97 protein-coding genes and 1 riboswitch (1 of these 98 cut by a window edge) are annotated in these 115,343 nt (G+C 70.2%); of the genes, 43 read left to right on the top strand and 54 right to left on the bottom strand.

What is annotated here, in order from left to right:
• The 3 genes from CK951_RS19520 to trmB all read right to left on the bottom strand — a co-directional run.
• Positions 1-261, bottom strand: partial view of a d(CMP) kinase gene (locus tag CK951_RS19520; protein WP_096787973.1) — the start only. The gene continues 360 nt to the left of window position 1, outside the view; 261 of the gene's 621 nt are visible here — the first part of the coding sequence; it begins with the start codon at positions 259-261; the stop codon falls past the left edge of the window.
• 40 nt (positions 262-301) lie between these two features.
• Positions 302-1,645 carry a 3-phosphoshikimate 1-carboxyvinyltransferase gene (gene aroA / locus CK951_RS19515; RefSeq protein ID WP_096787866.1) on the bottom strand — a complete coding sequence of 448 codons (1,344 nt, stop codon included), beginning with the start codon at positions 1,643-1,645 and terminating at the stop codon, positions 302-304.
• A gap of 200 nt (positions 1,646-1,845) precedes the next feature.
• Entirely contained in the window at positions 1,846-2,559 is a 714-nt protein-coding gene (gene trmB / locus CK951_RS19510) for a tRNA (guanosine(46)-N7)-methyltransferase TrmB (protein WP_096787865.1), read from the bottom strand.
• Between the two features lie 257 nt (positions 2,560-2,816).
• Between trmB and CK951_RS19505 the strand changes: the two genes are divergently transcribed.
• Positions 2,817-3,347, top strand: coding sequence for a peptidoglycan-binding protein (locus CK951_RS19505; protein ID WP_096787864.1), 531 nt, complete (start codon positions 2,817-2,819; stop codon positions 3,345-3,347).
• 103 nt (positions 3,348-3,450) lie between these two features.
• Here CK951_RS19505 and metK read toward each other — a convergent pair whose 3' ends face one another.
• The 6 genes from metK to miaB form a co-directional block, all read right to left on the bottom strand.
• A complete protein-coding gene (gene metK, locus CK951_RS19500; protein WP_096787863.1) occupies positions 3,451-4,617 on the bottom strand; it encodes a methionine adenosyltransferase in 1,167 nt (388 codons plus the stop codon).
• Between the two features lie 6 nt (positions 4,618-4,623).
• A riboswitch (SAM-SAH riboswitch) is annotated at positions 4,624-4,673 on the bottom strand.
• A gap of 31 nt (positions 4,674-4,704) precedes the next feature.
• The gene (lnt, locus tag CK951_RS19495; protein ID WP_096787862.1) at positions 4,705-6,192 is read right to left on the bottom strand and encodes an apolipoprotein N-acyltransferase; all 1,488 of its coding nucleotides are present in this window, start codon (positions 6,190-6,192) and stop codon (positions 4,705-4,707) included.
• Positions 6,193-6,370: 178 nt separating this feature from the next.
• Complete coding sequence (locus tag CK951_RS19490) at positions 6,371-7,297, bottom strand: hemolysin family protein (protein ID WP_096787861.1); 927 nt, start codon at positions 7,295-7,297, stop codon at positions 6,371-6,373.
• 38 nt (positions 7,298-7,335) lie between these two features.
• A complete protein-coding gene (gene ybeY / locus CK951_RS19485; RefSeq protein ID WP_096787860.1) occupies positions 7,336-7,839 on the bottom strand; it encodes an rRNA maturation RNase YbeY in 504 nt (167 codons plus the stop codon).
• Positions 7,823-8,836 carry a PhoH family protein gene (locus CK951_RS19480; protein WP_198402486.1) on the bottom strand — a complete coding sequence of 338 codons (1,014 nt, stop codon included), beginning with the start codon at positions 8,834-8,836 and terminating at the stop codon, positions 7,823-7,825. The genes ybeY and CK951_RS19480 overlap by 17 nt, the downstream gene beginning before the upstream one ends.
• Before the next feature lie 168 nt (positions 8,837-9,004).
• The gene (gene miaB, locus CK951_RS19475; protein WP_096787859.1) at positions 9,005-10,315 is read right to left on the bottom strand and encodes a tRNA (N6-isopentenyl adenosine(37)-C2)-methylthiotransferase MiaB; all 1,311 of its coding nucleotides are present in this window, start codon (positions 10,313-10,315) and stop codon (positions 9,005-9,007) included.
• Between the two features lie 108 nt (positions 10,316-10,423).
• Here miaB and CK951_RS19470 point away from each other — a divergent pair, with 108 nt between their 5' ends.
• Together CK951_RS19470 and CK951_RS19465 are read left to right on the top strand one after the other, a co-directional pair.
• A complete protein-coding gene (locus CK951_RS19470; protein ID WP_096787858.1) occupies positions 10,424-11,293 on the top strand; it encodes a glycosyltransferase family 2 protein in 870 nt (289 codons plus the stop codon).
• Between the two features lie 389 nt (positions 11,294-11,682).
• Positions 11,683-12,216: a hypothetical protein gene (locus CK951_RS19465; protein ID WP_232520755.1), complete on the top strand. Its 534-nt coding sequence runs from the start codon at positions 11,683-11,685 to the stop codon at positions 12,214-12,216.
• A gap of 167 nt (positions 12,217-12,383) precedes the next feature.
• Here CK951_RS19465 and CK951_RS19460 read toward each other — a convergent pair whose 3' ends face one another.
• The 7 genes from CK951_RS19460 to tssH form a co-directional block, all read right to left on the bottom strand.
• Positions 12,384-14,948, bottom strand: coding sequence for a PAS domain-containing protein (locus tag CK951_RS19460; RefSeq protein WP_198402485.1), 2,565 nt, complete (start codon positions 14,946-14,948; stop codon positions 12,384-12,386).
• A gap of 178 nt (positions 14,949-15,126) precedes the next feature.
• On the bottom strand, positions 15,127-15,885 hold the full coding sequence (locus CK951_RS19455) for a potassium channel family protein (protein WP_232520754.1): 759 nt from the start codon (positions 15,883-15,885) through the stop codon (positions 15,127-15,129).
• Between the two features lie 194 nt (positions 15,886-16,079).
• Entirely contained in the window at positions 16,080-17,327 is a 1,248-nt protein-coding gene (locus CK951_RS19450; RefSeq protein ID WP_096787854.1) for an Hsp70 family protein, read from the bottom strand.
• A 64-nt stretch (positions 17,328-17,391) separates the two neighbouring features.
• Positions 17,392-17,637, bottom strand: coding sequence for a DUF6522 family protein (locus CK951_RS19445; RefSeq protein WP_096787853.1), 246 nt, complete (start codon positions 17,635-17,637; stop codon positions 17,392-17,394).
• Between the two features lie 9 nt (positions 17,638-17,646).
• Entirely contained in the window at positions 17,647-18,105 is a 459-nt protein-coding gene (locus tag CK951_RS19440) for a group III truncated hemoglobin (RefSeq protein WP_096787852.1), read from the bottom strand.
• Between the two features lie 204 nt (positions 18,106-18,309).
• Positions 18,310-18,708 carry a hypothetical protein gene (locus CK951_RS19435; protein ID WP_096787851.1) on the bottom strand — a complete coding sequence of 133 codons (399 nt, stop codon included), beginning with the start codon at positions 18,706-18,708 and terminating at the stop codon, positions 18,310-18,312.
• Positions 18,701-21,367 (bottom strand): type VI secretion system ATPase TssH, encoded by a 2,667-nt coding sequence (tssH, locus tag CK951_RS19430; RefSeq protein ID WP_096787971.1) that lies wholly within the window; start codon positions 21,365-21,367, stop codon positions 18,701-18,703. The genes CK951_RS19435 and tssH overlap by 8 nt, the downstream gene beginning before the upstream one ends.
• A 109-nt stretch (positions 21,368-21,476) precedes the next feature.
• Between tssH and CK951_RS19425 the strand changes: the two genes are divergently transcribed.
• The 14 genes from CK951_RS19425 to tagF all read left to right on the top strand — a co-directional run bounded on the left by CK951_RS19425 (position 21,477) and on the right by tagF (position 39,339).
• Positions 21,477-23,555 (top strand): serine/threonine-protein kinase, encoded by a 2,079-nt coding sequence (locus CK951_RS19425; protein WP_096787850.1) that lies wholly within the window; start codon positions 21,477-21,479, stop codon positions 23,553-23,555.
• A 98-nt stretch (positions 23,556-23,653) separates the two neighbouring features.
• A complete protein-coding gene (locus tag CK951_RS19420) occupies positions 23,654-24,730 on the top strand; it encodes an ImpA family type VI secretion system protein (protein ID WP_096787849.1) in 1,077 nt (358 codons plus the stop codon).
• Positions 24,731-24,748: 18 nt separating this feature from the next.
• A complete protein-coding gene (gene tssB, locus CK951_RS19415; RefSeq protein ID WP_096787848.1) occupies positions 24,749-25,282 on the top strand; it encodes a type VI secretion system contractile sheath small subunit in 534 nt (177 codons plus the stop codon).
• A 2-nt stretch (positions 25,283-25,284) separates the two neighbouring features.
• Complete coding sequence (tssC, locus tag CK951_RS19410; RefSeq protein ID WP_198402484.1) at positions 25,285-26,799, top strand: type VI secretion system contractile sheath large subunit; 1,515 nt, start codon at positions 25,285-25,287, stop codon at positions 26,797-26,799.
• A gap of 44 nt (positions 26,800-26,843) precedes the next feature.
• Entirely contained in the window at positions 26,844-27,335 is a 492-nt protein-coding gene (locus CK951_RS19405; protein WP_096787846.1) for a type VI secretion system tube protein Hcp, read from the top strand.
• A gap of 29 nt (positions 27,336-27,364) precedes the next feature.
• Positions 27,365-28,081 carry a type VI secretion system baseplate subunit TssE gene (tssE, locus tag CK951_RS19400; RefSeq protein WP_096787845.1) on the top strand — a complete coding sequence of 239 codons (717 nt, stop codon included), beginning with the start codon at positions 27,365-27,367 and terminating at the stop codon, positions 28,079-28,081.
• Entirely contained in the window at positions 28,081-29,946 is a 1,866-nt protein-coding gene (gene tssF / locus CK951_RS19395; protein WP_096787844.1) for a type VI secretion system baseplate subunit TssF, read from the top strand. Before tssE ends, tssF begins: the two co-directional genes overlap by 1 nt.
• Positions 29,910-30,914: a type VI secretion system baseplate subunit TssG gene (gene tssG, locus CK951_RS19390; RefSeq protein ID WP_096787843.1), complete on the top strand. Its 1,005-nt coding sequence runs from the start codon at positions 29,910-29,912 to the stop codon at positions 30,912-30,914. Before tssF ends, tssG begins: the two co-directional genes overlap by 37 nt.
• A complete protein-coding gene (gene tagH / locus CK951_RS19385; protein ID WP_232520753.1) occupies positions 30,914-32,182 on the top strand; it encodes a type VI secretion system-associated FHA domain protein TagH in 1,269 nt (422 codons plus the stop codon). The genes tssG and tagH overlap by 1 nt, the downstream gene beginning before the upstream one ends.
• The gene (gene tssJ / locus CK951_RS19380) at positions 32,175-32,624 is read left to right on the top strand and encodes a type VI secretion system lipoprotein TssJ (RefSeq protein ID WP_096787842.1); all 450 of its coding nucleotides are present in this window, start codon (positions 32,175-32,177) and stop codon (positions 32,622-32,624) included. Before tagH ends, tssJ begins: the two co-directional genes overlap by 8 nt.
• A 10-nt stretch (positions 32,625-32,634) precedes the next feature.
• Positions 32,635-33,966, top strand: a complete 1,332-nt coding sequence (tssK, locus tag CK951_RS19375) for a type VI secretion system baseplate subunit TssK (RefSeq protein ID WP_096787841.1) — start codon at positions 32,635-32,637, stop codon at positions 33,964-33,966.
• Between the two features lies 1 nt (position 33,967).
• Positions 33,968-35,329, top strand: a complete 1,362-nt coding sequence (gene icmH / locus CK951_RS19370; RefSeq protein ID WP_096787840.1) for a type IVB secretion system protein IcmH/DotU — start codon at positions 33,968-33,970, stop codon at positions 35,327-35,329.
• Between the two features lie 3 nt (positions 35,330-35,332).
• Positions 35,333-38,854 carry a type VI secretion system membrane subunit TssM gene (tssM, locus tag CK951_RS19365; RefSeq protein ID WP_096787839.1) on the top strand — a complete coding sequence of 1,174 codons (3,522 nt, stop codon included), beginning with the start codon at positions 35,333-35,335 and terminating at the stop codon, positions 38,852-38,854.
• Positions 38,851-39,339: a type VI secretion system-associated protein TagF gene (tagF, locus tag CK951_RS19360; protein WP_096787838.1), complete on the top strand. Its 489-nt coding sequence runs from the start codon at positions 38,851-38,853 to the stop codon at positions 39,337-39,339. The genes tssM and tagF overlap by 4 nt, the downstream gene beginning before the upstream one ends.
• A 24-nt stretch (positions 39,340-39,363) precedes the next feature.
• On the opposite strand, the gene CK951_RS19355 is transcribed toward tagF, so the two are convergent.
• Genes CK951_RS19355 through CK951_RS19340 form a run of 4 tightly spaced genes read right to left on the bottom strand, consistent with a single transcriptional unit; the run spans position 39,364 to position 45,737 of the window.
• Positions 39,364-41,667, bottom strand: a complete 2,304-nt coding sequence (locus CK951_RS19355) for a type VI secretion system Vgr family protein (protein WP_096787837.1) — start codon at positions 41,665-41,667, stop codon at positions 39,364-39,366.
• 32 nt (positions 41,668-41,699) lie between these two features.
• Positions 41,700-44,123 (bottom strand): ImcF-related family protein, encoded by a 2,424-nt coding sequence (locus CK951_RS19350; RefSeq protein ID WP_096787836.1) that lies wholly within the window; start codon positions 44,121-44,123, stop codon positions 41,700-41,702.
• A 3-nt stretch (positions 44,124-44,126) separates the two neighbouring features.
• Positions 44,127-44,987 carry a M15 family metallopeptidase gene (locus CK951_RS19345; protein WP_096787835.1) on the bottom strand — a complete coding sequence of 287 codons (861 nt, stop codon included), beginning with the start codon at positions 44,985-44,987 and terminating at the stop codon, positions 44,127-44,129.
• A 3-nt stretch (positions 44,988-44,990) separates the two neighbouring features.
• A complete protein-coding gene (locus CK951_RS19340) occupies positions 44,991-45,737 on the bottom strand; it encodes a PP2C family serine/threonine-protein phosphatase (RefSeq protein WP_096787834.1) in 747 nt (248 codons plus the stop codon).
• Between the two features lie 143 nt (positions 45,738-45,880).
• Here CK951_RS19340 and CK951_RS19335 point away from each other — a divergent pair, with 143 nt between their 5' ends.
• Positions 45,881-46,651, top strand: a complete 771-nt coding sequence (locus tag CK951_RS19335) for an OmpA family protein (RefSeq protein WP_096787969.1) — start codon at positions 45,881-45,883, stop codon at positions 46,649-46,651.
• A gap of 3 nt (positions 46,652-46,654) precedes the next feature.
• Here CK951_RS19335 and CK951_RS19330 read toward each other — a convergent pair whose 3' ends face one another.
• From CK951_RS19330 to CK951_RS19320, 3 genes are read right to left on the bottom strand one after another with little or no spacing between them, the layout of a single operon-like run.
• Positions 46,655-47,581 carry a hypothetical protein gene (locus CK951_RS19330; protein WP_096787833.1) on the bottom strand — a complete coding sequence of 309 codons (927 nt, stop codon included), beginning with the start codon at positions 47,579-47,581 and terminating at the stop codon, positions 46,655-46,657.
• Positions 47,578-48,000, bottom strand: a complete 423-nt coding sequence (locus CK951_RS19325) for a hypothetical protein (RefSeq protein ID WP_096787832.1) — start codon at positions 47,998-48,000, stop codon at positions 47,578-47,580. The genes CK951_RS19330 and CK951_RS19325 overlap by 4 nt, the downstream gene beginning before the upstream one ends.
• Positions 47,997-49,067 (bottom strand): glycosyltransferase, encoded by a 1,071-nt coding sequence (locus CK951_RS19320; protein WP_096787831.1) that lies wholly within the window; start codon positions 49,065-49,067, stop codon positions 47,997-47,999. The genes CK951_RS19325 and CK951_RS19320 overlap by 4 nt, the downstream gene beginning before the upstream one ends.
• Positions 49,068-49,227: 160 nt before the next feature.
• Here CK951_RS19320 and CK951_RS19315 point away from each other — a divergent pair, with 160 nt between their 5' ends.
• From CK951_RS19315 to CK951_RS19270, 10 genes are read left to right on the top strand one after another with little or no spacing between them, the layout of a single operon-like run.
• A complete protein-coding gene (locus CK951_RS19315; protein WP_232520752.1) occupies positions 49,228-49,539 on the top strand; it encodes a hypothetical protein in 312 nt (103 codons plus the stop codon).
• A gap of 10 nt (positions 49,540-49,549) precedes the next feature.
• Entirely contained in the window at positions 49,550-52,450 is a 2,901-nt protein-coding gene (locus tag CK951_RS19310; protein ID WP_232520751.1) for a caspase family protein, read from the top strand.
• 9 nt (positions 52,451-52,459) lie between these two features.
• The gene (locus tag CK951_RS19305) at positions 52,460-52,918 is read left to right on the top strand and encodes a pyruvate/2-oxoglutarate dehydrogenase complex (protein ID WP_096787829.1); all 459 of its coding nucleotides are present in this window, start codon (positions 52,460-52,462) and stop codon (positions 52,916-52,918) included.
• A 1-nt stretch (position 52,919) separates the two neighbouring features.
• Positions 52,920-55,157 carry a glycosyltransferase gene (locus CK951_RS19300; protein ID WP_096787828.1) on the top strand — a complete coding sequence of 746 codons (2,238 nt, stop codon included), beginning with the start codon at positions 52,920-52,922 and terminating at the stop codon, positions 55,155-55,157.
• Positions 55,158-55,172: 15 nt separating this feature from the next.
• Entirely contained in the window at positions 55,173-56,408 is a 1,236-nt protein-coding gene (locus tag CK951_RS19295) for a hypothetical protein (protein ID WP_096787827.1), read from the top strand.
• A 9-nt stretch (positions 56,409-56,417) separates the two neighbouring features.
• Complete coding sequence (locus tag CK951_RS19290; RefSeq protein WP_096787826.1) at positions 56,418-57,428, top strand: DUF2169 domain-containing protein; 1,011 nt, start codon at positions 56,418-56,420, stop codon at positions 57,426-57,428.
• Positions 57,425-58,489, top strand: a complete 1,065-nt coding sequence (locus CK951_RS19285) for a 3-oxoacyl-ACP synthase (RefSeq protein WP_096787825.1) — start codon at positions 57,425-57,427, stop codon at positions 58,487-58,489. The genes CK951_RS19290 and CK951_RS19285 overlap by 4 nt, the downstream gene beginning before the upstream one ends.
• Positions 58,482-59,477 (top strand): DUF4150 domain-containing protein, encoded by a 996-nt coding sequence (locus CK951_RS19280; RefSeq protein ID WP_096787824.1) that lies wholly within the window; start codon positions 58,482-58,484, stop codon positions 59,475-59,477. Before CK951_RS19285 ends, CK951_RS19280 begins: the two co-directional genes overlap by 8 nt.
• A 10-nt stretch (positions 59,478-59,487) precedes the next feature.
• Positions 59,488-60,234, top strand: coding sequence for a hypothetical protein (locus CK951_RS19275; RefSeq protein ID WP_096787823.1), 747 nt, complete (start codon positions 59,488-59,490; stop codon positions 60,232-60,234).
• Positions 60,231-60,893: a hypothetical protein gene (locus CK951_RS19270; protein WP_096787822.1), complete on the top strand. Its 663-nt coding sequence runs from the start codon at positions 60,231-60,233 to the stop codon at positions 60,891-60,893. Before CK951_RS19275 ends, CK951_RS19270 begins: the two co-directional genes overlap by 4 nt.
• A gap of 149 nt (positions 60,894-61,042) precedes the next feature.
• Here the strand turns inward: CK951_RS19270 and CK951_RS19265 are convergent, their stop codons facing one another.
• On the bottom strand, positions 61,043-62,242 hold the full coding sequence (locus CK951_RS19265) for a hypothetical protein (protein ID WP_096787821.1): 1,200 nt from the start codon (positions 62,240-62,242) through the stop codon (positions 61,043-61,045).
• 240 nt (positions 62,243-62,482) lie between these two features.
• A complete protein-coding gene (gene hpbA / locus CK951_RS19260; protein ID WP_096787820.1) occupies positions 62,483-64,519 on the bottom strand; it encodes an N-methyl-L-proline N-demethylase HpbA in 2,037 nt (678 codons plus the stop codon).
• Positions 64,520-64,658: 139 nt separating this feature from the next.
• Here hpbA and CK951_RS19255 point away from each other — a divergent pair, with 139 nt between their 5' ends.
• A complete protein-coding gene (locus tag CK951_RS19255; protein ID WP_096787819.1) occupies positions 64,659-65,279 on the top strand; it encodes a TetR/AcrR family transcriptional regulator in 621 nt (206 codons plus the stop codon).
• Positions 65,280-65,288: 9 nt separating this feature from the next.
• Here the strand turns inward: CK951_RS19255 and CK951_RS19250 are convergent, their stop codons facing one another.
• From CK951_RS19250 to CK951_RS19230, 4 genes are all read right to left on the bottom strand, one after another.
• On the bottom strand, positions 65,289-65,969 hold the full coding sequence (locus CK951_RS19250) for a DUF6629 family protein (RefSeq protein ID WP_096787818.1): 681 nt from the start codon (positions 65,967-65,969) through the stop codon (positions 65,289-65,291).
• 614 nt (positions 65,970-66,583) lie between these two features.
• Positions 66,584-67,573 (bottom strand): glycine betaine/L-proline ABC transporter substrate-binding protein ProX, encoded by a 990-nt coding sequence (proX, locus tag CK951_RS19240; RefSeq protein ID WP_096787816.1) that lies wholly within the window; start codon positions 67,571-67,573, stop codon positions 66,584-66,586.
• 33 nt (positions 67,574-67,606) lie between these two features.
• A complete protein-coding gene (locus CK951_RS19235) occupies positions 67,607-68,548 on the bottom strand; it encodes a proline/glycine betaine ABC transporter permease (protein WP_096787815.1) in 942 nt (313 codons plus the stop codon).
• On the bottom strand, positions 68,548-69,636 hold the full coding sequence (locus CK951_RS19230; RefSeq protein ID WP_096787814.1) for a glycine betaine/L-proline ABC transporter ATP-binding protein: 1,089 nt from the start codon (positions 69,634-69,636) through the stop codon (positions 68,548-68,550). The genes CK951_RS19235 and CK951_RS19230 overlap by 1 nt, the downstream gene beginning before the upstream one ends.
• Positions 69,637-69,766: 130 nt before the next feature.
• Here CK951_RS19230 and CK951_RS19225 point away from each other — a divergent pair, with 130 nt between their 5' ends.
• Complete coding sequence (locus tag CK951_RS19225) at positions 69,767-70,489, top strand: GntR family transcriptional regulator (RefSeq protein WP_096787813.1); 723 nt, start codon at positions 69,767-69,769, stop codon at positions 70,487-70,489.
• Between the two features lie 96 nt (positions 70,490-70,585).
• Here the strand turns inward: CK951_RS19225 and CK951_RS19220 are convergent, their stop codons facing one another.
• Complete coding sequence (locus CK951_RS19220; protein ID WP_096787812.1) at positions 70,586-71,647, bottom strand: hybrid-cluster NAD(P)-dependent oxidoreductase; 1,062 nt, start codon at positions 71,645-71,647, stop codon at positions 70,586-70,588.
• 4 nt (positions 71,648-71,651) lie between these two features.
• Entirely contained in the window at positions 71,652-72,884 is a 1,233-nt protein-coding gene (locus CK951_RS19215) for an aromatic ring-hydroxylating dioxygenase subunit alpha (protein WP_096787811.1), read from the bottom strand.
• Between the two features lie 224 nt (positions 72,885-73,108).
• Between CK951_RS19215 and CK951_RS19210 the strand changes: the two genes are divergently transcribed.
• Both CK951_RS19210 and CK951_RS19205 read left to right on the top strand, forming a co-directional pair.
• Positions 73,109-74,032 (top strand): LysR substrate-binding domain-containing protein, encoded by a 924-nt coding sequence (locus tag CK951_RS19210; RefSeq protein WP_096787968.1) that lies wholly within the window; start codon positions 73,109-73,111, stop codon positions 74,030-74,032.
• A 93-nt stretch (positions 74,033-74,125) separates the two neighbouring features.
• Complete coding sequence (locus tag CK951_RS19205; RefSeq protein ID WP_096787810.1) at positions 74,126-75,694, top strand: trimethylamine methyltransferase family protein; 1,569 nt, start codon at positions 74,126-74,128, stop codon at positions 75,692-75,694.
• Positions 75,695-75,861: 167 nt separating this feature from the next.
• Here the strand turns inward: CK951_RS19205 and CK951_RS19200 are convergent, their stop codons facing one another.
• The 3 genes from CK951_RS19200 to CK951_RS19190 all read right to left on the bottom strand — a co-directional run bounded on the left by CK951_RS19200 (position 75,862) and on the right by CK951_RS19190 (position 78,885).
• On the bottom strand, positions 75,862-76,428 hold the full coding sequence (locus tag CK951_RS19200; protein ID WP_096787809.1) for a CYTH domain-containing protein: 567 nt from the start codon (positions 76,426-76,428) through the stop codon (positions 75,862-75,864).
• Between the two features lie 260 nt (positions 76,429-76,688).
• A complete protein-coding gene (locus tag CK951_RS19195) occupies positions 76,689-78,074 on the bottom strand; it encodes an FGGY-family carbohydrate kinase (protein WP_096787808.1) in 1,386 nt (461 codons plus the stop codon).
• 7 nt (positions 78,075-78,081) lie between these two features.
• Positions 78,082-78,885: a DeoR/GlpR family DNA-binding transcription regulator gene (locus CK951_RS19190; RefSeq protein ID WP_096787807.1), complete on the bottom strand. Its 804-nt coding sequence runs from the start codon at positions 78,883-78,885 to the stop codon at positions 78,082-78,084.
• A gap of 186 nt (positions 78,886-79,071) precedes the next feature.
• On the opposite strand from CK951_RS19190, the gene CK951_RS19185 reads away from it, so the two are divergent.
• Positions 79,072-81,162, top strand: a complete 2,091-nt coding sequence (locus CK951_RS19185) for a bifunctional rhamnulose-1-phosphate aldolase/short-chain dehydrogenase (protein WP_096787967.1) — start codon at positions 79,072-79,074, stop codon at positions 81,160-81,162.
• A gap of 212 nt (positions 81,163-81,374) precedes the next feature.
• On the opposite strand, the gene CK951_RS19180 is transcribed toward CK951_RS19185, so the two are convergent.
• A complete protein-coding gene (locus tag CK951_RS19180; protein ID WP_096787806.1) occupies positions 81,375-82,055 on the bottom strand; it encodes a cysteine hydrolase family protein in 681 nt (226 codons plus the stop codon).
• A gap of 146 nt (positions 82,056-82,201) precedes the next feature.
• Here CK951_RS19180 and CK951_RS19175 point away from each other — a divergent pair, with 146 nt between their 5' ends.
• A complete protein-coding gene (locus CK951_RS19175) occupies positions 82,202-83,755 on the top strand; it encodes a D-aminopeptidase (RefSeq protein ID WP_096787805.1) in 1,554 nt (517 codons plus the stop codon).
• A 72-nt stretch (positions 83,756-83,827) separates the two neighbouring features.
• Here CK951_RS19175 and CK951_RS19170 read toward each other — a convergent pair whose 3' ends face one another.
• The 12 genes from CK951_RS19170 to CK951_RS19115 all read right to left on the bottom strand — a co-directional run bounded on the left by CK951_RS19170 (position 83,828) and on the right by CK951_RS19115 (position 97,539).
• Positions 83,828-85,339: an ABC transporter substrate-binding protein gene (locus CK951_RS19170; protein ID WP_096787804.1), complete on the bottom strand. Its 1,512-nt coding sequence runs from the start codon at positions 85,337-85,339 to the stop codon at positions 83,828-83,830.
• Positions 85,336-87,009 (bottom strand): ABC transporter ATP-binding protein, encoded by a 1,674-nt coding sequence (locus tag CK951_RS19165; protein ID WP_096787803.1) that lies wholly within the window; start codon positions 87,007-87,009, stop codon positions 85,336-85,338. The genes CK951_RS19170 and CK951_RS19165 overlap by 4 nt, the downstream gene beginning before the upstream one ends.
• Positions 87,006-87,794 carry an ABC transporter permease gene (locus tag CK951_RS19160; protein WP_198402513.1) on the bottom strand — a complete coding sequence of 263 codons (789 nt, stop codon included), beginning with the start codon at positions 87,792-87,794 and terminating at the stop codon, positions 87,006-87,008. Before CK951_RS19160 ends, CK951_RS19165 begins: the two co-directional genes overlap by 4 nt.
• 32 nt (positions 87,795-87,826) lie before the next feature.
• Positions 87,827-88,765 (bottom strand): ABC transporter permease, encoded by a 939-nt coding sequence (locus CK951_RS19155; RefSeq protein ID WP_096787801.1) that lies wholly within the window; start codon positions 88,763-88,765, stop codon positions 87,827-87,829.
• A 68-nt stretch (positions 88,766-88,833) separates the two neighbouring features.
• The gene (locus tag CK951_RS19150; protein WP_096787800.1) at positions 88,834-90,615 is read right to left on the bottom strand and encodes an ABC transporter ATP-binding protein; all 1,782 of its coding nucleotides are present in this window, start codon (positions 90,613-90,615) and stop codon (positions 88,834-88,836) included.
• Positions 90,612-91,571 (bottom strand): acetamidase/formamidase family protein, encoded by a 960-nt coding sequence (locus tag CK951_RS19145; RefSeq protein WP_096787799.1) that lies wholly within the window; start codon positions 91,569-91,571, stop codon positions 90,612-90,614. Before CK951_RS19145 ends, CK951_RS19150 begins: the two co-directional genes overlap by 4 nt.
• A 4-nt stretch (positions 91,572-91,575) precedes the next feature.
• On the bottom strand, positions 91,576-93,195 hold the full coding sequence (locus CK951_RS19140) for an ABC transporter substrate-binding protein (RefSeq protein WP_096787798.1): 1,620 nt from the start codon (positions 93,193-93,195) through the stop codon (positions 91,576-91,578).
• A gap of 19 nt (positions 93,196-93,214) precedes the next feature.
• Entirely contained in the window at positions 93,215-94,135 is a 921-nt protein-coding gene (locus CK951_RS19135; protein ID WP_096787797.1) for an ABC transporter permease, read from the bottom strand.
• Entirely contained in the window at positions 94,135-95,016 is an 882-nt protein-coding gene (locus CK951_RS19130; protein ID WP_096787796.1) for an ABC transporter permease, read from the bottom strand. Before CK951_RS19130 ends, CK951_RS19135 begins: the two co-directional genes overlap by 1 nt.
• Complete coding sequence (locus tag CK951_RS19125; protein WP_096787795.1) at positions 94,994-95,593, bottom strand: ANTAR domain-containing response regulator; 600 nt, start codon at positions 95,591-95,593, stop codon at positions 94,994-94,996. The genes CK951_RS19130 and CK951_RS19125 overlap by 23 nt, the downstream gene beginning before the upstream one ends.
• The gene (locus tag CK951_RS19120) at positions 95,590-96,651 is read right to left on the bottom strand and encodes a transporter substrate-binding protein (protein ID WP_096787794.1); all 1,062 of its coding nucleotides are present in this window, start codon (positions 96,649-96,651) and stop codon (positions 95,590-95,592) included. The genes CK951_RS19125 and CK951_RS19120 overlap by 4 nt, the downstream gene beginning before the upstream one ends.
• 333 nt (positions 96,652-96,984) lie before the next feature.
• Positions 96,985-97,539, bottom strand: a complete 555-nt coding sequence (locus CK951_RS19115) for a helix-turn-helix domain-containing protein (protein ID WP_096787793.1) — start codon at positions 97,537-97,539, stop codon at positions 96,985-96,987.
• A gap of 142 nt (positions 97,540-97,681) precedes the next feature.
• On the opposite strand from CK951_RS19115, the gene CK951_RS19110 reads away from it, so the two are divergent.
• The gene (locus tag CK951_RS19110; protein ID WP_096787966.1) at positions 97,682-100,132 is read left to right on the top strand and encodes an FAD-dependent oxidoreductase; all 2,451 of its coding nucleotides are present in this window, start codon (positions 97,682-97,684) and stop codon (positions 100,130-100,132) included.
• Between the two features lie 204 nt (positions 100,133-100,336).
• Here the strand turns inward: CK951_RS19110 and arsJ are convergent, their stop codons facing one another.
• From arsJ to CK951_RS19090, 4 genes are all read right to left on the bottom strand, one after another.
• The gene (arsJ, locus tag CK951_RS19105; RefSeq protein ID WP_096787792.1) at positions 100,337-101,572 is read right to left on the bottom strand and encodes an organoarsenical effux MFS transporter ArsJ; all 1,236 of its coding nucleotides are present in this window, start codon (positions 101,570-101,572) and stop codon (positions 100,337-100,339) included.
• Positions 101,573-101,639: 67 nt separating this feature from the next.
• The gene (locus CK951_RS19100) at positions 101,640-102,647 is read right to left on the bottom strand and encodes an ArsJ-associated glyceraldehyde-3-phosphate dehydrogenase (RefSeq protein ID WP_096787791.1); all 1,008 of its coding nucleotides are present in this window, start codon (positions 102,645-102,647) and stop codon (positions 101,640-101,642) included.
• Complete coding sequence (locus CK951_RS19095) at positions 102,647-103,459, bottom strand: metalloregulator ArsR/SmtB family transcription factor (protein ID WP_096787790.1); 813 nt, start codon at positions 103,457-103,459, stop codon at positions 102,647-102,649. The genes CK951_RS19100 and CK951_RS19095 overlap by 1 nt, the downstream gene beginning before the upstream one ends.
• 216 nt (positions 103,460-103,675) lie before the next feature.
• The gene (locus CK951_RS19090; RefSeq protein ID WP_096787789.1) at positions 103,676-104,263 is read right to left on the bottom strand and encodes a YdeI family protein; all 588 of its coding nucleotides are present in this window, start codon (positions 104,261-104,263) and stop codon (positions 103,676-103,678) included.
• 263 nt (positions 104,264-104,526) lie between these two features.
• On the opposite strand from CK951_RS19090, the gene CK951_RS19085 reads away from it, so the two are divergent.
• Both CK951_RS19085 and CK951_RS19080 read left to right on the top strand, forming a co-directional pair.
• Complete coding sequence (locus tag CK951_RS19085; RefSeq protein ID WP_096787788.1) at positions 104,527-105,507, top strand: ATP-binding cassette domain-containing protein; 981 nt, start codon at positions 104,527-104,529, stop codon at positions 105,505-105,507.
• Positions 105,504-106,301, top strand: a complete 798-nt coding sequence (locus CK951_RS19080; RefSeq protein ID WP_096787787.1) for an ABC transporter permease — start codon at positions 105,504-105,506, stop codon at positions 106,299-106,301. The genes CK951_RS19085 and CK951_RS19080 overlap by 4 nt, the downstream gene beginning before the upstream one ends.
• 87 nt (positions 106,302-106,388) lie before the next feature.
• Here the strand turns inward: CK951_RS19080 and CK951_RS19075 are convergent, their stop codons facing one another.
• Positions 106,389-107,120 (bottom strand): FadR/GntR family transcriptional regulator, encoded by a 732-nt coding sequence (locus CK951_RS19075; RefSeq protein ID WP_096787786.1) that lies wholly within the window; start codon positions 107,118-107,120, stop codon positions 106,389-106,391.
• 137 nt (positions 107,121-107,257) lie between these two features.
• Here CK951_RS19075 and CK951_RS19070 point away from each other — a divergent pair, with 137 nt between their 5' ends.
• The 5 genes from CK951_RS19070 to hydA are packed head-to-tail and all read left to right on the top strand — an operon-like array spanning position 107,258 to position 112,203.
• The gene (locus tag CK951_RS19070; RefSeq protein ID WP_096787785.1) at positions 107,258-108,058 is read left to right on the top strand and encodes an ABC transporter substrate-binding protein; all 801 of its coding nucleotides are present in this window, start codon (positions 107,258-107,260) and stop codon (positions 108,056-108,058) included.
• A 49-nt stretch (positions 108,059-108,107) separates the two neighbouring features.
• The gene (locus CK951_RS19065; protein WP_096787784.1) at positions 108,108-108,779 is read left to right on the top strand and encodes an amino acid ABC transporter permease; all 672 of its coding nucleotides are present in this window, start codon (positions 108,108-108,110) and stop codon (positions 108,777-108,779) included.
• Between the two features lies 1 nt (position 108,780).
• The gene (locus CK951_RS19060) at positions 108,781-109,521 is read left to right on the top strand and encodes an amino acid ABC transporter ATP-binding protein (protein ID WP_096787783.1); all 741 of its coding nucleotides are present in this window, start codon (positions 108,781-108,783) and stop codon (positions 109,519-109,521) included.
• Positions 109,522-109,550: 29 nt separating this feature from the next.
• Positions 109,551-110,783, top strand: coding sequence for a cysteine desulfurase-like protein (locus CK951_RS19055; RefSeq protein ID WP_096787782.1), 1,233 nt, complete (start codon positions 109,551-109,553; stop codon positions 110,781-110,783).
• Between the two features lies 1 nt (position 110,784).
• Entirely contained in the window at positions 110,785-112,203 is a 1,419-nt protein-coding gene (gene hydA, locus CK951_RS19050; RefSeq protein ID WP_096787781.1) for a dihydropyrimidinase, read from the top strand.
• A gap of 210 nt (positions 112,204-112,413) precedes the next feature.
• Here the strand turns inward: hydA and modD are convergent, their stop codons facing one another.
• Positions 112,414-113,247, bottom strand: a complete 834-nt coding sequence (gene modD, locus CK951_RS19045; protein ID WP_096787780.1) for a ModD protein — start codon at positions 113,245-113,247, stop codon at positions 112,414-112,416.
• Positions 113,248-113,583: 336 nt separating this feature from the next.
• A complete protein-coding gene (locus CK951_RS19040) occupies positions 113,584-114,483 on the bottom strand; it encodes a LysR family transcriptional regulator ArgP (RefSeq protein WP_096787779.1) in 900 nt (299 codons plus the stop codon).
• A 72-nt stretch (positions 114,484-114,555) separates the two neighbouring features.
• On the opposite strand from CK951_RS19040, the gene CK951_RS19035 reads away from it, so the two are divergent.
• On the top strand, positions 114,556-115,185 hold the full coding sequence (locus CK951_RS19035; protein ID WP_096787778.1) for a LysE/ArgO family amino acid transporter: 630 nt from the start codon (positions 114,556-114,558) through the stop codon (positions 115,183-115,185).
• Positions 115,186-115,343 lie beyond the last annotated feature (158 nt).

Here is a 115,343-nt window from a genome sequence, read left to right as displayed (position 1 = left end):
CGCGCGCACGTCGGGCAGGGCCGCCACCCGGCTTGCGGCCTGCCCGGCCTCGGCCGACCGCAGGTCCGGCCGCTCCAGATCCCGCGGTTCAAGGCCGCGGGCGGCCTCCACCGGATCGGCGCCATCGGACACCTTCGCGCCGACCGCGCGATAGAGCAGCCCGGTGTCGAGATGGGAAAAGCCGAAATGCGCCGCCACCGCGCGCGAGATCGTTCCCTTCCCCGCGGCCGCCGGCCCGTCGATCGCCACCGTGAAGCCCACGTCCATCCCCTTCGCCCTGATCCAGCCCCCGCCCGCGCCCTCAGCCCTCGGACACATCCGCACCCAGGGTCCGGACGAGCGGCAGGAAGGCCGGGAACGAGGTCGCGATCGGCGAGCCGTCATCCACCGACACCGAGTGCTTCGCCGCCATCCCCAGCACCAGAAAGCTCATCGCGATGCGGTGGTCGATGTGCGTGGCGCAGGTCGCCCCGCCCGGCACGCCGCCGGCGCCCATGCCGTGCACGATCAGCGTATCCTCATCGTCCTCGACGCGGACACCGCAGGCCTCGAGTCCGCGGGCCATGGCGTCGATCCGGTCGCTTTCCTTCACGCGCAGCTCCTTGATGCCGCGCATGACGGTGCGGCCCTCGGCGAAGGCGGCCACCACCGACAGGATCGGATATTCGTCGATCATCGAGGGCGCGCGCTCGGGCGGGACCTCGACCCCCTTCAGCGCCGAGAAGCGCACGCGCAGGTCGGCCACCGGCTCGCCGCCCTCCTCGCGCGGGGATTCGAAGGCGATGTCGGCGCCCATCTCCAGCAGCGTGACGTAAAGGCCGTCGCGCGTCGGGTTGCGGCTGACGCCGGGCACCACGATCTCGGACCCCTCGACGATCAGGGCGGCACAGACCGGGAAGGCGGCAGAGGACGGATCGCGCGGCACCGCCACCACCTGCGGGCGCAGATCCGGCTGGCCCGTCAGCGTGATGACCTGGCCCTCGGCGGTAGCCTCGACCGTCAGCTCCGCGCCGAAGCCGCGCAGCATGCGCTCGGAATGGTCGCGCGTCGGCTCGCGCTCGATCACCACGGTCTGACCGGGCGCGTTCAGCCCGGCAAGCAGCACCGCCGACTTCACCTGCGCCGAGGGCACCGGCACGGTGTAGCGCACCGGGACGGGCTCTGCCGCGCCCACCAGAGTCATCGGAAGACGCCCGCCTTTCCGGCCATAGGCCCGCGCGCCGAACAGCGCCAGCGGATCGGTCACCCGCCCCATCGGCCGCTTGCGCAAGGACGCATCGCCCGTGAAGGTCGCGGTGATCGGCGAGGTCGCCATGCAGCCCATGATCAGCCGCACCCCGGTGCCGGAGTTGCCGCAGTCGATCACGTCGGACGGTTCGGCAAAGCCGCCCACACCCACGCCCTGCACCGACCATTCGCCGGGCGCATGCTGTGTGACCTCCGCCCCGAAGGCGCGCATGGCCTTTGCGGTATCGAGCACGTCCTGCCCTTCCAGAAGCCCGGTGATCCGCGTCTCGCCCACCGCCATCGCGCCGAGGATCAGCGCGCGGTGGCTGATCGACTTGTCGCCCGGCACCTCGGCGCGCCCCCTCAGCGGACCCGAGCGGCGGGCGGTCATCGGTTGCGAGGCCCCGTGTCCGGACATGATCTTCCTCCAGAAATCCCGGCGAGAGCCTTAGCGAATGCGCCCGGCCCGGTCCAGCGCCATCGGGTCCCGGTGCAGGTGGGCCGCGCAGACGGCAGATGGCGCCGGCGGTGCGTCACAGGAAGCCGGATAGCTTAGTGTCTTCAATGTATTGTCGGATATACTTCGCGCGGTGTTTGAGCTTCCCCGAAAAGGAACGCCTACCGGCGACGAAAGGTCAGGTAGTGCGGCACCCGCCCCTCGCGCAGCGCCTTCTGCTCGTAACGGGTCGAAAGCCAGTCCTCCCACGACACCCCGCCCTGCGCGACCAGATCGAAGCCCGCCTTCGGCACCTCTTCCAGCGTCTGGCGCACGTAATCGGGAATGTCGGTCGCGACACGGAATTCGGCACTCGGGGCCAGCACGCGGGCCAGCGGCGCCAGATAGCCCTGCGTCACGAAGCGGCGCTTGTGATGGCGCGCCTTGGGCCACGGGTCCGGGTAGTTCAGGAAGGCCTTCGCGATGCTGCCCTCGGGCAGGACGTCGAACAGGTCGCGCGCATCCCCGGGATGGACCTTCAGGTTCTGCACACCCGCCGCGCGGATCTTTCCCAGAAGCATCGCCACGCCGTTCACGAAGGGCTCGCAGCCGATCACGCCGACCTGCGGATTGCGGGCGGCCATGTGGACCATGTGTTCGCCACCGCCGAAGCCGATCTCGAGCCAGACCGGCCGGCCCGGCCCGAAGAGAGAGGCAAGGTCGAGCGGCAGGCGGGCCGGGTTCTCCTCGCGCGTCACGCCCGGCGGCCGCAGGCGGTCGAGATCCTCGGCGAGGTAGCCGCGCTGGCTCGGGCGGAGCGTCTTGCCCGACCGCCGCCCATAGAAGTTGCGCCAGGCCGGCCGGGAGCCTGAATCGGGGTCGGTCTCGTCAGTCATCACGGGCCTCATCTGTGCATGGCCAGCCCCTAAACAGCCTCCGTGTGCGCGTCAACCGCAGACGGAGCAAAATCCGGCACAACGGGAACCGGGCGGTCGGCGGAAAAGCGTCTGCCATGAAATCAATGACTTGAGGCACTGGCGGGGGGCCTGTTATCCGATAGCAGCCTCGAGTTTTTGCCTGTCACGGCCATTGGACCCAAGTTGACGGCAGCAGATGCGACGCCCCAAAGCGGGCGCTACCAACGGAGACACGCATGACCATCGACATTCGCAAGACAGCCATCGCAGCACTCGCCGCCCTGTCGCTCGTGCCGGCCGCGGCCGCGCCCGCCCATGCGCTCGGCAAGAAGGACAAGGCCTTTATCGCCGGCGCCGCGACCGCCGTCGTCGCCGGGGCGGTGATCAACAACATGCGCAACAACGGCACCTGGCCCTTTGCCGCTGGCCAGCCGCGCTACGCGGCCCCCGCCCAGCCGCAGTATTACGTCCAGCCGCGCACGACCTATTCCGCGGCACCCCAGCGCGTGACCTACCAGCCGCGCTACGTGGCGCCCAGCGTCCACTCCACCCCGGCCGCGCAGGCCTTCCGCGAGCTTTCGCCCCAGATGCGGCGCGAGGTGCAGATCTCGCTCGCCCGCTACGGCTATTACTCGGGCTCGATCGACGGCGCCTGGGGCCCCGGCACCTCGACCGCGCTCGAAGCCTATGCCCGCGACAGCGGCCGGACCGGCCAGCTTGGCACCGTTTCGGGCGCCTACGGCATCATGGACGGCCTTTCGGGCTGACCCCGGTTTCAACAAGACCTTTTCAGGAAGAGTTTCAGAACGACAGAAGCCCCGGCATTTCCGCCGGGGCTTCATTCGTTTCCGGGTCAGGACGTCAGGACCGTCAGACGGCCTTGAGCAGCGCCTCGGTCAGGTCGGTGCGCTCCCACGAGAAGCCGCCGTCCTCCTCGGGCGCGCGGCCGAAGTGGCCGTAGGCCGCGGTGCGGGCATAGATCGGGCGGCAGAGGTTCAGATGCTCGCGGATGCCCCGCGGCGTCAGGTCCATGCACTCGGCCACGGCCTTCTCGATCTGCGCCTCGTCCACCTTGCCGGTGCCGTGGGTGTCGACGTAGATCGACAGCGGCTTGGCCACGCCGATGGCGTAGGAGACCTGCAGGGTGCAGCGATCGGCGAGACCCGAGGCCACGACGTTCTTCGCCAGATAGCGCGCCGCATAGGCCGCAGAGCGGTCCACCTTGGTCGGGTCCTTGCCCGAGAAGGCGCCGCCGCCGTGCGGGGCCGCGCCGCCATAGGTGTCCACGATGATCTTGCGGCCCGTCAGGCCCGCATCGCCGTCCGGCCCGCCGATCACGAAGGTGCCGGTGGGGTTCACCCACCATTCGGTCGCGTCGGTGATCCAGCCTTCGGGAAGCGTCTCGCGGATGTATGGCTCGACGATGGCGCGGATGTCGGCCGAGGTCTGCTCCTCATGCGCGTGCTGGGTCGACAGCACGATCGAGCGCACCTCGACCGGCTTGCCGTTCTCGTAGCGCAGCGAGAGCTGCGACTTGGCGTCGGGACGCAGGTCGGGCTCCTGCCCGGACTTCCGCACTTCGGCCAGGCGGCGCAGGATGGCGTGGGCATACTGGATCGGCGCCGGCATGAGTTCCGGCGTCTCGCGGCAGGCATAGCCGAACATGATGCCCTGGTCGCCCGCGCCGTCGCGATCCACGCCTTGCGCGATGTGGGCCGACTGGCGGTGCAGGAAGTTCGAGACCTCGATGGTCTTCCAGTGGAATTCCTGCTGCTCGTAGCCGATGTCCTTCACGCAGTCGCGGACGATACCGTCCACGCGCTCCATGAACTCGTCGAGCTTGGCGGGATCCGACAGGCCGACCTCGCCGCCGACGACGACTCGGTTCGTGGTGGCGAAGGTTTCGCAGGCGACGCGGGCGTTGGGTTCTTCGGTCAGGAAGGCGTCGAGGACGGCATCCGACACGCGATCGCACAGCTTGTCGGGGTGACCTTCCGAGACGGACTCGGAAGTGAAGACATAGTTCGAACGAGACATGGGAAGTGCTCCGTTGGGGTTAACCCCGTCACGCCAGGAAGCCGTTGTGACGGTTGGGAACCGCGCTACACCCCGCCCGGGCGTGGGTCAAGCGCGGCGCATGCCGCGGGGGCGGAACAGAAAGCCGCAGAGCCCCGCGAGGACAAAGAGCACCGGCATTTCTCCCAATTGCGAGAACGGGGTAGCCGGCAGCGGTGCGGGAAGTGCGACATCTTTGTAGCCGGCCTGTCCCAGCGGCAGTTCGGCCAGCACGCGCCCCCTGGCGTCGATCAGGGCCGAGACGCCGGTATTGGCGACGCGCACCAGCGGCAGCCCCTGCTCGATCGCGCGCAGCCGGGTCTGGGCGAGGTGCTGGTAGGGACCGTTGAAGGTGCCGAACCAGGCGTCGTTGGTGATCTGCAGGATCCAGTCCGCGCGGGTATCGGTGCGCAGGTCCTGCGGAAAGACCGCCTCGTAGCAGATCAGCGGCAGGACGCGCCCCAGTCGCGGCCCGAGGTCCAGCACCTTTGGCCCGTCCCCGGCGGAATAGCCATAGCCCTCCTGCGCGGCGAAGGCCCTGAGCCCGAACAGGTCGAACATCAGATCGCCCAGCGGCACATACTCGCCGAAGGGCGCAAGGTGGTGCTTGTCGTAGGTCGCGACGAGCCGGGCGTCCGGCGCCACCACGGCCAGACTGTTCCAGAACCGCCAGCCCTCGCCCCGCTGGATGCCGATCACCACCGGCGCGCCACGGCCCGAAGCGGCGACCTCCTCGAGCAGCCCCGGCGAGCGGTCGAGCATGTAGGGGACCGAGGTTTCGGGCCAGATGGCAAGGTCGGGCCGGGGCCCGGCCGCGGTGAAGGACAGCAGCCGGCGGAAATGGCTGGCCGCAAGGGCCGGGTCCCATTTCATGCTCTGGGCCGCATTGGGCTGCACCAGCCGCAGGGTCAGGCCGGGGGGCTCCGGCTCGGGCTGCCCGAGACGCAAGAGCCCGAACCCCGCCATCGCGCCCACCAGCGCCGCGGACAGGGCAAGGCCCCTCCAGCGCAGGGCGACCGGAAGCGCGGCCGCCAGCGTCGTCATCAGCGTCAGGCCCGACGGCCCTACAAGGCTTGCCACCTGCGCCGGCCAGGCCCCGACCCAGACATGTCCGATCATCGCCCAGGGAAAGCCCGTGAGCAGGTAGCCGCGCGCGAGTTCGGCCGCGGCGAGCGTCGTCGCGAAGCCGATGGCCCGGTGACCGGGGGCAAGCCTGCCGGACAGCCAGCCCGCCGCCCCCCAGAACAGCGCCAGGCCGAAGGCCATCAGGACCAGCGCGAAGGGCGCCATCCAGCCGTAGCGCTCGACGTCGATCAGGAAGGGCTCGACGATCCAGCTGAGGGCGAGCGCGAAGTGACCCGCTCCGCCCAGAAGCGCGAGCAGCGCCGCACGGCGCGCAGTGGCGGCCGAGGCCACCAGCCCGGTCAGCGCGACCAGCGCCGGCAGCGCCAGCCACCACAGGCCCAGCGGGGCCTGCCCGGTCGCCATCACCAGCCCCGCCGCGAAGGCGAGGCCGAGGCGCGTGCCCAGGCTGGCGGGAAGGCTGAGGACGGTCATTCCGGCTCCGAAGTCTGCGGCAAAGGGGTGCCCCGGCAACGGCGCGGCGTCAAGCTCCGCGCGGTCGCGACCGTGTGAGGAGGCGGTTGTCAGGAAGGGGAGAGGACCCTCGCGTGGCGGCGCCACCGGAAACCGGTGGCGCAAGGCTCCCGGCCCTGCCGCGCCGGTCGGGGACCCGCTACTCGGCCGCGCTGGCGGCCGGCACCGCCGCGGTTGCGTGACCCGGCAGGCGGACGCGCAGCCGCTTGATGCGCCGGGCATCGGCGTCGATCACCTCGAACTCGGCGCCGGTTTCATGCGGCACGATCTCGCCGCGCACCGGCACCCGGCCCGTCCTGAGGAACACGAGCCCCCCGAGGGTATCGATCTCCTCATCCTCTTCCTCGTGGCGCAGACGCAGGCCGATCTCGGCCTCGAACTCGTCCAGAGGGGCGCGGGACTGCGCGATGTAGCTTCCCGGCTTCTCGAGCGACCAGAGCGGGCCTTCGGCCTCGTCATGCTCGTCCTCGATCTCGCCGATCACAGTCTCGATCAGGTCCTCGATCGTCACGAGGCCGTCCACCCCGCCGTATTCGTCGATCACCAGCGCCATGTGCACGCGATCACGCTGCATCTTCTGCAGCAGCACCCCGATCGGCATCGAGGGCGGCGCATAGAGCAGCGGCCGGAGCATGGACTTGAGGTTGAAGGCGCCGTTGCCGTTGAAGCCGTGCTGCAGCGCCAGATCCTTCAGCAGCACCAGCCCGACAGGCTGGTCCAGCGTGTCGCGATAGACCGGAAGGCGCGAGAAGCCGTGTTCGCGGAAAACCTCGACCAGCTCGTCCTTGCCGATGTCCACCGGCACGGCCACGATCTCGACCTTGGGAATCGCCACGTCGTCCACCCGAAGGCGACGCAGATTCGCAACGCCGGGAAGCGTAAGGCTGCTTTGCGCCATCTCGATCGTCCTGTCCTGCGGAGAGGACGAGGCGCCACCTCCGTCAGAAGGCGAGAAGGCATTGAGAATGCGTCCGAATATCCCTCGCGGGCTACTCTCGGACTGGTCGTCCTCCGTCTGGTCCGGCGCGCCATGCGCTGCCATAGACCCGTCGTTGCTGCTGTCCATCGGTCCTTTCCGAATTGCCGCGCCCGTCCGGCGCCCCGTCAATATGGGTCAGGCACCCCCAACCCCGCAAGTATGCGCGTCTCCGTTGCCTCCATCAGGTCGGCATCCGCGTCCTCGACGTGATCATAGCCGAGCAGGTGAAGGATGCCATGAACGAGAAGATGTGTCACATGGTCCTGCATGGGCTTCTGCTGCTCGGCAGCTTCCCGCGCGCAGGTTTCGAAGGCGATCGCGATATCGCCCAGATGCTCGGGGTCGTCGGCTTCGCCGGGCTCCGGCGGTTCGGGAGGCTCGCCCGGAACCTCGGCGCCCCGCTCTTCCGATGGCCAGGACAGCACGTTCGTGGGCTTGCCCTTCTGGCGGAACTCGCCGTTCAGGTCCGCGATGCGCGCGTCGTCGCATCCCATGACGACGACCGAGAAACCCGTGACGGGCAGGGACAGCGCGGCGAGGGTCGCCTCCGCCGCGCGCGTGGCGAGCGCCGGGAGGTCGGTGCCTTCCCAGCGCGCGTCTTCGATTACCGTATCAACCAGAGGCTCCATCCTCGGCCTCATACGCCTCGATGATGCGGGCAACAAGCGGGTGCCGCACCACGTCCCTGGCCGAGAAATAGTTGAACGACACGCCCCTGACCGATTTCAGCACCCGCTCGGCATCCGCAAGACCCGAGGCGGTCCCGCGCGGCAGGTCGATCTGGGTCCGGTCGCCGGTGATCACCATGCGGCTGCCCTCGCCCAGACGGGTCAGGAACATCTTCATCTGCATGGTGGTCGCGTTCTGCGCCTCGTCCAGCACCACGAAGGCATTGGACAGGGTCCGCCCACGCATGAAGGCCAGCGGCGCGATCTCGATCCGCTTCTCCTCCATCAGCTTCTGCAGCTGCTTCTGCGGCAGGAAGTCGTTCAGCGCGTCATAGAGCGGCTGCATGTAGGGGTCGATCTTCTCCTTCATGTCGCCGGGCAGGAAGCCCAGCCGCTCGCCCGCCTCGACGGCGGGACGCGAGAGAATGATCCGGTCCACCAGGCCGCCGATCAACATGGTCACGCCCACCGCCACGGCGAGATAGGTCTTGCCCGTGCCCGCAGGCCCGATTCCGAACGCCAGTTCGTGATCGAAGAGATTGGCCACATAGGCCTTCTGCGCCTCGGTGCGCGGCTCGACCGGCTTCTTCCGGGTCCGGATCTCGTATTTTCCCGGCGTGAAAAGTTCGATCTGCTCGCCCTGCGCCGCGTCGGGTGCCGGACGCCCCAGGCGGATCGCCCCGTCGATGTCGCCCGCGACCACGCCGCGCCCGGCCTCGAGCCGGGAGTAGAGCCCGCGCAGGATCGAGGCCGCCTGATCCCTCGCATCCCTGTCGCCGATCACCGCCAGCCGGTTGCCCCGGCGCAGGATGTGCACCCCCATCTGGTGTTCGATCTGCGCGAGATTACGGTCGTATTCTCCGCAGAGGTCGATCAGCAGGCGATTGTCGGGGAACTCGAGGAGCGTTTCGACGACATCCTCGGAACGGGTCGGGGGGGTCAGCGCGCTGAGGCCCAAAGACAACTCCTTGTGCTGGAGGGCTATGGATAAAGAGTGGGGCTGACATGGCCCCAAGGCAAGATTTTTGGTGCATGAACCACAAATTCTTGTGACTCTGCACGGAAAGGACGCAAGAAATGAAAAGGCCGCGGACGGTGCCGCGGCCCGAGCCCGGCTTGCGCCCGATCAGATGGTCAGACGTTCCCCGGTCAGCGAATTCGCCTGACTGGCCGTGATGCGGACGCGGACGAGATCGCCCGCCTTCGCGTCGGGATCGGCCACATGGACGGCATGCAGATGGTCCGACTTGCCGACCATCTGGCCGGGCAGGCGGCCGGACTTTTCATACAGCACGTCGACCTCGCGGCCGATCATCGCTTCCTGCGCCGCGCGCTGCTGCCCGGCGATCAGCGCCTGCAGCGTCTGGAGCCGCGCATCGCAGATCTCGGCCGGCAGTTCCGGCTTCTCGGCGGCGGGCGTTCCCGGCCGGGCGGAATACTTGAACGAGAAAGCCGAGCCGAAGCCCACCGCGCGGATCAGGTCCAGCGTCGCCTCGAAATCGGCATCGGTCTCGCCGGGGAAGCCCACGATGAAATCCGAGGTCAGCAGGATGTCGGGCCGCGCGGCGCGGATGCGCTCGACGAGGCGCAGGTATTGCTCGGACGTGTGCTTGCGGTTCATCGCCTTCAGGATCCGGTCCGATCCCGACTGCACCGGCAGGTGCAGGTAGGGCATCAGCTTCGGCTCCACCCCATGCGCCTCGATCAGGTCGTCGGCCATGTCGTTGGGGTGCGAGGTGGTGTAGCGCAACCGCTCCAGCCCCTCGATCTGCGCCATCTCTCGGATGAGATCGCCAAGCCCCCTGCCCTCGTTCCGCCAGGCGTTCACGTTCTGGCCCAGAAGCGTCAGCTCGCGCACGCCCCTGGCCACCAGCCCGCGCGCCTCGCCCATCAGCCGCGCGAAGGGCCGGCTTACCTCGGCGCCGCGGGTATAGGGCACGACGCAGAAGGCGCAGAACTTGTCGCAGCCTTCCTGCACGGTCAGGAAGGCGGCGGGCCCGCGCAGCACCTTCCGCTCGGGCAGGTGGTCGAACTTGTCCTCCTCGGGGAAGTCCGTGTCGACGACGCGGGCGCCGCCGTCGGTGCGGGCGAGCATCTCGGGCAGGCGGTGGTAGCTCTGCGGCCCCACGACCAGATCGACCAGCGGCATCCGCTTCAGGATCTCGTCGCCCTCGGCCTGCGCCACGCAACCCGCCACGCCGATCTTCAGACCGGGCTTCGCGGCCTTCAGCGGCTTCAGCCGGCCGAGGTCGGAATAGACCTTCTCGGCGGCCTTCTCGCGGATGTGGCAGGTGTTCAGCAGCACCATGTCGGCCTCGTCGGCGACATCGGTCAGCTCGTAGCCCTGCGCCCCCAGCGCCTCGGCCATGCGCTCGCTGTCATAGACGTTCATCTGGCAGCCGTAGGTCTTGATGAAGAGCTTGCGGGCGTCGGACATGGCGGGGATCCCCTGTCGGTCAAGCCGGCGTATTAACCGGAATCACAGGGGGCTTGCAATCCGGCGGGCCGGCGGGGAATGGTGCCGCGGGCAGACAACGGGGCGAGGATGCGATACGGAAGCCTGGACATCTTCCTGTCCGTCGCGACGGCTGCGCTGTCGCAGGGTCCGATCGCCGTGATCTTGGCCGAAGACGGGGTGGAGCTTGAGCGCACGATCTCGCACCATGCCCGGGCGGGCTTCCGGTCGATCCTGCTGCTCGCCCATCCCGATCTCGACCTGTCCGCGACGGCCGAGGCGCAAGTCCACCGGATCGACCACGACGTCTTTGCCACCAATGCGCTTGTCGGCGCGGTGAACCGGCTGATCCCGGCCGTGCCGGGCCGATGGCTTTATTACTGCTACAACGCCGAGTTCCTGTTCCATCCGTTCTGCGAGACGCGCAACGTCGCAGAGATGCTGGCCTTCCATGCCGAGGAGCGGCGTGAGGCTTTGCTGTCCTATGTCATCGACCTCTATGCCGGCGACCTCGACCGCTATCCCGATGCGGTCTCGGTCGAGGAGGCGATGCTGGACCGCTCGGGCTATTATGCGCTCGGCCGGCCCGATCCGCTGAACCACAACCACCCCCGGGAACGGCAGCTCGATTTCTTCGGCGGCCTGCGCTGGCGGTTCGAGGAGCACGTGCCGGCGGATCGGCGCAAGATCGACCGGATCGCGCTTTTCCGTGCGAGGCAAGGTCTGGTGCTGCGCCCCGACCATACCTTCAACGACGAAGAGATGAACACCTACGCCTGTCCCTGGCACCACAACATCACCACGGCGGTCTGTTCGTTCCGCACGGCCAAGGCACTCAAGACCAATCCCGGATCGCGCCATGCGATCGGCAGTTTCCGCTGGCGGAACTCGGTGCCGTTCGAATGGACGTCGCAGCAGTTGATGGATCTCGGCCTCATGGAGCCGGGACAGTGGTTCTAGCCGCCGCTGCCGACGACATCCGGCACGGAACTGGCCGCGGGCGCGGCGAAAGCGGCGGCGATGGCCGGCCCCGCCCCCTGCCTGCCGCGGCACAAGCCGCCTGAAGCCCCCCGACGCATCCTTTTCCGCGACCGCGCCCGTGCACGCATTCGGGCCTTTTCGTGCATTTGACGATCCGGCCAAACGGGCGTAGCGTTCAGGGTGCGAGTTGGTATCCCTTTTAACGAGTGATGTCGCGACTGACGGCGTGGGCCTCGGTTTGCAATCGCGCTGACAACTCGCCAGATCGAAGCCGTGCAACCATCGGGCGTGGCGACAGCTTGCCCAACCTGTGCCTTCGATCCGGGCTTGCGGCCGCCCGAACCCGACCAACATCGGGAGTGTTCATAGTGTCCAAGACATGTCTTGCTGCAACGCTCGTCATCCTCGGCATGCAGGCCGCGGCGGCGGATGAAAAGGCCGACCTGATCAGGAGCGCCGAAACCGCAGCCCCGGCGGCCGTCTCGTCCGAGGCCACGATCTACGGCATGGGCCCGGACGGGAAGATGCAGACCCTGCGCGAAGGCACCAACGGCTACTGGTGCATGCCGGACGACGCCACCACCCCCTCGTCCGACCCCATGTGCGGGGACGCGAACGCGATGGAATGGGCGATGGCCTGGATCAACAGGACGCAGCCTCCCGCCGACAAGGTGGGGCTGATCTTCATGCTCGCCGGAGGCTCGGACGCGAGCAACACCGACCCCTACGCCACCGCCGAGACGAACGACAACCACTGGGTCACCACCGGGCCGCATCTGATGATCATGAACGCGACCCACCTGATGCAAGGCTATCCGTCAGGTCCGGACCCTGACACGAAGATGCCCTTCGTGATGTGGGCGGACACGCCCTATGCCCACCTCATGGTGCCGGTCGAGTAACGGACCCGGGCAGGGGCGGCCCCGGCCGCTCCTGCCCTGCCGGATGCCCGCCTGCCGCGGACGGCGGCACGGCACGAGTGACGCGCGCATCCACAATCGTTTGGGGATGCGCGCGCACCTGCCCCGCACCGATCCCATCGCCAGCGGGCACCACGTCCGGGCGCGGCTCAGCCCGCTGCCGAGGGGACCGTCGGATCGATCGCGGCCTCCATCTCGCAGGTCACGCCTTCCGGGTCGAACCTCAGACGGACGCTGCCCTCCATCTCCGCGGCCAGCGCCTGCTCGATCATCCGCGTGCCGAAGCCGCGCCGGGTGGGGGGCGGGACGGGCGGGCCGCCTCGTTCCTGCCAGACGAGATGCAGCCGGCCGGGTGCCGTCAGCTGCCACCGGATCGCCACCCGGCCACCCGGCACCGACAGCGCGCCGTATTTCATGCCGTTGGTTCCCAGCTCGTGGATTGCCATCGAAATCGTCACCGCCGTCCGCGGCGGCAGCATGATGTCGGGCCCCTCGAGCACCACCGCCGCCGTCCGGGCGCCGCAGCCCTCGAGCGAGCCAAGGACGATCTGGCGCAGCGGCGCCTGCGACCAGCTTTCGCGGTTGAGATGGCTGTACGCACAGGACAGCGCGCTCAGCCGGCCGGAGAAGGCATCCCGTGCCTCGGCCGCTTCGGGGACCACGCTGAACGTCTGGCGGGCCACCGCCTGCACCAGCGCCAGGATGTTCTTCACCCGGTGCTCCATCTCCTCGAGCATCAGCTGCTGGCGTTCCTGCGCCAGCTTCATGTCGTGGATGTCGGTGCAGGTGCCCATCCAGCGCAGGATGCGCCCGTCCTCGCCCCGCACCGGAACGGCGCGGCACAGCACCCAGCGATAGCCGCCGCCGACATGCCTCATGCGGCACTCGACCTCGTAGGGGTCGCCGGTTCTCAGCGCGCGTGACCAGCGCAGCCCGATCCCGGCCCGGTCGTCGGGGTGGAAGACATCCTCCCAGCCGGCGCCCTCCGGCGCCGAGGGGCCCACGAAATCGTGCCAGCGCCGGTTGAAGAAATCCGGCTGCCCGTCGGGACGCGCCGACCACACCATCTGCGGCATGACCTCGGTCACGGTGCGGAACAGGGCCTCGCTCTCGCGCAGGGCGTCCTCGGCGGCACGGCGGTCCGAAAGATCGAGCACCGAGCCGATGTGGCCGGCAAACCGCCCCTCGGCGTCGAAGCGGGGCTGGGCGCTGTCGAGCACCCAGCAATAGCCGCCATCGGCGCGGCGCAGCCGGTATTCGATCCGGCAGGGCGAGAAGTCGTCCCGCGTGGCGAGGAAGGCGCCGACCGATGCGGGCCTGTCCTCGGGATGGACCATGTCCGTCCATCCCCACACAAGCGCCCCTTCCACCGGCTGGCCGGTGAAGGCCGTCCAGCTTCGGCTCATGAAGGTGCAGGCGCCGGTCGCGTCGCTCAGCCAGACCATCACCGGGGCGTCGTCCGCCATGTGGCGGAAGCGCGCCTCGCTTTCCACCAGCGCATCCTGCGCGCGCTTCCGCTCGGTCACGTCCTTGAAGACGAGCGCGAACCGGCCCGGCACCGAAAGGGGCGTGGCGAAGACGTCGAACCACCGTCCCATCGCCTCAGACGACATCTCGAACCGCAGGGTCTCGCGATCCAGACCGACGCGGGCGTAGGTGTCGATCCAGTGCCGCTCGAGACCGGGGACCAGTTCCAGCGCCGTCCGGCCCACCGCATCGGGAAGTCCCGTCATGAGTCCGAACAGGGGGTTGGCCTCCACGAAGCGGTAGTCCACCGGCTTGCCGGCCGGGTCCGTGATCATGTCGCAGATGCAGAACCCCTCGTCGATGGCGGCGAAGACGTCGCGATAGTGCTCCTCGCTGGCGCGCAGGCGCTCCTCGGCTGCCTTGCCGGTCGAGATGTCGTGGATCACGCCCACGACGCGCTGCGGCCGGCCCGAGCCGTCAAGCTGCGCCTCGCCAAGCGAGCGGAGCCAGCGCCGCTGGCCGCCCGGAAGCCGGATGCGGAACTCCACCTGCACCGCCTCGCCCCGCAGGGCCGCGGCCTTGGCCGCCATGACCCGGTCGAGATCCTCGGGATCCACCGCGGCATCGAAGAAGCCGACCGGGATCTCGCGCGGAAGGCCGGGCACCCCGAAGAGCGCCGCCAGCGACTCGTCGATCCGGACCACCTGCCGGCCAAGGTCGAGGTCCCAGACCGCCATGCGCCCGGCGCCTAGCGCTAGACGCAGCAATGCCTCGCGATCCTCGGGAACCCGGCCCCGCGGGTCCGGGCCGTCGAAGGCGCCGACCACCGGCGGGCGGGCCGTCTCCGCGGCGGGCGTTGGCGCGATCGCGACCTCGGTGATGTCGCAGTCGAGGCCATGCAGGCGGGCAGGCCGCCCGGCCTCGTCAAGCTCCAGCCGCGCATGGCTCAGGATGCGCCGGATGCCGCCATCGGCGCGCAGGATGCGGAAGCTCTGGCTGTGACCGCTGCGGCGAAGCGACAGCGTCGCGGTCACCGTCGAAACGACGCGCGCGCGATCCTCGGGGTGCACGAGGTCGCAGAAGCGGGCGACGCTCACCTCCGGGCCGGCCTCATCTAGGCCGAAGATCGCGCGCTGCTCCGGCGACCAGGTGATCGTGCCGCCGTCCAGATCCCATATCCAGCGGCCGATCCCGAAATCGGCTGCCGCAATATCGCGGGAGAGATCATCGGAGGCCTGTTCGAACATCGGCTCGATCTTTCGCCCGAAGGGACTGTGGAAAGGCAATCTCAGCCCCAGAGTATGGTTCCATCGGCGAATTCTGCAACTTCGGCGGGGTCGAAGCCGGCAAGATTTCTCAACGGAGCTTGTTTCGCGGGATTGTCCCGCGATGCGCGGCGCCGCATCTTTCGGCGGCACGCGCCGCTCAGTCGCCTTCGGAGCGGATGTTGACGACGCGGCCGCAGTGCTTGCAGTGCACGGCATCCCAGTCATGCAGTTGCAGGCCACAGTCGGGGCAGGGATGGCGCACCTTGTTCGGACGGAACAGCGTCTGGGCGAGCCGCAGGAACAGCGTCACGCCGCAGATCATGATCACGATCGAGATCATCCGCCCCCGCGTGCCTTCAAGCGTGATGTCGCCGAAGCCGGTCGTGGTGAGGGCGGTCACAGTGAAGTAGAGCGCATCCGCGTAGTTGCGGATCTCGGGGTTGCGAGAGTGTTCGGAGGCATAGACGATGCCGGTCATCACGAACAGGAAGACCACCAGGTTCGTCAGCGCGAGAAGCACCTCCTCGTTCTTGCGGAAGAACGGCAGGTCGCGCCGGAGACGCGAGAGCATCGGATAGGCGTGCAGCAGCCGAAGCGTGCGCAGCACGCGCAGGAAGCCTGCGGCCTCTCCGCTCAGCGGCGCAAGGAACGAGCCGACGGCGACCACGTCGCTCAGCGTCGTCGGATAGACGAGGAAGCGCATCGGGCGCGGATTGCTCATCAGCCGCGCCACCAGATCCGAGAGGATGAACAGGCCGATCACCACGTCGACCCCGTCGACCCACGGACGGCGGGGCATGAAGGACGTGCCGATCACGAAGGCGATGGTCGCAAGGTCGAAGGCCAGCAGGGCGTAGCGAAACCGATGGGCGCGCTGGCTCGTGCCCTCATACAACTCCCGAACGGCTTTGCGCACCCCGCATCCCCCCTCGTGGCGATCGGTCAGACCCGACCCGGGCGGCTGACCCCGTCGCCTTGATAGCATGCCCGACGAAGGGGGAAACATCCGTCGGACCGGCAGGATCCCGGCAGATGCGGGACCACCGCCGCGGGCGATCCCTCGCCCTGCACAAGGCGCGCCTTCGCGGGTGGGCGCCCGACGCGCCACCCTCAGGCCGGGAGGGTCCCGATGGCAAGCGCCAGACCATCCACCACGGCGGTGAAGGCCTCGGCGCTCTTCAGCTCGGCCCCCGGGCACAGCGCCCGCGCCTCGTCCGCGACGAGGCCCATCAGGCTCGACCCGCCGACGAGGATCACCGTGCCGACCCGGTCCGGCTCGACCGCGGCGAGGCGGCAGGTTTCGGCAGCAGCCTCGCGCAGCACCCGCCGATGCGGGGCAAGGGCTGCCTCCAGCGAGGCGGCGGTGATCTCGGCGTAAAGGCCGCGCTCGATCCTGCCCATGCGGATCATCGCGCCGGGGCGGCCGGCGTTGGCCTCGATCTTCCCCCGCTCGACCGCGAAGGCAAGGTCGTGGCCCAGCTCGTGCTCCAGCACCGCGGCAAGGCGGCGGAGAAGCCGCGGCTCGACCGCCCGCTTCAGCATCCCGGCCACCGCCGAGCGGGTCTCGCGCGTGTAGAGGAAGGGGATCTTCGCCCATGTCGCGAGATCCACGAAAAGATCGTTCGGCATCGGCAGAAGGCCCGGCCCCATCTCGCGCCGCAGCGATCCGCCATGACCGAGGCAGGGCATCGCATGGGACAGCGAGACCGACTGATCGAAGTCCGTCCCGCCCAACCGGATGCCGTGGCTGGCAAGGATCCCGACCCGTCCATCCCGGACCCGGAACACCGAGAAATCCGAGGTGCCGCCGCCGATGTCGACGATCAGGCCGGTTCCCTCCGGGTGCCCGAGGCCATGGCTCGCCAGGGCCGCGGCCTCGGGCTCGTGCAGGAAGTCCACGGCGTCGAAACCGGCGGCCAGGTAGCAGGCGCGCAGATCCGCCTCGGCCCGTGCGTCGCGGCCCGAATCGGCACGAAAGCGGACCGGACGGCCCGAGAGCGCGCGGCGGAACCGCCGGTCCGTCAGCTGTTCCGAGCGGCGCTTCACCTCGGCGAGGAAGGCGGCGATCACCTCGGCCAGCGTGCGCCGACGCCCGCCGATCAGGCGCGGCTCGTGCAGCAGCGGGGTGCCGAGCACGCTTTTGAGCGCGCGCATGTAGCGGCCTTCCTCGCCCGCGATCAGCGCCTCGCCAGCCGCGGCCCCGATCCGCATGGGCCCGCGGTCGGCCGGGAAGAAGACGGCGGTGGGCAGGGTCTCGGCGCCGGTTTCCAGCGCCAGCCGGCGCGGCACGCCGCCGTCGAGGATCGCCGCGGCGGAGTTCGAGGTTCCGAAGTCGATCGCGAGGGTCTCGGCGGGCATGGCGGGGCTTCCGGGTCGGGCAAAGCCTGCGCCGCTACCGGACTTTCCCTCCTGCCGCAAGCGGCTATCGCTCGACCCGGCTGCGGGTAAGCACGTTGCCCTCGGCATCGACCGTGAAGCGGAGGCGCGTGCCGCGATGCCGGAAGGTGACGCGGAAGCGGCCGGCGTCCGCGTCGCGGCCCTCCTCGACCACACCGGTGATCTCGCCCCGGCGCATCAGCAGCGGCACCTCGGCGGGCGCGACGCCCAGAAGCGGCGCGAGATCCTCGGCCTCGATGCTGAAGCGGCCGTTCACGATCCCGATCCGCATCGCCCCCCCTCACAGCCGTGGCGGCTCGGCCCCGAGGCCGTTGCCGCGCCGCTGGTTCTCGATGTTCGCCGCGATGGCCACGGCAATCTGTTCCGCCTTCGCAATGACATGGGCCGCCCCGGCCGGAGGGCAGACCTCATGCGCCGTCGCGCGGAACAGCTCCAGCCAGCGGTCGAAGTGCCGGGCTTCCAGCGCGAGCGGCATGTGCTTCTGCATGGGCCGACCGTGATAGCGCCCCGTCATCAGCGCGACCGAGGACCAGAAGGCGGCCAGCCGGTCGAGATGGCTGTCCCAGTCGTGCACCGCGCGGTCGAAGATCGGGCCCAGCACCGCATCCCGCCGCACACGGCCATAGAAGTCACGGACGAGGCGGTCGAGCATCGCCTCGTCCAGCCCTGTGCGCGCCATCAGCTCGGCGGTGATGGCGGGGCGGGCGCTGTCGATGGCGGGCGTGTCTGTGCGTTTCATGGGATGCTCTCGGGCGGACCTGCCCAACATAGGTGATCCCGGGCGGCCCTGCTTGCCCCCGCACAACATTTTGCACCAGCGGCGCCGCTTCCTTCGCCCGGCGCCCCGGGCCTCTCTATGACTGGCTTGGGCCGAGCCTGTCGGGTCCTGCCCCCACCGGGCTTCCGAGCAGGCGGATGGTCCCCACCCGCCGAAGCAAGCGGCCTAGTTCAGATGCACGCTTGCCCCCTGCAGCCGGTTCGCGCCGCCTGCGCGGCTGAGGATCCGCGTTCCCAGCACGGTCACGCTGCCATCGGCCGACAGCGTCAGCGAGGCCTGCCCGCAGCGCAGCACGATCTCGCGCGTGGCCTCCAGCGTGAGCCGGTTCCCGTCGATCACGACCTCCGCTTCCCGCGCCGGCCGAAGGATGCCGAGGACGACCGGCCCCTCCTCGAGGCGAGCCACCACCGCCTCGGCCCCGGCATCCGCAACCGAGCCGGCGACGCAGAACCGGGCCGGGACGACCTGCCCGTCAAGCGTCACCCCGAGCCGGCCGTCCTCCGTCAGGGCAAGCCGCGCGGTGCAGAGCCCGGGCACGAGGCCCGGAAAGCCGCCGTCATGCATGGTCCGCCTCCGTCCCGATGTCATAGGAGAAGCCGCCGTCGCCCCCCCTGACCGTGATCGTCGAAAAGCCCAGTCCAGCAAGCTGTCGGTTCAGGACCTCGCGGCTGAGGTCCGGCAACAGGCTGCCCGTCAGGATGGCGTCGATCATCCGCCCGCCGGATGCCACCTCGGTGCAGCGGGCGCGGATCGTCTCGATCACCCCCTCGCCCAGCACCAGTTCCGCGCCATGCGCGGCCTTCAGCCGCCGGCCGATGGCGGCAAGCTTCTGCGTGGCGATGGCCGCGATCATCGCGTCGGACAGCGGCAGATAGGGGATCGCCGTCATCCGGCCGAGAAGCGCGGCGGGAAACACCTTCAGGAGCGGCGGGCGCAGGGCCGCGGCCAGAGCCTCGGGGTCCGGGGCGCCGCTTTCGGCCAGCGCCATGATCTCGTCGCTGCCGACGTTGGAGGTCAGCACGATCAGCGTGTTGCGGAAGTCGATCCGGCGGCCCTCGCTGTCGTCCATCATCCCCTTGTCGAAGACCTGGAAGAAGATCTCGTGCACGTCGGGGTGGGCCTTCTCGACCTCGTCGAGCAGCACGACCGAATAGGGCCGCCGGCGGACCGCCTCGGTCAGCACGCCGCCCTTGCCGTAGCCGACATAGCCCGGCGGCGCGCCCTTGAGGGTCGAGACCGTGTGCGCCTCCTGAAACTCGCTCATGTTGATCGAGATCAGGTTCTGCTCGCCGCCGTGCAGCAGTTCGGCCAGCGCCAGCGCCGTCTCGGTCTTGCCGACGCCCGAAGGGCCGCAGAGCAGGAAGACCCCGACCGGCTTTTCCGGCGCGCCAAGGCCCGCCTGCGCGGTCTGGATACGGCTCGCGATCTTGGCCATCGCGTGATCCTGCCCGACGACGCGCGCCGACAGAAGGCCGGGCAGCGCCAGCGCGCGCTCCTTCTGGCTGGCCAGCATCCGGCCGAGCGGAATGCCGGTCCAGTCCTGCACCACCGAGGCGACCGCCAGCCGGTCGACCGAGGGCAGGATCAGCGGCCGCTCGCCCTGCGCCTCGGCAAGGGCCGCCATGCGCTGCCTGAGCGCGCTCCGCGCCTCGGCCCGCGCGGTCTCGTCCGGTTCGCCCGCCTCGTCGCCATCGACGGGCGCCCCGCCTTGCCGCAGCCGCGCGCGGAGCGCGAGGATCTCGTCGACCAGCCCACGCTCGGCCTGCCACCGCGCATCCGCCTCGGCGCGGGCCGCGGCTACCTCGGCCTGCGCGGCCTCGACCTCAGCCCGGCGCGCGGCCGTGTCGATCCCGATGGCTTCCTCGCGGGCGATGATCCCGGCCTCGATCTCCAGCGCCTGCGCGCGGCGGATCAGGTCCTCGACCTCGGCCGGGGTGGCGGATTGCGAGACGGCGACCCGGGCGCAGGCGGTATCAAGCAGGCTGATCGCCTTGTCCGGCAGTTGCCGCGCCGGGATGTAGCGGTGCGAAAGGCGCACTGCGGCCTCGATGGCCTCGTCGAGGATCTCGACCTTGTGATGCGCTTCCAGCACCGCCGCCACGCCCCGGCACATGCGGAGCGCGGCCTCTTCGGCGGGCTCCTCGACCTTCACGACCTGGAAGCGGCGGGTCAGCGCCGGGTCCGGCTCGATGTGCTGCTTGTATTCGGCCCATGTCGTCGCCGCGATGGTGCGCAACTCGCCCCGCGCCAGCGCGGGCTTCAGAAGGTTCGCGGCATCCCCGGTGCCCGCCGCCCCGCCCGCGCCGATCAGCGTATGCGCCTCGTCGATGAACAGGATCACCGGGCTGTCCGAGGCGCGCACCTCGTCCATCACCGCCTTCAGGCGCTTCTCGAACTCGCCCTTCACGCTGGCGCCAGCCTGCATCAGCCCGATGTCGAGCAGATGCAGCGCCACCCCGCGCAGCGGCGGCGGCACGTCGCCTTGCGCGACGCGCAGCGCGAACCCCTCGACCACCGCGGTCTTGCCCACACCCGCTTCTCCGGTCAGGATCGGGTTGTTCTGCCGCCGCCGCATCAGGATGTCGACGATCTGCCGGATCTCGGCATCGCGTCCGATCACCGGATCGATCTGGCCGGCCCGTGCGCGCTCGGTCAGATTCGTCGCATAGCGGCCAAGCGCCGAGTCCTTTCCCGTCGCTTGCGGCTTCGGTGCCGCGGCGGGTTCGCCGCCCTCGGCGGAACCTTCCAGCAGATCCGGCAGGCGGTCGGCCATCGCCTCGGCGTCGACCCGGTCGAACTCGGGGCTGATCCGGTGCAGCAGCGCCTCGAGCACCGGCACCTTCAGCGCGCCCAGCAGAAGATACGCCGAGCGCACGGTGTCGTCGCCGAAGCGCAGGCTGCCGAAGGTCCAGCCCTCGCGGATCGCATGGAAGATGTGGTCGGAAAATTCCTCGACCGCCGTCGCCCCCCGCGGCAGCGCATCGAGGGCGGCGGTGATGTCGGCGGCCAGACGCGCCCCGTCAATGCCGGCCGCCGCGCAGATCAGGGCGAAATCCGACCGCTCCGCCTCGGCGAGTTGCGCCACCAGATGCACGAACTCGACATAAGGGTTGCCGCGCGCCTTGGCGGTGCGGGCCGCCGCCGAGAACGCCATGAGGCAGAGCGGATCAAGCCGCCCGACAAGATCCTTCCGCTTCACCGTCTCGGGAGAACCGCGAGGCATGGGTGCCTCCATGAGATCCGAAATAATCCGACTCCGGGCAACAAAAGATAGATTATGCTGGAATCATTCGGATTGGCGACAGAATTCGCGACGCTCCGGAGGGCCGAGCATGATCGAGGGCAGGCCGGGCGACATCTTCCGCCGCGGCGACATCCTGAACCACACCTACGAGATCGAGGGCCTGCTGGGCCGGGGCGGCACGGGCGAGGTTTACCGCGCGCGCAACCTGATCTCGGGGCGGATCGTGGCCATCAAGGCGCTGAACCGGCAGTTTTCCGGCAGCGACGACTATCTGGGCCTGATGCGGCGCGAGGAGCAGCTCCGCGACGTGAGCCACCCGGCTGTGGTGCGCTACACCGAATGCTCGCGCGACGAGCGCGGCCATGTCTTTCTGGTGATGGACCATGTCGAGGGCCCGACGCTGGCCGCCACGATGGGAGAAGGCCGGCTCGACCCGCGGGACCTGCTGATCGTGGCGCATCGCGTAGCCGAGGGGCTGGCCGCCGCGCATGGACGGGGGATCGTCCACCGCGACCTCTCGCCCGACAACGTGATCCTGCGCGACGGCGCGCCTGAACAGGCGACGATCATCGACTTCGGCATTGCCAAGGACCTTGCCGCCGATGCCCGGACGGTGGTGGGCGAGGGCTTTGCCGGCAAATACGAATATGCCGCCCCCGAGCAGTTCGACGGTCGGACCGAGCCGCGGTCGGACCTCTATGCCCTCGGCGCCACGCTGCTTGCGGCGTGGCGGGGCGAGGCGCCGCTGTCCGGGGCCACGCCGGGCGAGATCGTGCGCCGCAAGGAGCGACCGCTGCCCACCGGGGACCTGCCGGAACCGCTGCGCGGGCTGGTCGAGTGGCTGACCGCACCGCGGCCCGAGGACCGTCCGGCCAGTGCCGCGGACCTCGCCGCGCATCTGGACCGGCTGCTGCGGCCGGCCGGCGCGCCCGCGGAACGTCCGGATCGCGCGCCCTCGCGCCGTCGCCTGTGGGCGGGTCTGGTGCTGGCTGGCCTCGTCGCGGCGCTTGCCACCCTTGCGTCGATGTGGCCGCCGCCCTTGCCGGTCGCGCAGCCCTACCGCCTTGTGGCTTCCGCGGCCGCGGACGGTGCGCCGCACCTGTCCGGCCATGCCCCCGATGCCGAGGCCGCGCGGCGTATCCGCGACGCCTATGGCGCGACCACTGGCACGGCACCCGCGCCGGATGCCGTGATCCCGGCCCGCGGTGCCCCCGTGACGGACTGGGCCGGCGCAATCGAGGAACTCCTGTCGATCGCGGCGCCGCTGGAGGACTGGACGGTCGACCTCGCCGGCACGGGCGCCGATCTGGCGGGCCTTGCTTCCGGGTCGAAGGCGCGCGCCGTGGCCGAGACGGCGTTCCGCGACTGGGGCGCCCGACACGGCTTTCAGGTGACGCTGCGGCTTCAGGCCGGGCCGCGCCAGCTTTCCCCCGAGATCGTGGCCGAGGTTCTGGCGCGTCACGCCGATTGCGGCCCCCTCGTCCAGAGCGCGCCGGACACCGGCTATCCCCTCGGCGCATCCGTCACGGTATCGGGCGACGTGGCCAGCGCAGCCACCGCCGAGGCACTGCGCGCGGCGCTGGCCGACCTGACCGGCGACCGGGTGGTACGGATGGAAACCGCCATCCTGAACCCCGCGATCTGCGAGGTCCGCACCCGCCTTCCGGCCATTCCCGCGCGGGGAGTGTCGATCTGGCTGGGCGATGCCTCCACCGGGCAGCCGAACCTTGCCGGCATCTTCACCACCGGGCAGTTCCCGCAGGTCGAGGTGCGCCTTCCCGCCACGCTCTCCGGGCTGTCGCTCTGGGTCGGGATCGTGGACGTCACCGGCTCCGTCCTCAACGTCCTGCCGAACGTCCATTCGGCCGAAACCTCTCTCGACCGGCTGGGGCAAGTCGCGGACGGGGTGCGGACGGTGCGGGTGATGCCGGTGGAATATGACGCCGGCGGCACGCGCGGACTCTTCGCGCTGCAGGTCGACAGGGAGAACTTCGGCAAGAGCGAGATCGTGGCGATTCTCTCGCGCGGGGATCTTTTTCAGGTGCGCCGCCCGAAGGACGAAAGCGTCGCCTCGTTCGTGCAGGCTCTCGACGAGATTTCCCGCAATGAGCCGGCGAGGCTGGTCGCGCTTGCGCGGAGAATTCTTGAAATGCGAGAGCAGCCTTAACCGACAGTTGCAAAACATCAACCTTTCTGACACCATTTTCGCGAAGGCCGCATTTTCGGCCCTCTCGCTTCAAGACCTTTTCGAAAGGCCGGACGGCCATGGTGGAGCTTCAGGGGTTTCTGGAATCTGTCGGCGCCGACCATCCGTCGGGCGCGGAACTTCGGAACGATGCCCGCTTCCATGCCATCGAGCGGCTGATCGAACCGGCCCATCGCGCGGCGCGGGCTGGCGCTGCCGCAAGCGGCTCCTCGATCCAGGTGGACTGGCCGCAGGTGATCGAGGATTGCCGCGAGCTGGCCGGATCGGGGCGCGATCTGCGGCTGCTGGTGATCCTTCTCCGTGCGCTGGCCGCCGAGGAGGGACTTGCCGGGCTGACGGCGGGGCTGGACCTTCTGACGGAAACCGTCTTGCGCTACTGGGAGACGCTGCACCCCGCGCTGCGCGAAGGGTCGCCAGCCGAGGCCGCCCTGCGCCGCATCAATGCGCTGCGCCAGATCGAGAATCCGGATACCGGGCTGCTGGGCGATCTCGAATTCCTGCCGGTGATCGAGGTGCGCGGGATCGGGCGCATCACGGCGGGCGATCTGGCGGCGGCGGCGCTGTCGCGCTCCGCCGCTCTGGCCGAGGCGCCGCGCGGGCTCGGCCAGAAGGAGACGGAGGCGCTGGCGGCCGATCACGAGGCACGGGTGAACCGGGTCGCGGCGGCCTGCCGCGCGCTTCAGGCCGAGCGGCCAGAGGATCACGCCCGCCTGCGCGACGGGATCGCGGGCGCGCTCGCCGCGCTGGAACGGCTCGAGGCCGCGCTGTCGGTAAAGATGCAGGTCAACGGCTCGGGGCCGCGCTTCCTGGCGCTGACCACGATGCTGCAGCGGATGGCCGTGCCGCTCAGCGCCGCCCCGTCCGATGCGCAATCGCCTGAAGCCCCTGCGGAACCGGCCACACCCACTCCCTCCGGCAGCTTCCGCATCGCGTCGCGCGGGGATGTGGAGCGCTGCCTGGACCTCATCATCGATTTCTACGAGCGCACCGAGCCCTCGTCGCCGATCCCGCACCTCGCGCGGCGGATGCGGCGGATGGTGCCGATGAACTTCCTGCAGCTGATGGAGGAGGTCGCGCCCTCGGGAATGAAGGAATTCCGCGCCGTCGCGGGCGTCGTGGACGACAGGACGAAATGACAGGGAAAGGCCCGGACGATGAGCGAGAGCAAGGCGAAGGTGATCGAACGCAACCGCGCTCCGCGCGTGCAGATCGCCTATGACGTGGAACATTACGGCAGCCCCACGACCATCGAACTGCCCTTCGTGATGGGGGTGATGGCGGATCTTGCCGGCAAGTCCGACTCGCGCGAGGCGCAGAAGTCCGCGGGCGAGCGCGCCTTCGTCGAGATCGACGCCGGCCGCTTCGGCAAGTTCATGGAGGCGCTGGCCCCACGGGTACAGGCCCGCGTGCCGAACCGGCTCGCCGGCAAGGAAGGAGAGCCCGCGGACGAGGAGATCTTCGTGGACCTGACCTTCCGCGGCATGGCCGATTTCGCCCCCGACCGCATGGCCGAGCAGGTTCCGGCGCTCGCGGAGCTGCTGCGGATGCGGCGCCAGCTCGAGGAGCTTCTGGGCTACATGGACGGCAAGGTAAGCGCCGAGAAGCGCATCGCCCAGCTTCTGAACAATGAACCCCTGCTTGCCCGGATCGCCTCCGAGGCGGTGGCAGCCCGGCCCGCGGAGGAATGACCATGGCCGAGGCCAGACAGGACGCCGCCGCCCCCGCCGCAGCCGAAACCGCGGAAGTGGATCTGGGCGAGTTCACCGATCTTCTCGAAAAGGATTTTCGTGTCCGTGAGGACGACTCGGCCAAGCTGCGCCAGCTGGTGCAGAACCTGGCCCTTGCGGCGACCGAGCGCTCGGGCACGGCGACCATTTCGGGCAACGCCATCAAGTCGATCAAGTCGATCATTGCCGGGATCGACGGCCTGCTGACCGCGCAGATGAACGAGATCCTGCACGCCCCCGAGGTCCGCCAGATCGAGGGGACGTGGCGGGGACTCTACTACCTCGTCAACAACACCGAGACCGACCAGAAGCTGAAGATCCGGGTTCTGAACATCACGAAGGACGAACTGGCCGACCAGCTCGAGGATTTCGAGGGCCAGATGTGGGACCAGTCGCCCACCTTCAAGAAGCTCTACACCGACGAATACTCGATGTTCGGCGGCGAGCCCTTCGGCGCGCTGATCGGCGCCTACGAGTTCAGCCACCATCCCCGCGACGTGAGCCTGTTGCGCAACCTGTCGGGCATCTGCGCCTCGGCGCACGCGCCCTTCATCGCAGCCGCTTCGCCGCGCCTCTTCCGCATGGAAAGCTGGCAGGAACTGCCAAACCCGCAGGACCTGCAGCAGATCGTCTCCTCGCCCGACTATGCGAGCTGGCAATCGCTGCGGGAAAGCGAGGACAGCCGCTACATCGGCCTCACCCTGCCCCGCGTGCTGGCCCGCCTGCCCTATGGCGCCGCCACCGTGCCGGTGAAGGGCTTCGCCTTCGAGGAGGAGATCGACGGTCGCCACGACCACTACGTCTGGATGAACGCGGCCTTCGCGATGGGCGTGAACATCAACCGCAGCCACAAGCTCTTCGGCTGGGGCACCCAGATCCGCGGGGTGGAGTCGGGCGGCTCGGTCATCAACCTGCCGGTCCATACCTTCCCGACCGACGACGGCTCGGTCGCGATGAAATGCCCGACCGAGATCGCCATCGACGACCGGCGCGAGGCGGAGCTGTCAAAGCTCGGCATGATGCCGATCCTGCACCGCAAGAACACCGACATCGCGGCCTTCATCGGCGCGCACAGCCTGCAGGACGACGAGGCCCGCGCGGGCCGGCTGGTGGACACCGACGCACAGGCCAACGAGCGGCTGTCGGCGAACCTGCCCTATCTCTTCCCGGTCTGCCGCTTCGCGCATTACCTGAAGGCCATCGCGCGCGACAAGATCGGCACCTTCAAGGAACGCGCCGACATGCAGGTGTGGCTGTCCGAGTGGATCAACCGCTACGTTCTGGCGAACACCGCCATGGCCGACGACAAGCAGAAGGCCCGCCGCCCGCTTGCCGCGGCCGAGGTGCAGGTGGACAGCGTCGAGGGCCGTCCCGGCTACTACAACGCCCGCTTCTACCTGCGGCCCCACTACCAGCTCGAAGGCATCAACGCGAGCCTGCGCCTCGTGTCCGAACTGCCCTCGGTGAAGGGCGGATGACCCGCCCGACGCTGTGACCGAAACGTTCAGCAAGGAAGAACGACATGGCATTCACCGGCTATCTCAAGATCGAAGACATCAAGGGCGAGTCCAAGCGCGCCGACCACGAGGAGGAGATCGACCTCTTCGGCGCCAGTTGGTCGGTCGAGCAGGCAAGCTCGGCCGCCACCGGCAGCGGCCGCTCGCGCGGGCGCGCCAAGGTCAACGACTTCCACGCGCGCAAGTGGATGGACGCGGCCTCGCCCTACCTCGCGCTGGCCTGCATGCAGGGCAAGTCCTTCCCCGAGATGGTCTTCATGGCCCGCAAGGATTCCGGCGAGGCGCATCTCGACTACCTGCAGGTGACGATGAAGAACTGCATGATCTCGAGCTATTCCATGGCGCAGAACGCCCCCGAGGAGGCGGGCAGCGACATGATCGCGGAAGAGATCGGGATCTCGTTCGAGTCGCTCACCTTCAAGTACGTCGTGCAGGCCGAGGATCATTCCGCCGGGGACGAGCACGAGGTCGAATATGACGTGGTGGCCGCGCGCTGAGGCGCGGCCCGGGTCCGGGAGGCGCGGCCTTGTCCAGAACGGTGACGCCCATCCAGTCGCGGCGCGAGGCGGTGCAGCCCAGCCTATGGGACCGGCTGCGCGACGACCTGCCGGGGCTGTCCGCCGAAAGCGATCGGCTGCGCGCGACCCTCGCCCGCGACCTGGGCGAGGAGCGGCTGGCGCGGCTGCTGGCGGCCGGCAGGCGCGCGCTCGACCGCGAGGAAGGGCTGGCCGAGGACGTGCGGCGCTCGCTTCTGGGCCTCTTTACACAGCTGGAACGTCGCGCCTTCCTTCAGGAGAACGGCATCGTCGTCACCGCCGAGACCATCCGCGAGGCGGTGCGGCGCGACATCGAGGCGCTGTTCAACACCGAGCGGATGCAGGCGCGGCTGCTGCTTTCACCCGGGGAGCGCGGCGAGGTCGAGGACCCCGAGGACCTGCTGGCCGACTTCCCCCACGTCCGGCGCAGCGTGCTGAACTTCGGCGTGCCCGCCTTCTCGGGTCGCCGCGCCCGCGACTTCGACCCCGAGCGGCTGGCGCGCGAGCTGAAGGAGGTGGTCGAAGTCTTCGAGCCGCGGCTGAAGCGAGACACGCTGCGCATCCGGGTGAACACCGGCGACCGGGCGGGCCTGCGCATCGCCATCGAGGGCGTGCTGCTGCTGACCCCGATCCCCGAGCGCCTGCGGCTGACCACGATGGTCGATCTCGACACCGGCCGCGCGGCCACCGCGCTGGAGGAGGCGTGATGGACCGCACCTTCCTTGCCTATTACGAATCGGAACTGGCGCATATCCGCGAACTGGCCGTCGAGTTCGGTGCGCTGCACCCCAATGTCGCGCGGAACCTGTCGCTCGACTCCGTGCCCTGCCCCGATCCTTACGTCGAGCGCCTGCTGGAAGGCGTGGCCTGGCTTGCGGCCCGGACGCGGCTGAAGCTCGACACCGAGGCGCAGCGGCAGGTGCGGGCCATCCTCGACTGGCTCTATCCCGACCTTGCGGGGCCGGCGCCGGCCATGGCGCTCGCGGTGCTGCAGCCCGGGGCGCAGGTGCTGACCCTGCCCGATGGCCACTGCGTCCGGCGCGGCACCCGGCTGGTTGCCGGCCTGCGCGAGGGGCTGTCGACACGGGCGACCTACACCACGGCGCAGGACGTGACGCTCTGGCCGGTGACGATCGAGGCGGCGGGCTACCTGCAGGACCGCTCGGCGCTGAAGGCGCTCGGCCTGCCCGACGCGCTTCTCGGCCGCGCCGAGGCCGGCTTGCGGCTGGTCCTTGGCCGCACCGGTCCAGGCGGACTTGCCGACCTGTCGCTCGACCGGCTCGACCTCTGCTTCGCAGGCAGCGCGCGCGCCGGGCCGCTCTTCGACGCAATTCACGGCCGGGCCGCCGGCAGCCTTGCCCGCGCGCCGGGCGGGGCCTTCCACGCGACCGCTGCGGCCACCCTCGTTGGCATCGCCGACAGCGAGGCGCTGCTGCCGCGCCTGCGCCCCTCGTTCGAAGGCTACCGCCTGATCCGCGAATATTTCCTGATGCCCGAGCGGTTCCACTTTGTCCGCCTCGACGGCCTGAACCCGGCGCTGCGCGAGGCACGCACTGGCCCGGTCGAGATCGTCGTCCTGCTCGCCAGGGCGCAGCCCGCGCTTTCGGATGTCGCGGCGGGCGACTTCCGGCCCTTCGTCACGCCGGTCGTCAACCTCTTCGAGAAAGAGTGCAACATCGTCGATCTCGATCCCCGGCGCGAGGCGCATGTTGTCCATGCCGACCGCACCCGGCCGCGGGATTTCGAGATCTACCGGCTGCTTCGCGTCGAGGATGCCGATGTCGAGGGGCCGGAAGCCACGATCCAGCCGCTGCATTCCGCCGAGGCGCATCGCGGAACGTCCCTTCTCTACACCACCGAGCGACGCGCCCGCCGGCCGGGAGAGGACGAGCTGCGCCGCGGCCAGACCCGCACCAGCTACACCGGCGACGACCTGTTCCTGTCGCTCGCCCGCCGCGGGGCCGGCCCGTCGGTGCGGCGTCTCGACATCCGGGCGCTCTGCACCAACCGCGACCTGCCGATCCTTGACGACAGCCCGCGTCTCACGCTGGAAAGCGGCGATCCGGTGGGCCGGGTGGAGCTGCTGGGCGCGATGCGCCGGCCGCGGGGCTCGCTGGCCGCGGGTCTGCCCCGGATGACGCGCGACGCCGAAACGGCGCTGGACGAGCTTTCGTGGCGGCTTGCGGCGCAGCTTTCGCTCGATCACCTGTCGCTCGCGGATGGCGCCGAGGGGGCCGAGCCGCTGCGGGCGATGCTCGACCTTTACGCCGACCGGGGCGATCCGGCGGTGTCCCACCACGCCCGCGCGGTCACCCGCGTCCGCTCGCGCATCGTGACCGAGCGGCTGGATCTGCCCGGCCCGGTCTGCTTCGGCCGCGGGCAAGAGGTCACGCTGGATCTGGACGAGACGATCCTCAGCGGCGGCAGCGCGCTGCTGCTGCCGGCGCTCCTCGCGCAGCTTTTCGCGCGGCAGGCGGCGATCAACGGCTTCATCCGCGTCCGCACCCGGCTCGCCCGCACGCAGGAGGAGGTGGCATGGCCGATGACGCCCGGCACCCGCCCGCCGATCTGATCCCCGAGGGCACGGGCTTCTTCCAGCTGCTGCGCCGGCTGGAGACGGTTGAGCGGCGCTTTGGCCGGACCGGCGGCGCCGGGGACGACCCCGCCCGGCTCGGCCAGCGGCTGCGGCTGCACATGGCCACGCGCGACATCGCCGCCCTGCGCCCTGCGCGCGGGGGGCGGCCGGCCGAGGTGGATGTCGAGGTGCTGGGGCTTTTCGGCCCCGAGGGTGCCCTGCCGCTTCACCTCACGCGCCGCACGATGCAGCGCCTGTCCGAGCGGTGGTTCGCGGGCGACGAGGACGGCGCCTCGGACACCGCCTTCCTCGACTTCTGCAACATGCTGCAGCACCGGCATCTCGCGCTTTTCTGGCGCGCATGGGCCGACAGCCGCCCCGATGTGCAGGCCGAGGTCGCGACCGGCGGCCCGTTCGAGGCGATGCTGCGGGCGATGGCCGGAGTCGGCCCCGGCTCCCGCCTCGGTTCGCTGAAGCGGCGACACGCGACCGCGCTTTCCTCCGAGGTGCAGGGACCGGAGCGGCTGACCCGCATCCTCGCGGACCGGATCGGCGCCCCGGTCGCGCTGCGCGAGTTCGTGGGCTACTGGATGCCTGTCCCCCCGGCCGCGCAGAGCCGGCTGGGCCGTTCCCATACGCGCCTCGGCCGCACGGCTTCGATCGGCCCGCGCAGCTTCCAGCGCCAGACCCGCGCCGAGCTGCGTGTCGGTCCGGTGGACCTGCCGCTCTACCTGAGGCTGGTCGAGGAGGCCGGGCTTGGTGCGGACATCGGCCACCTGATCCGCGTCGCCGCCCCCCGCGGCGTCGATCTCGACCTCCGCCCGCTGCTGCGCCGGGACGCGATCCCCGCGCCGCAGCTGGGCACCATCCGGCTCGGCCGGACGGCGTGGCTGGCGGGCGGGCGGCATCGGGACGCGGCCGATCTCGTCCTGCGCGGCGTGACGGCCGGGAAGGAGGCCGCCTGATGCGCATCGTCGTCGAGCACTCCCCCATCCCCCAGCCGGTGCGCGAGATGCGCCTTGACGGCGGGGAACTCTCCATCGGCCGCGGCGCTGATTGCGACTGGCAGCTGGATGACCCCGACATGTTCGTCTCGCGCCGGCACTGCATCCTGTCGGGCCGGGCGGGCAGCTGGCGCGTCACCGATGCAAGCCGCGGGGGGCTGTTCATCGACGGCGCGGAAGATCCCCTCGGCGCCGGCAACTCCGCCCCCATCGGTCACGGCACGCGGCTGCGGCTGGGCGACGTGGTGCTCAGGGTCGAAGTTGACCCCGAGACCCGCCCGGCAGCCGATCCTCCGCCGGCCCGCCGTCCGGTGTCCTTCGACAGCGACGACTTCTTCGCGCGGCTGGACGCGCCCGCGCCGCCTGCGCCACGACCGGACACCCTGCCCGATCCGTTCGAAGAGGTCCGACGTGCGCCCCCCACCCCGAAAGCCCCGGAATTCGACGGCGACTTCCTGTTCGATCCGCCACCGCGGCTCGTCGAACGTCCCAAGGCGCCCGAACCATGGGATGCGGCTTCCTTTCGCCCCGACGATCCCTTCTCTGCCCAACCTCCGCAGGCAGTCGAAGCCGCTCACTCACCCGCTTCCGCGACCGACCCTGCGCAGCACCGGGAGTGGCCATCAAAGACTGAACCCGAAGCGCCGGGCAACCAGGACAGGCTGGTCCAAGCCTTCTACCGCGGGCTGGGCCTGCCTCCGCAAGCCGCCGGCGAGGCCGAAATGGAGGCGATGGGCCGCCGGTTCCGTGCCTTGGCCGAAGGGCTTGTGCTGCTCCTGCGCAGCCGCGCGCGCGAGAAGGGCTCCGCCCGCGTGCCGCAGACCGTCATCGGGTCGAGCTCCGTCAACCCTTTGAAGTTCCTCGCGACCCTCGACGAGGGCGTGGGCGCGCTCACCTCTCCGCGCGGGCCGGGCTACCTCGACCCCGACGCGGCCATCGAGGCGTCGTTCCGCGACCTTGCCGACCACCAGATGCGCAACTGGACTGCGATCCAGACCTCGCTCCGCCGGATGGTCGACCGCTTCGACCCCGCCCGCTTCGAGGCCGAGATCGAGCGCGAGGGGCTGGTGAGCCAGATCCTCGCCGGCGGGCGCAGCGCGCGGCTCTGGCAGCTTTACACCGACCGCTACCGCGAGATGGCGCGGGCGGCCGAGGATCGCTTCCTGGGCGAGATCGGCGCGGATTTCCGCGAGGCCTACGAAGGACAGAGGAGGAAGGACGATGCCTGACCGACGCACATTCCTGATCGCTTCCGCCGCGGCGCTTCTCGCCTCCTGCGGCGGCCCGAAACCCGGTGCACTGACCGTCAGGGCCACCGGCTCGTCCGGCATGAACCCCGGCCCGGACGGGACCGACCGGCCGCTGGTGGTGCAGGTCGTCCAGCTGCGCACCACGGCGGCCTTCGAGGCGGCCGATGCCTTCGGCCTGCAGACCCCGCAGGCGACGCTGGGCGCGGATGTGCTGAAGGTGGATCTGCTGACACTGGTGCCGGGCGCGCCGGTCACGAAGTCGATCCCGCTCGATCCCGCCGTGACCGCCGTCGGCATCGTCGCGGGCTTCCGCGAGCCCGGCGGACGCAGCTTCCGCAGCCTGCAATCCGTCTCGCCGACCGCGAACGTGGAACTGGTGATCGACGTCGGCAGCCCCGGCCTCGTGGTGGTCATGGGGTAGGGAGCGACAGATGGCGGGCAACCGGGTGGTCTGGTCCGAGGGTCTGTTCCTGCGGAGCCAGCATTTCCAGCAGCAGGACCGGCACAGCGAGGCGCTGATGCGGGCGGCCCTGCGCGCCGCCCCGCTGCAGCCCTTCGGCTTCACCCGGCTCCGGCTCGACTCCGCGGCGCTCGATGCCGGGCGGATCGCGCTGGCCGAGGCCGAGGGCGTCTTTCCCGACGGCACCCCCTTCGCCATCCCCGGGGATGCCGAGCAGCCGCCGGCGGTCGCGATCCGCCGCGAGGCGCCGCCCGGCCTCGTGTCGCTCGCGATTCCCATGGAACAGGACGGCTCGGCGCTGGTCGATCCGGCGCATGCCGAACCTTCCGGTGCGCGCTACCGCGGCCAGTTCGCGACGCTCCGCGATGCGATCCGCGGCGGGGCCGAGCCCGAGGAGATCGAGATCGCCCGCCTCGCCCCCCGGCTGATCCTGCCGGGCGAGCCGACTGATGGTTGCGTGACGCTGCCCGTCGCGCGGGTCGAGGGGCTTCGGGCGGACGGCTCGGTCTCGCTGCCCGAGGGCCATCTGCCGCCCGCGCTGAACATCGGCGCGGTGCCCTGGTATCTGTCGCTGCTGCAGGAACTGGTGACGGGCCTTGACCGGGTGGCCGAGGCGCATGGCGGGCTGGTCCTTGGCGGCTCGGGGCGGTCGGTCGAGAACCTGCTGATCCTCGAGCTTGCCAACGAGGCCCGGCCGCGGCTGGCCCACCACCACGCGCAGGCGCTGATCCATCCCTGCGCGCTCTTCGGCGAACTCGCGGCGCTGGCCGGGCGGATGGCGACCTATGGCTCCTCCTCGCGCCGGTTGAGCGAGTTGCCGGTCTATGACCACCTCGATCCACAGCCCGCCTTCGCCGCGCTGGCCGACACGCTGCGCTCGCTCGCCCTGTCGCTGCGCCATGTGGAGCCCAAGTCGCGCGCGCTGCCGGTGGCGCGGCACGCCCAGAACATCTGGAAGGTGCGGATCGACAACCCCGAGATCCTGCGCTCAAGCCGGATCGTGCTGCGCGTGGGCTCGGAGCTTTCGGACGAGAGCCTGCGCCGGCTTTTCGCCGATCAGGCGACGGTCGGGGCGGCGGATGCATTCGAGCGGCTCTGGACCTCGCGCCTGCCGGGCATTCCGCTGAAGCCCCTCCATTCCCAGCCGCGCGAGATCCCCTATGACGGGGAACGGCTCTGCCTCGAACTCGACCAGAAGTCGGAACACTGGACGCAGCTTTTCGACGCGCCGGGCTTCGTGGTGGGCGTCTCGGGCGTGCTGGAGCGCGAGCCGCAGATCGACTGCTACGCGGTGAGCCGATGACATGACCGGCAAGGACGATCCCTTCGGTCTTTCCACCGATGCCGGCCGGACCCGGATCCGTCCCCCGCCGGCCGAACGCCAGCGCCGGGCGGCGGCGGCCGGACATGATGCCGGTCCCGAGGCCCGCACCCCCGCCTTCCGCCCGCGCGCCCGCAGCCATCCGAACCCGCTGATCGCGAGCTTCGCGCCGCTGCTGGAAATCGCGCCGGAACTGGAAGCCACCGCCCCGCCGCAGGAGCCCGAGGCGCTGCGGGTGCGGCTGCTCGACACGCTGACCGCGGCGCGGGACCGGGCGGTCTCGATGGGTGTTCCGCTGGCGCGCGCCGACCGCGCCGCCTGGTTCGTCGCCGCGCTGGTGGACGATCTTGCGCTCAACACGCCCTGGGGCGGGGCAAGCGGCTGGCCGCGCCAGCCCCTCGTCACCCAGCTCTCGGGCGAGGTGGACGCTGGCACCCGCTTCTTCCAGCGGATCGAGGAGTTGATGCGGCACCCGAGCCTTGATCCCGAGCTTCTGGAACTGGCGCATGTCTGCCTCGCCCTCGGCTTCCGCGGCAAGCATCGCGGCGCGCCCGGGGGAGGAGGCGCCGCACTTCTCGACCTCCGCAGCGGGATCGCCCGACTGCTGCGCGACCCCGAGGCCGAGGCCGCGCCTCTGTCGCCGCATTGGCAGGGGGTGGCGGCCCCCGACCAGCCGCCGCGCTTCGTCGTGCCGGTCTGGACGGTCGGGCTGGCGGCTCTCGGTCTGGCCGTGGCGATCTATATGGCGCTGTCGATGCAGCTCTCCGCCCGAGCGGAAAAGCTTTTCGATCTTGCTGGCCTGGTCCCGCCGCCCGAGCGCGCCTCGATCTACCGCCCCCTGCGGGAGACGGTGGCGGCGCCGCCGGAGGTGAGTGTCGATCCGGTGATGATCGAGCTTCTTCCCGCATTCCGCGCCCGCGCCCCGGCCGCCGTAGCCTCGGCCTTGCAGGGAGACGAGGATGCCGCGCGCACCCGCCTGATCCTGCGCGGCCCGGATCCCGAAGTCTTCCGCTCGGCACGCGCCGAGGTGAATGCCGCCTATCTCCCGCTGGTGGCCGCCATCGCCGCGACACTGGTCGAGAACCGCGAGGTCATCTCGGCCATACGGGTCATCGGCCACACCGACAGCGTGCCCGTCCAGCGCTCCAACCCCTTCGCTTCGAACCAAGGGCTTTCCGAGGCGCGCGCCACGACCATCGCGCGGATGCTGGTGGCGGCGGGCGTGCCCGAGGCGCTGGTCTCGGCCGAGGGTCGCGCGGATACCGAGCCTGCCGCCGACAACGCCACGCGCGAGGGCCGGGCACAGAACCGGCGCGTCGAGATCCGCATCGAGAAGAGGCTGTGAGCCATGCGGATACTGAAAAAGCTTTTCTGGTTCCTGTTCTCGCGAACGCTCTGGACCTTCCTCGGCCTCGTCCTGCTGTCGGCCCTGATCTGGCTCTTTGGCCCGCTCGTCTCGGTCGGCGAGGCCGTGCCGCTCGAGACGCCGCTCGCCCGGGGCCTCACGATCGGCGCCATCGTCGTCCTCTGGCTGTTCTCGCTCCTCCTTTCGCAGCTGCGGGCGGCCCGGAAGAACCAGCTTTTCGTGACCGAACTGGCCGAGACGGCGCCGGTCGCGGCAAAGCCGGGCGAGGCCGCCATCGCCGAGGTGGCCACCAAGTTCCGCGGCGTGCTGGACGAGATGCAGCGCTCGCGGCTCGGCAAGCGGCGCTTCCTGCGCGAGATGCCGTGGTATGTCATCATTGGTCCGCCCGGCACCGGCAAGACCACCGCGTTGCGCCAGTCGGGACTGCACTTTCCCATCGATCTCGGCGACGACCTGAAGGGCGTGGGCGGCACGCGCAACTGCGACTGGTTCTTCACCGAACAGGCGGTGCTGATCGACACCGCCGGCCGCTACGTCGAACAGCAGAGCGATCCCGAGACGGATGCCGCCGAATGGCTGGGCTTCCTCGACCTCCTGAAGCGCCACCGCGGGCGGCGGGCGCTGAACGGGGTGATCGTTGCGCTTTCCACTCGCGAGTTGCTCGGCCCTCCCGCCGAGCTGCGTGCGCAGGGGCGCGAGATCCGCAAGCGCCTGACCGAGCTGAAGGAGCGGCTGCAGATCCGCCTGCCGGTCTATCTGATGATCACCAAGGCCGACCTGATCCCGGGGTTCGAGGCATTCTTCGCCGACCTCACCTCGCGCGGGCGCGAGCAGGTCTGGGGCGCGACCTTCGCTCCCGACCAGCGGATCGACAGCGTCACGGTCGAGCGCGAGGCGCGGGCGCTCTGGCAGGCCGCCGAGGCCCGCGTCAGCGCGCGGCTGGTGGACGAGGCCACCCTCGCGCGCCGGGCCGAGATCTTCCGCTTCCCCGCGCAACTTGCCGCGGCCGAGGCGCCGCTCCGCACGCTGATCGAGACGGTCTTCGGCGAAAGCCGCTACGAGGACAGCCCATGGCTGCGCGGTTTCTACTTCACCTCGGCCACGCAGGAAGGCTCGCCCATCGACCGGATGCTGGGCGAGATGTCGGAGGCCTTCGGCATCACCTCTCCGCCGTCCGAGCGCCGCAGCCATGGCGAGCCACGGTCCTATTTCCTGAACGGGCTGCTGGCCGATCTCGTGTTCCGCGAGGCCGGCCTTGGCCGCTTCGACCGTGCGGCCGAGGAGCGGCGGCGTTGGCTCTGGCGCGGCACCGTCGCAGGCGCGGCGCTGGCGACGTCTCTGGCAGGGCTCGCGTTCCTCTTCTCGTTCCTGCGCTGGTCGGGCGCCATCGAGGATCAGGCCCGGCTGATCTCGGACCTGTCGGGCAGGCTCGCCAACGTGGCGGCACGGCAGGCGCCGACCGAGCCGCTCGACCTGCCGCTGGCGCTCGATGCGGCCACGGCGGCGGCATCGGCGCGCACCGAGGTGGCGACCAGTCCGCTCACGCTTCTCGGACCATCGGCCGAGGCGGAACTCACCCGCGCCCAGCAGATCCTCTACGACCGGACGCTCTCGAACGTGCTGGAGCCGCGGATGGTTGCGCTGCTGGAAGCCACCATGTGGCGCGAGGCGCGCAACCCCGAGTTCCTTCTTGGCGCGCTCAAGGCCTATTACATGGTGACGGGGCTTGCGCCCTACGACCGCGACTATCTTTCGATGTGGTGGCAGGAGCAGCTTCCGCAGAAGGCGGTGCTTGACCCCTTCCCGACCGAGGCCGCCCGGGCGCACCAGTTGGCGGCCCTCGACCGCGCGGGCCTTGACGACGGGGCGACGGCGCCGGACGAGGCGCTGGTCGCGGTGGCGCTGCAAAGCATCTGCACGATCCCGCTTGCCACCCGAGCCTATGGCGCGCTGCTGCAGGATCCCACGGTCACGGCGCTTCCCGAATGGATCCCGGGCGACGAGGCCGGGCCCAACGCGGCCCGGATCTTCACCCGCATCTCGGGCAAGACGCTGCGCGTCGGGCTGCCGGGCGCCTTCACCCATGGGGGCTTCCACGAGACCATCCTGCCGCTTCTGCCCGAGATCGCCGCGCAGGCGACGCTTGACCGGGCGCTCTTCGCAGGCGGCTGCGGCGGCAGCGGCGACGCTTCGGTGACGACGCTCGAGGCCGACATCCTGAAGCTCTACTCCGACGACTTCATCGCGCATTGGGACGGGCTCCTGCGCGACCTGCGCCTCGTGCCGCTGAAGGATTTCGCGACCGCAAGCGCCGCGATGAAGGATCTGGCGAGCCCCGACAGCGCGCTGAAGCGCCTCCTGCGCGCGGCCGTGGCCGAGACCGATCTCGCGCGAGTGCCGGACGAGGCTGGCGCCGCGCCGGAGGGGCTGGTTGCCGCCGCAACCAAGAGGCTCGGCAAGGTCGGCAAGCTGGTGAAGAAGGGGAGCCGCCTTCTGCCCACGCCCGCGCCCGATGCAGAGCCCCCGGGCACTGCCGTGGGCCAGCATTTCGCGCCGCTGAAGGCCGTGGTGACAGAGGTGGACGGCCAGCCGCCGCTGATCGCCGATGCGGAACTGGCACTCGGGGCGCTTGCCAACGCGCTCCAGACCGCGGCGGCCAGCCCCAATCCGCAGGCCGCGCTGACCGAACAGGGGGGCCTGCCGCAACTTACCGGCGGGCTTGCCACCGTGGCGCAGCGCCTGCCGGACCCGATCGACGACTGGCTGACGGCGCTCGCGGGCGAGACCGCGAGTGTCACGCGCGAGGCGGTGATCGCCCAGCTCGAAGCGCGCTACCGGGCCGATGTGCTGCCCTTCTGCAGCGCCGCCACGGCCGGCCGCTACCCGTTCGAGACCGGCAGCGCCATCGACGTGAACACCGCCGACTTCCAGCGCCTGTTCGGGCCGGGCGGGCTGTTCGACGGCTATACGACCGAGGCGCTCGGCCCCTACATCGACACGACGCGGCGGCCCTGGACCTGGCGCGCGGATTTCGGCATCGACCCGGCCGCGCTCGCGCCCTTCGAGAAGGCCCGGCAGATGCGGGACGGCCTGTTCGCCGGTGGGCTGGGTCCGGTCATCGGCTTCCTGCTGGAGGCGAAGGATCTGTCGCCCAATGCCGGCCGCGTGACGCTGAACGTGGACGGCCAGCAGATCACCTACATGAACGCGGCGGTGCCTCCGGTCGGCATGACCTGGCCGGGCCGGAACGGCACGAACCTCATCACGCTCTCCTTCACGCCAGTCGATGGGTCGGCCGAGGCGGTGACCTCGGAATCCGGTGCCTGGGCCTGGCTCCGCATGATCGGCAAGGGCCAGCTTTCGCCCACGGCCCAGCCGGAACTGTTCCGCCTGCGGCTCGCGGCCGGCGCCTATTCCGCCAGCTTCGACCTGCGCGCCAGTTCGGTCGAGAACCCGCTGGACCTCAAGCTCTTCGGCGGCTTCCGCTGCCCGCAGGGCCTGTGACGCGGGTGGGCTTCTTCGGCAAGCTGCCCGCAGCCGGGGATTTCGTGGCCCGCGGCCTGCCCGCGCCCTTCTGTCGTGCCTGGGACGCATGGGTCACGCGCCACCTTGCGCAGCGCCTTGGCAACGGGGCACCGCAGGGCGGGCTGCGCTTCCGCCTCAGCTCGGGCGGGCGCATGGCAGGAGGGGTGATCCTGCCCTCGCAGGATCGCGTCGGCCGCCGCTTCCCCCTGACGCTGGCGCTGGTCGGCGAAAGGATGCCCTCAGCCCCCGCCCTCGATCCCTGGTGCGCGGCGGCGGCGGCAATCGTGACCTCCGCGCTTGCACCGGACGATCTCGCCCGCGCACTGGAGGACCTGCCGCTGCCCGACATGACCCCAGCGCCCGAGAGCCCCGCCCTGCAGCTCTGGATCGCCGGCTCGCCCGCCCTCGTCTGCGACCCGGCCGCGCCGGAGGCGGCGCTGGATCGCCTTCTCGGGTCCGGATGACCACGCAGCCCCCTCGGCATCGCGTCAGTTCATGTTGACCTTCGAGCCTTTCGCAGTGATCTCGCCGCCGGCCTTCAGGTTGATCTTGCCCGAGGCGTCCAGCGTGATGTCCTTGCCCTTCAGCACGATGGTCCCGTCCTTCTTCAGCGTGACCTGCGCCGAGCCGCACTTGATCGTCACCTCGTCCTTCACGTCGAGCACATAGGTCTTGCCGACGCTGATGCCCATCGCGCCATCGGCCTTCTGCATGTCGTCCTTGGCGACGCTCAGGCTGCGCCCGCCGCCCACGCTGGTCGTCTGGTCGGCGCCGGTGCTGATCGTCTGCTTCGCCCCGATCGACACGGACTGGTCGGTGCCGATCGAGACCGTCTGCGCAGCCGCGATCGTCCAGCCGTCGCTTGCGCCGATGGAATGGGTCTGCCCCGCCCCGACCGAGACGCTGCGGCTGGCGCCAATGGTGTTGGACTGCACCGCGCCCACGGTGCGCGTCTCGGCCGCGCCGACCGAATCCACGCGCGCGGCGCCCACGGTCACCGTCTGGACAAGCGCCACGGTCTGGGTGTGGTTCATCCCGATGGTCTCCGATGAGTTCCTGCCGATCGAGATCGTCTCGTTCGACCCGACCGACAGCGAGCGGTTCGAGCCGACCGTCTCGGTGTCGTCCACCCCGATGGAGACCGTCCGGTTGCGGCCGACACTCGTGGCCTTGTCGTTCCCCACGCTTTCCGTCCGGTCATTGCCCACCGACTGCGTCGCGTCGTGACCCACGTCCTCGGCGAAGTCGTTGCCGATGGTGCGGCCCTCGTTGTTCTTGATCAGCTCGTTGTGGTCCTTCTGGGCCTGGAAATAAACCTCCTCCGAGCCGGCCTTGTCCTCGAAGCGCAGTTCGTTCCAGCCGCCGCCGCCGGGCGAGGAATTCGACTTCCAGCCCGATTGCGTGGCGCTGCCGGGCAGACCGTAGGGCGGCATCTGCTCGGCGTTGTAGACGCGGCCGGTGATGATCGGCCGGTCGGGGTCGCCCTCGATGAAGTCGACGATTACCTCCTGCCCGATGCGCGGGATCTGGATGAAGCCCCAGCCCGCCCCGGCCCATGTCTGGCTGACGCGCACGAAGCAGGACGAGTTCTCGTCCTGCCCGTCGAGCCGGTCCCAGAAGAAATGCACCTTCACGCGGGCGTGCTCGTCGGTGAAGATCTCGGCACCCGCCGGCCCCACCACCTTCGCCGTCTGCGGCCCCTTCATCAGCGGACGCGGCGTGCGCCGCTCGGGCCGGAACGGCAGGGAAAGGGGCGCTGCGGTGAACTCGACCTCATAGCCCGCATCGGCGCGCGACTGGCCCGAGCGATACTGGTCGTCCCACATCCGGTAGCGGCAGGCAGTCACCAGATAGGCGTCGTTCTCGGCCTCGCGCGGGAAAAGCTCCAGCCGGAAGGTGCGGCCGGGCCAGAGCGGCCGTGCCGTCCCCTTGCCTTCGATGCGGACATGGGCGGCCTGCAGCTCCTCGAGCCGGATCGCCGCCAGCCGGTCGCCACGCGCAAGCTCGGTATAGTCGCCGGGATAGCGGTAGCTTTCGCTGCGGCTTTCGGCGTGGTCCATCGCGGACTCCGAACGCGCCATCAGGTCCGAGGAGGGCTTGAGGAAGTCATAGTCCGACTGCGTGAAGCAGCCCTCGCGGATCACGGTCCGCGGCAGCCAGCCGGTGATGAAATCGCCCTCGCGGAAGCTGATCCGGCTGTCGGGCTCGTAGGGGAGCGTATCGGCGCCCGGCGCAGGCTTCAGCGCGGCATTGGCGTCGAACAGCACGAGGCGGTGCGCGTCCTCGTCGTGTTCAAAGAAATAGCCGATCCCCTCATGCTCCAGCAGGCGCTGGATGAAGTCGAGGTCGCTTTCGCCATACTGCACGCAATAGTCACGCGGCGGGTAGCTGGCTTGCAGCCGCTTTTCCCATTTCAGGCCCGGGAGCGGGCGAAACACCTCCTCGACGATCTCGAGGACGCTGCGGCCCTGAAAGATCCGGTTGTCGCGACGCAGGCCAAGGAGCGCCAGCACCGGCTCCACCGTCAGGCGGTAATGGGCATGGTCGTCGCGGATCTCGTCCAGCGCAAAGCCGGTGACAAGCCCGTGGAAGTGGCGCGGGGTCTCGCCGGCGACGGTCACCGCAACCCCTGTTCCGAGGATGTCGCCGGCCTTCAGGTCGAGCGACCTGCTCGCGATCAGCAGGCTGTAGCGGAACGGGCGGCCGATCGCGTCCTCGCCGTCGAGCGCCGAGAAATGCACCGGCTCGGCCGCGGCCGGGATCGACACCGAGATTTCGCGTCCGTCGGTCATCGCCGTTCTCCCTTGGGCGCGCCGGGCGCCGGTCACAACACTTGCGGGCAGGAAAGGCCGCGCGCCAGTCGTCGCGCGGCGAGCGGGTTCGCGGAGCTGTCAAAGGCCGCCTCGAGGAACACCCGCGCACCGCCCGCGCGCAGGTCGATGAGAAAGCGCCGCCCGCCGTCGCGCTCGCGCAGGCGATAGGGCTCCAGCAGGCGCAGCAGGCCCCAGGGCCCGGCCTCTGCCAGTCGCGCCTCGCCCTCTGCCGCGCGAAGGGCGATCCCGGCGCCGCGGGCGGGTTCCGGCCCCGGCCAGCGCAACCGAAGGCTGTCGCTGGCCGTCGTGACCGGCCCGCCCTGCCCACCCAGCGCGAAGGTGGCCGAGCCCTTCTCGGCCAGAGCCGTCAGGGTAAAGGGCGCCTCCGCCGGAAGGGCGCCGGCCAGCGCCGCCGCCCGCTCCAGAAAGGCCGCGGTCTCGGGCGAAAGGCCGCTGAATCGCGCCTCGGTCTTCCAGCGCCAGGGGCTCGCCGTCCGGTCGAGCGATGGCGCAGCCCGGCCGAGGAACCGCTCCAGCGCGCCGCCCGGCCCGAAGAAGGCGGCCACCGCGCCCGTATCCGCGTCCGCGCCTTCCGCCGCGAACGGATAGCGGCCCTCGACCGCCGCGCGGCAGGCGGGCAGCGCCTCGGCCTGCCAGCCGCGTGTAAGCGGGTTGGTCAGCTCGCTGCCCTGCGCGGCGCCGGCCTGCGCCAGAAGATCCTCGACGATGCCGGTCACCACGGGCGGCGCCTGCCGCAGCGTGGTGATCGAGCGCGCGCGCTCCTCGGCGCGCATCAGGCGCTGCAGGCCGGTGTCGGAGTCGCGGTCGAGACTGCCGAGCGCCACATTCAGCCCGGCGAAGAGCGCGCCGATCTGTGCCATCCCGCCCTGCTCGACATAGCGCTGCATCGGCCCGAAGGTGGCGGCGATCTGTAGCTGCAGGGGATGCGGCCGCGTCCTGTCCTCGCCGCCCGCCTGGCGCCAGACCTCGCGCAGCAGCAGCGTCAGGGGCGACCCGGGGCGCGCAAGCGTGCCCGAGACGAGAACTGCGGTCTCGGGATTGCGGAACGGCACGACGCGCAGATCGGCAAGGAAATCGGACCAGCGGGCCAGCGTCTCGCGCTGCAGAAGGTCAAGCACGCGGTCGGCGGCGTCGTTCTGCCGGGGCAGGTCCGGGCCGAAAAGGCGCGCCGCCTCGTCCCGCGCCCGCTGCACCGCAAGGCCCGCCCCGCGGTCCCGCGCATGGTTCCAGCCAGCCGGAGTGAAAAGCCCGGGCATCGGTGCGGCAAGCGGGGTGCCCGACCGCCGGAGCACCACCGCGGCCAGCCCCGGCACCGCCCGATCCGCCCGCCAGGGAGGCAAGGCCGCCGCGCCCTCGGACCGTTCGAGTTCAAGCCAGGCCCGCTCGTCCTCGGGTGCGGTGGCGGCGAAGCCCCGCGCCTGCGCCAGAAGCTCGGGATCCGGCGCGGGCAGGTCGTCCGCGGGCGGCAGAAGCACGATCGCATGGCGCGCCAGACCGGCCAGCGAGACGTCCGCTCCGGCGCGCCGCTCGGCCCAGCCGGCCAGCCACGCCGGCGAAAACCCGGCTGCCCCGCTGAGCATGGCCCAGGCGCGCACCGTGTCGTAGGATTCGGCCGGCCCGGCTTCCGAGGCGATGGCCGTGTCGATGGCCCGGGCGAGGGCCGGCGGCAGATCCTTTTGAACGGCGCGGCGATAGGCGGCCTCTGCCCGCTGCGCGGCGTCGAAGCCGAGGAGGGCCGCCCCCAGATGCAGCGGGGCGCGATCCGCCTGCACCGCAACGGCCGCGGCCGCCTCGGCCAGCCCGTCCAGCCTGCGGCCGAGCGGCTGAGCGGCCAGCGCCGCCGCCTGACGCTCGAAGGCTTGCCAGAGCTGGCGATGGAAGGTCCGCTCCACGTGCAGCGCCCAGCCCCCGACGGCGAGGCCGAAGGCCGCGATGAGAACGACGATCATCCCCGTCCAGCTGGCGGTGGCGGGAGGACGAACCGCCGTCCGGCCACTCTCCAGTTCCGACAGCCGGCGCTCGAGAAACCGCCGCGCAGCGTCGAACTCGGGGCCCGCCTCGGCGGCGCGCCGGGCGAAGTCCTGCACCGTCTGGACCGAGACGGCCCGGCCGTCGAACAGGTGACGCTGCGCCGCCGCCGACCACTCGCCGATGTCGAGCCGGCGGTTCTCGCGCGCCCGCTGGTCCACCAGCAGCGCGAGCGCAAGGCGCGCGGGCGGCACGGCCGCGGCCCGCGCCCCGAGCCGCGCCGCCTCGGCGGCGAACCGGCCGAGCATCTGCCCCGCTCGTTCCGCCAGGGCCGGCGCCCGCTCGCCCCGCGCCCGGTCGAGGGCCGCCGCGAAGGCCAGCACCGGGGCGGCGGCCCGCTCCAGCGCGTCGGCATCGGCATCGCTGCGCCACAGATCGCCCGGCACGGCTCAGATCCTCCCTTCCGCACGCCAGCGGCGGAGCGTCTCCTCGCCGACCTCGAAATGCATCGAATCCTCGCGCCCGTAGGTCGCGCCCCAGAACCAGCCCTCCTCGTTGAAATACTCGGCCAGGAACAGCAGGCCTGCCTGCGTGCCGCCATTGGCGAAGGGATCGAGCACACCTTCCAGCGTCAGGTCGATCGCCGTGCCCCACGAATGGTTCGAGATCGAGGTCGTGGAGCCGCGGATGAAGCGCGCGCAGAGCGCGCCGGCGGTGCCGACCTTGGCGTGGATATCCGGATCGGTCTCCTTCAGCCGGTCGAGCACGCGGGCGAGGCTGTCGAGCGCCGGGCGGATCATGCTGACGGTGATCGGCCCGACCTGCCGCTGCTCGATCAGGCCCTTCAGCGCGGGGTTCGTCACCGGCTGGCAATCGGTGCCATAGCTCGCGCGGGGCGACCCGAGCAGTTCCAGCATCACGCGGTTGCGCGGCTGGGTGATGCCCTTGTTGAAGCGGGTACGGGCCAGCTTCATCTCCTCGGTCAGGGCCTCGGTCGGCGCGTTCTCGAAATCCTCGTCCAGGGGCAGCGCGACCGGGGTGACGGCAGGCGCGGTAACCGGAGCGCGATTCGCAAGCAGGCTCGCCTCGTCCCGCAGCCGCCCGAGGTCGGCGCGCAGCGTCGCCAGATCGCCGGCCAGATCCTCGCGCGCCTGAACGGCCTCGGCCAGTTGCCGTTCCAGCCGGCTCAGGCGCAATTCGGTGCCGCCGTCCGCCGTATCGAGCAGCGTCGTCACCACCGCGAAGGCCATCGCCGCCAGAATGACACCTATCGCGACGATGATCGGGGCGACGAGGCTGCGCGGGTCCATCGTTCACGCCCCGCCGATCTCGACGACGATGACCGAGACATTGTCCGGCGCCCCCGCGTCGAGCGCGGCGCGCACCAGCGCAAGGCAGGCATCGTCCGGGGAGGGGGCCGCGCGCAAATGGTCCTTGATCGCGGGTTCATCGACGCAGCAGGTCAACCCGTCCGAGCAGAGGAGCAGCCGGTCGCCCGCGACAAGCCGGGTCGAGACGGTATCCACCTCGACCGCGTCGCCGACCCCCACTGCACGGGTCACGACATGGGCGTCGGGATGGCTGCCGACCTGCGCCACCGACAGCGCGCCGCTGTCGATCAGCGCCTGAACCACGCTGTGGTCGCGGGTCAGCGGCCGCAGACGGCCCTCGCGCAGCAGATAGGCCCGGCTGTCGCCGACCCAGGCGACGTGAGCCGTCCCGCGCTCCACCGCCAGCGCCACGACTGTCGCGCCCATGCGCAGGATGCCGCGCCGCCGCGCATGGGCGAGGATGCCGGAATGGGCGGCCTCGATCCGCGCCGCCAGCGCGGCCGGCACCAGCGCCCCGTCCGGAAGCGTCTCCAGATGGTCGATGACGATATCGGCGGCCACGTCGCCGTGACCATAGCCGCCCATGCCGTCCGCCACTGCCCAGACGCGGCCGGTCGGGTCGGTCAGGATCGCATCCTCGTTGCGCTCGCGGCGGCGGCCCCGATGGGTCAGCCCGCTTCCCGTCACGCGCGGCAGGGGCAAGGGAACGGCGGTGATCGGCCCGGTCATGAGGCGGCTCCCCCGCGGACCATGCGGGCCGGCGGCGGCGCTTCCGGCTCGAACATGGCGCCTGTCCAAAAGGGTGAAACGAATGCGCAAACATGATAACCTGAATCATTCTTTTCATGATGCCCTTTTTGCGGGGTTTCCCGATGCGCCTGCCGATCCTTCCCGCCCTTCTCTGCTGCACGCTCTCGGCGCCCGCGGTCCCGGCGCAGACGCTGTCGGACCAGGATCTGCTCGCGCTGTTCCAGCGCCAGAGGGACACGTTCCGCGCGGCGGCCGAGGGCGGCCAGGGCGCCACGCGCGGGCTGAAGCTCGTGACGCTGGACGGCGCCGGCGCACCGCCTGCGGCACCGGGGGCGGCGCCTGCCGCGCTTGCCGTGCCCGACCTTGCTACCGTCGCGCCCGCGCTGCCCGGTGCAGAGGACGGGTTGCCGGTGACTGGCCAGCGGCCGGGTCTGGCCGAACCCACGGCGCCGGACCGGATCCTGACCGGCGCGCAGCAACCGGCCGCACCTCCCCCGACCACGGAAGAGGCCACGCAGGTTGCGGCAGTCCCTGGCACCTTCGGCCTGTTCGATCCCGAGCTTCAGGTGAATGTGCGCATCCGGTTCGACTTCGACTCGGCCACGCTCGGCCCGGACCAGAAGCCGCTTCTCGCGCAGCTCTGCCGGGTGATGACATCCAGCGACATCGGGCTGTTCCAGATCGTCGGCCACACCGATGCGGCCGGCACGGATGCCTACAACGAGAACCTCTCGCGCCTGCGGGCCGAGGAGGTGCAACGCTACCTCGTCACCGATTGCGGCATCGCCCCCGCCCGGCTGCGCGCGGTGGGCATGGGCGAGCGGTTCCTGTCCGACAGCGCGAACCCGCGCAGCGGCGAGAACCGGCGGGTGGAGTTCCAGGCGCTCAGCTGAGACTCAGGCCACGGCCATCGGTCCCGGCGCTCGCCGGCCGCGATAGGCCGACTTGAAGAAACGCGAGGCCTCGGCGTCGAGGTCGGCGATCTCAAGCCCGAGGTCCGCGCGCAACCGCTGGCCCAGAGCCAGAAAGGTTGCCCGCCTTTCATCACCCACCCCCCAGCGCGGCAGGATCTCGTCGGCCCAGAACCGCCGGAACCAGTCGTAATCGGCGATCCGGCGATGGTCGAACCCCTCGAGCGCGGTCATCGTGCAGCCGAGGCGCGCGCCGAACATCGCCCAGTCGCCATTTTCCACATCCGCCCCGACCGAGCACCAGACCCGGAGCCGTTCGTGGTTGCCCGCCCCGATGTGGCGCAGCAGTGCCTCGGCGCGCGGCAGGTCGGGGAAGGCGTCATGGGCCAGCACGCCTCCGGCAAGATTGAACTTCACCCCCTCGCGGAAGCCGGCCCGGAACGCCTGGAACGGCGTCGCGGTGACATGGACCTCCGAGAGCACGCGGTTGACCTGATAATAGGACACCACCCAGCAGAAATCGACCGAGGCCTCGGGTCGCCGCGCGTGTTCGTGGGTGCGCAGCGTCCGCAGCGTCTCGCGCGGCCAGATCTTCACGCCGCCGTTGCCGTATTCCAGCGCGTTCAGCGCATTGCGGGCGCTGAACGAAAAGACCGAGCCACGATCCCGCGGCGCGACGTCGAAGCGCCCGTCGAGGAAGGCGGGCTCGGTCAGCAGGTTGTCGGCATCCACGGTGACCACATGCGGCGAGGCGGCGATCTCGCCCGCGCGGCGATGGGCGGCGTCGAAGCCCTGCACGCCATGGACGCGCAGCGCGCGGGGCAGCGCCGCGGAGAGGGCCGCGAAATGCGCCTCGGCATTCGGCTCGTCGAAACTGAGGAAAACCACGTCCGAGGCGGCGAGGTCGATCATGACGGCCACTCCGCGTGGCGGCCAAGGTGGACGATGGCCGCCGGCTGCCACTTCGCCACGAGCAGCGTTCGGCGGTGCGCGAGGTAGCTCGCCCAGTCGTCGTCCGGCGCGAAGGGCGCGTTGGCCGCGGCGTTGGGCAGCACGTCATAGGCGAAGCCCGCCGTGCGAAGCCCGCCGAAGCGCAGCATGTCCACGACAAGGACGGGGACCATCCCCTGTTCCTGCGCGACCTCGCGCGCCACCGGCAGCAGCGGCTCGACCTCGGGCCAGTCGAGCCCGGTCAGGTCGACCAGCATCAGGGCAAGCGGCCGGCCGGGCCGAAGCGCGCCGGCAATCACCGGGCTGTCGAGGTTGAAGGGCCATGCATCCTCGTCGGCAACCGGCCTGCGCGCATCGGGGATCGGGCGGCCGGAGGTCATGGCGCGGCCCCGACCCGCGGCGGCCCCGCCGTGGCAAGCAGCGAACCGAACAGGTCGCGCCATGCCGCCGCAACGAACCGCAGGTCGCGCGCCGCGGCAAGGGCGCGTGCCGCTTCACCGCGCCGTGCCCAGACCTCCGCCCCCTCCCCCAGCGCGGTGGCTATCGAGCGCGCCAGCCCCCCCTCCTCGGCCGGATCGTAGAGAAGGCCGGTGCGCGGCGGCTCCACCACGTCCCGCAACCCCGGCAGGTCGGGGCCGACCACCCCGCGCCCCAGCGTCGCCGCCAGCACGGCCGAGCCCGAGGTCAGCGACCGGTCATAGGGCAGCGCCACCAGATCCGCGGCGGCATGGCAGCGCGAGACGACCTCGGGCGGCGCGAAGCCCGGAAGGACAAGGATGCGCCCGTCGCCCGGGTCCGCAGGCACCGCGCCCGGCACGGCCTCGCCCGCCAGCAGCAGCCGGTCCCGCGGGCCGGCGACGCTGCGGAAGGCCGCCGCCAGCGCCCCGGGCTGCTTGTAGGCCGCGAGCCGCCCCGGCAGCAGCAGCACCATCCGCGCCTCCGCCAGCCCCAGCGCCTCGCGCGCCGGGTCGCGGTGCAGGACCGGATAGGCACCATCATAGGACGCATGGGGGATGATGCGCACCTTCCCGGGCGGCAGGGCCAGCACCCGGCGCGCGGCGGCCAGCGCGGGCAGCGAGTGAAGATGGATCGCATCCGCCAGTTCGACCAGACCGGAGCGCAGGTCCGCGATCGCGGGGGCCAGCGCCTCGTTCCGCGGCTCGAGGTTGTGCAGCGTCCAGACGATCCGGCCTCCCCGCGCGCGGAAGGCCAGAAGGGCATCCAGGAACGCCTCGGCCGAGCCGCCCGGCGTGGCGAAGACCGCATGCTCCCAGTGCAGATGGAAGAGCCCGCGCGCGGGCCGGGCCAGCGCATCCTCGATGGTGCCCGGCTGCGGATCGAAGGTCGGGCCAAGCGCGCCGTAAAGCAGGCTCTGATACGGGTTCGTCCCGCTGTAGTCGGGGAACCAAGTCAGCGGACAGGGACGGTCAGGCGGATACCGGAACATGCCGGAAGCCTCCCACGACTCGGGGAGATCCAGCGACAAAATTCTGCAATCCCGCAATAGGTAAAAACCCGATTCATCTTTCTTGACCGGAATCGGCTTCTGGCTTCTACTTGAGGTTTAGGCGGCTTTCCGCAACCCGCGTTTCTCGAAGGAATTGATCATGGCCAAGTGGATGCTGGGCCGGGTTCTGACGTTCGTCGGCGTCATGGGCGCGACTTTTGGCGGGGCCGAGGCCCAGACGCAGGATACCCGCGCCTTCGCCAGCGAAACCGCCGCACGCAACTATCTTCGCCAGTACCCCACCGGGCCTCTGGCCAAGGCCGCCTTCCTTGCGCTGGTCGAGTTCCGGCTGCTGCGCGAGAATCCCGGCCTTTCGCGCGAGCAGATCATTGCCGGCTACGGACGCACGGCGCGCGGACCCGGAGTGCCGCCGGGCCGCCCGGCGGGCGCTGCCTCGGCCGCGCTCTACTAGGACAAGGATCATGTCCCGCGCCCTTCACCGGTGCATGGCGGGACGGGCGATCCTGCTGGCGCTGTTCGCAGGCGTGCCGGCCTTCGCGCAGGAGGCGCCGCTGCTGTCGGGCACCGCGCCGCGCGTGGCGATGGTGATCGGCAACTCGGCCTATTCCAGCGTGCCCGCCCTTCCCAACCCGGCGCGCGACGCGGAACTGATCGCCGAGAAGCTCTGGCAGGCCGGCTTCGAGGTGATCGAGACCATCGACGCCGACCGCGAGACCATGCTCGCCGATCTCGCCACCTTCCGCAGCCGCCTGCGCCCCGGCAGCGAGGCGCTGTTCTACTACGCCGGCCACGGCGTGCAGATCGGCGGGCGCAACTACCTGCTTCCCGTCTCCGTCGCGCCCTCCTCGGTCGAGGAGCTGAAGCTGCAGTCCGTCGATGCGCAGATCTTCGTGGACGTGATGGCGCAATCGGGCGCGCGGCTCAACCTCGTGCTGCTCGACGCCTGCCGGAACAACCCCTTCACATCGATCACCGCCGAGGCGAGCCGGGTTATCGAGACGCGTGCGATCTCGATCGGCGGCACGCGCGAGCAGGTCTCCCGCGGGCTTGCCGACCTGTCGCAGGCCAGCAGCGGCGGGCTGGCCGAGATGACCGCGGGCGGGGCCGAGGCGCTGATCAGCTTCGCGACGGCGCCGGGGGCGGTGGCCTTCGACGGCTCGGGCCGGCACAGCCCCTATACCGACGCCCTTGCCCGCAACATCGATGAGCCGGGGCTCGAGATCGTGGACCTCTTCCGCCGGGTGCGCGGCATGGTGCGCGAGGCGACCGCCGGCGAGCAGATCGCCTGGACGACGAGCACGCTGGAAAGCCGCTTCTACTTCCGCCCACCGCAAGGCGACCTGCGGCAGACCACGACCGGCATGACGACCGACTCCGACACGCTGGGCGGGCTGCCGCCCCGGCGCGTGGTGGACCGCACCTTCTGGCGCGCGATCCGCGAGGCGAACCGGCTCGACGCCTTCACCGCCTATGTCCGCACCATGCCCGACGGCGCCTTCGTCGACGACGCCCGCGCCCGCATCCGCGAGCTTGGCGGCGACCCGGAGGCGATCGTCGTCTCGGACACCTCGCTGCCCGCGACGCGCGGCCTTGTCCTCGCGCCCGCCTCGGCCCGCGAGGAGATTGCGGCGAGCCTTGATCGTCCCGTTCCCGCCCTGCCGATCGGGACGGGAAGCGCACCGCTCGAGGTTGCGCCGCGGCAGGGGGCGTGGGTGCATGTGGGCGAGGCGCCGAGGCTCGGCGAACTCAGCGCGGGCGGCACCGGGCTTTCGGCGGGATCGGTGCGATGGATGGCCGAGGGCGAGCGGTTCGACTACCTCCCGGCGGTCGGCTCGAACGGCGGAACGGACGGCTTCCGCGCCGAGACGCTGCTGGACGGCGGCACGACCGAGCCGCTCGCGGCCGAGGTCGAGGTCTATGTCGATGCCTGCGACATGCTCGCCGGGAACCCCTACGACAGCCAGCGGGTCACCGCAGGCACGCGGCAGTTCATCCTCGACCGCAACTTCGACGCGGCCATCGCGGTCTGCGAGATCGCGGTGGAGAAGCACCCCGAGATCGTCCGCTTCTGGGCACAGCTTGCCCGCAGCTACCGCGCCGCCGGTCGTTACGACGAGGCGCTGCACTGGCAGCAAAAGGCGGTGGACGCGGGCCATGTCTCGGCGATGGTCTACCTCGGGCAGATGTATCTCGACGCGCAGGCGGTGCCGCGCGACCCGGCCCGCGCCAGGGCGCTGTTCGAGGAGGCGGCGGCCAAGGGCGAGACCGCGGCCTTCACCGCGCTGGCCTGGATCTGGCGCGCAGGGGTCGGCGTGCCGCAGGATCATGCCCGCGCGCTCGACTACTACCGGCAGGGCGCGGCGCGCGGCAACGACTGGGCGATGGCCAACATCGCCGAGTTCCACCAGAAGGGTCTCGGCATCCCCCGCGACCCGGCCGAGGCGGTGCGCTGGTACACGGCCGCCGCGAAAAGCGGCGAGCTGACCGCGCAGACCCGCCTTGCCCGGATGTATCAGACCGGCGACGGCATCCCGCGCGACTATGACGAGGCCCGCTTCTGGTTCGAGACCGCGGCCGGGCGCGGCGTGCCGAATGCGCTGACCCGGCTGGGCCTGATGTATGAGGAAGGCCAGGGCACGGCGCAGGACATCGAGGCCGCCGCGCGCCTCTACACCCGCGCCGCGCGGGAAGGCGACGGCGAGGGCTACTTCCGCCTTGGCCGCCTGATGGCCGCAGGCCACCCGCTGCACGACGATCCCGCCCGCGCCGCCGCCCTGCTGGAACGGGCGAGGGCCGAGAAGGTGCCGGGCGCCGCGCGCGAGCTTGGCCGGCTTTATGAAAGCGGCCGCGGCGTACCGAAGGACCTTGCCCGGGCGCGGGATCTCTACGCGGCGGATGCGGCGACCAGCCCTTGGGCCGCCCGCGATGCCGGGCGCGCCTATGCGTCCGACGACGGGGCCGCGCCGGATTTCGCGGCGGCGGCCCGCTGGTTCCGGGTTGCGGCCGAGGGCGGCGTGCCGCGGGCGGCCCTCGACCTCGGCCGGCTGCACGAGGCGGGCACGGGCGTGCCGCGCGACGCGGCCGAGGCGCTGGTCTGGTATGCGACGGCGCTGGCCCGGGCGGCCGAGGATCCGACTCTGGCCGAGGCCGCCCGGCGCGCCGCAGCACCGCATCCGCAGGAGGACCACGTGCGGGCGGCGCAACTGCTGCTGAACCGGCTCGGGGCGGACGTGGGTCCGCCGGACGGCCGGATGGGGCCGGCAACGCGATCGGCCCTTGACGCCGCCTTCACCCGCCGCGGCCTGCCGCCCCGCGCCAGCGTCACCCTCGACACCCTGGCCGAACTCTCGGCCATGCAATAGGAGACCGCCATGCCCCGCCCCCTCCTTCCGCTGGTGGCCACGCTGCTCGTCCTCGTCTCCTGCGCCGACATGCGCGAGGCTCCGGTTCCGGCCGCGGACGAGGTGGCGCGGCTGAAGGCGCTGGGGTTCGTCCCCTTCGCCAGCGCCGGACAGACGCAGGTGCTGCGCTACAGCGGACCGGTCACGCCCGCCGTGCTCTGCCGATCCGGCGCCGGGGGATACGCGGCGCTTCCCGCCCGGCGCCAGCTGGCGGACGGCACCAGCCAGCGCATCGAGCTCGACGCCTACCTGCAGCTCACGCCCGGGGCGGACGGCACGCTCGCCGCGTCGGGGCGCAGGGGCGTCTATGCGGTCAGCATCCTGACGCAGCCGCCCGGCTCCCGCCGGACGGGAGAGGTCGAGATCATCACATTCGAGCCGGGCGGCAGCGGCACCTCGCGCTCCGGCCTGACCTGCCGGCCGGCGTGACGTGGCGGCGGTCCGGCTGGATCTCTGCGTTCTGGCCGATGTCCGGGTGGGGGACGTCGCGGCCCCCGCACATGCCGCGGCCATCGCCGCGCTGGCGCGGGCCGGCTACCGGATCGGCGTGCTGCCGGTGGCACCCGAGGCGATCCGGGCCGAGCCGTGGCGCCTCGACCCCGGCCATGCCGCGCTGTTCGAGTCCGGCCATGCCGTGCGGCTGTCTGCACGGGCAAATGTGGACTGCACGCTTGCGCTGGCCTTCGACGCGCGGCTGTTCGCGGCGCGCCCCATGGCGGAGGGCCGGATCCGCTCGCGCCATCGCCTCGTGACGGTGGAGCGTCCGGCCGCGCTGGTCGGTCCCCGCCTCAGCCTCGACCGGATGGAGGCGGCGGCGGCCGTGGTCCTCGGCGGCACGCCGCTCTGGGCACCGACAACGGCCATCGCGCGCGAGGCGCTGGTCCATGCGGCCCCGGACTGGCAACTGACGGAAGAGGACTGGCCCTCCGTCGCCCCAGACCTTCCCGTTCATCCCCGTGCCGCGGGCCGCAGCCGGCCCGCGATCGGCAGCGCCCGGATCTCGGCCGCGCGGCCGACGCTGCTCGACACCGGCCTGCCCGAGACGCCGCCCCGGCTGCTGCTCTGGCGCCTGCGCGGCAGCTCGATCCCCGACTGGCCCCGGCCCGCCCCGCTGGAGGTCTGGCCCGAGGACCGGGTCGACATGGCGGGGCTCCTCGCGCAGGTGGACCTGCTGGCCAATCCCGACGAGGCCGCCGACGATCCCTGCCCGGTCGAGGCCCTGCTGGCGCTTCGGGCCGGCGTGGTGCCCTGCCTTCCGCCGGAATACCGCCCCGTCTTTGGCGCCGCCGCGCTCTACGGCCGCCTGCACGACCTGCCCCGCCGGGCGCTGGACCTCGACGCGGACCGTGGGCTGCAGGCCGAGCTGGCCGAGGCCGGCCGCGACCTGCTGGCCGGCCCCTTCGCATCCGGGACCTTCGTGGCCCGGGTGCAGGGCATGATCGGACCGCCGCGGCGGGACAGCTTCGCCCCCGCCGTCCATGCGACACCGCCAAGCCGCGTGCTCTTCCATTCCACCAACGGCGTCGGCATGGGACACCTCACGCGGCAACTGGCCATCGCCCGCCGGCTGCCCGAGCGTCTTCGGCCGGTGTTCCTCAGCCATTCGCAGGCGGTCGACGTGGCGCGCTCCTTGGGGTTTCCGGCCGAGCATCTGCCCTATCACGCGGCCTCTGGGCAGAACCGGGCGCACTGGAACGCCCATCTTTGCGAGGCGCTGGAGTCGATCCTTGCCTTTTGGCGCCCCTCGGCGCTGGTCTTCGACGGCAACGTGCCCTTCGTGGGCCTGCTGGACGCGTTGGACCGGCGACCCGGGATCGCGCGGATCTGGATCCGCCGCGGTCTCTGGGGCCCGAACCGCGACATGGACGCGCTGGAGCGCGGCCGCGCCTTCGACCTGATCCTCGAACCCGGCGACCCGGCCGCTGCGCTCGACGACGGCCCGACCGCCGACCGCCGCGCCGAGGTTCGGGACGTGGCGCCGGTTCGCCTGCTCGACCCCGCGGAAATCGCGGAGAGGTCGGCGGCCTGCGCGGATCTCGGCCTCGATCCGGCGGATGTGAACGTCCTGATCGCCGCGGGGTCGGGGAACAACTTCGACATGGGCGGCATCGTGCGCCGCGCGCTGGACCTGCTGGTGCATCGACCGGGCATCGGCGTCTGCCTCGCGACATGGATGATCTCCCGGGACCGGCTCGACCTGCCAGGGGGCGTGGCAAGCCTTGCCGGCTATCCCTTCGCCCGCTCGCTCGACGCCTTCGACTTCGCCATCGCCGCGGCGGGCTACAACAGCTTCGTGGAGCATCTGGAACGGGGGTTGCCGACGATCTGGACCCCCAACGAACATGCCGAGCAGGACCGGCAGATCCTGCGCGCGCGCTTCGCCGCCGAGGCGGGCGCGGGGCTTCTGGTCCGCAGCACGGAACCGTTCCGGCTCGAGGCCGCGCTGCGCCTCATGCTCGATCCCGACCGGCGTGCGGCGATGCGCGAGAACGGCCGGCCGCTGACGGAGGCGCTGCGGGCCGCGAACGGCGCCGAAGCCGCGGCCGCAGCAATTGCCGGGCTGTGCGACAGCACGATCGTCCGGCAGAGCCCGACCGTCCGGGACGCGCAGGCATCGGTATCCGCCTCCCCGGCAGGTCCGCCCGAAGTTCCGGCGGGGGTGTGGTGATGGAGGGTTCCTGTCGTGGGGGCTGACTGGATCAGACGGCACGGAACCGACATCCTGCGCATCCACGCCGAGGATGCGGCCTTCCTTCTGACCCAGCGCGACCTCGCGCTCGAGACGCCGAACCACCGGCTGATCGACATCTACGATCTCGAGCAGCGGCTGCAGGGCCATCTCGATGCACTGGTCCTTGCGCATGAGGCGGGTTGCGAGACCGCCGGCACCCTCGCGCAGGACGACCCGAGCGGCCCGGCGGCGGCGGTGCTGCTGCATGTGGCGCTGCGCCAGCAGCGACCGGCCGGCGTCGAGGCGGCGCTTGCCGCCGCGACCGACTGGCGCCCGATGGGTCATGCCGCCGCCTGGTGCGGCGCGGATCTTCTGGGAACCGTCATGCCCCGCTGGATCGCGAGCCGCGAGCCGGTGCTGCGCTGGATCGCCTTCGACATCTGCGGCCGCCACCGCGTCGATCCCCGCCGGCACCTGCAGCCGGGGCTGGAGGACCGCGACCCTCAGGTGCGGGCGCGCGCCATCCGGCTTGCCGGAGAGGTCGGCCGCGCCGATTGCCGCGATTTCGTGGCGGCGGAAGCGGGGACCGAGGCCGACATCGCCGCCGTGCTGCTGGGCGATGGCGCGCGCGCCGCACGTCTGGCCGAGGCCGCGACCTTTCCGACCGCCCCCGGCCCCGCGCGCCGCGCAGCGGAACTTTTCCCGCTCGCGCTGCAGCCCCCGGCGGCGCAGGAGGCGACCCGTGCGCTTCTCGGCCGGCCCGCGACCCGCCGCTGGGGGATCGTGGCGCTCGGCGCGCTCGGCTCGGCGCAGGTCCTGCGGTGGCTGGCCGACGCGATGGAAGACCCGCTCGACGCCCGCGTGGCCGTTTCGGCCTTCGAGACCATCACCGGGGTTCATGTTGCCCATGACGGGCTGGAGCGCGCGATCTTTCCTTACGACCCCGAAAACGCCGCCATCGACGGCGACCCCGGCGAGACCCTGATCGAGGCCGCCACACCCTGGCCGGACGTCGAGCGCGTGCGCGACTGGCTGTCCGCCCATGCGGCGCGGCTGCCTACCGGCGAGCGGCTGCTGTTCGGACTTGCCGCCTGGACCTTCACCGGCCCGCCCGAGCCCTGGCTGCGCTTCCAGTCGCGCCACCGCGCAGTCGCGCTGACGCAGGCGATGCGGCGGCCCCAGGCTCCTCTGCCGAACTGGCGCAGCCCCGTCCGGCTAGCGGGCGGCAGCTTCACCCGGACCTGGTAGGAGGCGGCGGTGCAGTTCGAGAACGAGAGCCCCTTCCCCGCGCTCTTCACCATGGGCCTCGACCGCAGCGGGCACGAGACGGTGGTCGTGGCGATCAAGGGCACCTTCGATCTGACCCCCGACCCCACGCGCTCCGAGCGGCAGGAGCCGCTGATCCTGTCGGACGTCTTCGGCCCCGATCCCGCCACCGACGCGCCGCTGTTCGAGAACGACTTCGCGCCGTTCAAGCCGTTCTGCGACGTGCTCTGCCACGGGCCCGCGGTGACGCCGGGCGAGCGGCCGGCGCTCTCCCTGACGGTCGGCCTGCGGGTCGGCGGCTGGTCCAAGGTCATCTCGGTTCACGGTCGGCGGATCTGGCTGAAGAACGGGCTGGCGCACCGAGTCTCGGACGCGCGGCCCTTCGTGCGCCAGCCCATCGGCTATGACGAGGCCTGGGGCGGCACCGATCCCGAGCCGGACGACCCCACCCGCGCCGCCACCTGCGAGGAGAACCCGGTGGGCCTCGGCTACTATCCCCACAGCGCCGATCTCGAGGGGGCGGCGCTGCCGGTGACGGCCGAGGCCGGGCAGATCGTCAGCGACCGCAGCGGGCCACACCGGCCGATGGCCTTCGGCCCGCTGGGTCGCGGCTGGCTGCCCCGCCGCCGCTTCGCCGGCACCTACGACCAGGCGTGGCTCGATCACCGGATGCCGTTCCTGCCCGACGACTTCGACGACCGCTTCCACCAGTCCGCCCCGCCCGACCAGCAGATCCCCTATCCCAGGGGCGGCGAGCCGGTGGAACTCGTGGGCTTCAGCGCCGAGGGACGCATCCGCTCGCGCCTGCCGCATGACCGCATCCTCGTGACGTTCGGCCGGAAGGCGGGACCCGTCACGCGCAAGATCGCCAACCCCGACACGCTGCTCATCCTGTCCGAGAGCCGCCGGTTCTGCATCACCTGGCGCAGCCGCTTCGTGACCGCGCGCGACCTGCACGAGATCGCAGGCATCGCGATCCGGCGCGAGGAGGTGCCGCCATGACCGGCGCCGGCCGTTCGCCCGCCCTGACGGTCACCGGCTATGCGATCTGGGCCGCGACCGGACCGGACGGGCCGTCCTGCGTCGCGGCGATGCGGGCGGGCGTCTCGGGCGCCGCCGAAGCCAACCTGTGGGATTCGACGGCGGGCGCGCCGCTCAACGCCTGCCGCGTCCACGCGCATCAATGGTGGGAGGGGGCGAGCTTCCTGCCCGCCCTCCTCGCCCCGGTGATCGAGGATTGCCGCGCGGCCATTGACGCGCTTCCCGGCGGCCCGCGGGGGGCCGAGGTGCCGGTGCTGCTCGCCGTCGCCCCGCCCGACCGCCCCGGCCGGCCCGAGGCGCTGGAGCGCATCCTGCGCGACGGGCTGGCCGAGCGGCTGGAATCGCCGCTGCCCCCCGGGAGCATCGTCCTGCCTGCGGGGCGCTGCGCCCTGCCGCAGCTTTTCGCCCGTGCCGCGGATCTCGCCTCGCCCCTCGCCATTGTCGCGGGCGCCGAAAGCTTCCTGCGGCAGGCGATCGTCGAGGCCTACAACCGCCGCGGCCGGCTGTTGTCGGCTGTCAACTCCAGCGGCTTCATCGCGGGCGAGGCGGCGGCCGCGCTCATCGTGGCGCGCGGGCGCCGGCCGGGCCTCGTGCTGACCGGCATGGGCCTCGGCTTCGAGCGGAGCCGGGATGGCGGCGACAAGGACAATCCGGTGACCGGAGAGGGCCTGACCGACGCGATGCGCGCCGCGCTCGCGACCGCGGGCATGCCCTTCCACGACATCAACGTCCTGCTGAGCGACCAGAACGGCGAGCATTTCAAGTTCAAGGAACATGCGCTGGCCCTGATGCGGCTGGACCGCGTCCCGCCCGAGGGCCGCTCGCGCCGGCCGCGCGGGCATGTCGAACACTGGAACGTGGTCGAGACCATCGGCGAGGTCGGCGCGGCGCTGATGCCGGCGGCGATGGGCTGGGCATGGGAGGCCGGCCGCTCGGGCTGGCTGCCGGGGCGGGTGATCTTCACCGCCGGCGAGGATGACGGGCGGCGCGCCGCCGTGGTGGGGGAATGGCAGGATGAGTAACGTCTTCGCCAACGGCCGCGAAGTCTCTGGCAAGGCCACCCCGAACAAGACCATTGCGGCCTTCCCCGATGTCTGCATGTCGCCGCCCTCGCCGCCGGCCGGGCCGATCCCCCTGCCCTATCCGATCACCGGCACCGCCTCGGACACATCGGACGGCAGCGGCACGGTCTGGATCGGCGGCAAGGAGGTCGGCAAGAAGAACGGCTCGAAATACGCAAAGGTCGACGGCAACCAGCCGGCCACCAACAGCTTCGGCGCGGGCGTGGTCAGCCACAAGATCACCGGCTCGCTGAAGTTCGCCGCCTATTCGTTCGACGTCCTGTTCGAGAAAAGCGGCGCCGAACGGTTCATGGACATGACGATCCAGAACGACATGAACCCGGGCAACACCTCGCTCGGCTTCAGTCAGGCCAAGGCCGAGGCCGCGGTGGCCGAGGCCACGAGCGTCTGCGCCGGGCTGAAGAAGTCGAACCAGTCCACCCGCGCCAGCATGCGGCAAAGTTCCTCCAAGGCCACGCAGGAGGCCGGGCGGCTCGACGGCAACGCGACCGTCACGACGGCGCAATACACCCCGCCCTCGGGCCCGCCGCAGATCATCCGGGCGTGCTCGCGGGCGCTGGCGACGCTCTTCCGGTCGGGCTTCGCCCGCGGCATGACTTCGGCCGAGAAGCAGAAGCGCCGGCGCAAGCCCCCGAACCAGCATCAGGTCAATTCCGCGGCCTGCGGCGGGCATACCTACAAGAGCGGCTTCCAGCGCCCGCACACCAGCCACACCGAGGCGCGGATCATCGAGGACATCTTCCGCGCCAATCCGGCAGGCGGCGGCACGCTGATCCTCGGGATCGACTGGCCGGGGGGACCGGCGGCGGGCGCCAGTCGCCAGTCGCCCTGCTCGAACTGCAAGGACCTGATCTGCGCGGCCAGCGAATGCATGACGATCAAGGTCTGCGACGAGAACAACCGCGCCCGCGCGCCGAAATGCCCCTAGGAGGCCCGCGATGATCGAGACGCCGTATATCCCTGCCGGCCTCGGCGATCCCCCGCCCGACTTCGCGTGGAAGGGGATAGAATACCACATCGGCCCTCTGGACGAGGTGACGCCGCTGATCCGCTGGCTGGGCAACAAGACCACCTGCGGGGTGCAGACGCTCTGCTCCGGGGTGGGGTTCTGGGGGGTGCGGCGGCTGCTTCCCCACGCCGAGGGGCGGCACAATCTGGAACTGGCCGAGGCGGGCTTTGTCGGCCAGACGAACCGCTGGGCCGTGGACGTGCAGGCCGGCCCCATGGCGCGGGTGCCCGAGGGGCCGCCGGCGCTGGCGGCGATGGTGGGGCTGAACATCCACCTGCGCCGGGCGCTCGACATGGAGGAGTGGTGGCCGCTGCGCTCGCAGCCGGTGATGGACCTGTCGCATCTCGTGCATCTGGTGCGCCACATCCTACCCGCGACCCGGCTGCCCGAGTTCGACCGCTGGCTCGAGGAGGTCGTGGCCCGGGTGGATGCCGTGGCGCCGAAGCCCGCGACATCCGGCGAGATCGACGAATTCGCCCTGCCGGGCGAGCTGGAAGCCCTTGCGGCGCCGCATCGGGGCGAACCGCTGCCGCCCGACATCCTCGACACCACCCGGCCCTTCGCGCCCGAGGGCCGCACCGGACGCGCGCTGGCGTTCGCGGCAAGCGTCCGGCCGCAGGACAACCGTTACCTCCGCTCGCCCGAGGCGATCCGGGCACTGGAGGCCGGGGAATGATCCCCCGCTTCGCCCGCGAGGCGCCCTTTGACCGCGGCCCGCCTCGGATGGCTTGGGATGAGTGGGACATCACGCCCTATTACGCCGACTGCGACCCCGCGCAGCTTCAGCGCCTCGTCCGGCTGACGCCGAACGCGAACCACGCGCTGGTCTGCGCCTGCGGCTACTGGATCGCCGAGCGCTTCGCCCGGCTGGACCCCGGGGGCGAGGCCGAGGCCTTTCTGGACGTGGCCTCGGCCAGCAGCTACGACGCGCCGCTTTACGAGTATTTCGAGATCGACGAGGAGGACCGGCGCGGGCCGGTGCGCGGGCCGCAGGCGCTGATGATCACCATCGCGGTGGATGCGCTCTATTGCCTTGCCGACGACCCCGAGCCGGCCGTCCGCGTCTGCTACATGTTCAACCTGTGCCGCCATGTGCTCGATCCGGACGACGCCTTCCTGCGCTGGTTCGAGGGGGCCGTTGCGCGGATGGAGGCCGCCCATCCACGCCGCACGCCCGCGGCCCCCGCACCCCTCGCACCGCCGGATTATGGGGAGCCGGTCCCGATGACGGCCTTCGACCTCGACCGCCCCTACCTTCCGCAGGACGCCGCCGCGGAGTTCGCGCGGGCAGTGGCGCGGATCGACCCCGAGAACCCGTTCCTTGCCCGGTTCTGACCGGCGATCCCCGCGCCCTTCATGCCTGCGGCAGCCGGGTGCGGGATCTGCAAAAGCCCGCCCGGCCGCCGGTCGGTCTTATCCCCGCCCGCTGCAGCCGCGCCGGTCCGGGTGCGCTCGCCATGGTCACGGGATCACCGGACGCCGCTTCAACTCCCCGGCAGCTGGCGCGAGATGTCGAGGAACTGCTGATACATCTGGCTGTCGTCCAGCGGCAGCAGGTCCGGCGCCGTCAGTTCCGACAGGGCCGCGAACTCGCGGATCGAGCCGGTGACGACGGCATCGAAGTTCATCGCCACGGAAAAGGTGTTGAGCGTGTTCATCGCCACGCGCGCATCCTGCTCGGCGGCCCTGAGCGCGATGGCGGTCTTGTCGCGCCGCTCCACCAGCACGTTGCGATAAAGGTCGATCGCTCCTTCCACCTGGTCGAGGATGCGGATGTTGGCCTCGACCGCGGCACGATGGTCGGGTGTGCCGGCCTCGGCCAGGACCTTCTCGCTCTCCTGCCGGATGCGGCGGTTCTCGGCCTTCAGCTCGTCGAGCGCCGGCAGATAGCGGTCGTCATAGTGCTGCAGGTGCTGAGCCTGCAGGCGGGCGATGATCATCCGGGTCAGCACCGCCACGCCGAGATACTGCTCGCGCACCTCGGGCACGGTGGCGGAGGCATCGGCAAGGATGCCGCGCAGTTGACCCTCGAGATCGGTGAGGATCGAGGCGACCGCCACGGCATCGACCAGATCGCCGCCATTGACCTGATAGAGCAGCGCCTCGGCCTGCCGGCCGTCGAGCTGAAGCTGGTAGCTCTCGGCCAGGGTGCGGCGGAAGCCGTCGATCACCTGCTGCCGTTCCGCCCGCAGCGCGGCGATTTCCGCTTCCAGCGCGGCAATCTCCTGCGCCAGATCCTCGCGCGTCGCGGGGCCCTTCTCCTCTCCGGTGAAAAGCCGGCCGATGCCGTCGAGCGGCCCGGCCTCCTCGGCGGGGGGCGCGGCGGCGGCCTCGGGCGCAAGGGTCATGTCGAGCTTCAGGGCGGCCTGCGCCTTCTGCTTCTCGACGATCAGGCGGTCGATCCCGGTCAGCCTGTCGCGGGCGGCGCGGTAGGTCCGGGGCAGGACAAGGTCAAGCGCCTCGTCGAGATAGCCGTCGATGTCGTCCTGGAACGAGCCCTTGCCGCCGAACCACGAACGGTCCGGCGCCGCATCGCGATCCCGAAGCGTGTCCCGGATGGCGGGCAGTTCGTCCCGCAGGTGCCGCAGAAGGTCGCTGGCCCTGGGATCGGGCGGGTTCTCCTGTGCCCACAGGGCGACGGGGAAGCAGAGGGCGAGAAGGGCAGATCTGCAGCAGAGGTTCATCGCGCATGTCCCTTGGGTCCGGATCCGCCAACAATGTAGCGGCCGCAGGGCGATTTGCGAACAGGGAGGATGCACCCGCGCGCCGCTGCGCATCCGGAATGCCGCGCGGACGGGGAAGTTCCCCATCGGGCCATCCTGCGGACGGGCGACCCCGTGACATGGGGCCGGGCGACGGTCGTAACCGCCGCCCGACCGCCACGGCATCTTCCCCGGCGGGGGAAGATGCCGCCCGGCTTCGGATCAGAGATCCTTCACCAGACGAAGGGCATCGTAGATCGCGGCGTGGGTGTTGCGCGCGGCCACCGCATCGCCGATGCGGAACAGGCGGAAGCGGCCCTCGGGGTTGCGGGTCACCTCCTGCCGTCCGCCGGTGGTCAGCGCGTCATAATCCACCTCGCCGAGGTTCGACGACTGCGGCTTCAGCTCGAAATACAGTTCGTCCAGCGGCCGCGTTCCGTGGTTGACGATGACCTGATCGACCAGCCGGTCGCGGCGCACGCCGCCGTAGTCGCTGCCAAGCGTCGCGCGCAGCTGGTTGCCCTCGCGCACCACGGACATCAGCCGCCACGTCACGGTGAAGGTGGTGTTCCGCCCCTGCAACGCGCGCATGTAGGGCACGAGGTTCATCGCCATGATCTCGGGCGAGAAGCTGCGGTCGGGCGTCACGATCTCGACCGCGGCACCGGTGGCCGAGATCACGTCGGCCGCCTGAAGGGCCGCATGATCGCCCGCGTCGTCGAAGATCAGCACGTTCGTGCCCGGCTTCACATCGCCCGAGAGGATGTCCCATGCCGAATGGACGAGGTCGTTGCCTTCCACAAGGACATCGGTGTGTGGCAGGCCGCCCGTCGCCACGATGACCTCGTCGGGCCGGGTGGCGAGCACCGCCCCGGCATCGGCGAAGGTGTTGAAATGGAAGCGAACGCCGCGCTTCTCGCACTGCGCCATGCGCCAGTCGATGATGGAGATCATCTCGCGCCGCCGCTCCTGCAGGGCGGTCAGGCAGATCTGGCCGCCGGGCTGGTCGGCGGCCTCGAACACCGTCACCTCATGGCCGCGCTCGGCGGCGACGCGGGCGGCCTCCATGCCCGCCGGACCGGCGCCCACGATGGTGATTCGCTTGCGCGACGGCGCGGCCGGGATCGTCTGGGGCATCGTCTCCTCGCGCCCGGTGGCGGCATTGTGCAGGCAGAAGGCCATGCCGCCCTGATAGATCCGGTCGAGGCAGTAGTTCGCGCCGACGCAGGGACGGATGTCGTCCTCGCGCCCCTCGATCACCTTGCGCACCAGATGCGGGTCGGCCATGTGCGCCCGCGTCATCCCCACCATGTCGAGCTTGCCGCTGGCAATCGCGTGGCGGGCGGTCGCCACGTCCGGGATGCGCGCGGCGTGGAAGGTCGGGAAGTTGGTCGCCGCGCGGATTTCGCCCGCGAAGTCGAGATGCGGCGCGCTGCGCATGCCCTGGATCGGGATCAGGTCGGTGAGGCCGGGGTCGGTGTCGATATGGCCCTTCACCACGTTCAGGAAATCGACGAGGCCGCTTGCCTTCAGCTTCTGCGAGACCTCCATCCCCTCGGCCTTCGTCATGCCGCCGGGCAGGTCCTGGTCGCCGGTATAGCGCAGGCCCACGATGAACTCCTCGCCGCAGCGCTGCCGGATGGCGCGCAGCACGTCGAAGGTGAAGCGCAGGCGGTTGTCGAGACTGCCGCCCCAGGGCGCCTCCAGGTCATTCGTCAGCGGCGACCAGAACTGCTCGAGCAGATGGCCGTAGGCTTCCAGCTCGATCCCGTCGACACCGGCCGCCTTCATCCGTTCGGCCGCATCGGCGAAATCCTCGATGATGCGGGCGATGTCCCAGTCCTCCAGCCGCTTCGGAAAGGCGCGGTGGGCGGCCTCGCGCTCGTGGCTGGGCGCCACCACCGGCAGCCAGTCCGCCTTGTCCCAGCGGGTGCGGCGGCCGAGATGCGTCAGCTGGATCATCACCGCGGCGCCGTGGTCGTGGCATTCGTCCACCAGCTGCTTCATCCAGCCCACTACCTCGTCCTTCCAGGCGAGGATGTTGTTGAAGACCGGCGGGCTGTCGCGCGCAACCGAGGCCGAGCCCGCCGTCATGGTCAGCGCCACGCCCGCCTTCGCCCGCTCCACGTGATAGGCGCGATACCGCTCCTTCGGCATCCCGTCCTCGGGATAGGCCGGCTCGTGGCTGGTGATCATGATGCGGTTCTTCAGCGTCAGGTGCTTGAGCCGAAAGGGCTGGAGAAGCGGGTCGTTCGACATGGGACTCTCCGGGAGGGAACGGCGCCATCATCCGGGAATGTTCACCTATGTCAAGTTGAAGTTCCACGCTGCACATTACCGGGTCGTCATTGAACATTTACTTCTTGCGAAGCGGGTCGGGCGATCCTACCAACAGGGAATGGATGAACCGGCGGCAACCGAGACGGGATGGCGAGGATCGCGCGAGGGCTGGCTTCAGGCGGCCTATGACGCGCTGATCGAGAACGGGGTGGACTCGGTCAAGATCATGACCCTTGCCGCCCGGCTGAAGCTGTCGCGCACCAGTTTCTACTGGTTCTTCAAGGATCGCGACGAGGTGCTCGACGCCCTCCGCGGCCGCTGGGCGGAAGCGACCACCGCCCCCCTGGTCGCGGCGACGCAGGACTACGCCGAGACCGGGACCGAGGCGATGCTCAACGTGCTGGCCTGCTTCCTGTCGGGCCGGTTCGACGCACGGTTCGAATTCGCCGTGCGCAGCTGGGCGCTTCAGGACGAGGCGATGATGGCGGCGGTCCATGCCGCGGACGCGGACCGCCTGTCGGCGCTGACGGCAATGCTCGGCAGATGGGGCCATGGCGCCGAGGATGCCGACGTGCGGGCGCGGACGGTCTATCTGGTCCAGATCGGCTACATCTCGATGCAGGCCGAGGAGCCGATGGCGACGCGGCTCGCCCGCATTCCGACCTATGTCGAGATCTACACCGGAAAGCGGCCGGAACCGCGGGAACTCGCCCGCTTCCATGCCCGCATCGGCCAGTGACGCTCGAATTCAGATGACCGGCTTCCGGCTGTCCGCCCGCCGCGGCAGCCGCAGCATCGCAACGGCAAGGTAGCCCGAAACCGCAGCGGCGAGATAGCACCAGATCGACGTGAAGGCGTAGGTGGCGAACAGGAACCCCAGCACGACCGACAGGGTGACCAGAACCCCGAAGAACCGGACGCCGTGGGCCGTGCAGGCCAGCAGCGGCATGCAGATGAGGGCGGCATAGACCAGCCGAAGGACGGTCGTGGACACGAGGCCGTCATAGACCAGCCGCGAATGGTAGACGATCGACCCGCGCGCCAGCCCGATGGCGAGCCAGTCGGCCCGCACGAGCAGCGGCGCATAAAGCGACAGTCCGTAAAGCCCCCCGAGGACGGCGAGCCCGAGGAATATCTTCCGAAGCGCCGGCCGATCCTCGACCCGGAACGCGGCCAGAGGTGTCAGCACCGGCCAGAGCAGGTAGGCGAACAGCAGGAATGCCAGCGCCGCCGTGCGGGACAAGCCTCCAGACCCGTCGAGGCTCTGCCAGAGGAACCCCTCGAAGATCTGCTGATAGCCGAACAGCGCGGGGAAGGCGGCAAGCAGCAGATAGCGTCGGTCGGTCTTGCGGGCCTGCGCCATCGCAAGGATCCCGAGCGGAACCAGCACCGCACCCGCGCCGAAACTCGCCGTTGCGGAAAAGCACATGGCCCGTCTCCCGCCGACACCGATGTCATGGTGGCGGAGAGCGCGGGCCGGCGCCTTGACGTCGGTCACCTCGTCGGGATGGGGGGCCAAAGCCCCGGAATGGCCGCCGCTTGCGCCTCAGTAGGGCCAGACGTTGACGATGATGCCTGCCGAGGTCGCGCTGAGCGCGACGAGCAGCAGCACGAAAAGGCCCGCATCCTTCGGTTGCATGGGATGCTCCGTCTTGTTCACGCGGGATCAACGGACGCAAGGCGCCGATGTTCCGGTGCGGCAGGCTCCGCTGCATTCAGCCGGCGCTAGTCGGCGGGACCGGGATCCTCCGCCGCCCTCGGGGTCGGTTGCACCGCCATGTCCCGATCCGCCGTCGGGTCGCGCCGCATTATCCCGACCTTCGGCCTCCGCGTTTCGAGGGATCTGGGCCAGCCCGTCAGGGCGCTTCGGAAAGGCTTCAGCGGCGCTTTCGAGCGACCGGCGATGCAGCTTCCGGCCGACAGAGGGTCACCCGTGCGCGGCGACAGGGCAGCACGGGAAGCGTCCGGGCTGAAGGGAGAGCGGCTGAGCCTACGGGGGCCCGCGCAGGGAACGGGTGCCCCGACGGGGCACCCGTTGATCAGTCACTCGGCCGCCTTGCGCGCCTCGGCCAGCCAGCCATCGTATTCGGCCTGATGGGCCGCGATCCAGTCCGACACGTGCTTGTCGATGTCGTCCGAGCTGTCCTCGCCATCGGCGATCAGCTTGTTCTCGGCCGAGATGTCGTTGATGTCGATGCTGGCGATCTCGAACAGCTTCGCGGCGGCAGGGTTCGCCTCAAGGAAATCGTTGCGGGCGAGGACACGGATGCTGTCGACCGCAAAGCCGAGGTTCTTGCCGTCGAACGTGGTGTTCGCCTCGGCGCCGCCCGGCAGCGAGGTGTAGGGAACGCTCAGCCATTCCACGTCCTTGCCGGGCACGAGCGCGCCGGAAACCCAGTAGGGCGTCCAGGTGTAGTAGAGGATCGGCTCGCCGTTCTGCTGGCGCGCGATCGTGTCGGCGATGATCGCATTGTAGGACCCCTGGTTGTGGGTGACCGTGTCGCGCAGGCCGAACTCGGTCAACTGATGCTCGATGACGGCCTCGCAGCCCCATCCGGGCACGCAGCCGGCAAGGTCGGCCTTGCCGTCACCGTCGCCGTCGAACTTCGCCGCCACCGCCGGATCCTTCAGATCGCCCAGGCTCTGCACGCCCGCGTCGTAGCTCGCCTTGTCCACGAGATAGCCCTGCAGCGCACCCTCGACCAGCGTGCCGACCTTGGTCATCACCGCCTCGCCGCCCGCCTCTTCGAAGAAGGCGTGGTGCAGCGTGTTCCAGTGCACGGCGCTGAAGTCGCCGTCGCCCGCGCCGAGTGCCATGTGAAGCGTCTGGTATTCGACCTCCTGCGGCTCGGCGATGGTATAGCCGAGTTCCTCCAGCGCGCGGAACAGGATGCGGTGCTGGAAGAACTCCTCGATCTGCGTGGTCACGACGGGGCGGACCGTCACCCCCTCGCCCGGCGTCTCGCTGGCCAGCAGCGGGCCCGCCGCGACGGACAGCAGAAGGGCGAAGGACAACTTGTGGAACTGTTTCATGGGATCTCCTTGCTGGACTTGGTGTCGGCGCCTTCAGGCGCTCTTCTTGACGAGGCGCATGACGAGGCCGACCGGCCCGTCCTGCCACCAGTGGCGGTGGTTGCGGTCACGGCCCGACCGGCCGAGCCCCTGCGTGACGCGGTCGAGAACGATGGCCAGGATCACGATGCCGAGCCCGCCGACGATGGCCTTGCCGGCATCGAGACGGCCCATCGCGCGCAGGACCTCGTTCCCCAGCCCCTTGACCGAGATCATCGAGGCGATGACGACCATGGACAGCGACAGCATGATGGTCTGGTTGAGGCCGGCGAGGATGGTGGGCGTGGCAAGCGGCAGCTCAACCTTGAACAGGATCTGCCCCGGGGTGGCGCCGAAGGCCCGCGCGGCCTCGACCACGCTCGGGTTCACGCCGCGGATGCCGAGCGAGGTCAGGCGCACCAGCGGCGGCAGGGCGAAGATGATGGTGACGATCACGCCCGAGACGTTGCCGATCCCGAGCAGCATGACGACGGGCACGAGGTAGACGAAGGCCGGGATGGTCTGCATCGTGTCGAGGACGGGCCGGATGGCGCCCTCGAACCGGTCGCTCTTGCCCGCCAGCACCCCCAGCGGCAGCCCGATGATGACGCAGAGCGCCACGGCCGCGTTGACGATCGCGAGCGTCGTCATCGCAAGCGACCAGGCATCGGGAGACAGCAGTCCCAGCGCGACCAGCGCCACCGCGACCACGATCGCCACGCGCCGCCCGGCCGCCTGCCACGCCACCAGCACGATGATCGCAAGCATCACGGTCGGCGGGATCGACTGCATGAAATGCTCGATCCAGCTGATCATCCCGTCGAAGAAGGCCTTGATCGGCTGCAGCGACTCGCGGTTGGCGATCGCCCACTGCTTGATGCCGTCGGCGCGACCGTCGATGTCCAGGTCGACGCTCCGGAACGGGTCGAGCAGGCTGAAGGTGCTGGCGTCCGACATCAGACGGTCTCCGGCTTCAGGGAGGTGGCTTCCTCGCGGCCCTGGATGCCGCGCAGCAGCGCGCGCTTGCTGACCACGCCGACCACCGCGCCATCCGACTTGATCAGGATCGGATGGTCGGTGCCCACCGCCAGATCGACCAGCGTGTTCAGCTTGTCCTCGGGGCGGGCGACCGGCCAGTCGCCGATGTTCTCGGCGCCGCGGGCCTGGCGATACTGTTCGAGCGGCTGCATGATCCGCCCCGCCGAGACGAGATCGAGCTTCGAGATGCCGGCGACGAAATCGGCCACGTAGTCGTCGGCCGGCTCGGTCACGATCTGCTCGGGCGTGCCGATCTGCACCAGCACCCCGTCCTTCATGATCGCGATGCGGTCGCCGATGCGGATGGCCTCGTCCAGGTCGTGGGTGATGAAGACCGTCGTCTTGTGCAGCTCGGCCGAGAGCGCCATGAACGTGGTCTGCAGCTGCTTGCGGATCAGCGGGTCGAGCGCCGAAAAGGGCTCGTCCATCAGCAGGATGGTCGGATCGGCCGCGATGGCCCGGGCAAGGCCCACGCGCTGCTGCATGCCGCCCGAAAGCTCATCGGGATACTTCCTTTCCCAGCCCGTCAGGTCCACCGCCTCGATGGCCTGCGCGGCGACCCGGACCCGCTCCTCCTCGGGCACGCCGCGGACTTCCAGCGAGAAGACCACGTTGTCGCGCACCGTGCGGTGGGGCATCAGCGCCATGCTCTGGAACACCATCCCGATCCGCTGCGCCCTGAGCGCCCGCAGCTCGCGCGCGTTCATCGCGTTGACGTTCTGGCCCTCGATGAAGACGGCGCCCGCGGTTGGCTCGATCAGGCGGTTGATGTGGCGGATGAGGGTGGACTTGCCCGAACCCGACAGCCCCATGATGCAGAAGATCTCGCCCCGCCGCACCGAGAACGAGGCATCCTGAACCCCCACGACGCAGTCGAACTTCTCGCGGATTTCCCGTTTTGACAATCCTTGACTGCGGATGGCCTCCAGCGCCTGGCGCGATCTCGGGCCGAAGATCTTCCAGATTCCCTCGCAGCGGATGACGTCCTCTTGGGCGGGTTTGGTCATTCGGATTCTCCCTGATCGAAAATTTCAATCATAAATGGCTAATGTCGACAACATGTATTTTATTACCCTACAAAAGGGTTGCCCGACTCGATCCTCCATCGGGGCTGCGGACAGGGGAACAGGAAGTCGCATGGAAGCCGATCCGAGACGCCGGAAGGCCCGCTGCCTCGACGACCTGCGCAGGAAGATCCTGACGCAGGTGCTCGAGCCGGGCGCCTACCTCGACGAGACCGACCTTGCCGAAAGCTACGGCATCTCGCGCCCACCGCTGCGCGAGCTGCTGCGGCAGCTTGCGGGCGAGGGCTACGTGCTGCTGCACGAGAACCGCGGTGCGCAGGTCGCGCCGATGACGCACAAGACGCTGCGCAACTTCTTCGTGGCCGCGCCGATGATCTACGGGGCGGTCACGCGTCTGGCGGCCGAACACGCAAGGCCCGCGCAGATCGCCCGGCTGAAGGAGGCGCAGAGCGCGTTCCGGGCGGCGATCCGCGAGGGCGACGCCGCCGACCGCGCGCTGATGAACGAGCGGTTCCACTCGATCATCGGCGAGATGGCGGACAACGAATATCTCACGCCCAGCCTGCGCCGGCTGCTCATCGACCATGCGCGGATCGGCATGACGTTCCACAGCCCGCGCAAGGCCGCCATGATCGAGGGACAGGCCGTGGCCGCCGACCATCACGACCGGTTCATCGAGCTGATCGAGGCCGGCGACGCGGAGGCCGCGGCCGATCTGGCCCTCGCCCATTGGGAACTGGCGCGTTCGCAGTTCGAACGGTTCATCACCCCGGAGAGCATCCGGCTGCCGCTGGGCCGCGCACCGGAGCCGCAGGACCGGCCCGAGGCCCCGTGAGGTCCCGGGCGGTCAAGGGTCGATGGATGGTGGCGGTGCTCGATCACATGGGCTTCCTTCGTCAGACGGGGCGGCGCCCGCGCGCCGCAGCCCGTGCTAGAGGTCGATGGTCACGCTGCCCTGCGGCCGCGAGCAGCAGGCGAGGATGAGGCCCGCGGCGATCTCGTCGTCGGAGATGCCGCCGTTGTGGACCATCGCGACCTCGCCCGAGACCTTCTGCACCTTGCAGGTGCCGCAGAGCCCGAAGTTGCACCCCGACGGAATGTTGAGCCCCGCGCGCCGCGCCACGGCCAGCACCGTCTCGGTGCCGTCGCAGGCGACCGACAGGCCCGATCCGGCAAAGCTGACCTCGGACACCGCGGCGGGGGGCGCCATCTCGACCGGCACCTCCTCGAGGGCGGGGGCGGCGAAGCTTTCCTCGTGGTAGCGGGTCATGTCGAAGCCGAGCGAGGCGAGCATCTCGCGCACCGAGCGCATGAAGGGCTCGGGGCCGCAGCAGAACACCTCGCGGTCCAGATAGTCCGGCGCCATGAGGCCCAGCATGATCTGCGACAGGCGGCCGCGATAGCCGGGCCAGACCTCGAACGGCTCGACCTCCTCGACCGTGAAGCGTAGCTGAAGCCCCGGCACACGGCTTGCGAACTGCTCCAGCCGCTGCCGGAAGATGATGTCCGAGGGTCTCCGCGCGGCATGGACGAAGACGATGTCGGGCATTTCGCCCGAATCCCAGGCCCAGGTGGTCATCGACATCATCGGCGTGATGCCGGAGCCGGCGGAGATGAACAGATGCTTCCGCGCCGGATGGCGCAGCGAGGTGAACTGACCCGCCGGGCCATGCGCCCTGAGCCGCATGCCGGGCTTCAGATGGTCCAGCATCCAGCGCCCGCCCACCGATCCCGGCTGCGCCTTGACGGTGATCGACAGCGACAGCGGCCGCGAGGGCGAGGACGAGATCGTGTAGGTGCGCTGGACCGGACCGCCGGGCACGGGCAGCTCGAGCGTCAGGAACTGGCCGGGCTGGTAGTCGAACCACGCGCCCGAGGGGGCGCGGAAGGCGATGGTCGCGCAGTCGGCGGTTTCCGGGATGACCATGGCGCATTCCAGCTCTTCGCCATCGTTCCACGGCTCGGCAGCCCAGTTCAGGCGCGGCTTGCCCACGGCCCTACTCCGCCGCGAGCGCGGACGGGCCGGCAACGCCGGCGGTCAACGTGCGCACATACCAGTCGACGAACTGGATGACGCCGCTTTCCTGTTTCACGGAATAGGGCCCCGGCTCGTAGGCGGGCGAGGAGATGCCGATCTGGTTCTCCTCGACGACGCGGCGATCCTCGTCGTTGGTGGCGGTCCAGACCTCGGTCAGCCGGGTCAGGTCGTAGTCGCGCCCCTCGACCGCGTCCCGGTGCACGAGCCAGGTGGTGGTGACCTCGGTCTCGGTGGCGCTGATCGGCAGGACGCGGAAGTTCAGCACGTGGTCCGACAGGAAGTGGTTCCATGTGTTGGGGTAATGGAAGAACAGCAGCGACCCGGCGTTGGCGAAGGGCATGCCCGGGATCAGCGGCGCGGCGGCCCGGCCGTCCATCGTGTAGCTGACCGCCGCGCCCACGAAGGGGATGCGGACCAGCCGCCATTGTTCGTTCCCGCCGATCAGGTAGCGCGAGGGCAGCCCCGCCGCCTCGCAGCGGTTCACATGCGCGGCGCCGGCGGGCGAGGACAGGCTGTCGTCCGCGCCGACAAGGTCGGGATCGTCGTTGAAGGTGCGGCAGAGCGCGGGGTGCGAGCCCGCGCAGTGATAGCACTCGCGGTTGTTCTCCAGCACCAGCTTCCAGTTGCCGTTCTCGACGATGCTGGAGCGGTGCGCGACCTTCAACTCGTCCAGCCGGTGCGGCGCCGAATAGCGGTCTGCGGCGGCCTTGACCTCCGAGAAGTCGGGGGCATCGTGGGCGAGGCAGATGAAGACCATACCGGCGGCCACGGCGCAATGCACCGGCTTCAGCCCGTGCCGTGCCGGATCGAAGTCCGGACCCATGTCCCGCGCCCAGAGCAGCCGGCCGTCGGTCTCGTAGGTCCACTGGTGATAAGGGCAGACCAGTTTCGCCGCCTGACCCGACGGCCTGGAACAGATGCGGCTGCCGCGGTGCCGGCACGAGTTGTGGAAGGCCCGCACCTCGCCATCGGCGCCACGCACGATCACGACCGGATAGCGGCCGAGCTGCAGCGTGACATAGCACCCGGCGCGCGGCACTTCGGCGGCCGCGGCCGCGAAGATCCATTCCCGATACCAGATGAGCGCCAGATCGGCCTCGAAGACGTCGGCTTCGGTGTAGAACGGCCGGGCCAGCGAGCGGCCGGACTGCTGCGCGCGGAGCAGCGGAAGAAGGTCGGCTTGGCTTGTCACGATCGGGGATCCTTCAGTGGAACGGCGCGGATCAGACCGCCCCGGGAACCGGCGCACGAGGGTCCGCGGCGCCTGTCGGGGGAGGTGCGGGCGGCGGGTGCGGCACGGGTCTGGCGGCGGACCTGTCCCGAACCATCAGGGCTTGAACGGTCTTTCTCAACTGCAGAAAAACTTTGCGGTTCGATGATCTGGGGTTATGGATGGGCCTTCAGCCCGAGGTGCCCATGACCACCCTTCGCCGCAGCCTGTCCTCGCTCAACGCGCTCGCGACCTTCGAGGCCGCGGCGCGGCTGGGCAGCTTCACCCAGGCCGCGCGCGAGCTTGGCGTGACGCAGGCGGCCGTCAGCCGGCAGATCAAGCTGCTGGAGGTGGATCTCAACACGCCCCTCTTCCTGCGCGTGCACCGCCGCGTCGTGCTGACGCCGGCGGGCGAGGCGCTGGCCACGACGGTTACCGGCGCCTTCGGCCGCATGGCCGAGATGATCGAGACCCTGCGGCAGCCGCTGGTCCCCGAGGCCGTCACCATCGGCTCCACCCTCGCCTTCAGCCATTTCTGGCTGCTGCCGCGACTGCCGGAGTTCCGCGCCGCGCATCCCGACATCAAGCTCAAGCTCGTGGCCGAGGACAGCGCGGCCGATCTGCGCCGCGACCGGCTGGATGTCGCGATCCGCTATGGCAAGCCGCCGTTCGAGGATGGACGCAGCCTCGCCAGCCACCCCGACCGGGTGTTCCCGGTGTGCAGCCCGAAACTCCTGGCCCGGCTCGGCGTGGAGGCAGAGACCGCGCAGCTGCCGAACCTGCCGCTCATCACGTCGGACTGGATCAACCCCGCCTGGCTCACCTGGCGCTCATGGGCCAGGGACGCGGGGCTGGGACCCGCCCTCACGCGGGCCTCGGACCTCAGCCGGCTGCGCTTCAACCACTATACGGACACGATCCAGGCGGCGGTCAACGGCGAGGGGGTAGCGCTTGGCTGGGCGACGCTGCTGTCCGGGCTCCTGGCCGAGGGGCGGCTGGTCCGCGTCGGCCGGCACAGCGTCGAGCTTGAGGAACGCTATCACGTCGTCGTGCCGGCGGGACGCGAGCCCGCGCCTGCCGCGGCCGCCTTCCTCGACTGGATCACCGGCCGCTTTCAGGCCGACGCATAACTCCAGATCATCAACTCGCGGAAATCTTTTGCGCGTCACAGGCGGGGGCGGCCCGGCTAGTCTTCCGGAGCAGACCCGCTGACAGAGGTGCCCATGCAGAGCCAGATCACGCTTCCGCCGGAAACCGCCGCCACCCAGGCCCGGAGACGGAGCGGGCGCGAGGCGCGCCGGCAGGAGCGCACCGGGACGCGGCGCGACCTCGGCTGCGCCTACATCGTCCGCGGCATCCCGACCTATGACGTGATGGGCGAGGAGAGCCTTTCGCGGATCGAGGCGGCCGCCGACCGCATCCTCGCCGAGACCGGAATCGAGTTCCGCGACGATCCCGAGGCGCTGGATCTCTGGCGTCGCGCGGGCGCCGAGGTGAGCGGCGTTCTCGTCCGCTTTCCGCCCGGCCTGCTGCGCGAGATCCTGCGCACGGCACCGGCCGAATTCACCCAGCATGCCCGCAACCCGGCCAACTCGGTGCGGATCGGCGGCAGGAACGTCGTCTTCGCCCCCTCCTACGGCTCGCCCTTCGTGATGGACCTCGACCGCGGGCGGCGGTTCGGCACGCTGGAGGATTTCGAGAACTTCATCAAGCTCGCGCAATCCTCGCCGTGGTTTCACCATTCCGGCGGCACGATCTGCGAGCCGACCGACATTCCGGTGAACAAGCGCCACCTCGACATGGTCTATGCCCATGTCCGCTACTCGGACCGGGCGTTCCTCGGCTCGGTCACCGCCGAGGACCGCGCGCAGGACAGCGTCGAGATGGCGCGGATCCTGTTCGGCGCCGACTTCGCCGACCGGAACTGCGTGATCATGGGCAACTTCAACGTGAACTCGCCGCTGGTCTGGGACGGCACCATGACGAAGGGGATGCGGGCCTATGCCCGGGCGGGTCAGGGCTGCGTGCTCGTGCCGTTCATCCTCGGCGGGGCGATGGGGCCGGTCACCTCGGCCGGCGCCATCGCGCAGTCGCTGGCCGAGACGATGGCGGGCTGCGCGCTGACGCAGCTCGAACGGCCCGGCGCGCCGGTGGTGTTCGGGAACTTCCTCTCCTCGATGAACCTGCGCACGGGAAGCCCCACCTTCGGCACTCCCGAACCTGCGATCGGCTCGATGGTGGTGGGTCAGCTCGCCCGGCGGCTGAAGCTGCCACTGCGCTGCTCGGGCAACTTCACCACCTCGAAGCTGCCGGATGCGCAGGCCATGATGGAGGGCACGATGTCGATGCTCGCCGCCATCCATTGCGGCGCCAACTACATCCTGCATTCGGCCGGCTTCCTCGACGGGCTGCTGTCGATGTCCTACGAGAAGTTCATGCTGGATGCCGACCTGTGCGGCGCGCTCCATTCCTATCTGAAGGGGATCGAGGTCAGCGACGACCAGCTGGCGGTCGATGCCTTCGCCGAGGTCGGGCCGGGCAACCACTTCTTCGGGTGCGCCCATACGATGGCACATTACGAAACCGCGTTCTGGGACAGCGACCTGTCCGACAACGAGGCCTTCGAGAAGTGGGAGGCGGCCGGATCCTCGGATGCCGCGAGCCGGGCCAACCGGCTGTGGAAGAAGCGGCTGGCCGAGTATGAGGCGCCACCGCTCGACCCGGCCACCGACGAGGCGCTGCGCGAATTCATCGCCCGCCGGAAGGCGGCGGTGCCGGACATGTGGTACTGACAAGCAGGACCTTGGCGGGGCCCCGCGTTCGTCCGCCGGCGCCGCAGGCTGCCCGCGCAGCGCTCGGCTTCGGCAGGGCCCGCGCGGGAAGGACCCGTCGCACTGCGCACAACCTCCGCCGACGCTTTCCCGGTCCCGCCGTCAGGCCCCGACCGGCCCCGAGGTCTTCAGCGCCGAGGCGTGAATTGCGGGCGGATCTGCACCCGCCCGAGCAGGTGGCGCGTGGTGGTCCGCAGCGTCCGGAGGATGGCGCCGGCAGACCACCGTGCCCGCGACCGCTCCTGCACCATGCGGCGCGTGCTGAACCGGAAGTTCCCAGTCACCTCCACCCCCAGCCAGTCCGGCCGGGCAAAGGTCGTGTCGGCGGTCGGCAACTCGATCTCGGCGGTCGTGATGCCACCGAGCAGCCCGTGGAAGACGTCGACCTCCCACTTGAGATCGCCCGCCGGAATGATGTGCCGGGTCTTCTCGATCAGTCGCCCCGGCCTGCCGCAGAACTCGGCGAGCATCTGTTCGGCATCCGCAAGGGGGATAGCATATTCGAATTCGGACCGACCTAGGCCGCGCCGCCGCCCCTTGACGGTCAGCGTCGCCGTCTCGCCGGCGATGCGCACCCGGACCTTTCGCCCCCCGGCCGAAGCGACCAGCCCGTCGCGAAGGAGAACACTGTCCGTGACGTGACGCTTCCAGTCCTCGCCGATGACGAGGAACTTCCGCTCAATTTCGACGCCCATCCACCCCCGCAGCGCGACTCGAAGCCCTGAAAGGCTTACATAGCCGATGCCAGACCGACAAGCCGTCCGTCCCCGGGCCAAAGCGCGCGGGTGTCGCGGCCCCGCAAGCCCCGGAGAAATCGGCGCCCCCGCCCTGCCGGACAGACGAAGGCGCAAGGATCAGGGCGGGTGGGAGCCCTGATGCGCGGAACCGCCATCCTTGCGGCACCTGCAGGGCGGCACCCCTGCCCGGTCCCGGTGGATCGCGCGCCGCTGGCCCTTCATGCCCGGCGATGCCATTCGGCCGCATAGTCCCGCAGCAGCGAAACGTCGGCGCGTGTCTCGACCCGTCTGGTCACGACCCGAGGCGCCGTCCCGAGGCAGAGGAGAGCCGCGCCGGCCGAGGTGCCGGTGGCCGAGGTCGCGACCTCCACCGCTCCGACGCAACTCGCGAGCATGTCGAGATAGTCCGGATTGCCGCCGAAAGGCCCCTCGACGATCACGGGTCCGCGCGCGCCGACGAGGTCGAGACAGGTCCCGGTCATCAGCGCCAGATACCACGACAGGGCGACCAGCCGCTCGCCCTCGGTCGCAGGCGCGTCCGTCCAGCGCATCCTGCGGCCCGGGAACGGACCGGAGCCGGGCTCGACCGAGGGCAGGATCGCCACCCGGCGGGAAAGCGCCGCCCTGCGATCCGCGTCGCTCGGCACCGCCGTCGATCCGGCGCGGATGACCTCGTATTCCCGCCCGCCCATGAAGCGCGCCGAAGGCACGGGCGCGCCGAAGGCATTCACGTTGACCAGCACGTCGCGGGCCGGGTCCAGCCGGGTGGCCGCGCCGCCGATGGCCATCGCCACGACCCATGTGCCGGTCGAGACGACGGCGAAGGGCGACTGCCGGCCCAGAACATAAGGATGAAGCGAGGCGTTGGAATCGTGGATGCCGACCGCGACGGGCGTTCCCCGACGCAGCCCCGTCCGCGCGGCGAGGTCGCCCCGCAGCGTTCCCAGCACGTCCCCGGACCGTCGGACGGGGGCAATCCGGTCCGCCAGCCCCAGCCGGTCGACCAGTGAGGACAGCCGCCCCTCCCAGGGGTTCCAGAGATCCGTATGGCAGCCGAGCGAGGTGACATCGCTCGCCAGCTCTCCGGTCAGCCGGAAGCCCCAGTATTGCGGATAGGTCAGCACATGGGCGACGGCTGTGCGAAGCCCGGGTTGCGTCTCGAACAGCCAGAACAGCTGCGCCCCCACGTTCAGCCCCATCGGCAGCCGTGGCGAGCCGGTTTCGGCGAAGGGCGGGCGGATCGCGTCGTAGCCCGCCGCCAAGGCGTCCGGCCCCGGGTTCTCGTAGTCGAGCATCGGCGCCGCCAGCCCGCCCGATGCATCCAGCAGCACCACCGATGCCCCGTGCGTCGTCACCGATATGGCATCGACGCCATGCGCGGCATGGAAGGCCGCCAGATGGTGAAGCAGGAACTCCCAGTGACCCTCGAGGTCGAAATGCGGCCAGGGGGGCCCCGGGCGAACCGTGTTCGGGCGGCTGACGACGGCAACCTCTCGCAGGGTGTCACCCTCCACGAGCGCGAGCTTGGCATTGGTCTTGCCGATGTCGATGACGGCGACGCGCGTCACGGTTTCGGCGTTCGATCTCGGCTGCTGTCCGGGCATGGCGTCGTCAGCCCTTCTGCCGGCGGCGGTCGGCGGCGGGCACCTCGGCCACGATCAGCCGCACCTCCGCCGCCTCCAGCATCCGGGCGGCGCGGTCGTCGATCCCGTCGTCGGTGACGACGGTGTGGATACGCGCCAGCGGGCAGAGCACCAGGCTCGACCCCTGCGCGAACTTGGAGCTGTCGGCCAGCACGATCAGTTCGTCCGCCTGCCCGATCAGCTTCTGCTCGGCCTGGATCAGCAGCGGGTCGCCCTCCATCAGCCCAAGGGGACCAAGGCCGCGGCAGCCCATGAACATCCGCCGGGCATGGAAGTGCCGGCTGCCGTCGTCGTCGAAGGGCGACAGGATGATGTTCTGCTCGCGGTAGATCACGCCGGCGGGCAGCAGGACCGTGTTCTTCGAATGCTTCAGCAGATGCTCGGCGATGGGGAAGCTGTTGGTGAAGACCTGCAGCCGCTTCGTCGTCAGCGGGTGGACCATCTGGAAGGTCGTCGTTCCCCCGTTGACGATGATGGCGTCGCCGTCGTCGCAAAGATCCACCGCCGCCCGCGCAATGGCACGCTTCTCGGGCGCACGGAGCGTTTCCTGCATCGCGAAGGGGCGTGCGTTGATGCCGACGAAGCCGGGAGGCGCCACCGCCTCGGCGCCGCCGCGCACCCGGCGCAGCTTCTTCTGCACATGCAGCCCCGCGATGTCGCGGCGGATCGTGGCCTCGGACGCGCCGGTCATCTGGCAAAGCTCGGGCACCGTGACCACGGGGCGCTCCTGAACCGCCGACAGGATGATCCGGTGACGCTCGGTCTCGTGCATCGAAGTCCCTCCCATGAGCCGCAGATTGAGGAGGGTTCCAATCATAGTCAATCATCGATCCGCGCGCATGGGGATCATTCGATCATCTTCGACTGCACGTGATCGTTTATGATTGACACTGCGGCGCAACTTCCCATGATGATCGGCAAGAAGCCCGGGTCCGGCCCGCGCGATGGGGAGGACGGGATGACCGCGACGAGACTCGAGAGCCTGTGGGACGACGCGGAGGCGGCGGCCATGACCGAGCCGCAGAAGCTGCTCTACCGCTCGAACCTGCTCGGCTCGGACAAGCGGGTGACGAATTACGGTGGCGGCAACACCTCGGCCAAGGTGATGGAGACCGACCCGCTGACCGGCGGAAGGGTCGAGGTGCTCTGGGTAAAGGGCTCGGGCGGCGACATCGGCTCGATGGGGATGGACGGGTTCTCGACCCTCTACATGGAGAAGCTTCAGGCCCTGAAGGGCCGCTATCGCGGGGTGGACCACGAGGACGAGATGGTGGGCTACCTGCCCCACTGCACCTTTGACCTGAACCCGCGCGCGGCCTCGATCGACACGCCGCTGCACGCCTATGTGCCGAGGCGCCACGTCGACCACGTGCATTCCGACGCCATCATCGCCATCGCGGCCTCGGTCAACTCGCGGGAGCTGACGGCCGAGATCTTCGGCGACGAGATAGGCTGGCTGCCGTGGAAGCGCCCCGGATTCGAGCTGGGCCTGTGGCTGGAGAACTTCGCGACCGAGAACCCGCAGGCGAAGGGCTGCGTGCTGGAAAGCCACGGCCTCTTCACCTGGGCCGACGATGCAAAGGACTGCTACCTGACGACGCTCGATGTCATCAAACGGGCGGCGGCGTGGCTCGAGGCGAGGACCGCCGGCACCGCGGCCTTCGGCGGGCCGAAGGTCCCCACCCTGCCGGCCGACCAGCGCCGCGCCATTGCGGCGCGGCTGATGCCCGTGATCCGCGGCCTGATCTCGACGGAGCGGCACAAGGTCGGCCATTTCGACGACCAGCCGGCCGTGCTCGAATTCGTCGGCTCGAACGCGCTCGAAAGCCTCGCGCCGCTCGGCACCTCCTGCCCCGACCATTTCCTGCGGACCAAGATCCGGCCGCTGGTGGTGGACTTCGACCCCTTGAACCCCGACCTCGACCGGACCATCGCCGGTCTCGCCGAGGCGGTCGCGGCCTACCGCGACGACTACGCGGCCTACTACGCCCGCTGCCGCCATGCCGACAGCCCCGCGCTGCGCGATCCCAACGCCGTGGTCTATCTGGTGCCGGGCGTCGGCATGATCACCTTCGCGCTCGACAAGGCGACGGCACGCATCTCGGGCGAGTTCTATGTCAACGCGATCAACGTGATGCGCGGCGCCTCCTCGGTCTCGACCTATCGCGGCCTGCCCGAGCAGGAGGCGTTCGACATCGAATACTGGCTGCTGGAGGAGGCCAAGCTGCAGCGGATGCCGAAGCCGAAAAGCCTTGCCGGTCGCGTGGCGCTCGTTACCGGGGCGGCGGGGGGCATCGGCTCGGCCACGGCGGACCGCCTGCTGCGCGAGGGCGCCTGCGTGGTGCTGACCGACATCAACGCCGAGGCGCTGGAAGCGACGCGCGAGGCGCTGGCCGCGCGGCACGGAGGCGACGTGGTGCGGGGCGTGGCGATGAACGTCACGGACGAGGCGCAGGTGATCCGCGCCCATGCCGAGGCCGCGGCCGAGTTCGGCGGCATCGACATCCTCGTGTCGAATGCCGGCATCGCCTCGTCCGCGCCGATCGAACAGACGACGCTCGCGCTCTGGAACCGGAACATGGACATCCTGTCCACCGGCTACTTCCTCGTCAGCCGCGAGGCGTTCCGGCTGTTCCGGGCACAGGGGATCGGCGGCTCGGTGGTCTTCGTGGCCTCGAAGAACGGCCTCGCCGCCAGCCCCAACGCGAGCGCCTACTGCACCGCCAAGGCGGCCGAGATCCACCTTGCCCGCTGCCTTGCCCTCGAAGGGGCCGAGGCGGGCATTCGTGTCAACGTGGTCAACCCCGATGCGGTGCTGCGCGGCTCGAGGATCTGGTCGGGCGAGTGGCTCGACCAGCGCGCAGCGACCTATGGCACCGACAAGCAGGGGCTCGAGGAGATGTATCGCCAGCGGTCGATGCTGAAGCGGGCCGTGCTGCCGGAGGATGTGGCCGAGGGCGTCTATTTCCTTGCCTCGGACCTGTCGGCGAAGTCCACCGGCAACATCCTCAACGTCGACGCCGGCAACGTCCAGGCCTTCACCCGGTGACGCAGGGGCGGCGCCGCTGACGGCGCGGGAAGGCGCGATCTTCCGGCCGACCCCGGCCCCCTCGGCGCACGGCGCATGTGGAGATCGGACTTGTCTTGGGCGAAGCCCGGGAGGACGCAGAAACGTACCTCCGCCTTCTCCGACGGCGGCGGACGCCGGAGGAGCCCAAGCCCCCACCGGAGGGACTGGCGCGGACGGCGTCGGTGCGGTCGTCAGCCCGGCAGGAAGCCCAGAAGCTCCTCGCTGCTCATGACCGAAGCGTAGATCATGTTCAGCACCTCAAGCTCGCGGTCGTGCAGCGCGTCGCTCCCCGCTGCGCAGGCATCCGAGACGACGATCACGTCGAAACTCTCGTCGGCAAGGCTGCGCACGGTCGAGGACACGCACTGGTCGGTGAAGATGCCGGTGCAGACGACATGGGTGATGCCCAGGTTGGTCAGGATCAGCCGCAGGTTCGTGCCCGTCAGCGCGCTGTCGGTGGTCTTGGTGACCACGATCTCGTCGCCGCGCGGCGCAAGCTCGGGCACGATCTGCGAGGCATGTTCGTCCTTGGGCAGCAGCAGGTTGTTCCAGCCCGGCTTGCGCTGGCTCAGCGAGCGGTCGCGCCCGTCGTGAAGCTGGCAGGCGATGCGGGCGAACAGCACGTCCAGCCCGCGCGCGCGGAACGCCCCGATCAGCCGCGCGACGTTCGGGATGACGGTGCCGCGCATCCGCGCGTGGAACGGAGCCCATGCGGCGGCGCGCTCGGGCTCGGCCACCGGGTCGGGCTGTTCAAGATAGGTGTTCTGCACGTCGATCACCAGCAGCGCCACCTTGCCGGGCAGCAGCACCGGATCCTCGGGCTCGGGGGCGCCCTGATAGTAGAACGAGCGGTGGGCGGTCTTCCAGGTCATGAGGGGCCTTTCCTCGTCAGTGCCCGGCCGGGGCCGGACCGTCAGGCCGAACCTATCCGGTCGCGGGGCCGGAATGGAACCCCGAAGGGCCGTTGCAGCGCACCCGCGTCTCGGCCACTCTCGGGGCAAACGAAGCGAGGAGCATCATGACGGATCTGGATCTCGACGCGCTGAACCGGGCGCTGGACGCGCTGCCGCAGCGGTTCCGGGGCCCGGGCGGCGTGGCGGGCGTCGTCTGGCGCGGCGAGGTGGTGGCGGCCCGTGCCTGGGGTTACGCCGACCTGACCGCGCGCCGGCCGATGGAGGCCGCGACGCGCCTGCCGATCTGTTCGATCTCGAAGCAGTTCACTTGCGCGGTCCTTCTGGACGCAGTAGGCGATCCGGCGCGGCTGGATGCGCGTGTGGCGGCGTTCCTGCCCGCCTTCGACGGTCCGCTTCCGACGGTGCGGCAGCTTTGCGACAACCAGTCGGGGCTGCGCGACTACTGGGCGCTGACCGTGCTTCAGGGCGCCGAGGCCAGCCAGACCTTCCGCCGCGAGGATGCGCTGCCGCTGATCGCGCGGATGAAGACGGGCCACTTTCCGCCCGGCACCGCCTATTCCTATTGCAACTGCAACTTCCGCATCGTTTCCGAGCTGATCGAGGCCGAGACCGGCCGCGCCCTTCCCGACCTTTATGCCGAGCGGATCTTCGGCCCCGCCGGCATGGCCACGGCCGAGCTGACGTCCGACACCCGTCATCCCGCCGACGCGGTCGTGGGCTACGAGGGCAGCGACGCCACGGGCTTCTTTCCGGCCGACAACGGGATCTACTGGATCGGCGACGCGGGCATCTCGGCGTCGCTTCGGGACATGCTGGCCTATGAGCGGTGGATCGATGCCACGCGCGAGGATGAGGCCAGCCTCTATCGTCGGATCTCGGTCCCGCCCGGCTATGCCGACGGCACGCCCGCGAGCTATGGCTACGGCCTGTCGCACGAGACCGTGGCGGGGGTGCGCGTCACGGGGCACGGCGGCGCGCTGCGCGGCTTCCGCGCGCAGCGGTTCCACACGGCGGACGCGCGGCTCTCGGTGGTGGTGATGTTCAACCACGAGGCCAGCGCGCACGCTGCGGCCTCGTCGCTGCTGGCGGCGGCGCTGGGGCATGTCGCACCCGCGGGCGAGCGGCCGGAGGGCTGGGCGGGCCAATGGCTCGATCCCGACAGCGGGCTTCTGCTGCGCGTGGCCGAGGATGCGGCGGGGCTCGAGCTGCGCTTCGCCACTGCCTCCGACCGGCTGACGGTCGCGGCGGGGGTGGCCTCGGGGCCGGGCGTGACGCTGCGGCGCGACGGCGATGTGCTGGTGATGGATCGGACTGCCGATCACCTGACGGTGCGGGCGCCCGCCTTGCCCGCGGTCGAGGTGGCGGATGCCCGTGACATCGCCGGCCGCTACCGCTCGGCCGAGCTTGAGGCCGACATGGTGATCGAGGCGCGCGACGGTGGCTGCTATGCCGGGTTCGAGGGCATGCTCGGGACCGGGCCGATGGAGCGGATGCACCCGGTGGGGCCGGACGTCTGGGTCGTCACCACGCGCCGCTCGATGGATGCGCCCGCGCCGGGCGACTGGACGCTTCAGGTCCGCCGCGACGAGGGCGGGCGGGTGGCGGGCCTCCGCCTCGGCTGCTGGCTGGCGCGCAACATCGACTACCTGCCGGCCTGAAGCCGCGCCCGGCCGACGCTTGCCCCCGGCCGGCAGGCGGTGCGCGGCCCCTGACCGGGGCCGCGCATCGCGTCAGTTCTTGACCGTCGCCTCGAGGAAGAAGCGGCCCAGCGGGTTCTGGTGGAAGTTCTCGATATTGGCGCGGGTGACGTTAATGTAGGGGCTGTAGTAGAGGTCGATCCAGTGGGTGTCGGCCTTGGCCAGTTCCTGGATGCGGGTATACAGCGCCTCGCGCTTCGCCGGGTCCATCTCGAGGCGGGCATCCGCGACCAGCTGCTTCACCTCGTCGTTCCTGTAGCGCGTCATGTAGTTCATGTTGGTGTCGTGACCGAGAACGAAGGTCGTCTTCTGGTCCGGGTCGAGGATGTCATTCGTCCAGTACATCACCGACAGGTCGTATTCGCCGTTCACCAGCATGTCCCAGGTCATGCTCGGGTCCATCTTCTGCAGGTTCACCGTGATCCCGGCCGCCGCAAGCTGCTGCTGAAGCAGCACGGCGATCTGCTCGTCGACCTCGTTGCCGGCGTTCACCACATAGTCGAGCGACAGGCCCTCGGCCCCCGCCTCGGCCAGAAGGGCCTTCGCCTTCTCGGGATCGTGGGGACGCTGGAGGTTCGCCTCGTTGTGGTAGAGCGCGCCCGCGGGGATGTAGGAATTGGCCACCTCGGCCACGCCGAAGGTCACCGTCTCCACGATCGCCTGCTTGTCGATGGCAAGGTCGAGCGCCTCGCGCACCCTGGAATTGTCGAGCGGCGGATGCTCGTGGTTGATCAGCAGATGGTCCTCGCGCGTCGAGGGCTCGACCAGCACCTTGAGGTTCGGGTCCTTCTTCAGCTCCTCGACGCGCGAGAAGGGCACGAAGATCGCGGCATCCAGTTCGCCGGCCTGCACGCTCAGCATCCGGCTGTTGTCGTCGGGCACCGAGATCCATTCGACGCCGTCGAGGCTCACCTGATCGGCCTGCCAGAAGTTCGGGTTCTTCTTCAGGATCACCCGGTCGCCGCGGCGCCACTCCTCGACGATGAAGGCGCCCGAGGCCACCGGCTTTTCGGCATGGGCTTCCTCGCCCATCGACTCGACGGCGGCCTTCGACAGGACCGACACGCCCGGCATCGCCATGGTGGACAGGAACGGCGCCGAGGGCGTCTTGAGCGTCACCACCAGCGTCTTCGCGTCGGCGGCTTCGGCCCGGTCGATCACGCCATAGCTGTCGGACCACAGCGACAGTTCGCTGTCGCGGATGCGGGTGAGCGTGAAGGCCGCGTCCTCGGCGGTGATCGGCGAGCCGTCCGAGAATTTCGCGTCGCGCAGGTGGAAGGTGTAGGTCAGCCCGTCGTCCGAGATTTCCCAGCGTTCGGCAAGTCCGGGAACCAGCTTCGTGCCGGTCTCGTCCACCCGCACCAGCACATCATAGACGTTCGAGAACACCCAGAAGTCCACGTTCTGCGCCGTGGCGATCGGATCGAAGGTCGTGCCGTCCTCGCGCCGGCCGATGGTCAGCACGCCCGCCGCCTCGGCCACGCTGCCGAGGGCGAGGCTCGCGCCAAGGGCGATCAGGCCGATACGCGCCCATTTCCGTGTCATGTGAGCAATCCTTCCTGTTGGGTTTCGGTTTCTTCGGGAAGCACCGGCGCCGCCAGCGGACGGTCGGGGTCGATGCTCGGGATGGCCGCGATCAGCGCCGCGGTATAGGGATGGGCCGGGCGGGCGAAGACCTCGGCCGAGGGGCCGTCCTCGACCACCCGGCCCCGCTGCATCACCACCACCCGCTCGCAGAGCGAGCGGACGATGGCGAGGTCATGGGCGATGAACAGGAGCGTAAGCCCGCGGTCCTGCACCAGCTTGCGGAAAAGCTCCACGATCTGCGCCTGGATGGTGACGTCGAGCGCGGCCACGCATTCGTCGGCAACGATCAGCGTCGGATCCACCGCCAGCGCCCGGGCGATGCCGGCGCGCTGGCATTGCCCGCCGCTGAGGCTGCGCGGCCGGCGGCCGGCGAAGCTGCGGTCGAGGCCCACCATGTCCAGCAGGTCCCCCACCCGCGCGGGGATCGCCGCGCGCGCGACCTTGCCCTGCACGCGCAGCACCTCGGACAGTGTCTCGCCCACCGTCAGCCGCGGGTTCAGCGCGTTCAGCGGGTCCTGGAACACCATCGCCGCCTCGCGCCGCAGACGGGCCAGCGTCCGCGCCCGGTCGAGCGTCAGCACCGAGCCGTCAAAGGCCACGTGCCCCGCCGTCACCGGCTGAAGGCCCAGCAGCGCGCGGGCCAGCGTGCTCTTGCCCGACCCGCTCTCGCCGACGATCCCGACCGTCTCGCCGCGGCCGATCCGCAGGCTGATCCCGTCTACCGCCCTGAAGCTCCGGCGCGCCCAGGGCGGTCCGCCAGTGGGAAAGCTCACCTCCAGATCGTCCAGCTCGATCAACGGCTTCGTGTGCGGCTGATAAGGCGTGCCCACTGCCTCGTCGTGCGGCAGCGAGGGATGCGAGGCGATCAGCGCCTGCGTGTAGGGATGCCGCGGCCGCGCCAGCAGTTCGCGCTTCCCGCCCTCCTCGACGATGCGCCCATCGCGCATCACGGCGATCCGGTCGCAGGTCTGCGCCACCACGCCCAGGTCGTGGGTGATCAGGATGATCGACAGGCCGCGGCTTTCGCGCAGGCCGGCCAGCTGCCGCAGGATCTGCGCCTGGATCGTCACGTCGAGCGCGGTGGTCGGCTCGTCCGCGATCAGGATCTCGGGGTCGCAGGCCAGCGCCACCGCTATCATCGCGCGCTGCCGCATGCCGCCCGAGAACTCGTGCGCATACATCCGCGCCTGCCGCGGCGGGTCGGTGAAACCCACCTGCCGCAGGATCCCGACCGCCTCGGCGCGGGCCGCCGCGCGGGCAAGGCCGCGATGCAGCCGCAGCCCCTCGGCGATCTGGTCGCCGATCCGCATGACGGGATCGAGGTGGCTGGTCGGGTTCTGGAAGATCATGCCGATCCGCCGTCCGCGGATCCTCAGCATCTCGCGTTCCGGCAATCCGGTGATGTCGCGGCCGTCAAGCGTGACGCAGCCGCCCACGACCTCGAGACGGCGCGACGGAAGCAGGCCCATGACCGCGCGGCAGAGCAGGCTCTTGCCCGATCCGCTTTCGCCCACGAGGCCGAGGATCTCGCCCTGCTCCAGCCGCAGCGAGACGCCGTCGATCAGCCGCCGCTCCTCCGCCCCATGGCGGTAGCGCACCGAGAGGTCGCGGATCTCGAGCAGGCTCATTCCCGCGCCCCCGTCAGGTCGGCCAGCGCATCGCCCACGAGGCTGAAGCCGAAGGCGAGCGTGACGATGGCAAGGCCGGGAAACAGCGTGACCCACCAGGCGGTGGTGACGAAGGGCTGGCCCTCGGCCACCATCACGCCCCACTCGGCCACCGGCGGCTGTACGCCAAGCCCAAGGTAGCTGATCGCGGCGCCGTTCAGCAGCACCAGCACCGCATCCGACATCACGAAGACCAGCGAGCCCGGCAGTGCGTTCGGCAGCAGGTGGCGGAACATGATCCGCGCGCGCGAGAAGCCGAGGCTCTGCGCCGCAACCGCGAAGTCTTGCGTCTTCAGCACCAGGATCTGCGCCCGGATCAGCCGGGCGTAGGACACCCAGCCCACCAGTGCCATCGCGATGTAGAAGCTGGTCAGGCCCGGACCGAGGATCGCGATGATCGACAGCATCAGGACGAGGAACGGAAAGGCCAGGATCACGTCGATGATCCGCATGAAGAGCGCATCGACCCAGCCGCCGAAGAAGCCCGCCAGCGTGCCGACGCCGGTGCCGATCAGGAACGGGAAGACCACCCCCAGCACCGCGATCTGCAGGTCGACCCGCGCGCCCCAGATCACGCGCGACAGCACGTCCCGGCCGAAGTTGTCGGTGCCGAACGGATGCGCGAGGCTGGGGGGCTGCAGGCGGATGGCGCCGTTCTGCGCGATCGGATCGAACGGCGCCACCCAGGGCGCCAGCAGCGCAAGCAGCGCCGCGGCCGACAGGATCGTCAGTCCCGCGACCAGCATCGGGCGGCGCGCGGCGGGGGCAAGGGCCGCGATCACAGCTTCACCCGCGGATCGAGCGCCACCGTCACGACATCGGCCGCGAAGTTCACCAGCACCGTGGCCACCGCGAAGCACATGGCCACCCCCTGCACCACCATGTAGTCGCGCGAGAAGATCCCCCGCACCAGCAGTTGCCCCATGCCGGGCAGGGCGAAGACGCTCTCCACCACCACGGTGCCGCCGATAAGCCAGCCGATGTTGACCGCAAGCAGGTTCACCGTCGGGACGAGCGCGTTCGGCACGACATGGCGCCAGAAGACAGCCCCTTCGGACAGGCCGCGGGCGCGGGCTGCGGTCGCCACGTCAGAGGCGAGGCCCGCGATCATCCCCGCCCGCAGGCTGCGCGTCAGCACCGCCGACAGCGACAGCGCCACCGTCAGGCCCGGAAGGATCAGGTGGGTCAGCTTCTCCGGCAGCGTCTCGCCATAGCCCGAGACGGGCAGCCAGCCGAGCGTGACGCTGAACAGCAGTATCAGCACCAGCCCCAGCCAGAAGGGCGGGAGGCCGATCCCGAGGGTCGAGACCACCCGCACGGCCTGATCGGCCGCGCGCCCCTGCCGGCGCGCCGAGATCGCCGCAAAGGGCAGCGCGATGGCCAGCGACAGCACGACGCCCATCGCGACAAGCGCCAGCGTCGGCTCGATCCGGGCGGCGATCAGCGGCAGCACGTCGATCTTGTAGAGCGTCGACCGCCCCATCTCGCCTGCCGCAAGGTTCTTCAGGAAGTAGAGGTATTGGACCCAGATCGACTCGTCGAGGCCGTATTGCTCGCGAATGCGCGCCAGCGCCGCCGGGGTGGCCCGCGTGCCCAGCAGGATGCGCGCGGGATCGCCGGGGATCAGCCGGACGAGGACGAAGGTGATGACCGAGATCCCGAACAGCACGGGCAGGAACTGCAAGGGACGGAAGAGGACAAAGCGGTAGCGGTGCATTCTGCCTCACTGGAGGGATCGGGCCGGGCAAGGCCCGGCGGCGGCGCGGGACGCGAGGGGCGGGCCGCTCATTCCGCCGCCACCAGATGCCCGCCGCCCGCGTCGCGCAGGATCAGGCGAACGGGGCCGCTGCCCACGGGATGCACCGGGCTCGGGACCTCGCCGGCGAGGCGCGGCACGGGCGGGCGCTGGTGCATCGGGTCGGGCACCGGCACGGCCTCGATCAGGCGGCGGGTGTAGGGGTGGCGCGGGTTGCCGAACACCTGATCCCGGGTGCCCAACTCGACGATCTGGCCAAGATACATCACCGCCACCCGGTCGGCCACATTCTCGACCACTGCCATGTCGTGGCTGATGAACAGGAGCGCAATGCCGAACTCGCGCTTCAGCGCCGCCAGCAGGTCAAGGACGCGCGCCTGCACCGAAACGTCCAGCGCCGAGACGGATTCGTCGGCGATGATCAGCTCGGGCTGCAGCGCCAGCGCGCGGGCGATGCAGATGCGCTGCCGCTGCCCGCCCGAGAATTCATGCGGGTAGCGCCCCATCTGGTCGGGCAAGAGACCCACGCGCGTCAGCAGGTCGGCCACGCGCGCGCGGCGTTCGCCGGGCGTGCCGATGTCGTGGATGACCAGCGGCTCGCCGATCAGGTCGCCCACCCGCATCCGCGGATCAAGCGCGGCCATCGGGTCCTGAAAGACGATCTGCACCCGCCGGTGCAGCGCCTTGCGTGCCGCCCGGTCCATGCCTTCCAGCGGCTGGCCCGCGATCTCGATCCGGCCCGCATGCGGCACGAGGCCGACCATCGCCCGCGCGATGGTGGACTTGCCGCAGCCGGATTCGCCCACCAGCGCGAAGGTCTCGCCGCGGCGGATGTCGAAGCTGACATGCTCGACGGCATGGACGCGCGCCTGCACCCGGCCAAGGAAACCTCCCTTCAGGTCGAAGCGCACCTGCACGTCGGACAGTCGCGCTATGGGCGCCGCCTCGACCGGCGGGCGGCCGCGGCCCGCGCCCATGCGCGGCACGGCGGCCAGCAGCGCCCGGGTATAATCGGCCTGCGGGCGGGTGAAGATGTCGGTGGCCGTGCCCTCCTCGACCATGCGGCCGTCGCGCATGACGATCACCCGGTCGGCCATCTCGGCCACCACGCCCATGTCATGCGTGATCAGGATGATCGCGGTGCCCAGTTCGCGCTGGAGGTCGCGGAGCAGGTCCAGCACCTCGCGCTGCACCGTCACGTCGAGCGCGGTGGTGGGCTCGTCCGCGATCAGCACCTCGGGGCGCAGCGCCAGTGCCATGGCGATCATCACCCGCTGGCGCATGCCGCCCGACAGCTCGTGCGGATACTGCTCCAGCCGCCGCTCGGGCTGCGACAGCCGCACCGAGCGGAGCGCCTCCAGCGCGCGGGCCCGGGCCTCGGCCCGCGAGAGGGGCGTGTGCGCGCGGATCGCCTCGGCCAGTTGGGTGCCGATCGTCAGCACCGGGTTGAGCGAGGTCATCGGCTCCTGGAAGATCATCGCGATCCGATCTCCGCGGATCGCCCGCATCCGCCCTTCGGGAAGCGCGGTCAGCTCGGTCGGCCCAAGCGCGATGCGGCCCCCCGTCACCCGCACGGCGGGCGGCGGCAGAAGGCCCATGATGGCAAGCGAGGTGATCGACTTGCCCGATCCGCTCTCGCCCGCGATGGCCAGCGTCTCGCCGCGCCCGAGGGTGAAGGACAGGCCCGAGACCAGCGGCCGCAGCCCTGCTTCGGTGCGCACCGAAACCTCCAGCCCCTCGACCGTCAGCACCGGCGCGGGCTGGGGTTCCGGGGCGGGGGCCGCCCCGGATGGGGTTGCGCTGCGCGTCATTCGAAGACGGCGCGCGGGAAGTAGAAGCTGACGACCCAGTTCGGCATGTCCACGATCTCGGAGATCCTGAGGTCGCCACAGGTCGAGGCCAGCATGTAGGCCTCGACCGGCGCCATGCCGCGCGCGGCGCAGAGCAGGTCGATCATCCCCGACACCGCATCGCGCGCCGCCGTCATCAGGTCGGGGCCGATGCCGGTGGTCACCTCGTAGCCCTTGCCGTCCAGATGCCGCGTGACCGGCCCCGGCGTGGTGAAGCGCGGCATCTTCAGGTTTGCGCCCTTCACCAGATCCAGCGTCAGCACCACATCCATCGGGCTTTCGATCGCCGTGCCGCAAACCTCGCCGTCGCCCTGCGCGGCGTGGGTGTCGCCCACGCTGAAGAGCCCTCCCGCCACCTCGACCGGCAGGTAGAGCGTGGTGCCCGCGGCAAGGTCGCGAATGTCGAGATTGCCGCCCACCCGCCGCGGCGGCACCACCGAATGCGGCCCCGGTTCGGAGGGCGCAAGGCCGATGGTGCCCGCGAAGGGCTTCAGCGGCACCCGCCCCTCGCGCCCCCAGAGCGCCGGGGCGAGGCTCGTCGCATCATATTTCCAGATGTGCAGCGCGGCCTCGGTGAACTGGTCGGCAAGCAGGCCGAAGCCAGGAATGTTCGCCGTCCAGCCCCAGCCAGAGCCGTCCTGCACCTGTGGCGTGAAGCTCTCGATCGTGACCTTCAGCGCATCGCCGGGTTCCGCGCCTTCGACGTAGATCGGCCCCGAGACCGGGTTCACCCGGCCGAAGTCCAGCGCCAGCACGTCGGCCACCGTGGACGACGGGCCAAGCTGGCCCGCCGAGGAATCGCGGCAGTGGAACAGGATCGTCGATCCGGGGGCCACGCGCTCGGCCGGGGCGAGCGCGTTGTCCCAGCCGAAATGGCTCTGCGCGCCGTGGATCGTGTAGTTGCAGTCCTTGCACATGGGATCACTCGGTCACGTAGACGTAGTCGTAGTTGACGGGAATCGAGACCGGATCGACGTAAAGCGCGTCCTCGCCGCCCATCCGCGCCGACTTCATCGTGTAACGCTGCTCGTTGAAGACCGGCACCCAGGGCGCCTGCTCCATCGCCTTGACATAGACTTCCGACCACTTGGCCAGCCGCGCCGGATCGGCGGGGTCCCGGAAGCTGTCGGCCTCGGTCGCAAGCGCGTCCAGTTCCTTGTCGCAGAACTTCGACCAGTTCCAGCCGCCCTCGCCCGCGCCGGCGCAGCCGAGGATCGGCCCCCAGAAGTTCGACGGATCGGGGAAGTCCGCGATCCAGGCCATGCCGCCCGACCAGACCATCGGCGCCGAGCCGTTGCCGCCGGCCTCGATCACGTTGGCCTGTGCAAGGCTCTGGATCGCGGCCCGGATGCCGATCCGCGACAGGTCCTGCTGGATCGCCTGCGCAATGCGCGGGTTGGGGTCGGTGTTCATCACGTAAAGCTCGGTCTCGAAGCCATCGGCGAAGCCCGCCTCGGCCAGCAGCGCCTTGGCCTTCTCCACGTCATGCGGATAGCCGGCATAGTCCTTGGCATGGCCGGGCATCGAGGGCGGCAGCGGCTGGGTCGCCGGCACCGCGCGGCCGTTGATGATCTGGGTGATCCGCTCCTTGTTGATCGCCATGTTGACCGCCTGGCGCACCTTCACGTTGTCGAAGGGCGGCTGGGTCACGTTCAGCGTGATGTAGCCGGTGTGGAGCTGGCCGCCCTCGACCACGCGCGCGGCCTGCGCCGGGTCGGCCATGACTTCGGTGAACTTCGCGGGCGGAATGCCGTCGCCGGGCACGTCCACCTCGCCGTTCTGCAGCCGCAGCAGCGCCACGATCGGCTCCTGCCCCACCTCGAACACCACGCCGTCAAGATAGGGCACGCCCTCGCGCCAGTAGTCGGCGTTCTTCTCGAACACGAGCCGCTGGCCGAGCGTCCATTCCGCAAGCCTGAAGGCGCCCGTCCCGACCGGCTGCTTGCCGAAGTCGGCGCCCGCGGCCTCGACCGCCTCCTTCGGCACGACCGAGGCGAAGTTCAGCGCCATGACATGCAGGAAAGTCGCGTCGGGGCGCGAGAGTTCGATCCTGACCGTCGCGGGATCGACGACCGTCACGCCCTCGAGCGTGGTGGCGGAGCCGGCGGCCATCGCCTCGAAGCCCTTGATCGACCCGAAGAAGCCGGCGCCCGGCGACTGGGTAGCGGGCAGCGTCACGCGGTCGAGCGAGTATTTCACATCCTCGGCCACCATCTCGCGGCCGTTGTGGAATTTCACGCCCGGGCGCAGCTTGAAGGTATAGGTCAGCCCGTCCTCGGAAATATCGTAGCTCTCGGCAAGGCCCGGGCGCAATTCGGTCGTCCCGGGCACGTAGTCCATCAGCCCGTCGAAGAGCGACTTGATCATCGACCAGTTCTGCCAGTCATAGCCGATGGCGGGATCGAGCGTCGCCACATCGTCCTTGTAGGTGATGGTGATCGTCCCGCCCGGCTTCGCGTTTGGATCGGGAGTATATTCCTGCGCGGCGGCGGGCAGGGCGAGGGCCAGCATCAGCGCGGTCGAGGCCAGAAGTTTCTTCATTCCACTCTCCTGTCGGTTCTTATTTCAGTCTTATTCTCGGGTCGATGAACGGGGCCACGATATCGGCCAGAAGGTTGCCCAGCACGATGGCGCAGGCCGAGACCAGCGTGACGCCCATGATGATCGGGATGTCGATGCGCTGGATCGCCTGCCAGGCCAGCTGCCCGATGCCGGGCCAGCCGAAGACGCTTTCCACCACGACGATGCCGCCCATGAACACGCCGATGTCGATCCCGATCATGGCGATGATCGGCAGGACGGCGTTCGGCAGCGCGTGACGCAGCACGACCCGCGCTCGCGTCAGCCCCTTGGCACGGGCGGTGCGGATGTAGTCCTGCCGCAGCACGTCGATCATGCTCGATCGCATCATCCGGCTGTACCAGCCCGAGCCGAGGATGCCGAGCGTCACGGCCGGCAGCACGAGATGCGCGAAGGTGCCGTAGCCGCCGATCGGGAACCAGCCAAGCTTCACCGCGAAGACATACAGAAGCAGCAGGCTGACCACGAACTGCGGCGCCGAGACGGCCACGAACGAGACGATCATCAGCCCCTGGTCGAGCGCGCGCCCCCGGCGCAGCGCGGCCAGGATCCCCATGGTCAGGCCCAGCACCAGCTCGCACAGGATCGCCCCGGCCATCAGCTGGAGCGTCGCGGGCAGGCGCGCCGCAATCAGCGTGGCCACGTCGGTCTTCTGCAGGTAGCTGCGGCCGAAGTCGCCCTGCAGGAGCCCCCAGAGATAGCGGCCGTATTGCACGATGAACGGCTGGTCGAGGCCCAGCTGGCGGCGGATGTTCTCGACCACCTGCGGCGTGGCCGAGCGACCGGCGATCTGGCGCACCGGATCGGCCGGCAGCACATAGAGCAGCACGAAGGTCACGAAACTGATCCCGAGCAGGATCAGCGCCGACTGCACGAGGCGGCGGGCGAGGTAGACGGGCATCAGTCCCTCCCCCGCTGGGTGGGGTCCAGCACGTCGCGCAATGCATCGCCCACCAGGTTGAAGGCCATGGCCAGCAAGAGGATCGCGGTGCCGGGGATGAACACGAGCCAGGGCGCGGACTGGAAATAGGTCTGGTTCTCGAAGATGATGTTGCCCCAGCTGGGCGTGGGGGGCTGGACGCCCACGCCGAGGTAGGACAGCGTGGCCTCGAGCAGGACGGTGGTCGAGATGCCCAGCGTGCCCCAGACGATGATGGTGGGCAGCAGGTGCGGCAGGATGTGGCGGAAGAGGATCCGCCCCGTGCCCGCGCCCAGCGTGCGCTCGGCCGCGATGAATTCGCGCTCGGTCAGGGCCGAGGTCTCGGCATAGATCACCCGCGCCGTCTGCACCCAGTTCACGAAGGCGATCACCATGGCGACGATCCAGAGCGAGGGCTGGAAGATCGCGGCGAGGCAGATCGCCAGCAGCAGCGCCGGAAAGGCCATCATCAGGTCGGTGAAGCGCATGAGGACCGACCCGATCCAGCCGCGGAAATAGCCCGCGACAAGGCCGACGAGCGTCCCGATCGCCAGCGCCAGCCCGTTCGCGGCCACCCCGATCACCAGCGAGGTCCGGGCCCCGTAAAGGATGCGCGAAAGCAGGTCGCGGCCGAGAAGGTCGGTGCCCAGCAGGAAGGCGCCACCGGGCGGCAGGGGCGCGCCCTCGATCGTCAGGCCGTCGAAATGCTGCTCGTTCGGGTCGTAGGGTGCGATCCAGGGGGCGAGCAGCGCGCCGCCCACCACCAGCACGATCAGCACCAGCCCGAACAGCGCGAGCGGCCGTTCCGCCAGCCGGCGCAGCGCCCCCTTCTCGGCGCGCTCAACGGTGGTCGCGTCGGTCATCCGGTCCCTCCCGGCTCGCCACGATGCGGCGGGCGGCCTCCTCCATGCTGATGCGCCAGGCCATGGCCAGCTGGCGCAGCTGGGCATAGGCGGCGCTTTCGTCCTTACCCCGTGCGGCCAGCCGCGCCACCGCCTGCACCACGGTCTGCCGCGCCTCGATCCGCTGGCGCAGGTCCGCGATCTCGGCCGACAGCGCCCGGTGCGCGTCGAAGGCCGAGCGCGCGATCAGCAGCGCCGAATAGGCCCCGCTGTCGCCGATCGGCTTGAGAAGCTGCGCATGCGCCCCGGCCTGAAGGCTCCATTCGATCCGGCCCGGCGCCTCGGAGCCGATCAGCGCGATCATCGGCATCGGCGGCTCGCCCGCCTTCCATGGGAACTGCCCGTCATGGCCCATGTCAGCATCGAAGAACACGAAATCGGCCGCCAGCGCCCCCGGCTCCAGCTCGGGCCAGCACGAGGACACCTGAAGCCCGATGGCCGCCAGTTGCCGCGTCAGCGCCTGCACCACCGGATGCGGCCGGTGCAGGATCACCGCCCGCGCCCCGCCGAGGTTCTGGATGCGGACGCCACGCCTCATGACACCACCCGAAGCGAGGCCGGGCGCGGCGGCGCGGGGTGGGTCAGGTAGGGGTCGCCCGGCCTCGGCGCGAGGCGCTCGCGCACCGCGAAGCGCCCCGCCTCGACCTGCGCGATCAACACCGGCAGTGCGGTGTGATGCGTCTGCGGATCGACGATGCCGGGCGCGGCACCTTCCAGCAGCGCCGGCAGCGCCAGCCGCTCGGCCCCCGGCCGGCCGGTAAGCAGCCGCGCCAGTTCCATCACCGCCGCATGGGCCGCCGCCTCGTGCGAGCTGCCGAAGCGCCCCTCGCCGCGGAAATAGGGGCCGGCGGCGATCAGCCCCTCGGCCGCCGCACCGATGGCCGGCAGTTCGCATTCGGTCAGGTTGCAGGACATGACCGGGCAGCGGTCGGGGCGGAAGCGCGCGTCCTGCTCGCCGAGTGCCCGGTAGGCGGCGAGGAAGGCGTAGGACGACGGCCCGATCAGCGAGTTCAGGATGAAGTCGGGGGCGGTGGCGCGGATCTCCTCGATCATCCGCCCGACCTCGGCCGAGCCGATGGGCAGGTAACGCTCGCCCAGCACGGCGCCGCCCGCCGCGACGATCCGTTCGCGCGCCAGGCGGTTCATCTCCCAGCCCCAGATGTAGTTCGATCCCGTCAGGTAGCCCCGGCGCCCGAAGGCCGGCAGCGCCCAGTCCAGCAGCGGCAGCAGGTGCTGGTTCGGGCAGGCATGGGTGTAGACGACGTGGTCCGAGGCCTCGAACCCCTCGTAGGGCACGGCATACCAGAGCGTCCCGCCGGCCTTCTCCAGCGTGGGGATCACCTCCTTCCGGCTCCAGGAAGTGACGCAGCCGATGACGTGCCGCAGGCCCTGCTGCGCCAGCAGATCCTCGCAGAGCGGGGCGTAGAGGTCGATGTTGCCGCCCGGGTCCCGCTCGACCGGCACCAGCACCAGGTCGCGGGGGTCCTCGTTGACCTCGGCAATGGCGGCGAGCGCGCCCGTGCGGCAGGCCTCGGAGATCAGCGCGTAGCTGCCTGAACGCGAGTAGAGCAGGCCGATGTCGATCCGTCGCGTCATGGGGTCCAATACAGAAAAGCCCCGCCCCGGGTGGAGTTCCAGCCGGGTGCGGGGCGCGAATGCCGTGCCGGCACCAGCCGGCTATTTGAGATCATGCTGACCCCTCGTCGCAGATGCGTCAAGCGGCACGAACGGCCAGCCGCGGAAGTTGCCGATGCAATGGGCGACAACGCCTGCCGGTGCCCGCCGGAGCGGCGGTTCATGCTGCGCCCCGCGACCCCGCGGGTAGATGATCGATGTTCGGAACGCAGGCGCGGGTCCGCTGCCGGGCAGCACCGACCCTGCGGTCGCGACGATGCCCGCCCGTAGCGGGTCCGGGACCGGGCATGGTGCCTAGTAGATCGGCGGCGACACGATCCAGATCACCTCGGCCGGTTCGTCGCCGGGATTCTCCCAGGCATAGTCCTCGTCCGTGAACTGGAAGCTGTCGCCGGGGGACAGTTCGGCGGTCAGGCTGCCGATGCGCAGGATCAGGCGCCCCGAGACCAGCACCCCGCCATCCTCCTTGTCGCGCCGCCGGCGCAAGCCTTCGCTTTTCGAGTGCGGAGCAAAGACTGACCGGATCATCTCGAACGCGCCGGTCAGGCCAGGGGACAGAAGCTCCTCGGTGAGGCCGCTGCAGGGAGAGCCGATGCGGCTTCGATGCGCGGCGCGGACGATCCGGCCATGCTCGCCGGGATCCTGCCGCGACGCGCGAAAGAAGAAGCTGATGTTCAGGTCGAACAGGGCGGCGATCCGGCCGAGATCATGCACCGACGGCGTTCCGTGGTCGCGCTCGATCTGGCTGAGCCAGCCCACGGACCGCCCAAGCGCCGTCGCCATCTGCTGCAACGTCATGCCGCGCGCCCGGCGCAGCGCCCTGATCTCCCGGCCGACGTGATCGCTCATCCGTTCCTCCGCGGGAAGCATAGGCGAAGCTGCGGCGGAAAGTGAAGACATGCCGCAGGACAGCCATCAGAATGAAATTCCGACCTTGCTTTTTCATTCCGCCTCCCGCACCCTGCCTCATCCCCAGGTCGCCAGGTGCATCATGCCCGATCTTCCGTCATCCGCCCGCGTCGTCATCATCGGCGGAGGCATCTCCGGCTGCTCCGTCGCCTACCATCTCGCCGAACTGGGCTGGACGGACATCGTGCTGCTCGAACGCCGGCAGCTGACCTGCGGCACCACCTGGCACGCGGCGGGGCTGATCGGCCAGCTCCGCGCCAGCCAGAACATGACGCGGCTTGCGAAGTATTCGGCCGACCTCTACCGGCGGCTCGAGGCCGAGACGGGGCTTGCCACCGGGTTCAGCCAGCGCGGCTCGATGACCGTGGCGCTGACGGCCGCGCGGCAGGAGGAACTGCTGCGGCAGGCCTCGATGGCGCGGGCCTTCGGGGTCGAGGTGAACCCGCTGTCGCCTGCCGAGATCAAGGCGCTCTACCCGCATCTCGAGACTTCCGACGTGGTGGGCGGCGTGCACCTGCCGGGTGACGGGCAGGCCGACCCGGCCAACATCGCTCTGGCGCTGGCCCGGGGCGCGCGGATGCGGGGCGCCCGGATCCATGAGGGGGTGAAGGTCACGCGCGTCACGACCGACCGCGGGCAGGTGACCGGCGTCGAATGGGAGGCCGAGGGCCAGCGCGGCCGGATCGCCGCCACGCTGGTGGTGAACTGCGGCGGCATGTGGGGACGCGACCTTGCGGCGCGCAACGGCGTGACGCTGCCACTGCACGCCTGCGAGCATTTCTATATCGTGACCGAGGGGATCCCGAGCCTCGCGCAGCTTCCCGTGCTGCGGGTGCCCGACGAATGCGCCTATTACAAGGAAGATGCCGGAAAGATCCTGCTTGGCGCCTTCGAGCCGGTGGCGAAGCCCTGGGGCATGGCGGGCATCCGCGAGGATTTCTGCTTCGACCAGCTGCCCGAGGATTTCGACCATTTCGAGCCGATCCTCGAGAAGGCGGTGGCACGGATGCCCATGCTGGCCCAAGCGGGCATCCACACCTTCTTCAACGGCCCCGAGAGCTTCACGCCGGACGACCGCTATTACCTCGGCGAGGCGCCCGAGCTGAGGGGCTACTGGGTCGCCGCGGGCTACAACTCGATCGGGATCGTCTCGTCGGGCGGCGCGGGCATGGCGCTGGCGCAATGGATGGACCGGGGCGAGCCGCCCTTCGACCTGTGGGAGGTGGACATCCGCCGCGCGCAGCCGTTCCAGCGGAACCGCCGCTACCTGCGCGAGCGGGTGACCGAGACGTTGGGCCTGCTCTATGCCGACCATTTCCCCTACCGGCAGATGGCGACGGCGCGGGGGGTCCGCCGCTCGCCCCTGCACGGGCATCTGAAGGCCCGCGGCGCTGTCTTCGGCGAAGTTGCGGGCTGGGAGCGCGCCAACTGGTTCGCCACCGAGGGGCAGGAGCGCGCCTATCGCCATTCCTGGGGCCGTCAGAACTGGTTCGACAATTCCCGCGCCGAGCACCTTGCGCTGCGCGAGGGGGTGGGCCTGCTCGACATGGCCTCCTTCGGCAAGATCCGGGTGGAAGGGCGCGACGCCTGCGCCTTCCTTGACCGGCTCTGCGCCAACCGGATCGACGTGGAGCCCGGCCGGATCGTCTATACCCAGATGCTGAACGCGCGGGGCGGCATCGAAAGCGACCTGACGGTGACGCGCCTGACCGAGACGGCCTTCCTGCTCGTGGTCCCCGGCGCCACGCTCCAGCGCGACCTTGCGTGGCTGCGCCGGCATCTGGGCGAGGCGCAGGCGGTCATCCTCGACACGAGCGCCGCCGAGGCGGCGATCCCGGTCATGGGGCCGCGCTCGCGCGACCTCCTGCAGCGAGTCAGCCCCGACGATTTCTCGAACGCGGCCTTCCCCTTCGGCACCGCGCGCGAGATCGAGATCGGGCTGGGCCTCGCCCGGGCCCACCGGATCAGCTATGTCGGCGAACTGGGCTGGGAACTCTATGTCTCCGCCGAGCAGGCGGCCCATGTCTTCGAGGAACTGGAGGCCGCGGGTGCCGATCTCGGGCTGAAGCTCTGCGGGCTGCATGCCATGGACAGCTGCCGGATCGAAAAGGCCTACCGCCATTTCGGCCACGACATCACCGACGAGGACCATGTGCTGGAGGCGGGCCTCGGCTTCGCGGTCAAGACGGACAAGGGCAGCTTCCTCGGCCGCGAGGCGGTGCTGCGCAAGCGCGAGGAGGGTCTGGGCCGGCGGCTGATGCAGTTCCGCCTGACCGATCCCGAACCGCTCCTGTTCCACAACGAGCCGATCCTGCGCGACGGCCGGATCGTGGGCCAGACAAGCTCCGGCGCCTACGGCCACACGCTCGGCGGGGCGATCGGCCTTGGCTATGTGCCCTGTCTCCGCAAGGGCGAGAGTCCCGAGGAGATGCTGGCCTCGCGCTATGCCATCGAGGTCGCCGGCCGCACAGTCGAGGCCGAGGCAAGCATCGCGCCGATGTACGACCCGCGATCGACGCGCATCACATCCTGACGCCACGGCTGCGGGGAACGATCCCCATCCCGGCAGAGCCGCCGCCCGATCTGCGGGGGAAGCCGGCTGAAGACCGGCATCCTCCCGCGCCGACTTTGCGGCACGGGCCGGGTGACCAGCCGCGGGCCCGCTTCCGCGAACCGGCCCCTGATGCATGGCGCCACGGAGCCATGCCGGTGTGTCGGCGTCGGCGGCCTGCCGCGGTCAGGCGGTCGCCGCCGGCTCGATCCGTCGCGCCGTCATCCAGCTTGCGGCAGCCATGGCGCCCGCTGTGGCAAGGCAGAGCGGCAGGCCGCCCCACTGGTAGCTGAGGCCCGAGAGCAGCGTGCCGACCAGCCGGCCGGCTGCATTTGCCATGTAGTAGAAGCCCACGTCCATCGTCACCCGCTCGGCCTTCGAGAAGGCGAGGATCAGGTAGGAGTGCAACGACGAGTTCACCGCGAAGACGAAGCCGAAGAGCAGAAGCCCCGCGACCAGCGTCAGCGTCAGCCACGGGGCCGGCTCTTCCGCCGCCAGCGCCAGCGCGGCCAGTGCGAAGGGGATGGGCACCAGCCACCCGGCCCAGCGGCGGGCCTGGGCCGCGGCGTCGCCCCGGATCAGCCGGGGCGCCAGTCCCTGCACCGCGCCATAACCGATGATCCAGAGCGCCATGAAGCCGCCGATCAGGAAGAAGGCCTCGCGGCGACCCTCGGCGGTGCCGTCCGACAGGACCGACTGGAAATAGACCGGGATGCCCACCACGAACCACACGTCCCGCGCCCCGAACAGGAACATCCGCGCCAGCGACAGCCGGTTGATGCCGGGATCGCGCGACCAGACCGAGGCGATCTTCGTCCCCTTCACCCCGCGCGGCAGCCCCTCGGGCATCCAGAGCACCACCGCCAGCAGGATCAGGGCCAGCACCGCCGCCATTCCCCAGACCGCGGCCTGGAATCCCGCCAGCGCCAGAAGCGCCGCGCCGAGGAAGAAGCCCGCGCCCTTCACCGCGTTCTTCGATCCCGTGAGCCACGCCACCCAGCGGAAAAGCCCGTCTCCCGCAGGGGCCAGCAGCTTCACCGCGCTTTTCGAGGACATCTTGGCGAGATCCTTCGCGACGCCCGAGGCCCCCTGCACCGCCATCACGAAGGCGACCGAGGCCGGGATGCTCCACTCAGGATCCAGCATCGCCAGCGCGCCGAGCGCCCCGATCTGCAGGCCCAGCCCGGCATAGAGCGTCGAGGTCAGCCCGAAGCGGGCGGCGAGCCAGCCTGCCGAGAGGTTGGTCACGACGCCCGCCAGCTCGTAGAGCAGGAACAGCCAGGCCAGCTGCAGCGGCGAGAACCCAAGCCCGTTGAAGTGCAAGAGCACCAGCATCCGGAGCGCGCCATCGCTGAGCATGAAGGCCCAGTAGGCGGCGGTCACGGCGGCATAGGCGCGGAGGCCCGAGGGGGCGGCGCTCATGCTCCTGCCTCGGAAACGGGCCCAGCATGCAGGCTTGCAGCTCTGGCGCTTGAGGGCGGGTGGCCGGTCATGCCAGGCTCTCCGCCACCATCCGGGTGATGTCCGCCAGCCGGCAGACATAGCCCCATTCGTTGTCATACCAGGCGTAGACCTTCACCTGCGTGCCGCCGACGACCATGGTCGAGGCCGCGTCGACCACCGCCGAGCGCGGATCGTTCAGGAAATCCGACGAGACGAGCGGCCGCTCCTCATAGCCCAGGATCCCCTTCAGCGGCCCCCGCGCCGCCTCGGCAAAGAGGGCGTTGACCTCCTCGGCCGTGGTCGGGCGCGCGACCTCGAAGACGGCGTCGGTCAGCGAGGCGTTCAAGAGCGGCACCCGCACCGCATGGCCGTTCAGCCGCCCCTTCAGCTCGGGGTAGATCAGCCCGATTGCCGTGGCCGAGCCGGTCGTGGTCGGGATCAGGTTCGCCAGCGCCGAGCGCGCGCGGCGCATGTCCTTCGCCGGGCGGTCCACGATGGTCTGCGTGTTCGTCACGTCATGGATCGTGGTGATCGAGCCATGCCGGATGCCGATCCCCTCATGGATCACCTTCACCACCGGCGCGAGGCAGTTCGTCGTGCAGGAGGCCGCCGTCACCAGCCGCTGGCTGCCGTCGTAGAGGTGGTGGTTGATGCCATGGACGAGGTTCAACGCCCCGCCGTCCTTCACCGGCGCCGAGACGACCACCTTTCGCACCGCCTCGAAATAGGGCGCGAGCTTTGCGGCCGTCTTGAAGACGCCGGTGCAATCGACCACCAGATCTACGCCCAGTTCGCGCAGCGGCAGATCCTCGATCCGCCGCACGCGCGTGAGCGGCATGCGATGTCCGCCCAGCGTCAGGCTCTCCGCATCATGTGCGACTGGCACGGCCCACCGGCCGTGGACGCTGTCGAACTCCATCAGCAGCGCGTGCTGCGCCGCATCCCCCTCGGCGTCGTTCAGAAGCACGATCTCGCCACCCGCGCCGCGGTCGATCAGCGCGCGCAGCAGAAGCTTGCCCATCCGGCCGAGGCCGTTCACCGCGATCCGCGCCATCAGGCCTCTCCCAGCCGGTCGAGATGCTGCTGCAGCGCAAGCCGCTCCAGCTGGTCGAAGGGCAGCTGGGTGAAGGCCGAGATCCGGCGGTGCAGCTCGCCGAAGGCCTTGGCGAAGGCGAGGCCCTTCTCGGCGTCGGTACCTTCGGCCTTTGCCGGGTCCGACATCCCCCAATGCGCGGTCAGCGGCTGGCCCGGCCAGGGCGCGCATTCGTCCGATGCCGCCTGCTCGCAGACGGTGAAGACGAAATCCATCCTCGGCGCCTCCGGCCCCTCGAACTCGGCGACATGCTTCGAGCGCAGGCTGGAGGTGTCGAGCCCGTTGCGCTCCAGCACCTCGAGCGCGAAGGGGTTCAGCCGGCTGTTCGGCCGCGTCCCGGCAGAGAAGGCGCGGAAGCGGGTGCCGCCGAGGCTGCGCAGGATCGCCTCGGCGAAGATCGAGCGGGCGGAATTGCCCGAGCAGATGAAGAGCACGTTGAAGGGGCGGTCCATGTCCATCTCCCGTGGAACGCGAGGCATCAGGTCGGGGCGGCCCCGGCCGCAGTCGTGGCCGAGGTAGGCGATCAGCGCCGCAAGCGCGGGCAGCCGCACGCTGTAGAACAGCGAGCGTCCCTCGCGTGCCGAGCCGATCAGCCCTGCCGTCTCCAGCTCGGACAGATGGTGCGAGAGGGTGTTCGGCTTCATCCCCAGCGTTGCCGCAATCTCGGTCGGCCGCACAGCCCGCGGCGCGTGACGCAGGAGCAGGCGGACGATGGCAAGGCGGCCGGGATGTCCGAGGGCGGCGAAGTGGTGGGCGGCTTCTGTCGTTTCCATAGTTCTCGATTTATGGAATGACCACGCGGCCCGTCAAATGAAGCTTTCATGACAGCCGCACGCTGCTCCATACTGCTGACCGTCGAGACCGACGCGACCAGGTCGGTGGCCAGCGCCGCCCACGGCCTTCCGGTTGTCCGGGCAAGGGTCCGTGACCTGCCGGTTCCCCTTGCGCGGGACCGCGCCAAAGGCAGCCGTCTCCCCCGAGCAATGCGCCTAGCGATCTTGCGGGCCCTTGCCCGCAAGGATGCGGGGCATGGCGCGGTCGATGCGCGACGCCCGCGTGGCCGATTGCATTGCCTGCAGGACGTGCAGCACCCAGCCACGCCGGCGACCGGGCGTCAGCGCCTCGAACGCCGCCCGGAAGCCAGGGTCGCCGTCGAGCCGGTCGGAAAGTTCCAGTGGATAGTCCAGATCATCCTTCGGAAACTCGACCTTCAGGCCCGATCGTTCGAGCTCGATGGCCTCGGCGATCAGGGCAAGCAGGGCCGGCCTCGCGCTCTCGATCTGGTTCACGTCCGTGAAGTTGATCACCCGCGAGGACCGGGAGTGTTCTCCGGGCGGCTCGAGCATGCCGCAGGGGTCGGCCAAGAGCACGCCCTTGAAGAACCCGAGCGTGGCGCGATCCCTGAACCCCCAGATGATCGCTACATTGCCGCCGTTGAAGGTATAGACCGGCGAGCGCCACTTGAAATCCTCGGTCAGCGCACTTTCGAGGAGGATCGAGCGCAGGCAGGCAAGCTCGTCCTGCCAGGCGGTCAGCCCGGCAAGGAGCGCGTCAACCTCGGGGTTTGTCCTGGGCATCTCCGCCTTCCCGATCCGGTTTCCCCGAAGGATGGGGCAGAGGACCGGTCTGTCCAGCCGTTGCGGGCGGATGGACAGCGGGCACGTCGTCTCGCGCCGGTCCGGATGTCGCGCGGGCTGCACTTCGGCATCCGGGTCCGGTCTTTCCAGCCTGCGGGCGATTTGGCAACGTGTCGGACGCTGCCCGGTCCTGCAGGGGAATCGGGGCATCCGTGGGTCGCGGACCGCGGGCCCCCCGAACGAAGCCGATGACGGAGACGCCGATGACCGATGCTATCGCGGCCCCGGCCGATGAGGGGCTTGCCTTGCAGGCCCGCGGGCTGGTGCGCCGGTTCGGCAAGATGACGGCGGTGGCGGGGATCGATCTCGACGTGCCGCGCGGCACGATCTTCGCCATCCTTGGCCCGAACGGCGCGGGCAAGACCTCGCTCCTGCGGGTGCTTGCCACGCTGATCGGGCCGGACGGCGGGCGGGCCTCGATCATGGGTCACGATCTCGTGCGCGAACCGCAGGCGGTGCGGGCGTCGATCTCGATGACCGGCCAGTTCGCCTCGCTCGACGAGGACCTGACCGGCCGCGAGAACCTGCTGATGCTGGCCCGGCTCTGGGGGTTCGGCCTGCGGGCCTCGCGTCGCCGCGCCGACGAGCTTCTGGCCGCCTTCGACCTGGCCGGGGCCGCGCGCAGGCAGGTGAAGGACTATTCCGGCGGGATGCGCCGGCGCCTCGACATCGCGGCTTCGCTGATCGTGACGCCGGGGGTGCTGTTCCTCGACGAGCCGACGACCGGGCTCGACCCCTCGGCGCGGCAGGGCATCTGGCGGCTGATCCGGCAGCTGGCCGCCTCGGGCGTCACCATCCTGCTCACGACGCAGTATCTGGAGGAGGCCGACCAGCTGGCCGACCGCATCATGGTCATGGACCACGGCCGCAAGATCGCCGAGGGCACCAGCCGCGAGCTGAAGGCCGCGACCGGCTCGGGCTTCCTGCATGTGACGCTCGCCGATCCCGCGGGGCTCGATGCGGCCGAGCGCCTGCTGGCGCAAGGCCTCGGAGGCTCGGTGCAGCGGAGCGCCGAGGGCGCCACGCTGTCGGTCAAGGTCGCCAGCGCCGCCACCGCCCATGCGGCCCTGGCCGAGTTGATCGCGGCCGGGCATGAGCCGGCCGACTTCTCGGTCGGCCAGCCAAGCCTTGACGAGGTCTTCTTCGCGCTCACCGGAGCGTCCGGAACGGGAGGTGCCAGATGAGCGAGCCGGAGTTCCTGCGCCGTGCCGAGCGCCCGGCGCCGCCCTCGGGCCTGTCGAATGCGCTGGTCTTCGGCTGGCGGGCGGTGCTGAAGTTCCGCCACCTGCCCGAGCAGCTGTTCGACATCGTCATGACCCCGATCATGTTCACGCTGCTCTTCACCTTCGTCTTCGGCGGCGCTCTGGCGGGATCGCCGGGCGAGTATCTGCAGTTCTTCCTGCCGGGGATCCTGGTGCAGACGGTCGTGTTCAACTCGGTCTATTCGGGCATGGGCCTTTCGACCGATTTCCAGAAGGGCCTGTTCGACCGGTTCCGGACCCTGCCGATCTGGTCGCTGGCGCCCTTCGCCGGGCTGATGGTGGGCGACATCCTGCGCCATCTGATCGCGGGCGCGATCATCCTCGGGATCGGGCTGGCGCTCGGCTACCGGCCGGAGGCCGGGGTGCCGGGGGTGCTGGCGGCCTTCGTCCTGCTGCTCGGCATCGGCTTCGGCACGGGCTGGATCTTCCTGGTGCTGGGCATGCTGGTGCGCACGCCGATGACCGTGATGACGTTGGGCTTCACCATCCTCTTTCCGGTGACCTTCGCCTCGAACATCATGGTCGACCCGGCCACCATGCCGGAGTGGCTGCGGGGCTTCGTCGAGGTGAACCCGGTCTCGCTGATGGCCACGGCCCTGCGCGGCCTGATGGGCGGCACCGCCAGCGCGGGCCAGATCGCCGCTGCGCTCGCCGCACCCGTGGCGCTGACGCTGGTCTTGGCGCCGCTGACCGTCTGGCTCTACCGGCGCCGGTAGCGTCCTTCGCGTCCCTTGATCATGGCCGGGACTGTTCCCGGCCGACCTCCGCCCGACCGCGATGGCGGCCCCAACGGGGCAGGACCGTCAGACGGAGACGCCCGCGCACTGGGCCGTGTTGCGCACATGCGCCTCCATCGCGAGGCGCGCCCAGCCGGGATCGCGCGCTTCCAGCGCCGCGATGATGCTGCGGTGCTCGGCCAGCGAGGCCTTCATCCGCGGCGCCTCGGTCCGGGGGATCGGCTGGCGCTGGGTCTCGGTCAGCAGGTGGGCAATCAGCCCGTAAAGCTCCTGCAACATGCGGTTCGGGCAATACCGGGCAATGATCCGGTGAAACAGGAGATCTGCCTCGACATTGGCCAGCAGGTCCCCCGCGTCCCAGCAGCGCTCCATCTCGTCCGTGGCCTGATGCAGCGCGCGAAGCGAGGGCGCGTCGATCAGCCCGGCCGCCCCGGCCGCGATCCGCCCCTCGAGCATCACCCGCGTCTCGAACACCTCCTGCGCGGAATAGCTGTCGGCGTAGCGCCATTTCAGGGCTGCCCCCGCAGGCGTCGCCGCCGCGGCCGAGGGGCCGGTGACGAAGGTGCCGCGCGCCGGCTCGGTCCGCAGAAGACCCAGCGTCTCCAGCGTCAGGAGCGCCTCGCGCAGCGACGCGCGGCTGACCGCCAGCCGCTCGGACAGCACGCGCTGCGAGGGCAGCCGGTCGCCCGGCTTCAACTCGCCCGCGCGGATCATGTCCTGCAGCCGGCGGGCCACCTGCTGCGGAAGCGGAGTCCAGCCCGCCTCCTCGCCCTCGGGCGTCTGAATTTTCAGCACCATCCCCGTTCCATCCCCGTCCGCTGCGCCGCCGTCGATTACCCGCTTGCCATGCAAAAGGCATCATGCTTGTCTTGGTTCGACCGGTCTGACCGGTATGACCTTAGAACAGCAAGAAGCAACAGGGAAAGGTTCGACAGATGAGGAGACGCGATTTTCTGCGGGCGGCAGCGCTGGCTTCGGGGCTGGCGCTGGGGATCGGCGCGGCGGGCGCGCAGGCGGCAGACCTGACCGTGGGCGCCAACATCGGCAACGTACCGTGGGAATTCCAGGATGACTCGGGCGCCTTCGTGGGCTTCGAGGTGGATCTGGCGACCGAGATCGGCAAGCGGCTGGGCCGCGAAGTGAAAATCGAGAACATCCCGTTCAACGGCCTGTTCTCGGCGGTGCAGTCGGGGCGGATCGACATGGCGATGTCCTCGATCACCATCACGCAGAAGCGGCTGGAATCGGTGTCATTCGCACAGCCCTACTATGACAGCGATCAGTCGCTGACGGTGATGGCGGCGAGCGGGATCAAGGGTGTTGCCGACATGAAGGGCAAGGTGGTGGGCGTGGACACCGGATCGACCGGCGACATGTGGGCGACCGAGAACACCGCCGCGCAGGGCTTCAGCGACATCCGCCGCTACGAGGGGCTGGCGCCGGCGATGCTTGACCTCGCGGCCGGGCGGATCGACGGCTACATCAGCGACATCCCGGCGCTGCAATACTACGCCAAGGACAAGCCCCAGTATCTGGTGGCCGAGCGCATCCCGACGGGCGAGCAATATTCGATGATGTTCGCGAAGGACGCCCCGCTGGCGGCCGAGGTGAACGAGGTCATCAGCCAGCTGAAGACCGAAGGCGTGGTGGCTGCGTTGCACAAGAAGTGGTTCGGCGCCGAGCCCGAGGCCACGACCTCGACGGCGAAGGTTCTCGACATGCCGAAGCTCGACTGAGCGCATCCGGGGCGGCGAGCCTTCGCCGCCCTGTCCAGCCGGGGGCCGCATGGACATCTTCGACACATTCTTCAACGTGCCGGTTCTGGTGCGGACCTTTCCGCTGCTGCTGTCCGGCCTCTGGGTCACGGTCAAGCTGGGGGTGACGAGCATCCTGGGCGGGCTGGTGCTGGGCCTCGGCCTTGCGCTGGTGCGGCTTTACGGGATGGCCGTGTTCCGCGGCCTTGCGCGGGTCTATATCGACATCCTGCGCTCGATCCCGATCCTCGTCCTGCTGATCGTGGTCTATTACGCGCTGCCCTTCGTGGGCATCCGCCTGTCACCCTTCGTCTCGGCGGCGGTGACGCTGACGCTGGTGTCCAGCGCCTATACCGCCGAGATCTTCCGCGCCGGGATCGAAGCCATTCCGCGCGGCCAGTTCGAGGCCTCGGGGGCGCTGGGGCTGAGCTATCGCCACACGATGGTGGACGTGATCCTGCCGCAGGCGATCCGCATCGTGATCCCGCCGCTGACCAACAACTGCATCAACGTGATGAAGGACACGGCGCTGGCCTCTGTCGTGGCGATGCCGGACCTGCTGAAACAGGCGACGCAGGCGCAGGCGCTGGCCGCCAACCCCTCGCCGCTGATCGGGGCCGCGCTGATCTACATCGCGCTTCTGTGGCCGCTGGTGGCCATCGTCTCGCGGCTGGAAGGCCGCTTTGGTGCGCGGAGCCGCTGACATGCCCGATCCCGTCATCCGCATCCGCAACCTGCACAAGACCTATGGCACCTTCACGGCGCTGAACGGCATCGACCTCGACATCTCCGAAGGCGAGGTAGTCTGCGTCATCGGCCCCTCAGGGTCGGGCAAGTCCACGCTGATCCGCTGCATCAACCTGCTCGAGGAGTTCTCTCCCGGCAGCGAGGTCAGCGTCGACGGCATCCCCGTGGCGCGTGGCCGCGCGCTGGACCGGGTGCGCGCCGAGGTGGGCATGGTGTTCCAGTCCTTCAACCTCTTTCCGCACATGACGGTGCTGCGGAACGTGATGCTGGCGCCGATGCGCGTGCGCCGGCTGTCCGCGCGCGAGGCCGAGGCCCGCGCCCGCACCCTTCTGGCCCGCGTCGGCATCGAGGCGCAGGCCGACAAGTATCCCGGCCAGCTCTCGGGCGGGCAGCAGCAGCGCGTGGCGATCGCGCGCGCACTGGCGATGGAGCCGAAGGTGCTGCTGTTCGACGAGCCGACCTCGGCGCTCGATCCCGAGATGGTGGGCGAGGTTCTGGACGTGATGAAGGCGCTCGCCGGCACGGGGGTCACCATGGTCGTGGTCACCCACGAGATGGGCTTTGCCCGGCAGGTCGCCGACCGGGTGATCTTCATGGACGGCGGCCAGATCGTCGAGACCGGCCCGCCCGACCGGATCTTCGACGCCCCGCAAGAGCCGCGCACCCGCAACTTCCTTGGCGCGGTCCTGAACCACTGACTGCCGCCCCGCCCGCCTCCGGAGACATCATGACCGACACCCTGAACCTCGACCGCGTGCGCGCCCATTTCCCGGGGCTTGCGCGCGGCTGGACGCTTTTCGACAATGCGGGCGGCTCGCAGATCCTGCGCGGCGCGGTCGAGCGGATGACCGAGTTCCTCTACGAGAAGAACGTCCAGATCGGCGGCAGCTATGCGGTGTCGCAGGCCGCGGCCGAGGCGCTGGCCGCGGGCCGCGCCGCCGCCGCGACGCTGGTGAACGCCGCACGCCCCGAGGAGATCGTCTTCGGTCCCTCGACCACGGTGCTTCTGCAGAACCTTGCCCGCGCGATGCGCAGCCAGCTGTCGCCCGGCGACGAGATCGTGGTCACGATGGCCGATCACGAATCCAACATCGGCCCATGGATGGCGCTGCGAGAGTTCGGCATCGTGGTGAAGGTCTGGCCGCTCGACCGCAACAGCTTCACGCTGAAGCTCGACGACCTTGCGCCGCTGATGACCGACCGCACGCGGCTGGTCTGCGTCACCCATGTCTCGAACATCCTGGGCCAGGTGCATCCGGTGGCCGAGATCGCCCGCTTCGTCCACGACCACGGCGCGCGGCTCTGCGTCGACGCCGTGGCCTACGCCCCGCATCGCGCCATCGACGTGCAGGCATGGGACGTCGATTACTATGTCTTCAGCCTCTACAAGACCTATGGGCCGCATTACGCGGTGATGTATGGCAAGCACGCGCATCTGCTGGAGCTGGATACGCTCTATCACTATTTCTACGGCAAGGACCGCGTGCCCGGGAAGCTGGAGCCGGGCAACCCGAGCTATGAATGCGCCTACAGCGTGCTCGGGATCCGCGACTACCTGGCGGAGCTGGGGGGCGCGGCGGGCCCCGTCCGCGCGCGGATCGAGGCGGGTTTCCGCGCGATCACCGCGCAGGAGGACGCACTGGTCGCCCGGCTTCTGGGCTGGCTCGGCCAGCGCAACGATGTCCGCGTGATCGGACCCGCGCGCAACGAGGGCTCGACCCGCATCCCGACCATCGCCTTCCGCTTCCCCGGCCGCGATTCGGCGGCGCTCGCCCGCGCCATGGACGACCACCGCATCGCCATCCGGCACGGCGATTTCCACGCCCGCCGCCTAGTCGAGTCGCTGGACGAGATGGACGACGGCGGGCTGCTGCGCGTGTCGATGGTGCACTACAACACGCTGGACGAGGTGGACCGGCTCTGCGCCGCCTTCGACGAGATCCTGCGAAAGGCCGCCTGAGATGTTCGACCTCGTCATCCGCGGCGGCACCGTCGTCACCGCCTCCGACACCATCCGCTGCGACGTGGGCATCCGTGGCGGCCGCATCACGGCGCTGGCCGAACACCTCGGTCCCGCGCTCGACCAGATCGACGCCACTGGCCTCTTCGTGCTGCCGGGCGGGATCGACAGCCATGTCCACATCGCCCAACCCTCGGGCGACGGCATCGTCATGGCCGACGATTTCGAAAGCGGCACGCGCTCGGCCCTGCATGGCGGCAACACCACCGTCCTGCCCTTCTGTCTGCAACAGAAGGGCCAGTCCCTGCGCGAGGCGCTGGCCGGCTATCACGCGCTGGCCGAGGGGCGCTGCCTGACCGACGTGAGCTTCCACCTGATCGTCACAGACCCCACGCCATCCGTGCTGGGACAGGAACTGCCCGCGCTGGTCGAGGACGGCTATACCTCGCTCAAGGTCTTCATGACCTATGAAGGGCTGCGCCTGCGCGACGACGAGATCCTTGCCACGCTCGACGCCGCGCGATCCACGGGCGCGCTGGTCATGGTCCATTGCGAGAATGAGGACGCGATCCGCTTCCTGATCGGCAAGCACGAGGAGGAGGGCCGCCTCTCGCCGCTCGGCCACGCCACCAGCCGCCCCATCGCGGCCGAGCGCGAGGCCACCCACCGCGCGCTGTCGCTGGCCGAGATCGTCGGCGTTCCGCTGGTGATCGTCCATGTCTCGAACCGCGAGGCGATGGAAGAGATCGCCCGCGCCCGGATGCGGGGGATCAGGGTGGCGGGCGAGACCTGCCCGCAATACCTGATGCTGACGGCGGACGACCTTGACCGCGACGGCTGGGAGGGCGCGAAATTCGTCTGCTCGCCGCCCCCGCGCGACGCCGCCAGTCAGGCAGCCTGCTGGCAGGGGCTGGAGCAGGGGATCTTCGATCTCTACTCCTCGGACCATTGCCCGTTCCGCTTCGACGACCCGCAGGGCAAGCTGAACCCGAAGGGCACGCGCAGCTTCCGCTGGGTTCCGAACGGCATTCCCGGCGTCGAGACGCGGCTGCCGATCCTGTTCTCGGAAGGTGTGATGAAGAACCGGATCGACATCAACCGCTTCGTGGCGCTGACCGCCACGAACCACGCCAAGCTCTACGGGCTTTACCCGCGCAAGGGCACGATCGCGGTGGGATCGGATGCGGACCTTGCGCTCTGGAACCCGCGCGAGCGGCGCGTGGTGACGAACGACCGCCTGCACCACGGCGCCGACTACACGCCCTACGAGGGGCTGGAGGTGCAGGGCTGGCCCGTCATGGTGCTCCTGCGTGGGCAGGTCGCGATGCGGGACGGGGAGGAGTTCGTCCGCCCCGGAGCCGGCCAGTATCTGCCCCGCCAGCGGAGCCCGATGGCAGGAGGATCGCCCGCCGCAGGCTGACCAAGGCACCCGTCGCGACTGACCGGCCCGGGCTGGCCGGTGCAGGGCATCCGCGCGCTGCCGCGGCGGGCATGCCCGGGCTCACCGGGTCAAGGCCCCGCCGGCCGTGCGGGGCAGTCGTAGAGGCAACAGCCAATCCCGACACACGCCGGTCAGCGGCAAGGGACCGCCCGGTGCCGGATGGGGGCGCCCTTCTCGCGGCACGGCTGCTCAGGCGGGCTCCAGCGTCACCGCCACGTCGCGCGGCCGGGCGTGGTAGGGCGACGAGGTCACCAGAACGTCCGCGCCGGTGGCCGCATAATCGGCCGCATTGGCGGCCGTGATGCCCCCGGCAGCGGCCACCCGGACCCGCGCATCCGACAGCTCGGCCACCACCCGCGCGACCGCATCGGGAGCGAACTTCTCCAGCTGCACGACGTCGGCGCCCCATTCCGCCGCGCGTAGCGCCTCGTCGTGGCGGGTCACCTCGACCACGATGTGCCGCTCGGGGCAGGCGGCGCGCAGCCGCATCAGCTGGCCCTTCAGGCAGCCCGGGGCGAAGGCGCGGTGCTCGGGGAAGACCAGCACCGTGTCCGAGAGACCCGCACGATGGATCGTGGCGCCGCCCGCCGTGACCGCCTTGAGCGCCAGCGCCCGCGTGCCCGGCACGGATTTTCGCGTGCAGGCCACGACCGCGCCGGGCCGGGCGGCGGTCGCCGCATCGACCAGCTCGCGCGTTGCGGTGGCGATGCCTGCGGCCCATTCCACAAGCACCTGCGCCACCTTCCAGCCGGCAAAGAGCGCCTCGGCCGACCCTGCGGCGCCCAGGATCATGTCGCCCCGGGCGCGCGCCTCGCCCGAGGTGGCGGCGAGGTCGGCCGCGCAGCCCAGAAGTTCGAAGATCCGCCCCGCCTCCTCGACCGCGCAGAGGGTCATCGGGTCGCGCGCCGTCATCACGAGGTGGCCCCGCGACCGGCCGAAGCCGAGCGAGCGCGTCGTGAGGTCGCCGAAGGGGACGTCCTCGCGGATCAGGGCGAGAAGGGCCTGGTCGTCGATGAGAAACATGGGGGCTCCGGGATCATGAGGGGCAAGGGGTGCGGGGACGGCAGCCGAGCCGCGGCTGGCGGGGGCGGCGGTCAGGCGGACATCTCCGTTCCTCCGACCCGGTCCGCAGGTGTCCGTCCGCCATCTCCGCCCTCTCGCTATGTAGTTTGACAATACAGCGATAAGCAGGCCGCGTGCCAAGCCGGGTTTTCCTGTCCGGAGCGCGTGCGAGGCCCACGCCCCTGTCGAACCTCGGACAAAAAGCGACGGCGCATGTTGCATCTCCGACGCGGCGGCCGGCCGTGGCGGCACGGTTGCGACAAGCGGCACCTCCCGCCACGTGCGGAGATTGCCGTCTCAACCGGCCGGCACGAGACAGCGGCGCGCGGCCGCCGCGACCTCCTTCGTCAGCGCATCGAGAAGCCGGGCGCCCAGCCGCGCGTGCTGCCAGTGCAGCGGAACGTCGAGGAATTGGCCGGGCACCAGATCGACAAGGCGGCCAGCCGCGAGATGCCCTGCCGCGAGCGGCAACGGGTTCAGCGCCCAGCCGATCCCGGCAAGGCTCGCGTCAAGGAAACCCTGCGTCGAGGGCACCTGATGCGTCGGGCCCTCGGGCACCGGACCGAAGGTCTGTCGCACCCAGCGCGCCTGCAGCCCGTCCTTACGGTCGAACCGCAGGACCGGCGCGCGGGCCAGCGCCCCGGGATGCACGCCCTGCGGGAAGTGCCGGTCGAGGAAGGCGGGACTTGCCGTCGCGACATAACGGAGGGCGCCGAGCGCGCGCGTGCGGCAGCCCGGCACCGGGGCCGGTTCGGCGGTGACCGCCGCGAGCACCTCGCCCGTGCGCAGCCGCGCCGCCGTATGCTCCTCGTCATCCAGCACAAGGTCGAGGAGCGCCCCGGTCGCCTCGGCAAAGCGCGCGGCGGCAGGCAGGAACCAGCTGCCGAGCGAATCCGCGTTGACCGCCACCCGGAGCGTCGCAGGCCCCTCCTCCGGCCCCGCAAGCCGGGGCAGGTCGGCGGCCAGCTCGTCCTCGAGCAGGCGCACGCGCTCGACATGGGCGCAGAGCCGCGCGCCGGCCTCGGTCGGAACCGGCGGCTGGCTGCGCACGACCAGCGCGGCGCCGACCCGCTCTTCCAGCGCGCGGATGCGCTGCGAGACGGCGGAAGGGGTCACCCCCAGCCTGGCCGCGGCACGGTCGAAGCCGCCCTCGCGCACCACGGCGGCAAGGGCGGCGAGCAAGGGATAGTCCAGCATCCTTAGCCCTGCTTCATCAGCATTAGCATCCTGAACTGGACTACACCCGGCCGTCACGGCAAGGAAGCCGTCATGCAAGACATCGCCCCCTTCCTCACCGGTTTCGTCCTGTCCCTCGGCCTGATCGTCGCCATCGGCGCCCAGAACGCCTTTGTCCTGCGCCAAGGGCTTCGACGCGAGCACGTCGGAGCCGTCATCGCCTTCTGCGCGCTGGCCGATCTCGCGCTGATCGCGGTGGGGGTGGCGGGGCTTGGCGCAGTGCTGGGGCAGGCTCCGGCGCTGGTGGCGGCCCTGTCGCTGGGCGGGGCGGCGTTCCTCGGCTGGTACGGGCTTTCGGCCCTGCGCCGGGCCCTGCACCCCGAGCGGCTGGTGGCGGAGAACGGCGGCGAGGCGCTGTCGCTCGCCGGCGCGCTCGCCCGCGTCGCCGGTTTCACGCTGCTCAACCCGCATGTCTACCTTGATACCGTGCTGCTGGTGGGCTCGGTCGGGGCGGCGCAGCCCGAGGGTGCCCAGGTTCCCTTCGTCGCCGGAGCGGGGCTGGCCAGCATGGCGTGGTTCACCGTGCTCGGCTTCGGCGCCCGGCTGCTCGCGCCGCTCTTTGAGCGGCCGCTCGCCTGGCGGGTGCTTGACCTGCTGGTCGGGGCCACCATGATCCTGCTGGCGGCGGGCCTTCTGAACCATGTCCTGAACGGCGCCGCCTGACCGGAGCGCCCCGATGTCCACGCCCCCCGCCTTCCGCATGGAGGACCTGCCCGATCTTCATGCGGCGATCCTTGCGTCGCGTCCTGCCAACTTCGTCACGGGGGACAGCCGGCGGCCTGATGGCGACGCCGCTGCCGCTGTTCCTCGTTTCGGACGAG

The organism is Rhodobacter sp. CZR27 (assembly GCF_002407205.1).
In the GTDB taxonomy this organism is placed as follows: domain Bacteria; phylum Pseudomonadota; class Alphaproteobacteria; order Rhodobacterales; family Rhodobacteraceae; genus Cereibacter_A.
Note: the sequence above shows the minus strand (reverse complement) of the source record. Positions and strands in the feature narration are given on the sequence as shown.

Coding starts and splice junctions, on each gene's coding strand:
- CK951_RS19270 (WP_096787822.1), top strand. CDS start 60,231: ATGATCCCCCGCTTCGCCCGCGAGGCGCCCTTTGACCGCGGCCCGCCT.
- tagH (WP_232520753.1), top strand. CDS start 30,914: ATGCGCATCGTCGTCGAGCACTCCCCCATCCCCCAGCCGGTGCGCGAG.
- CK951_RS19040 (WP_096787779.1), bottom strand. CDS start 114,483: ATGCTGGACTATCCCTTGCTCGCCGCCCTTGCCGCCGTGGTGCGCGAG.
- CK951_RS19445 (WP_096787853.1), bottom strand. CDS start 17,637: ATGCGGATCGGGATCGTGAACGGCCGCTTCAGCATCGAGGCCGAGGAT.
- CK951_RS19140 (WP_096787798.1), bottom strand. CDS start 93,195: ATGAAGAAACTTCTGGCCTCGACCGCGCTGATGCTGGCCCTCGCCCTG.
- CK951_RS19450 (WP_096787854.1), bottom strand. CDS start 17,327: ATGCCCGCCGAGACCCTCGCGATCGACTTCGGAACCTCGAACTCCGCC.
- CK951_RS19320 (WP_096787831.1), bottom strand. CDS start 49,067: ATGTTCCGGTATCCGCCTGACCGTCCCTGTCCGCTGACTTGGTTCCCC.
- CK951_RS19075 (WP_096787786.1), bottom strand. CDS start 107,120: ATGGTGCTGAAAATTCAGACGCCCGAGGGCGAGGAGGCGGGCTGGACT.
- CK951_RS19315 (WP_232520752.1), top strand. CDS start 49,228: ATGGCCAAGTGGATGCTGGGCCGGGTTCTGACGTTCGTCGGCGTCATG.
- CK951_RS19090 (WP_096787789.1), bottom strand. CDS start 104,263: ATGCCCAGGACAAACCCCGAGGTTGACGCGCTCCTTGCCGGGCTGACC.
- modD (WP_096787780.1), bottom strand. CDS start 113,247: ATGTTTCTCATCGACGACCAGGCCCTTCTCGCCCTGATCCGCGAGGAC.
- CK951_RS19065 (WP_096787784.1), top strand. CDS start 108,108: ATGGACATCTTCGACACATTCTTCAACGTGCCGGTTCTGGTGCGGACC.
- CK951_RS19420 (WP_096787849.1), top strand. CDS start 23,654: ATGGTGGAGCTTCAGGGGTTTCTGGAATCTGTCGGCGCCGACCATCCG.
- CK951_RS19225 (WP_096787813.1), top strand. CDS start 69,767: ATGGAAGCCGATCCGAGACGCCGGAAGGCCCGCTGCCTCGACGACCTG.
- CK951_RS19285 (WP_096787825.1), top strand. CDS start 57,425: ATGACCGGCGCCGGCCGTTCGCCCGCCCTGACGGTCACCGGCTATGCG.
- tssG (WP_096787843.1), top strand. CDS start 29,910: ATGGCCGATGACGCCCGGCACCCGCCCGCCGATCTGATCCCCGAGGGC.
- hydA (WP_096787781.1), top strand. CDS start 110,785: ATGTTCGACCTCGTCATCCGCGGCGGCACCGTCGTCACCGCCTCCGAC.
- CK951_RS19275 (WP_096787823.1), top strand. CDS start 59,488: ATGATCGAGACGCCGTATATCCCTGCCGGCCTCGGCGATCCCCCGCCC.
- CK951_RS19120 (WP_096787794.1), bottom strand. CDS start 96,651: ATGACGCGACGGATCGACATCGGCCTGCTCTACTCGCGTTCAGGCAGC.
- CK951_RS19305 (WP_096787829.1), top strand. CDS start 52,460: ATGCCCCGCCCCCTCCTTCCGCTGGTGGCCACGCTGCTCGTCCTCGTC.
- CK951_RS19325 (WP_096787832.1), bottom strand. CDS start 48,000: ATGACCTCCGGCCGCCCGATCCCCGATGCGCGCAGGCCGGTTGCCGAC.
- CK951_RS19470 (WP_096787858.1), top strand. CDS start 10,424: ATGCGATACGGAAGCCTGGACATCTTCCTGTCCGTCGCGACGGCTGCG.
- CK951_RS19100 (WP_096787791.1), bottom strand. CDS start 102,647: ATGGCGCGGATCGCGGTGAACGGCCTCGGCCGGATGGGCAAGCTTCTG.
- tssJ (WP_096787842.1), top strand. CDS start 32,175: ATGCCTGACCGACGCACATTCCTGATCGCTTCCGCCGCGGCGCTTCTC.
- CK951_RS19265 (WP_096787821.1), bottom strand. CDS start 62,242: ATGAACCTCTGCTGCAGATCTGCCCTTCTCGCCCTCTGCTTCCCCGTC.
- CK951_RS19060 (WP_096787783.1), top strand. CDS start 108,781: ATGCCCGATCCCGTCATCCGCATCCGCAACCTGCACAAGACCTATGGC.
- tssH (WP_096787971.1), bottom strand. CDS start 21,367: ATGCCTCGCGGTTCTCCCGAGACGGTGAAGCGGAAGGATCTTGTCGGG.
- CK951_RS19115 (WP_096787793.1), bottom strand. CDS start 97,539: ATGAGCGATCACGTCGGCCGGGAGATCAGGGCGCTGCGCCGGGCGCGC.
- CK951_RS19235 (WP_096787815.1), bottom strand. CDS start 68,548: ATGTCGGACGCCAGCACCTTCAGCCTGCTCGACCCGTTCCGGAGCGTC.
- tssB (WP_096787848.1), top strand. CDS start 24,749: ATGAGCGAGAGCAAGGCGAAGGTGATCGAACGCAACCGCGCTCCGCGC.
- ybeY (WP_096787860.1), bottom strand. CDS start 7,839: ATGGAGCCTCTGGTTGATACGGTAATCGAAGACGCGCGCTGGGAAGGC.
- CK951_RS19180 (WP_096787806.1), bottom strand. CDS start 82,055: ATGACCTGGAAGACCGCCCACCGCTCGTTCTACTATCAGGGCGCCCCC.
- CK951_RS19175 (WP_096787805.1), top strand. CDS start 82,202: ATGACGGATCTGGATCTCGACGCGCTGAACCGGGCGCTGGACGCGCTG.
- aroA (WP_096787866.1), bottom strand. CDS start 1,645: ATGTCCGGACACGGGGCCTCGCAACCGATGACCGCCCGCCGCTCGGGT.
- CK951_RS19095 (WP_096787790.1), bottom strand. CDS start 103,459: ATGGAAACGACAGAAGCCGCCCACCACTTCGCCGCCCTCGGACATCCC.
- CK951_RS19035 (WP_096787778.1), top strand. CDS start 114,556: ATGCAAGACATCGCCCCCTTCCTCACCGGTTTCGTCCTGTCCCTCGGC.
- trmB (WP_096787865.1), bottom strand. CDS start 2,559: ATGACTGACGAGACCGACCCCGATTCAGGCTCCCGGCCGGCCTGGCGC.
- CK951_RS19460 (WP_198402485.1), bottom strand. CDS start 14,948: ATGTTCGAACAGGCCTCCGATGATCTCTCCCGCGATATTGCGGCAGCC.
- CK951_RS19055 (WP_096787782.1), top strand. CDS start 109,551: ATGACCGACACCCTGAACCTCGACCGCGTGCGCGCCCATTTCCCGGGG.
- icmH (WP_096787840.1), top strand. CDS start 33,968: ATGACCGGCAAGGACGATCCCTTCGGTCTTTCCACCGATGCCGGCCGG.
- CK951_RS19110 (WP_096787966.1), top strand. CDS start 97,682: ATGCCCGATCTTCCGTCATCCGCCCGCGTCGTCATCATCGGCGGAGGC.
- CK951_RS19340 (WP_096787834.1), bottom strand. CDS start 45,737: ATGACCGGGCCGATCACCGCCGTTCCCTTGCCCCTGCCGCGCGTGACG.
- CK951_RS19255 (WP_096787819.1), top strand. CDS start 64,659: ATGGATGAACCGGCGGCAACCGAGACGGGATGGCGAGGATCGCGCGAG.
- CK951_RS19085 (WP_096787788.1), top strand. CDS start 104,527: ATGACCGATGCTATCGCGGCCCCGGCCGATGAGGGGCTTGCCTTGCAG.
- arsJ (WP_096787792.1), bottom strand. CDS start 101,572: ATGAGCGCCGCCCCCTCGGGCCTCCGCGCCTATGCCGCCGTGACCGCC.
- CK951_RS19280 (WP_096787824.1), top strand. CDS start 58,482: ATGAGTAACGTCTTCGCCAACGGCCGCGAAGTCTCTGGCAAGGCCACC.
- CK951_RS19195 (WP_096787808.1), bottom strand. CDS start 78,074: ATGCCCGGACAGCAGCCGAGATCGAACGCCGAAACCGTGACGCGCGTC.
- CK951_RS19405 (WP_096787846.1), top strand. CDS start 26,844: ATGGCATTCACCGGCTATCTCAAGATCGAAGACATCAAGGGCGAGTCC.
- hpbA (WP_096787820.1), bottom strand. CDS start 64,519: ATGTCGAACGACCCGCTTCTCCAGCCCTTTCGGCTCAAGCACCTGACG.
- CK951_RS19165 (WP_096787803.1), bottom strand. CDS start 87,009: ATGAGCCTGCTCGAGATCCGCGACCTCTCGGTGCGCTACCGCCATGGG.
- CK951_RS19135 (WP_096787797.1), bottom strand. CDS start 94,135: ATGCCCGTCTACCTCGCCCGCCGCCTCGTGCAGTCGGCGCTGATCCTG.
- CK951_RS19080 (WP_096787787.1), top strand. CDS start 105,504: ATGAGCGAGCCGGAGTTCCTGCGCCGTGCCGAGCGCCCGGCGCCGCCC.
- CK951_RS19130 (WP_096787796.1), bottom strand. CDS start 95,016: ATGACCGACGCGACCACCGTTGAGCGCGCCGAGAAGGGGGCGCTGCGC.
- CK951_RS19150 (WP_096787800.1), bottom strand. CDS start 90,615: ATGACGCGCAGCGCAACCCCATCCGGGGCGGCCCCCGCCCCGGAACCC.
- lnt (WP_096787862.1), bottom strand. CDS start 6,192: ATGACCGTCCTCAGCCTTCCCGCCAGCCTGGGCACGCGCCTCGGCCTC.
- CK951_RS19440 (WP_096787852.1), bottom strand. CDS start 18,105: ATGAAACGCACAGACACGCCCGCCATCGACAGCGCCCGCCCCGCCATC.
- CK951_RS19155 (WP_096787801.1), bottom strand. CDS start 88,765: ATGCACCGCTACCGCTTTGTCCTCTTCCGTCCCTTGCAGTTCCTGCCC.
- CK951_RS19125 (WP_096787795.1), bottom strand. CDS start 95,593: ATGAGGCGTGGCGTCCGCATCCAGAACCTCGGCGGGGCGCGGGCGGTG.
- CK951_RS19200 (WP_096787809.1), bottom strand. CDS start 76,428: ATGGGCGTCGAAATTGAGCGGAAGTTCCTCGTCATCGGCGAGGACTGG.
- CK951_RS19505 (WP_096787864.1), top strand. CDS start 2,817: ATGACCATCGACATTCGCAAGACAGCCATCGCAGCACTCGCCGCCCTG.
- CK951_RS19345 (WP_096787835.1), bottom strand. CDS start 44,987: ATGGACCCGCGCAGCCTCGTCGCCCCGATCATCGTCGCGATAGGTGTC.
- tssC (WP_198402484.1), top strand. CDS start 25,285: ATGGCCGAGGCCAGACAGGACGCCGCCGCCCCCGCCGCAGCCGAAACC.
- CK951_RS19250 (WP_096787818.1), bottom strand. CDS start 65,969: ATGTGCTTTTCCGCAACGGCGAGTTTCGGCGCGGGTGCGGTGCTGGTT.
- CK951_RS19335 (WP_096787969.1), top strand. CDS start 45,881: ATGCGCCTGCCGATCCTTCCCGCCCTTCTCTGCTGCACGCTCTCGGCG.
- CK951_RS19330 (WP_096787833.1), bottom strand. CDS start 47,581: ATGATCGACCTCGCCGCCTCGGACGTGGTTTTCCTCAGTTTCGACGAG.
- CK951_RS19490 (WP_096787861.1), bottom strand. CDS start 7,297: ATGGACAGCAGCAACGACGGGTCTATGGCAGCGCATGGCGCGCCGGAC.
- miaB (WP_096787859.1), bottom strand. CDS start 10,315: ATGTCCGACGCCCGCAAGCTCTTCATCAAGACCTACGGCTGCCAGATG.
- CK951_RS19425 (WP_096787850.1), top strand. CDS start 21,477: ATGATCGAGGGCAGGCCGGGCGACATCTTCCGCCGCGGCGACATCCTG.
- CK951_RS19145 (WP_096787799.1), bottom strand. CDS start 91,571: ATGTGCAAGGACTGCAACTACACGATCCACGGCGCGCAGAGCCATTTC.
- CK951_RS19070 (WP_096787785.1), top strand. CDS start 107,258: ATGAGGAGACGCGATTTTCTGCGGGCGGCAGCGCTGGCTTCGGGGCTG.
- CK951_RS19170 (WP_096787804.1), bottom strand. CDS start 85,339: ATGACACGGAAATGGGCGCGTATCGGCCTGATCGCCCTTGGCGCGAGC.
- metK (WP_096787863.1), bottom strand. CDS start 4,617: ATGTCTCGTTCGAACTATGTCTTCACTTCCGAGTCCGTCTCGGAAGGT.
- CK951_RS19355 (WP_096787837.1), bottom strand. CDS start 41,667: ATGACCGACGGACGCGAAATCTCGGTGTCGATCCCGGCCGCGGCCGAG.
- CK951_RS19160 (WP_198402513.1), bottom strand. CDS start 87,794: ATGCTGGTCGCGGGACTGACGATCCTGTCGGCCGCGGCGCTGCTTGCG.
- proX (WP_096787816.1), bottom strand. CDS start 67,573: ATGAAACAGTTCCACAAGTTGTCCTTCGCCCTTCTGCTGTCCGTCGCG.
- CK951_RS19210 (WP_096787968.1), top strand. CDS start 73,109: ATGACCACCCTTCGCCGCAGCCTGTCCTCGCTCAACGCGCTCGCGACC.
- tssK (WP_096787841.1), top strand. CDS start 32,635: ATGGCGGGCAACCGGGTGGTCTGGTCCGAGGGTCTGTTCCTGCGGAGC.
- tssF (WP_096787844.1), top strand. CDS start 28,081: ATGGACCGCACCTTCCTTGCCTATTACGAATCGGAACTGGCGCATATC.
- tssM (WP_096787839.1), top strand. CDS start 35,333: ATGCGGATACTGAAAAAGCTTTTCTGGTTCCTGTTCTCGCGAACGCTC.
- CK951_RS19205 (WP_096787810.1), top strand. CDS start 74,126: ATGCAGAGCCAGATCACGCTTCCGCCGGAAACCGCCGCCACCCAGGCC.
- CK951_RS19230 (WP_096787814.1), bottom strand. CDS start 69,636: ATGACCAAACCCGCCCAAGAGGACGTCATCCGCTGCGAGGGAATCTGG.
- CK951_RS19185 (WP_096787967.1), top strand. CDS start 79,072: ATGACCGCGACGAGACTCGAGAGCCTGTGGGACGACGCGGAGGCGGCG.
- CK951_RS19435 (WP_096787851.1), bottom strand. CDS start 18,708: ATGCATGACGGCGGCTTTCCGGGCCTCGTGCCCGGGCTCTGCACCGCG.
- CK951_RS19190 (WP_096787807.1), bottom strand. CDS start 78,885: ATGCACGAGACCGAGCGTCACCGGATCATCCTGTCGGCGGTTCAGGAG.
- CK951_RS19310 (WP_232520751.1), top strand. CDS start 49,550: ATGTCCCGCGCCCTTCACCGGTGCATGGCGGGACGGGCGATCCTGCTG.